The sequence below is a fragment of the Bordetella sp. FB-8 genome, from assembly GCF_000382185.1.
In the GTDB taxonomy this organism is placed as follows: Bacteria; Pseudomonadota; Gammaproteobacteria; order Burkholderiales; family Burkholderiaceae_B; genus Bordetella.
In genome coordinates this window covers 2297704-2412154 of the sequence record NZ_KB907784.1, presented here as the reverse complement: position 1 = coordinate 2412154, position 114451 = coordinate 2297704, and the positions used below count along the sequence as shown (strand labels likewise).

The window sequence follows — 114451 nt, the reverse complement described above, 5'->3', positions numbered from 1 at the left end:
GCGAATATCGCATCTGTCGCTATGGATTTCTTGCGGCAGGCAACCTCGGCAGTGCGCCGGTCTTTCGTGCTCAGGGATTCATTGAATTCGTACTTGCCGAAGAACTCGACAAGATCGAGAGGGACGCGACGGCGGAAGTAGTAAACGCCGTTGGACCGCTTGTGGAGATGAGTACACACAGGGTTCTCCTTGGGAGTCTGTGTAGCACTCATGTGTATCAACTTCGCTTTTAAGGTCTTGATTTACCTAGGAGTCCTGACAAATCAAGACCTTAAAGAAAGCTGGCGGAGACAGAGGGATTCGAACCCTCGATGCAAGTTTTAGCTCACATGCTCCCTTAGCAGGGGAGTACCTTCAACCTCTCGGCCATGTCTCCGGAAAGAGCAAAAGATTCTAGCAGAATTTCCGCATCGTTACTGCGTTGCGGAAAACCCCGCCACGGTGCCGAGTCAGCCCTTGGCCGCCGGTTCCTTGTCCAGGTCGAAGGCCTTGTGCAAGGCGCGCACGGCCAGTTCCAGGTACTTGTCGTCGATGAGCACCGAGGTCTTGATCTCGCTGGTGCTGATCATCTGGATGTTGATGCCTTCCTGCGACAGGGTCTGGAACATCAGGCTGGCCACGCCCACATGCGAGCGCATGCCGATACCGACGATGGAGACCTTGGCGACCTTCTCGTCGGTGATCAGTTCGCGCGCGCCCACTGCGGGGATGACTTCGCGCTTGAGCACGTCGACGGTGCGCAGGAATTCGTTGTGATTGACCGTGAACGAGAAGTCGGTAGAACCCGCCACGGACACGTTCTGCACGATCATGTCCACATCGATATTGGCCGCGGCAACCGGACCCAGGATGGAGTAGGCGATGCCCGGCTTGTCGGGTACGGCCAGCAGGGTGATCTTGGCTTCGTCGCGGCTGAAGGCGATGCCCGAAACAACGGCGGCTTCCATTTTTTCGTCTTCCTCAAAAGTAATCAGCGTGCCCGAGCGCATTTCCTCGTCGAGCGGCATGAGCGGGTCGGTCAGCGACGACAGCACGCGCGTAGGCACGCGGTACTTGCCGGCGAACTCCACCGAACGGATCTGCAAGACCTTGGAACCCAGCGAGGCCATCTCCAGCATTTCCTCGAAGGAAACGACGGCCATGCGACGCGCTTCGGGCACCATGCGCGGGTCGGTGGTGTAGACGCCGTCGACGTCGGTATAGATCAGGCATTCATCCGCACCGATGGCGGCCGCCACGGCCACGGCCGAGGTGTCGGAGCCGCCGCGGCCCAGCGTGGTGATATGGCCGTCGTCATCTACCCCCTGAAAGCCGGTGACGATGACCACGCGGCCCGCGCCCAGGTCGCCGCGAATTCGCGTGTCGTCGATCGAGTTGATGCGCGCCTTGGTGTAGGACGAATCAGTCTTGACGGCCACCTGCCAGCCGGCGTAGCTGCGCGCCCGGACGCCTTCGGCCTGTAGGGCGATGGCCAAGAGGCCGCTGCTGACCTGCTCGCCGGTGGCGGCGATCGCATCGAGTTCGCGGCCGTCGGGCTGCGGCGACAGTTCGCGCGCCAGGCCCAGCAGGCGATTGGTCTCGCCCGACATCGCAGAAGGAACGACCACGACTTGATGGCCGGCGGCATGCCACTTGGCAACGCGGCGCGCGACGTTCTTGATGCGCTCGATCGAGCCCATCGACGTGCCGCCATATTTATGAACGATCAGGGACATAGTGCTCTGAAATTCGTGCTCTGGACAAAAACAACGCCGCCTACCGCAATGCGCACGACTCGGGATAGGCGGCCGGCAAAGCCAAATATTTTAGCGCGCTGGTGAAATCCTGCTTCAAACCCTGGGCGATAAGGAAATAACCACCCGTTCCCGCACGCATCCCACCACCCTGCCCGCGTGCTCCCAGCGCAGTTGGCGGTCGTGGCCCATGGCATGCAGCTGCCGCAGTTGGCGCGCCAGTTCGGCCAATCGGGCGTCGCTGGGCATGGGTAGATCCAGGCCGGCCAGCCAGTGGCGCAGCACCTGCAGTTGCCGCGCTGGCGACAGATCGCGCCAGGCCAGCAGGGAAAAACTGGCGTCCGCCGATGAAAAACCCAGCGCCACCAAGTCGGCCTGGGCCACTTCGGCCAGCACTTGGGCCGCTTCGGCCATGTGGCGGGCATGGCGCGCGACGATGGCCTGCCATGCCGGCCAGCGCGCATCCAGCGCAGGTTTGAGCTGGGTGCGAACCGCCGCGCGGGTATAGCGCGCATCGGTATTGGTCGGATCCTCCACGGGCTGCCAACCCTGGGCCTGGGCAAAACCGGCGGCCGCGGCGCGGATCGCCGCGCGCGGCACCGCCAGCCAGGGGCGCAGATAGCGCACGCCATCGCGCTCGGTCTGAGCCGCCATCGCGGCCATGCCCTGCAGGCCGGCCCCGCGCAGCAGCCGCAGCAGTACGGTCTCGGCCTGGTCGTCCTGGTGGTGGGCCAGCAGCACGTCGGCAACACCGCACTGGCGCGCCAACCCGCCCAAGGCTTCGTAGCGCGCCTGCCGGGCCGCGGCCTCGATGCCCTTGCCGGTATCGTCGGGCACGCGCACACGGGCCTGCAGCACCGGAACCCCCAGCAAGGCGCCCAAGGCTCGAACATGCGCGGCCCAGTCATCGGCCTGGGCCTGCAGACCGTGATGGACATGGAACAGGAAAAGATCGAGACCCAAGCCGCGCGCCGCATGCGCGGCAGCCAGCGCCAGCATGGCCGAATCGGCTCCGCCGCTGACCGCGGCGGCGATTCGCGACGTGTTCCTGGGCAGCCCCCGCAGCGCAGCGCGCACGGGAGAGATCAGTTCGACAGGGCAATCGGGCAAGCCGCCCGGACCTTGTCCAGCCGGCACGGGCGCTGCGTCACGCATGCATCGCCTCGCGCAGCAGGCCTACCCTTTGCGGGTTCAGGCCTTCACTTCCTGGTAGCGGCCGAAGGACAGCAGGCGCTGCAAGCGCTGCTCGACCAGTTCTTCCGGACTCATGTCCTGGAATTGACGCAAGGCATCGCCCAATGCGCGGCGCAGCAGGCGCGCCATGACGCGCGGATCGCGCTGGGCGCCGCCCACAGGCTCGTTGACCACGCGATCGACCAGGCCCAGGTCCTTCAGGCGCGACGCGGTAATGGCCAGGGCCTCGGCCGCGTCGGACGCCTTGTCGGCGCTGCGCCACAGGATGGACGCGCAGCCTTCGGGCGAAATCACCGAATAGGTCGAGTACTGCAGCATCAGCACGGCATTGCCCACGGCAATGGCCAGCGCACCGCCCGAGCCGCCTTCGCCGATGATGGTACTGATGACCGGCACCTTGAGCTGGGCCATGACGTACAGATTGCGGCCGATGGCCTCGGACTGGCCGCGCTCTTCGGCGCCGATACCGGGATAGGCGCCTGGCGTATCGACGAAGGTGAAGATCGGCAGGCCGAATTTCTCGGCCAGCTGCATCAGGCGCAGGGCCTTGCGATAGCCCTCGGGACGCGGCATGCCGAAGTTGCGCGCGGCGCGCTCCTTGGTGTCGCGGCCTTTTTGATGACCGATCACCATGCACGCCGCGCCATTAAAGCGCGCCATGCCGCCGATGATGGATTGATCGTCGGCGTACATGCGATCGCCATGCAACTCATGAAAATCGGTGAAAATCTCACGCACGTAGTCCAGCGTATAGGGCCGCTGAGGATGGCGCGCCACCAGCGCGGTCTGCCAGGACGTAAGCCTGCCGTAGATTTCCTTGGCCAGCGCCTGGCTCTTTTGCTGCAGCCGGCTGATCTCGTCGGAAATGTCGACCGCCGAGTCAGCCTGCACGTAGCGCAACTGCTCGATCTTGTTTTCCAGTTCGGCCAGGGGCTGTTCGAATTCCAGGAATGTAATAGGCATGTAGAAGGTTCCGTTGAAAGGCGCCTTGATTTGCAATGGCCTGATTTCAGTACTGGACCGGAATCGGGTCCAGGCTGCGCCAGAGATACCAGGTCGCCACCGTGCGCCAGGGCTGCCATGCCAGCGAAACTTCGCGGGCTTCGAACCGCGAGACCGGCTCACCACTGAAATAGTGTAACGAGATCGCCCTGAGCAACCCCAGGTCGTCCAGCGGCAGGATATTCGGCCGTTGGAGATTGAAGATCAAAAACATCTCCGCTGTCCATCGGCCTATACCCCTAATGGCGACCAATTCATCGATGACGTTCTCGTCGGGCATGGAGGCCCATTTTTCGGGATGCACCCGGCGCTCGCCAAAGTGCGTAGCCAGATCCTGCACATATTCGGCCTTGCGTTGGGACAGGCCGGCGGCGCGCAGGCCTTGCACGCCCGTCTTGACCACTGCTGCGGGTGACGGACGCTTGCCCACCGCGGCGATGAACTTATTCCAGACCGCGTCAGCGGCCTTGGTGGAAATTTGCTGGCCCACAATGGCGCGCGCCAGCGTGATGAAGGGCGTGCCGCGCGAGGTCAGCCAAACCTCGGGATGCTGCGGAATGATTTTCTTGAGTATGCGGTCGCGCTTGATCAGATGCGCGACGGCCTCGTCCCAATAGTCGGGCTTTGCAATGGGAGTATCGGCGGAACTGGACATGCGGGTGTGGCTCCGGTCAGGCACGGCCGATCAGGCGCGACGCCATTGGGTGAGGCCGCCCGGCTTGTCGTCGAGCTCGATGCCGGCCGCGCGCAATTCGTCGCGGATGCGGTCGGCCAGGGCGAAGTCGCGCGCCTGCTTGGCCGCGGCACGGGCCGAGATGCGCGCCTGGACGGCATCGGCATCGAGCGCGGCGGCAGCGGCCGCGCCGGCGCGATAGCGCGTGGCACTCTGGAAATAGGCTTGCGGGTCTTGCTGCAGCAGACCGAGCAGGCCGCCCAACTGTTTGAGCTGACCCGCCGCACGCGCGCTCTGGGTGCGGTTGGCCTCGGAGGCCAGTTCGAACAGCGCGGCCACGGCGCCCGAAGTATTGAAGTCGTCGTCCATGGCGGCCTTGAAGGCCTGCGCCTGGGGCTCGTTCCAGTCGATGTTCAGCCAGTCGGGCGCGACGTTGCGCAGAGTCTGATAGAGGCTGTCGAGCGCGCTCTGTGCATCGATCAGGTTGCCGGGAATAAAACTCTGCGGGCTGCGGTAGTGGTTGCGCACGATGAAGAAACGCACCATTTCAGCCTCGCGCGGGCGCACCTCGTAGGCAGCCCGATCATCCGACAGGCTGGCTTCTTCGGCCAACGCCTGGCGAATGGTAAGAAAGTTGCCCAGCGACTTGGACATCTTGTCCGCGCCGACCATCAGCGGACCGCAATGCATCCAGGTATTGGCCATGATGCCGCCGAAAGCGCCTTCGGTCTGGGCGATTTCGTTTTCGTGATGCGGAAACTTCAGGTCGGGGCCGCCGCCGTGAATGTCCAGAGGCTGGCCCAGCAGGGCGCGACTCATGGCCGAGCATTCAATGTGCCAGCCGGGCCGGCCCAGGCCATAAGCATGACCGTAGTCGGCGGGGTTCCACCTGGTATCGGCGGGCTCTTCGGGCTTGGCAGCCTTCCACAGCACGAAATCCAGCGGATCGCGCTTGGCCGAGCCTACGGCAACGCGCTCTCCGGCCCGCAGATCGTCGAGCGAGCGGCCCGAAAGCTTGCCGTAACCGGGAAAGCCCCGGACCGAGTAGTTCACGTCGCCATCAGCCGCCTCGTATGCCAAACCGTTTTCCTGCAGCGTGGCGATGATGCCCAGCATCTGGCCCACATACTGCGTGGCGCGCGGTTCGTGCGTGGGCTTTTCCACGCCCAGAGCCTGCGCATCGGCGTTCATGGCAGCGATGTAGAACTCGGTGACTTCATGGATACTGCGATTGGACTGGACGGCGCGCCGAATGATCTTGTCGTCGATATCGGTGATATTGCGCACATAATCGACGGCGTAGCCGCTGACGCGCAGCCAGCGCTGCACCACATCGAAGGACACCAGCATGCGGGCGTGGCCCAGGTGGCAGAAGTCGTACACGGTCATGCCGCAAAGATACATGCGCACCTTGCCGGGTTCGACAGGCGTGAATGGCGTCTTGCTACGCGTAAGCGAGTTATAGATCTGCAGCATGAAAAGGCGGATTGCCCGAACGAATTGCCCGGTGGATCGCGAGTCGCGGCATGCGAGCCGAAATGCCGAGCTAAAATGGCGGTCGACAAGTATAGCAAGCGGCCTGCCCTGCCCCGAGAGGTCGGGCAGCCCGCTTCCTCAAGCCACCGCCATGCCCATAGCCATGATCCCGATGCCGCGTTTCCGACTTGCCGCGCTGGCCATGTCCATCGCCGCCACGCTGGCCGCGTTGGCAATCTGCCCGCAGGCCGCCCAGGCCCAGTCCATGGGCGGCGGCGGCGTCCTCGTCGACAATTCCCGTCTTACGACGCTGGACCCCTACCCGCCGGAGCAGGGCTGGCAATGGCTGTCCAAGGAAATGGACAAACTGCGTCCCGATGTCGACACCCGGCTCAAGCCCACGCCGTCGCAAATCACCGATCACATCGCAACCCTGATCGACCGGGGCGACTACGCCGGCGCCCTGAAGCTGATCGAATGGCGCCAGGCCCAGCTCCAGGGCAAGCCCGGCACCGACGTGCAGCTCATGTTCCAGCATGCGCGCGTGCTGGTCGGGCTGGGCCGCATCGACCAGGCCGTCGCGATCTACAAGGACATGACCATTCGCTTTCCCGAACTGCCCGAACCGTGGAACAATCTGGCGGCGCTCTATGTCCGGCAGGGCAAGCTGAAGCAGGCTGGCGCAGCGCTGCGCACGGCGCTGCAGGTCGACCCCGGCTACGCCGACGCGCAAGCCAACCTCAAGCAGCTGGCATCGCGCGACCCCGGCGCGGCCCGCCTCCAAATGAAGGAAGCCCCTCCGCAATGATGTATTTCAAGCATTCGATTCGCCTGTCGGCCTGCGCCCTTGCGCTGGCCGCCCTGCTCCCCCTGGGTGCGGGCGCTCAGACCGCCGCCCCCGGTTCTTCCACCAAAACAGACAAAGGCACTCAGCAAATGAGCAACACCCACCCTCGCGTCAAGCTGGAAACCAACCTGGGCGACATCGTCCTGACGCTGGACGCCGAGAAGGCCCCCAAGACCACCGAGAACTTCCTGACCTACGTCAAGGAAGGCTTCTACAACGACACGATCTTCCACCGCGTGATCGCCGGCTTTATGATCCAGGGCGGCGGCTTCGAGCCGGGCCTCAAGCAAAAGCCCACCCACGCGCCTATCGAGAACGAGGCCAACAACGGCCTGAAGAACGACAAGTACACGATCGCCATGGCGCGCACCAGCGATCCGCACTCGGCCACGGCGCAGTTCTTCATCAACGTGGCCAACAACGATTTCCTGAACTTCACCTCGCCCACGCCCACTGGCTGGGGCTATGCTGTATTTGGCAAAGTCACCGAGGGCGAAGACACGGTCGACAAGATCGCCGCGGTGAAGACCAGCAACAGCGGTTTTCACCAGAACGTACCCGTCGATGATGTGGTCATCAAGAAAGCCGAAATCCTTCAATAAGCTCGCGCTGCCGGAAGGCCCCGCCTGGCTGGCGTCCGATCTGCACCTGGGTGCCGACACGCCAGCCACGCAACAGGCCTTCCTGGGCTTTCTGCACAAGGCCGCCGACGAGGCGGCCACTGTGCTTTTGCCGGGCGACATTTTCAATGTCTGGGTAGGCGACGACACAATCGCCGACCCGCCCCACTGGCTGGCCGAGGCACTTGCCGCAATGAAGGCGGCGGCCTCGCGCCTGCCGCTCTATCTGGGACGCGGCAACCGCGATTTCCTCATCGGCCAACGCCTGGCCCGCGAACTGGGCGCGCACCTGCTGCCCGAGGTCGTTCTGCTGCAAACGCCGCGCGGCCCCGTACTGCTCTCGCACGGCGACGAATATTGCACAGACGACCGCGCCTACCAGCGCTGGCGCGCCGCGGCGCGCAATCCTCTGCTGCAAAAACTCTTCCTCATGTCCAGCCTAGCCTGGCGCCAGGACTTTGCCCGCAAGGCACGCGCCAAGAGCATGCAGGTCAAGCGCGGCACGCCGCTGCAGATCATGGACGTAAGTCCCGATACAGTGGATGCCGCCTTGCGCGAGAGCGGCGCGAGCGTCGTGGTGCACGGCCATACACACCGCCCGGCGCATCATGTGTTCGCCGTGGACGGCCGCCGCTGCGAGCGCTGGGTACTGCCGGATTGGGAACTGGATCATGCCGAACCCAAGCGCGGCGGCTGGCTGGTGATCGACAAAGACGGCCTGCGGTTTCAGGACCTCTGAATCGCCGCCGTGATTGTTGTTGGGCTCTTAAAGCGTTTGCCGTGCCGGGGTTGGGCCTCGATGCAGCAATGCTATCGATGCGATCGACGTCTCAAGAACCTAAGCGGCAGGTTTCTCGTACGACTCGCCATCCGGCGCTTCAGGCTCGATGTGCGACTTCTCGACCCGCACCGAAGCAATGCGCCGCCCTTCGATCTGCAAGACCTCGAAGCGGAACCGCATGTTGTGCGCCTCGTATTCGCACATATCGCCGGGCTTGGGCAATTGCCCGAATCGCGCCAGCAGATATCCCGCCAGCGTTGTGTAGTCCTGCGGCTCGTCGACCAGCCCATCGGTTTCCAGCACCTGCTCCACATGGTGCAGATCGGCCGCTCCGTCGATGCGCCATACATCCTCGCGTTCGGCCAGGATATCCGGCATTTCGTCCTCGTCGGGAAATTCACCGGCAATCGCCTCGAACACGTCGATGGGCGTGACCAGGCCGACAATGGCGCCGAACTCGTCGGCCACCAGCACCAGTTGCCCGCGCGAGCGCTTGAGTATGTCCATCAGGCGCAGGATGTCGGTGGACTCGTGCACGATGATCGGCTCGCGCAGGTGGCTGCTGTCGATGCGGCCCTGGGTGATCAGATCGGCCACCAGGTTCTTGGCCCGGCCTATGCCGACGATCTCATCGAGCGCCCCGCGGCAAACGGGAAAGAAGCTGTGCGGGGCCTCATCCAATTGGCGGCGTATCTCGGCCGTGTCGTCGCCGATGTCGATCCAGGTTACGTCGGTGCGCGGAGTCATGATCGAGTGGATGCTACGCTCGGCCAGCGTCAACACGCCGCTGACCATATTGCGCTCCTCCACGCCGAAGGCCTTTTGCGCGGCCTGGGCGGACGGCGGCACATCGTCGTCGGGTTCGATGTCCAGCGGACGACGGCCCAGCATGCGCAGCACCGTTTCGGCCGTGCGCTCGCGCATGGGGCGCGTGCCGTCCAGACGCAGCAAATTGCGCCGTGCCAGCTGGTTGAGTCCTTCGATGGCGGCGGAAAAGGCGATGGCCGCGTACAGATAGCCCTTGGGCACCTTGAAGCCCAGGCTCTCGGCCAGCAGCGAAAAACCGATCATCAGCAAAAAGCCCAGGCACAGCACCACCACGGTGGGATGCGCATTGACAAAGCGCGTGAGCGGTTTGGAAGCCACCAGCATGATGCAGATGGCGATCGCCACGGCCATCATCATGACGACCAGATGTTCGACCATGCCTATGGCGGTGATGACCGAATCGATCGAGAACACGGCATCGAGCACCACGATCTGCGTCACGATGACCCAAAAGCTGGCATAAATGCGCTTGCCCAGGCCGTCGGCATAGACGCCGCCTTCCAGGCGCTCATGCAGCTCGACCGTGCCCTTGAAGAGCAGGAACAGCCCGCCCAGCAACAGGATGAGATCGCGGCCCGAGAAGGAAAACGGCCCCAGCGAGAACAGCGGGCGGGTCAGCGTGACCAGCCAGGACATGACCGAAAGCAGAACCAGCCGCGTGATGAGCGCCAGGCTCAGACCCATGATGCGTGCACGATCGCGCTGCTTGGGTGGCAGCTTGTCCGCCAGGATGGCGATAAAGATGAGGTTGTCTATCCCCAGGACGATTTCGAGGATGACCAGCGTAAACAGGCCCACCCACGCAGTCGGATCGAACAACCATTCCATCAAGGGCTCTCCGGCAATTCAGATAGTCCTATGGTACAGACATCAGACTGCAGGCTTGTGCTGCAGCCCCGCGACCATCTGCGCGAAGATCTTCGGACTGCCGGCCAGCACATCGCCGGTCGACATCCAGCTTTGCTCGCCATCGAAATCGGCGACCAGGCCGCCCGCCTCCGTTACCAGCAGGCTGCCCGCGGCCAGGTCCCAGGGCTTGAGGCCCACACCGCAGAAGCCGTCCAACCGGCCGCTGGCCACATAGGCCAGGTCCAGCACGGCGGCGCCCAGGCGGCGCACGCTGGAGCAGCCTTCGGCCATCGCGGCAAAGCGCGCCGCGCCCATGGTCGGACCGGTCGAGCCGGGCCAGTGCGCGCCCAGCAGGGCCTCGGCGAAACGCGTGCGGCCCGACACGCGCACGCGGCGGTCGTTCAGGAACGTACCGCCGCCGCGGCTGGCGGTGAAAAGTTCGTTGCGCGAAGGATCGTACACCACGGCCTGGGTGAGATGCCCGCGATGCTGCAAGGCGATCGACACCACGTAGTTGGGCAGGCCGTGGATGAAATTGGTGGTGCCGTCCAGCGGATCGACAATCCATTGGAACTCGGCGTTCTCGGGTCCGCGCAGGCCGAATTCCTCGCCCAGCACGGCGTGGTCGGGATAGGCGGCCAGGAGCGCCTCGACGATGGCTTCTTCCGAGGCACGGTCGACTTCCGTGACATAATCGCGAGGACCCTTGCGCGCCACGCTGAGGCGCTCCAGGTCGAGGCTGGCGCGATTGATGATGGTGCCGGCACGCCGGGCCGCCTTGATGGCGGTGTTGAGCATCGGATGCATTAGGGTTCCGTACGAGTCAAGAGCAGGATCGCGGCCGTGCCGCCGCCAATACGCGGCAGCCGGATAGGCCAAAACCACCTATTTTAATTTAAATGACCCAGCAGGCATTTTCGCGGGTGCGTTTCATCATGACGCAGCCCAGTCACCCCGGCAACGTCGGCTCGGCCGCGCGGGCCATCAAGACCATGGGGTTCTCCGAGTTGGCGCTGGTCGAACCCCGGCTGCCAGACCTGGCCGCCCAGCCCGAAGCCGTGGCCCTGGCCAGCGGCGCCGCCGACGTGCTGGAACACGCCCAGGTATACGCCACGCTGGAAGAGGCGCTGGCGCCCGTCACGCTGGCATTCGCCTTGACAGCCCGCGTGCGCGACCTGGGGCCGCCGCCTTGCGACATCCGCCAGGCGGCCGAACTGGCTGGCGCGCATCTGGCTGAAAACGGACAGGGCTGCGTCGCCATCGTGCTGGGCACCGAGCGTTCGGGCTTGACCAATGCCCAGATCGCCCTGTGCCATCGCATCTGCCACATTCCGGCCAACCCGGAATACAGTTCGCTCAACGTCGCGCAGGCGCTGCAGCTGGCCGCCTGGGAGGTGCGTTATGCCCTCTTGCATGCCAGCGGCGCGGCCATGCTGCCCGTCTCGACGGCGCAGCAGCCCGATCCGGGCGCGGTGCCCGCCGACGGCGCCGCCGTGCAGGCCTTTCTGTCCCACTGGCAAGACGCGCTGATCGCGGTGCAGTTCCTCGACCCGGCGCATCCCAAGAAGCTCATGCCGCGCATGCGGCACCTCTTCAACCGCCAGACGCCGACCCGCGACGAGATCGACATGCTGCGCGGCGTATGCACGGCCGTGCTGGCCACGGCGCGGCGCGCCGAATCGGGCGGCAAGAAATAGGCCCGCAGATTCGGCTGCGGGCCTGAGTCACAATGCGGCCTGCTCGCCCTTGGGGCGTCGCGCCGGGCTCAATCGACTGTCGCGCCCGATGCCTTGACAACCGGCCGCCACGTATCGACCTGGCTCTTGATGAAGGCTCCGAATTGTTGGGGCGTGGTGTACTCGATCTGCGCGCCCAGGTTGGCAAAACGGGCCTGGACTTCGGGCTTGTTCAAGGCCGCTTCGATGGCGGCGTTGAGCTTGTCGACGACCTCATCGGGCGTACCGGCCGGCGCGATCACGCCGAACCACGATGACACATCGAAATGATCCAATCCCGGGAGATGCAGCTCTTCGATCGTGGGCAGATCGGGAGCGGCCGCGGAGCGCTGCCTGGTGGTGATCGCCAGCGCGCGCAGCTTTCCGGCCTTGGCCTGAGGCCACGACGAGGGCATGTTGTCGAACATCAGTTGCACATGGCCACCGACCAGATCGCTGATGGCCGGACCCGAACCCTTGTAGGGTACGTGCGTCATGTCGAGGCCGGTCTTGAGCTTGAAGAGCTCGCCGGCCATGTGGATGGAGGTGCCGCTGCCCGATGAAGCAAAGGCCAGCATGCCCGGGTGGGCCTTGCCGTAGGCGATAAGTTCCTGCACGGAATGGACTGGCAGTTGGGGATTGACCACCAGGATATTAGGCACCTTGGCGCCCAGAGCCACCGGCTTGAAGCTCGTTTCCAGATTGAAGGGCAGGCTTTTGTACAGGGTCTGGTTGATGGCGCTGGTGACGGCCACCATCAGCAGGGTGTAGCCGTCGGGCTTGGCGCGCGCCACTTCGCCAGCGGCCAAGTTGCTGCCCGCGCCGGGCCGGTTTTCCACGACGAAGGCCTGGTTGAACGTGGTGGTGAGTTCCTTGCACAGAGTACGCGCCACGATGTCGGTCGTGCCGCCGGCCGAGAAGCCGACCAGCATCCGCACGGGCTGGTCGGGATAGGCGGCCTGCGCGGCGGACAGGGTGAAAGCGCCCGCCAGACCAGCGGCCAGCACGGCCGCCTTGCGGATGAATGAACGGCGCCGCGGCAGAACAGAAGAAGTCATGAACGAGTCTCCGGTATGGCGTCCGCGCGCGAACAGGGCGAGACCGAGAGCTTGCGCGGACTTTTATAAGAATGGAATGTTCCCGGACAGATGCTATACCCGGACGCCCCGCCGCCGAACTGCGGGGACGCCCGAGGGCCTGTCGGCGCTAAGCGCGAGGCATGGCCTTGCGCAGGTCGCGCCCCTGGGCCGGCGGACGAAAGCCTTCGCGCGCCATGACCACGCGGATCTGGTGGAACAGGTCCCAGCGCAGGTCCCAGTAATCGGAGGCCTTGCTCCAGACCCGCACATTGATTTCCGTGCCGGTGTCCTTGTAATCGTTGACCTTGACGATAGGCGCGGGGTCGGCTTCGGTCATGGGGTGCGCGCCGACAACCTTGTTCACCAGCGCGATCGCCGCGTCCAGGTCGTCGCCGTAATTGACGATGACGGGCAAGTCGAGACGACGCTGGGTATTGCGGCTGTAATTGGTAATGGTAGCCGTCCATACCGTGCTATTGGGCAGCAAGACGACAATGCCGTCGAACTGCTCGATGCGCGTGATGAACAGGCCGATCTCGTCCACCGTCCCCGACGCGCCGGAGCTGAGCGCGATCGCCTCGCCTGCGCGGATCGGCCGCAACAGCAGCAGCATGATACCGGCGGCGATGTTCTGCAGCGTACCCTGCAAGGCCAGACCTACCGCCAGGCCGGCGGCGCCCAATACCGCGATGAGGCTGGCGGTCTGCACGCCGAAGCGCGCCAGTACCGCGATCAGCGTAAAGACCCGTATGGCCCAGGCCACGGTGGTCTTGAACATGGGAATGACGGTGCGATCGACCCGACCGGAATGCTCGGCCACGTGATGCACCCATTTGCCCAGCAGGGCCGATACCCACCAGCCTATGACCAGTATCGCAATGGCCACCACCAGATTGAACCCCATATCCACCAGGCGTGGCATCAGGGCGACCGCGTTGTTCCATGCAGATTCCATATTTCCTCCAGGCATCGCGCATCCGTCGCGCGGCAAATTCAGCAACTCTAACAGACGATGCGCGCCCAGATTCCTGCACTGCATAAACGGCCGGCGCCGGGGATTTATCCACTCCCAGTGTGGACAAGGCTAAGGACAACTTCGTGGCAATTCGCTTTTCGCCAAATAAATCAATGCCTTGTTAACGTTGCGCAAATTTTATCCTGCCGGCCCGATACAATCTCGCCCATGACTTCGCGCACCGATCAGGCCACAGCAGACGCCTACGCCGGCCACACGCCCATGATGGCCCAGTACCTGCGCCTGAAGGCGCAAGCCGGTCCCCTGCTGCTCTTTTACCGCATGGGCGATTTCTACGAGATGTTCTACGAAGACGCCGAACGCGGCGCGCGCCTGCTGAGCCTGACGCTCACCAAACGCGGCACGTCCAATGGCGTGCCCATTCCCATGGCCGGCGTTCCGGTCCACGCCATGGAACAGTATCTGGCGCGTCTGGTGGCCATGGGCGAGTCCGTGGCCATTTGCGAGCAGATCGGCGATCCGGCCGCATCCAAGGGTCCGGTGGAACGCCAGATCGTGCGCATCGTCACGCCAGGCACGTTGACCGACGAGGCCCTGCTGCCGGCCAAAGCCGACCGCGCATTGGCCGCCGTGTTCTTAGGCGGCAAGCCTGGCAGAACCGAATCGCGCGCCGGCCTGGCCTGGCTCAACCTGGCCAGCGGTGAATTCCGCGTCACCGAGTGCGCGACGGCTCAACTCGAATCCGAACTGCATCGCGTCGCCCCGGCCGAACTGGTCTGCGCAGAGAGCGCCGAACTGCCCTTCTCCTTCGACGGCGCCAATTCGCGCGTGCCCGACTGGCATTTCGAGCACGACGCTGCCCGCGCCCACCTGCTGGCGCATTTCAAGATCGACTCGCTGGCAAGCTTCGACGCGCAAGACATGCCGGCCGGCATCTGCGCTGCCGGCGCGCTGCTGCGCTACGCGACGCGCACGCAATCGCAGGCGCTGGCACATGTGCAGCAGCTGCAGGCCGAGCGTCCCGGCCTGTTCGTGGTGCTGGACCCGGTCACGCGCCGCAACCTCGAACTTACCCAGACCCTGTCGGGCGAAGAGGCGCCCACCCTGTTCTCTTTGCTGGACACCTGCCGCACCCCCATGGGCAGCCGCTTGCTGCGTCGCTGGCTGCACCATCCGCTGCGCGACAATGCGCCGGCGCGGGCCCGCCAGCAAGCCGTCGCCGCGCTCATGGCCGCGCGCGCAGACGCCGACCAGCCCTTCGAATCGAGCAGCCTGCTCGACGGACTGCGCCGCGCTCTGAACGCTTATCCCGACATGGAACGCATCGCCGCGCGCCTGGCACTGCGCTCGGTGCGTCCGCGCGAGTTGGCGAGCCTGCGCGATGCCCTGGCCGCTCTGCCTGCGCTGCGCGCGCTGCTGGACGATCTGCAAGGCAGCCCGAGGCTGGTCGAACTCGCCGCGCACCTTTCGCCTGACGCTGGCATCGCCGAACTGCTGCAACAGGCCGTCGCCGGCGAGCCCGCCGCGGCCTTGCGCGACGGCGGCGTAATCGCCGCGGGTTTTGACACCGAACTGGATGAACTGCGTGCCCTGGCCACCGACGGCGGCGATTTCCTGCTGCAGCTCGAATCACGCGAACGCGAACGTACCGGCATTGCCAATCTGCGCGTCGAATTCAACCGCGTGCACGGCTTCTACATCGAAGTCACCAAAGGGCAGACTGACAAGGTGCCCGAGGACTACCGCCGCCGCCAGACCCTCAAGAACGTCGAGCGCTATATAACGCCCGAACTCAAGACCTGGGAAGACCGTGTGCTGTCGGCTCAGGACCGCTCGCTCGCCCGCGAGAAATGGCTGTATGAAAGCCTGCTCGACACACTGGCTGCGCATGTAACGGCGCTGTCGGCCTGCGCGGGCGCCCTGGCCGAGCTGGATGCGACCGCCGCGCTGGCCGAACATGCGCGCAGCAACGACTGGACCGCGCCGGAGCTGAGCGAAGAGGCCGAGATCGAGATCGAGGCCGGCCGCCACCCAGTCGTCGAAAAGACCATCGAGCGCTTCACGCCCAATGGCTGCCGGCTCGGCGCCATGCGCCGCCTGCTGCTCATCACCGGCCCGAACATGGGGGGCAAATCGACCTATATGCGGCAGACGGCGCTGATCGCGCTGCTCGCGCGCATAGGCAGTTTCGTGCCTGCCTCGCGCGCGCGCATAGGCAGCATCGACCGCATCTTCACCCGCATCGGCGCGGCCGACGATCTGGCCGGCGGCCGTTCGACCTTCATGATGGAAATGACCGAGGCCGCCGCCATCCTGTCGGCCAGCACGACCCACAGCCTGGTGTTGATGGACGAAATAGGACGCGGCACGTCCACCTACGATGGCCTGGCCCTGGCCTGGGCCATCGCCCACAGGCTGCTGACACACAATCGCGCCCTCACGCTCTTTGCCACGCACTATTTCGAGCTTACGCGTCTGCCCGCGGAGCAGAACACCGCGGCCAACGTGCACCTGGCCGCAGCCGAGTCGGCTGGCGGCATCGTGTTCCTGCACGAGGTGCGGGACGGTCCGGCCAGCCGCAGCTACGGCATCCAGGTGGCGCAGCGCGCCGGCATTCCCCAGGCCGTGATCCGCCAGGCCACGCGCGAACTGGAGCGCCTGGAATCGCAGGGTGCGCCCACACCTCAACTGGGCCTTTTCGCCGCCGCAGCCGATGCCCAGGCGCGAAGCCAGGCTCAAGCCGAGCAAGAACAGACGCTGCTGACACGGCAGGCGCTGCACGAAAGACTGAACGACCTGGATCCCGACAGCCTCACCCCGCGCGAAGCGCTGGACGCGCTGTATCAATTGAAGTCGCTGCTGTAAGGCTGACCCGAAATGCCCATTGATCCCCACACTGCCCTGCCGCTGCTGGGTGGACTCTCGCCTTCGGGCTTCATGCGCCGACACTGGCAGCGCAAGCCGCTGCTCATCCGTCAGGCCATCCCGGACTTCAAACCTCCCGTCCCGGCTGCGGCGCTCAAGAAATTGGCCAGGCAGGATCACGTCGAATCGCGCCTGATCTGGCGCGAGCAAGGCCATTGGCAGATGGAGCGCGGACCTTTCGCGCACCTGCCCAAGGCGCGCGAGCCGGACTGGACGCTGCTGGTGCAGAGCATGGACCTGCACGATGATGCCGTGTGCACGCTGATGCAGCAGTTCCGCTTCGTGCCCGATGCGCGACTGGACGATGCCATGATCAGCATCGCCACCACGGGCGGCGGCGTAGGACCCCATTTCGACAGCTATGACGTCTTCCTGCTGCAGGCCGCTGGCCGGCGGCGCTGGCGCTACGGCATGCAGAAGGACCTATCTATCGAGCCCGGCCTGCCGCTCAAGATACTGAGCAACTTTCAGCCCGAAGAAGACGTCGTGCTCGAACCCGGCGACATGCTGTACCTGCCTCCGCAGGCCGCGCACGACGGTATCGCGATGGACGATGACTGCATGACGATTTCCATCGGCTTTCGCGCGCCCAGCCTGGCCACGCTGGCCCGCGGCCTGCTCGAGGCCGCGGCCGACCAGACCTCGGCACGGCTGGGCCAGTCCGCTGGCCCTTATGGCGACCCGCCGCTGCCAGGTCCGCGACTGGACGGCCTCTACCGCGATCCGGGCCAACCCGCCTCGATGCACCCAGCCGAACTTCCCGAGGCGCTGATTCAAGCCACGCTGGGTACGCTGAACAAACTGCGATTCGACGCTGCGCTTGCGGCGCGTTTCCTGGGCTGCTGGTTCACCGAACCCAACGCGCTGAGCGTGTTCACGCCCTCTGACGACACGCCTGATCTGCAAACTCTGTGGCCCCGGCACGGTGCGCTGGTGCTCGATCGCCGCAGCCGCATGCTCTACCGCGACCGCCAGGTATTCATCAACGGCGAAACCGCGCCTGTTCTCCCTACGCCCGCCCTGCGTGCGCTGGCCGATGATCGTCGCCTGGCTTGCAGCGATGTGCGCTGCCTCAGGCTGACCGAGGACACCCGAGCCTGCCTGGCCGACTGGTTGTCGGCAGGCTGGCTGCATTACGTCGCAGCGTGACCCTCCCGCACTGCCGCGGCCAGGAAAAAACAGGCCCGGGATCTCCTCGAACCCGGGCCTGTCTTGCAAACGCCGGGCCCATGAGCCCGGCCTGCATGTTTACATCTGCTGCATCTTGCTCTTGAGCACGCTCAAGATGCGCTGGGCGGTCACCGTGGTGTCGCGCGCGCCATTCTGATCGAGCACGGTCACTTGCGTTTGCGCCCCGCCGTCGTTACTCAAGTGCAGGCGGTATTCCGGCGCCGTGGCGGACTTGGCGCCGAACAGGTAGCGGCTGAAGATATTGGGATCCTGGGGGCGCACACCCGTATCGGTGTCCAGATAGCTGATGTAGTAGTCGCCCGCGGTGCGGTTGCGATCCTTCACCGTGAAGCCGCCGGAGTCCAGCGTCACGCCCACGCGACGCCAGGCACGATCGAACGGCTCGCCAATGGTGAGCTCGGACACACCGTCCTGGGCGGTCAGCTTGGTGGCGGGGCCATTGGAGACGGCCTGCGACTGCGCCAGCAACTGACGGGCGCGGTCGGTGCTCGTACCCAGATAGACCATCAGGCGCGCCATCATGGCGGCATCCAGACCGGGGTCCGGCTTGCCGTTCGTCCAGACCGCCAGGGCGCTCGGACTGTTGTTCTCCATCTTCTGGATCATCTGCTCATGGGTGATGTAGACCTCGGTGTGACCGTTCACCCGTTCGATGCGCGTGCGAAAGCGCTCGCGCTCGCCGCTGTCGAAGGCGCTGCTCATGAACGAACCCAGCAATTTGTACATCAGGCTGTCGTCGACCTTGGCACGGTTTTCGGCCCAATCGGTCTGCAGCAAGCCGGCCTGCGGATCGTTGGTGGTCAGCGTAAAGCCCACGCTCGTCCAGAAATCCACCAGCTTGGGGAAGACTTGGTTTGGCGGATGGTCGATCACCAGCCAGCGCAGGTCGCCGTCGCGCTCGATGCGCATGTCGCTGCGCTGGGGCAGCACGCTGCCGCCCGATTCACCTGAGGCGACCGCCGCGGCAGCCGTCTTGCTCTGCTGCTGATATTGGTTATATGACGTGGCGCCGCCCATGTCCGGTGCCCGATAGCGAGGATCAGAAGCCGCCTGGGTCAGGTCGGGCGGGATGCTCAAGGGCTCGCTGGAATGAGCGCTCTTGTAATCGATAGGCTCGTTGGTGCCCATGGCATTGTTGATGCTGTCGCAGCCGGCCAGCTGAGCCAGGCTCAGGGCCAATGCAATCGATGCCGCGGGCTTAACCCAACGCCCGGCATGACGCTTTTTCATACGTATCCTCGCGATATTCAAAGAAGACCAGTTTCGCTCAAGGCCTGGCGCACCGCAGCATGGTGTGCCGCACCCAGTTCGCACAGGGGCAGGCGATAGCCCAGTTTGGTACGGCCCATCTGGGCTAGCGCCCACTTGACCGGAATGGGATTGGCCTCGACGAACAAGACCTTGTTAAGCAGGGCCAGGCGTGCATTGAGCTCGCGCACCTTGGGTAGGTCACCCGCCGCCGCCGCCATGCAAAGTTCATGCATCAGGCGCGGCGCCACGTTGGCGGTAACCGAGATATTGCCTCGCCCGCCCAGCAGGATGAGTGCCGCCGCAGTGGCGTCGTCGCCGCTCAGAATCTGGAAACCGGCCGGCGCGCCGCGCAGCAGCAGCGCGGCGCGGCCTATGTCGCCCGTGGCATCCTTGATGCCGATGATGCCGGGCACCTGGGCCAGGCGCAGCACGGTCTCGTTCGACAGGTCCGCCACCGTCCGGCCCGGCACGTTGTAGAGAAGCGTAGGCAAGGCCACGGCTTCCGCCACGGCGCGAAAATGGCGGTACATCCCTTCCTGGCTGGGCTTGTTGTAGTAGGGCACGACCGACAGGCCCGCCTGCGCGCCGACCTTAAGGGCATGACGCGACAGGTGGATGGCTTCGGCGGTGGAGTTGGCACCCACTCCGGCTATGACAGGAATGCGGCCGGCCGCATGCTCGACCGCGACGCGGATCAGCTCGGCGTGCTCGTCGATGGAAACGGTGGGCGACTCGCCCGAGGTACCGACGACGACCAGAGCGTCCGTGCCTTCGGACACGTGCCAGTCGATCAGCGCGCGGTAGGCGTCCAGATCGAGACTGCCATCGGGATGCATAGGGGTCACCAGGGCAACCAGGCTGCCTTGGAAGACAGGGGTCGTTGTCATCGAAAACTCCAGACCTGGATTCGCCAGGCCGGTTGAAAGCGGATTAAACCCACGAGTTTACTGGATAACGCCCGCAACGCCATACAAATTCCCATTACAAGAACCAGCTTACGACCATGTGCCCAAAACTCAGAAACGGCTCCAGAAACAGTCCGAGCGCGCCTGTGACCAGCAAAAGCAGCACGATGATCAGGCCATAAGGTTCGATGCGGGCGTAATGCCAGGCTGCGCGGTTGGGCAACAGGCTGAAAAGGATGCGCCCGCCGTCCAGCGGCAGGACAGGCAGCAGGTTCATGGCCATGAGCACCAGGTTCACATTCACCCCGGCCACCGCCATGTCGAACCAGAAATATTCATGCATGCCGCTGCCCGCGTAGACGCGCAGCAGCAGCGTCCAGATCAGCGCCATGGCCAGATTGGCCGCAGGCCCCGCCAGCGCCACCCACAACATGTCCTTCTTGGGACGGCGCAGGCGGCCGAAATCCACCGGCACGGGTTTGGCCCAGCCGAACAGCATGCCGGTGCCCCCCAGCAGCTTGGCACCCAGGAGCATCACCAGCGGCACCAGCAGGGTGCCGACCGGATCGATGTGCCGGGCAGGATTGAGGCTTACCCGGCCGGCCTGATAAGCCGTCGGATCGCCGAAAATGCGTGCCACATAGCCGTGGGCCGCTTCATGCAACGTGATCGCGAAGATCAGCGGCAAGGCATAGACCGCAATGGTCTGGATGATTTCGTTCATGGGGAAATTGTAGATGCGCGCGGTTGCGGCGTGTTCATGCCAGGCCCAGCAGCGCTGGATCGCCGCGCCCCCGGCGCAGTACCACCGGTTCCGAGCCGGTCAGGTCCAGCACCGTGGTGGGCGACTGGGCGCAGGCCCCCGCGTCCAGCACCGCCGCCAGCTCGTGCGCATAGCGCCCGACGATTTCTTCGGGGTCGTTCAGGGCATCCTTTTCGTCCTTGGGGATAAGCGTGGTCGACAGCAGAGGTTCGCCGTTTTCCTCGAGCAGGGCCAGGGCGACCTTGTGTTCGGGCACACGGATGCCTATGGTCTTGCGCGACGGGTGCGACACCCGCCGCGGCACCTCGCGCGTGGCCTCCAGAATGAAGGTCCACGGCCCCGGCGTGGCCGCCTTGATCAGCCGGTACTGGCGGTTGTCGACTTTCGCCATCAGGCCGATCTCGGCCAGGTCGCGGCACAGCAGCGTCAGATGGTGGCGCTCGTCCAGGCCGCGCAGGCGCCGCATGGCGTCGGCGGCTTCCTTGTCGTCGAGCCGGGCCACCACGGCATAGCTGGAATCGGTCGGAACGGCCAGCAGCCCCCCGTCGCGCAGCCATTGCGCCGCCTGGCGCAGCAGGCGGGGTTGGGGGTTCTCGGGATGCAGGGTCAGGAGCAAAGCCATACGACTATCCTAGCATTGCCGCGTCGCCTCCCTGGGAGACGGCCAGGCTCAGCCCTGAACGCCCATCAGGCCGTCGACGATGGACTGCCCATGGGAAACCGCCGCCTGCACGGCCTCGCGAGGGCTGAACACGACGCTGCCCTGCTCGAAAAAAGGCACCTGATATTCGTGACCTGGATCCTGAATCGAATTGGCGGCGACGACCTGCACTGTGGCGGTAAAGATCGGACTGCTGGCATTGGCCGCCATCACCTCCTGCGCGGTGCCCCGCAGCACCTTGGCGGTCAGGCGATAACCTTTGTAGACACAATTGTTTTGAATCACGCGATACTCCTTGAACCCAGCATACCGTGGCTTGATGACGGTTTACGCACGACTGTGGCCTTGCCGCGACAGGGGCAAACCCGGCAATTGTGGCCCCGAGAACCCAAAATGCGCCGGAATATCGTGCTAGAATCTCGCTTCTTTACCGTGACGGCTGCCACATAATAGCCGTTACGCTATGGTGGCCGTAGCTCAGTTGGTAGAGTCCCGGATTGTGATTCCGGCTGTCGTGGGTTCGAGTCCCATCGGCCACCCCAAAGTTATCTACAAAAAAGTTAAACGTCTGAATTGCTCAAGCGCTTGAATTCCTCAAGAATTAGGCACTTTTCTGTAATAGGCGTTTTAAAGCTTGTCATATAGCCTGCTGCGCAGGCGTATGAACTCGTTTCGGCTTCAGCAACGTTACCCGCACAAAATTACCTGCAAATCAAAAAATTGCAGGAAAAACAATTAAGCGGTATCGAACACGGCGGGCTGGCATACTTATGGCAGTTGAATATAGCCATATCGTGAATTTTTTCAAATCAATCGCCTCTCGCATTTGCTATCGGCGGCATGTCCGATATTCGCATCTCAAGACGCTACTCACCGTGATGCGTGATGGCATATTGCTCGTCGGACACGATGGAAAAATCGAATATGCGAACGAGACCTTTTGCGAGCAATTCTCCATTGATGCTTCGCCAAACTCGCTGACAGGCATGACCAGCGGCGCGTTGATCGCTATCATTGCCGCGAGCTACAAAGACACGAAATCGGCAATCGAAAGAATCCGTTTTCTCGTCGATCAGAACGAGCCATGCCTGGGTGAAGAGATCGCAATGAGTTCCGGGCGCACGCTATTGCGCGATTTCATACCGATCGAACTTAGTCCCGGAAGAATGGCCCGCGTCTGGCATCATCGCGACGTGACCGCATTGCGTGCGGCCCAGGCAAAGCTGGAAACGTTAACCAATATCGACGGACTGACGGAGGTCGCCAACCGCCGCAAGCTTGACGATTACCTCCCGCGGGAAGTGCATCGCTGCGCCAGCGAAAATCTACCGCTTTCGTTTGCCATGATCGATGTCGACTACTTCAAGAAATTCAACGATCGATATGGGCATCTTGCGGGCGACGACTGCTTGCGACGCATTGCCAAGACGGTGCAGCAGTGCGCCCATGACCCCCGCGACTTGATAGGACGCTATGGCGGGGAAGAATTCTTCGCGCTGCTCCCGAACGCGGATTCGGCGGCGGCGGCGCGGATCGCGGCACTCATGCACCAACGGGTTTGCGGCCTGGGGATCGAACATCTCGATTCGGGCGTCTCGCCGTATGTAACCGTGTCGGTCGGCCTAGTCACGCTTCTGCCTGGCCCCTGCACCTCGATGAACGACATATTGAAAACAGCCGACGCGGCACTCTATCAAGCCAAGGAGCAAGGGCGAAATCGCGTTTGTACCCGCGAATTACTGTGACACAATAACAACTTAAATCAGTCTGCCCGCTGCTAGCCGACGCAATGAATGAACTCGAGCGCATCATCCTGCTGCCGATACGCCTGTCGGGACCTTTGAACATACTGCTCAAGGAAATCCTGAACAATGTCCTGGCCGAGGCACGCAGGGAATACGAAATAACGGGCATGGTCCGCGCCGTGGCCAATGGCTACCTGCGCTGGAGCAACGAGTTGCTCGGCATAGAGAACGAGATCCACCAGACCCTGGGCGCTTACGTGCGCATGCTGGCTATCGCCATACCCGATCTTTTCGTGGTTTCCTATGACCGCAAGGCCTTCCGCGACTACCAGCTCGACGACAGCGAGAAGCAAGCGCTGGACGCCGCGCGCGCCATTTTCGAAGCCAAGCTGAGCCTGGCCAAGACCGCCGCGACCGCCATGGGTTCGAATCTGTCCACGCTGCAATCGTCCATTATCCGACAAAGCCCGGTTTTCAACGGCGACAGCAGGCCGAAAGTCCAGCGGGTCTACCGCTGACCGCTGCGCCCCCGACCGGTCCCCCGCCCCGCTTCGACATGACCACCCGCCCTCGCGTCATCGTTTCCGTCCCCGTTCCCGAAGACTTGCGCGCCGAATTGGCCGGCCGTTTCGACATCGTCGATGTGCCCGTGGGCGAACGCCCCGCCGAAGTCCTGTCCGCCCAAGTGCGCGCCGACATCCAGGGCCAGCTCATCACGCCGCGCACCCGCGTCGACGACGACCTGATGCAATCCCTGCCCAGGCTGCGGGTAAGCTCGAATTTCGCCGTCGGCTACGACAACGTCGACTTGCCGGCAGCCAATCGGCGCAAGGTGCTGATCTGCAATACGCCCAATGTGCTCAACAACGCGGTGGCCGACGTCACGTTGGGCCTGATGCTTTGCCTGGCGCGCAATCTTGTCGCCGGCGATGCCTTCGTGCGCAGCGGTGCCTGGACCCGCGGCCCCTTCCCTTTGACGCACGACATCCGCGGCAAGACTTTCGGCCTGCTTGGCATGGGGCGCATCGGCCGTGTGGTGGCCCGCGGCGCGCAAGCCTTCGACATGAAGGTCATCTACCACAATCGCCGCCTCGACGAGGAAACCGAAGCCCTGGGACTGGCCTCCTATGTCGATCGCGACACACTGTTTCGCGACGCCGACGTGCTTTGCGTGCTGGTGCCGCTTACCGCCGAGACCCGGCACAGCGTCGGCGCGCGCGAGTTCGCCATGATGAAACCCACGGCCTATCTCATCAACACCGCGCGTGGCGCTGTGCTGGACGAGGCTGCGCTGATTGAGGCTTTGCGCAGCGGCAAGATCGCCGGTGCCGGCCTGGACGTGATGGAAACCGAGCCTTTGCCAGCCGACAGCCCGCTGTGCAGCCTGCCCAACGTCGTCTTGCAGGCCCATGTCGGCAGCGCCACCCACGAAACGCGGCGCGCCATGATGGAGCTGGCCGTGCACAACCTCATCGACGCCTTGAGCGGCATACGCCCCACAGCCATGGTCAACCCCGAACTCTGGGGTTGAGCGGCGCTACGCCGATGCCGTCAGCGTTTCGAGCAATTGATCCGCGGGCATGGGGCGGGCCAATAGAAAGCCCTGCAGCGAATTGCAGCCAATGCGGGTCAGGAACTCCTGCTGCGCCCGGGTCTCCACGCCTTCGGCCACGACCTTCAGGCCCAGGGCGCGGCCCAGCGCGATGATGGCCGACACGATGGCCGCGTCTTCCGAGTCCTGCGCGTCTGCATTCAGGTCCTGAATGAAACCCTTGTCGATCTTCAGTTCGCTGGCCGGCAGCCGCTTCAGGTACAACAGGCTGGAATACCCCGTCCCGAAGTCATCGATCGAGATTCCCACCCCCATCTCGTCCAACTGCTGCAGCACGCGCACACTTGCCTGGGTATCGCGCATGGCCGTCGTCTCGGTGATTTCCAGCACCAGGGACTGCGGCGGCAGCGCATGGCGGCTCAATGCCTCGCGCACCGAGTGGATCAGGTCCGCGTGACTGAACTGCTGAGCCGATATATTGACGGCCACGGTCCAGTTGGCATGCCCCATGCTGTGCCATAGCGCCATCTGCCGACAGGCTTCGTCCAGCGCCCAATTGCCTATGGACACGATCAGCCCCAGCCTCTCCATCAAGGGAATGAACTTGTCGGGTGGCACGACGCCCAACTCCGGATGCACCCAGCGCATCAAAGCCTCGACGCCGCTGACCGGTCCGCTCGGTGCGTCGAACTTCGGTTGATAGTAAAGCGTGAACTCCCCGCGATCGAACGCCTGGCGCAAATCCGCCAGCAGTTGCGTCTGCTCCTGCACGACGGTGCTCATCGATTCCTGGAACAGGCTGTAGGTGTCGCGCCCCTGCCCCTTGGCGTGATAAAGCGCCGCATTGGCGTTGGTCACCAGCGCCTCGCGGGTCTTACCGTGCTCGGGATACATCGCAATGCCAATGCTGGAGGTGATCTGCAACTGGTAGCCCGCCAGCCGAAAAGGCTGGCGCAGGCCCGACACCAGCTGCGATGCCAGCTTGAAAACTTCGTCGACGCCATCCGCGCCGGCCATCATGATGAACTCGTCGCCCCGGGTCCGCGCCACGACTACCTGCATCGGCACGATCTCCCGCACACGGTGCGCGATTTCGACCAGCAACTGATCGCCGATCGTATATCCGTACGCCTCGTTGATGGCCTCCAGGCCGTCGCAGTCCATGACCAGCAGGCCAAACCGCTCAGGCCTGCGGCGCTGCTCGCCGGCCAGAGTCTGATCGAGCAACTCATTGAACATCCGGCGGTTGGGCAATTGAGTGAGCGAATCGTGTTGAACCAGCCGGTCGATTTCCCGCTTGGCCTTGTCCAGCGAGCGCACGGTCAGCCCCATACGCGACCGCGATTGCCGATCGGACACGATGAACAGCACTAGAAACGCCAAGAGGAGCGCCGACAGCACCAAGATTATGTTGTCGCTGCCTAGCATCACGATTCCCTCATCACCACGGGACAGCTATAGATGCCCTTGATGTTACACCACTGAAACATAGTGAATCTTTCGTTCGTGTAACCCACGACAATTCATCCCCCCGGCCTGACGGGGGCGCTGCGTACGAAATAAATGCGCATGGCCTGGGCATGGCCTTGGGCATCGCTCACGCGCAGTGTCGCCTTCTGGGGCACAAAGCCGTCAGGCAGCGAGATGCTGCCCTGCAAGGGAGCAAGGCGGTCCAGCGTGAACGCAAGGGGCGGCGAGGCGAACGTGTCGGCCCGTCCATTGCGGGTTCCCGAAAGCTCGACCGCGAGCTGCCCCTGGAAGGCCGGCGCATTGCCGGCCTGCTCCCGCATGACGAGGACGCGGTAGTTCACCACGCCATTGCCCGCCGTGATCTCGCCCCAGCGCACGCCGATATTGCCGCCGCGCGGATCGGCCGGCACCGCGTCCTGCAGGATCTGCAGCGTCTGCGTCAGCGTGGCGATGCGCCCGTTGGCCTGGGCCAGATCGGCAGACGCCTTTTTCTGCGACGACTGGATCCGGTCGCGCTCGCTCCGGACATGGCTGAGCTGAGTCTGCAGACTCTGGCGTTCCAGCGTGATCGCCTGCAGATCGCTGAGCAGCTTGTTGGATTCCTCGACCGTCAATTGCCGAGGACCGTAGTTGTGCTGCAAAAAGAGCACGCCGCTCACACCCAGCGCGACGCCGACAAGCAGAAGCATCAGCCAGCGCGGCATGCGGCGCGCGCGGCGCCTGGACGCATAGGGTGACGATTTGAATACATTTTCCCGCGAACTTCCGAATATCCCCATGTCTTCGATCCATCCTTGCTGGACTACGGTCTTGCCGTGTAATCACGCAGGATATCGTCGTACAGGGCTCGCGCCGCGCTTTCAAAATATTCGGTTGCTCAAGAAGACACTGTGAAAAACCGTGTATCCGGCGCACGAGGAGCCCGTCTGAATTTCGTAACGAAAGCGCTCACGGGCCGGGGGCGCCGCGCCCTGCGCTTCGAAGGAAAAAGACCATCGGCCGTTATGCGGCCAGCACCAGCAGATCGTTCTCGCAAACGCTGATCTCAACCTGCGAACCCACCGCGGGCGGCGGCGCGTCGGGTTGATTGAAGGTATCGAGCAAGACGGACTGGTCGGCGATCGTCACACGGATACGAATTACCGAACCCAGGAAATGCACGTCGGCGATACGGCCAGCAAGCACGACATCGCGACCTTGGCGCCGGCCCAGCGCAACCGTCTCGGGACGCAGCGCCAGACTGACCTTGTCGCAGCCGCCCTCGACCGCCCGGTTCAGCGTCACCGGCACATCGCCTATCCTGAGCCTGCCGGCACCGGCTTCCAGGACAGCCGCATCGAGCAGGCTGAGCGTACCGACAAACTGCGCCACAAAGCGCGTGGCGGGACGGTTGTAGATCTCGAACGGGGTTCCGATCTGATCCGCCACGCCTTCGTGCATCACCGCGACCCGATCCGACATGGAAAGCGCCTCTTCCTGGTCGTGCGTCACGAAGATGGTCGTGATGCCGAGTTCGCGCTGGATGCGGCGGATCTCTTCGCGCAGGCTGATGCGGATCTTCGCATCGAGCGCCGACAAGGGTTCGTCCAGCAGCAATACGCGCGGTGAAATGGCCAGCGCCCTGGCAAGCGCCACGCGCTGCTGCTGCCCGCCCGACAACTGGAAGGGATAGCGTTCGCCCAGCTTGGATAGGCCGATCAGTTCGAGCATCTGCCCGACGCGCGAGCGGATTTCGGTCTTGCTCTTGCCCTGTACGCGCAGGCCAAAACCGACGTTCTGCTCGACCGTCAGGTTCGGAAACAGCGCATAAGCCTGGAACACCATGCCGATGCGACGCTGGTTCGGGCGCATCGGCGTGACGTCCTGCCCGTCAATGCGGATGACCCCCGAGCTCGGCGCCTCGAACCCCGCGACCATACGCAGCACGGTCGTCTTGCCGCAGCCCGAAGGTCCGAGGAAAGAAACGAATTCGCCCTTTTCAATGGCAAGATTGAAGTCCTTGACGACATGGGTGCCGCCAAAGGTTTTTTCGAGATGCGCCAGTTCGAGAAAAGCCATGACTATCGCTTTGCTAAGGAGGATTTGGAAAAACGGGTGACCCGTTGCATCAGGCCCATGCAGGCCCAGGTGATCAGGAAAGCCACCACCGCCAGCGCCGAGGGTTCATAAGCCCGGTTGCCGCCCATCCAGACCATGTACGGTCCGAAGGTGTTCAGATTCAACAGGGCGGCAAAAACGTACTCGCCGATCACGATCGCGAAAGTGAGAAACGCGCCGGACAGGACGGAGACGAAGACGTTGGGCAGGATCACGGTCGCCAGGATCCTGCCCCATCCGGCTCCCAGGCTCTGCGCCGCCTCGGTCAGGCTTGCGATGTCGATGGCGCGCATGCCCGTGTCGATGGATCGGTACATGTACGGCAGCGCCAGCATTGCGTAGCCAAACAGCAGCAGGACGTTGGTGCCCAGCCAACTGCCGGTAAATGGCAGGACGGACGAGGTGTTGTAGATGCGTATGTAGCCGAACACGATGACGATGGGCGGGATCACCAGCGGCATGAGCGTGATGAACTCGATCACCGGACGCACCGCCGGAAATCGCAGCCGCACGATATACGCCGTGGGCACGACGATCAGCACGCCCAGCACGATGGTCAGCAGCGCCAGCGCGACGGAATAGCCGAAGGTCTGCTGGAACTGCGGATCGGACAGCACGACGCGGTAAGCCTCGAAACTGTATTTTCCGCGCTCCATCTTCAGGGAAAAGTCGAACATGCCGACAAGCGGCAGCAGGAAATACGCGGTTCCCAGCGCGACGGCAATCCAGGACCAGAGCCTTTTGCCCTTCATTTGACCCACCTTTCGGCGCGCATGCGCAGGCAGATGTAGATGCCGTTGGCGACGCCGGTCAGCGCAATCATGGCGAACGCGATGGCATAGCCCAGATGCGGATCGTTCAGCACATCGCCGCGGATCTGCGCGAAGAGCATGATCGGCGCGATGGAAAGCGAAGAACCGGTGAGCGCGATGGCGGTGGCGACCGCGCCGAAGGAATTGGCGAACAGCAAGGCCAGCGTACCCAGCAGCGATGGCCAGAGCACCGGCAGGGCGACCATGCGCCAGTATTGGATACCGCTCGCGCCCAGGCTCGCGGCCGCCTCGCTCCATTCCTGGCGCAGTCCTTCCAGGGCCGGCAGGATGATCAGCACCATGAGGGGAATCTGAAAATAAAGATAGGTAATGGCCAGGCCACTGAAGGAAATGAGATCAAAGCCGGTCGCGTAGAGATAGACGCCGAACCAGTCGCGCAGGAGCAGCGTGACAAAGCCCAGGCGCCCCAATGTAGCGATGAAGGCAAAGGCAAGGGGCACGCCGGCAAAATTTGCGGCCACGCCGCAAAACGTGATGATTGCGCTGCGCAGCCCGCCGGGCAGCCTGCCGAAGGTGAGCACGGCGGCGATCGTGAAGCCGAACAGGCAGCCGAGCACGGCCGTCAGCACGCTCAGCTGTATCGAGAGCCAGAATGCATCGCGTATCGAGGGCGTAAAGAGCTTGACCAGATTGCCCAGCGTCAGGTGACCGTCGACGTCGCGGAACGCGCCGACCACGATGTTCAAGGTCGGCAGGATCAGAAAGAGCAGCGCGAAGAGAAAAAACGGCGCGACCGCCAGCCAGTTGCCCACCTGCCGCGAACGCGCGGCGGGCAGGAAAATCGTAGAAGTGCGTGTCGCCATGCCTTTCCGGCTCCGATCACAGACACAAGGAGAACCGCCGCACCGCTCCCCCCTGGGGCTTGCACCCGCCAAGGGTGCTTGCGCCAGGGCGCGGCCCGGCTGAAAAAAGACTCCGCCGCGGCGGGCGGAGCCTGTCATGCGGTACGGCCGGGTTTACTTGACGTTGGCGCCGACAACCTTGTCCCAGCCGGCGACGATCACGTCCTTGTTGGCGCTTTGTTCCTCGATGGTCGGAAACACGGCATTTTTATAGTCTGCCGCGGGCGGCAGCCTGTCGAGCATGGCCTGCGAGAACTTGTGGGCCGCCGACATGGCGTTGAACCGCGCCGGGTGGCAATAGCCCTGCAGCCAGCCGATCTGCCCCTGGTCGGAATACAGGAACTCCTCCCAGAGCTTGGCCGCGTTCGGATGCGGCGCATAGGCGCTGATCGCCTGCACGTAGACGCCCGCCAGCGCGCCCGTTTTCGGCACGACCACATCCACCGGGGGATTGCCCTTCAGACCGTCGCGCCAGGCCAGCAGGTTGTAGTCCCAACCGATGATGATGGGGGTCTGGCCCTGGGCAAGCGTGCCGGCCTTGCCGATGACGGGCACGAAATTGCCGATCTTGTTGAGCTCGGCGAACATTTCCAACCCCTTCTTGCCCGCATCCGCGCCGGGCTTGCCACCCATCGACAGGCCGGCCGACATGACGCCGAGTATGGCCTCGGCCGCCGAGCGCGGATCGCCCGCCAGCGCGACCGAGTGGGAGTATTCCTTTTTCTTGAGGTCGGCCCAGCTGGTGGGATCGTCCTTGATGAGGTCCTTGTTCACGCCGAAGGCGATGGCCCCGTAGTAGTCGCCGTACCAGTAGCCGTCGGCATCCTTGACGTTGTTGCCGATTTCGTTCCAGGTCGAGACCTTGTAGGGCTGGAGCAGCCCCTCCTTCTTGGCAGCCGGCGCGAAGGCCAAGCCCACGTCGATGACGTCGGGCGCCTGCGGGCCCGTGTTGCCCTTGTTGGCCCGGATGGCCTGCAGTTCGTCGGCGCTGCCGGCGTCCGGATTCAGTTCGTTGACGGTGATTCCGGGATACTTGGCCTTGAAGGCGGTGATCAGATCGCCATAACCGCACCAGTCGTGCGGCAGGGCGATTACCGTCAGCGCGCCTTCTTTCTTGGCGGCGGCATAAAGATCGCCGAGCTTGTCGGCGTGGGCGACCGCCGGAAGTGCCGCCGCGGCGGCAATAGCGATGGCAATCTCGGAGACAACAATCTTGCAGCTTGCAGTTTTAACCAACTTTGTCATCGACTTCTCCTGAGAGCTAGCCGCCAGTCACCGACGGCTTGGGCAGTTTACGAGCATTAAGGGCCATGGAGCATAATCGTTCAAAATTACGGGGCGTTTACACCATACCGATACGGGAAATCCAGAATTTCCAGACACCCTCGACTTTGATTAAGCGCGAAAATTACATGCGGCCGGATCCTGGCAACGCATCGGCGCCCTCGGCAGGGAGGTGCCCTGCGCGCCGTCATCGATGGATTGCGCGCCGAACGCGGACCCGAAACCTGGAGATAGACATGCAAAGACCGGACAAAATCGGCGCGGCGAAAGCGCTGTCCTCGCTGACTGGCTGGACAGCCGTCGACGGGCGCGACGCCATAGCCAAGACCTTTCTCTTCAAAGACTTCAACGCCGCCTTCGGCTTCATGACGCGCGCGGCACTCGCAGCCGAGCGGATGGATCACCATCCCGAATGGTTCAATGTCTACAACCGGGTCGAAGTCGTGCTGTCCACGCACGACGCGGGCGGCGTGACCGAACTGGACGTACAGCTGGCGCGGCTCATGGACACGCTGCACGGCGCCTGAGGCTTGGCGAACGCGGCAACCTCGCCTGCCCCCCGCCCAGGCACCCCTGGCGCCCTACAGTTCACGCGGAATTTGCGATACAACGCAAGACTGGCGCGGCACGGGCCCATACAGGGAGTGCCCGGGTTCGTTCCGACCGGGCGAATCCCCGACAATGGAGACCCCCCGATGCTTTGTTCCGTTTTCCCCCTGTCATGGCGGCGGCTGCGCCGCCTTTCGCGCGACCTGCTTCGGGTTGCGCTGGCGTGCGCCGCGCTGCATGGACTGCCGGGTCAGCCCGCTCGCGCCGCGTCGCTGCCCGCGGTCCAGGGCCGGCATGCCATGGTGGTCTCGGCCCAGCGCCTGGCCTCGCAGGCCGGGGAAGACATCCTCAAGCGCGGCGGCAACGCCGTCGATGCCGCGGTCGCGATGGGTTATGCGCTGGCCGTGGTGGACCCTTGCTGCGGCAATCTGGGCGGCGGAGGGTTCATGACATTGCACCTGGCCGACGGCCGCAATGTGTTCCTGAATTTCCGTGAAACCGCCCCCGCGCGGGCGACGCCGGGCATGTATCTGGACGCCCGGGGCCAGATCGAGCCCCGCGCCAGCCTGGACGGCTGGCGCGCCGTGGCGGTCCCCGGCACCGTCCTGGGGCTGGATACCGCCCTGCGGGAATTCGGCACCTTGCCGCGCCGCGAGGTGATGGCGCCCGCTATCGCGCTGGCCAGCAAGGGTTTCGTGCTCACGCGCGACGACGCCGCCATTCTGGATCTGGACACGGCGCGCTTTCGCCGCAATCCGCAGGCGCGGCGCATTTTCCTGCATCCGGACGGCAGCCCGTTGCGGCCCGGCGAGCGTCTGATCCAGCGCGATCTGGCCGCCACGCTGAAAGCCATTGCGGATCACGGCGCCGGCGCCTTCTACCATGGCCCGATCGCCGCTGCGATCGGGCGCGCGTCACGCCAGTCCGGCGGCGTGTTGCGGACATCGGACCTGGCGCATTACCGGGTCACGCAATCGGCGCCCCTGTCCTGCCAGTACCGGGGCTATACCGTGCTGTCGGCGCCGCCGCCCAGTTCCGGCGGCGTGACGCTGTGCGAACTGCTGGGCGTGCTCTCGGGCTACGACCTGCATGCCATGGGTTTTGGTTCCGCCCAGTACGTCCACACGCTGGTCGAAGCCATGCGCCACGCCTACGAAGACCGCAATACCGAACTGGGCGACCCGGCCTTCGTCCACAACCCCATCGATCGCCTGCTCAGTCCCGCGCACGCGCAGGCCATCCGGGATCGGATCAAACCCGGCGTTGCCGGCGTGTCGCACTTGCCGGCCGCCGGCGCCGCAGCCGAGGAAAAACCGCAGACCACGCATTATTCGGTCGTCGATGCCCAGGGCAACGCGGTGGCCGTGACCTACACCCTGAATGGCCGTTTCGGCGCTGGCGTCATGGCGCCCGGCCACGGGTTCTTCCTGAACGACGAAATGGACGATTTCACCTCCAAACCCGGCGCGCCCAATCTCTTCGGGCTGGTACAGGGCAAGGCCAATGACATCGAGCCGGGCAAACGGCCTCTGTCGTCGATGGCGCCGACCCTCATCCTGCGCGACGGCAAAGTCAAGCTGGTGCTGGGTTCACCAGGCGGATCGCGCATCATCACCATCGTCCTGCAAGTCGCATTGAACCTGATCGACTTTGGCATGCAGCCCCAGGAAGCCGTGGATGCGCCGCGCATCCATCATCAGTGGCTGCCCGACGTCGTCGATTACGAACGGGGCGGCCTGTCTCCGGATACGCTGCGCCTACTCAAGGCAATGGGTTATGACATGAAGGCCGAGGCGCCCTGGGGCGCCGCGGAAATCATCCAGATCGGCGCCTTGCCCGGCCAGCGCGAGAGCGCGACGCAAGTGGGCAACGATTCCGTAGCCGATACCGGCGTGCAGGCAGGTCGGCGCTACGGCGCCAACGATCCGCGCCGGCCGGCGGGCGCGGCGATCGGGTATTGAATACAGTGACGGCGCAAATGCGCTGCATAAGCCGTTGGTCCGCCCTACACGATTCGAACGTGTGACCGCTCGCTTAGAAGGCGAGTGCTCTATCCAACTGAGCTAAGGGCGGCATGGATAAGCCATGTCCGCCTGTCAGGCGGATGGCGGCATTTTACCGTGGCCCGACAGACCGCGTTGACGCATGATTTCCTCGCGCTGCAGGTCGCTGACGAAGCTCTGGATGCGGATGCGCACGCTCCAGGGCATATCGACGAAGGAGCAGCCGATGCGGCGCGCCTTGGCCGTGCCATTGTAAGCGGGCTCTTCGCCGCTGGCATGGATCACGCTCAGGTTTACATCGAAGGCGCCCGCACGGGGGATGTCCAGCCGGGCCGCGTAGAGGCTGCCGTACTCGGCATCGAGCACGCGCGCCGGATCGGCCAGGGCCAGGCCCGTCACGCTCAGATCGCGCACGGCCAGCCGGCCGGCCGTGGGATGGATGGCGGCGTCCTTCTGCAGAATCGTGCAATTCACGTCCTTGTCCGGCGGGACGGCGGTACGAAAGGCATCGCGCCGCTGCATGTAGGTGACAGTCCTGGGCAGGCCGGCCTTGAGTGCGGGACGGCCGAAATAATCCGTCTTCTCCAGGCCTTCGATCTCGAACATGAGATAGACCTGGTCGCAGGAAGTCGAGACCACGTGCGGGCCGCGGTTAGCCAGTAGCTGCTCGGTCAGGCCGGAATCGGACAAACCGGCAAAGACAAGCATCTTGGCCTGCTGGACGACTTCCAGAAGCGTGGTGACGCCGTTGTCGGCCTGTCCGTTCAGCGAAATGATCGCCAGGGACTGCTCGTCGCGCACCGAGCGCAGCAAATGGACGATTTCCAGGTGCTTGCCGCTCGATTCAGGCTGGGCATCATGCGCGTCCGCGCCGGACGCTCCCCTGGCAAGCGCCACGGCGTGCAACTTACGCAGCCAGGACTTCAGCAAAATCGCCCTCCCGAATACGCCGCGGCCCAAGGGCGCGGCGCAGAGTGTTCACAATGCACGTAAAAAAATTCAAAAACATGGTAGCAGCACACCGAAAACTCCGACGGCGCGAATTCAAGCCAGGGTCCGCCGCAATTCGTAGACCACCGTATCCAGCCGGGTCAGACCGCGGGCGGCGAACGACGGTTCCTTGTCCAGAATGCCGCGCCGATCCAATACGCAGACCCCGGCCCAGGATGCATACAAAGTCCGGACTTCTTCTTCAAGAACTGCAAAGGGCGGACCGGCCATCTCCTGCTGGTCATACTCGAGCGTGAGAAGCAAGGCCCGGCACTCGGCAGGCAGTTGTCCGTAGACGTGGCGCGCATAGCGCTCGCGCATGGGCGTCGGCAGTGCAACCAGGGCCGCCCGATCATAGGCAGCCACGCATCCTGCGAAGTCGGCCTGGCCCAGCGCGAAGATGTCGCCACACAGGATCTGGATGTCGCCCGCGCTGTAAAGCGTGCCTGCCGGCACCGGGCGCATCTGAGGCACGAGCCGGTTTTCAGCGAAGAACTGCTCTACGGCCAGCGCAGACAGCTCCACGCCCAGGACCTGGTGACCCTGGCCGGCCAACCAGAGCATGTCCAGCGACTTGCCGCACAGGGGCACCAGCACCCGGCCCTTCCGGGCCAGGCCCAGGGCCGGCCAATACTTGGCCAGCAGGGGCGTGGTCTTTTTCATGTGGAACCCGGTCTGCCCCTGGCGCCAGCGCTCCAGCCAAAAATGCGAATCCATTCCTTTGCTCCTTTGCCTGCGTTCGCGGCCGGCCTGGCCGGCCGCGCTCGGGCAAGAATACTCGAAGCGATCTTCGGTTTCCTTTCAGCCTTCAATGTCATAATGCCCCGGCACCTCCTGCCGCAATCCGCCATGCCTTTGACATCCTCCCGCTTCGGCCCGCTCATCGTGCCGCTCATTGTTGCCTGCGCGCTGCTCATGGAGAATGTGGATTCGACCATCTTGGTCACCGCCATTCCCGTGCTGGCGCGCGACCTGGGGCACAACCCGATCACGCTCAAGCTAGCCGTCACCAGCTACGTCGTGGGTCTGGGCGTCTTCATCCCCATCTGCGGCTGGGTGGCCGACCGCTTCGGCGCGCGTACGGTCTTTCGCACCGCCATCGCAACCTTCGTCGTGGGATCGCTGTTGTGCGCGGCGGCCACCTCGCTGACCACGCTGGTGCTGGCCCGCTTCATCCAGGGCGTGGGCGGCGCGATGATGGTGCCCGTGGGCCGCATCCTGATGTTTCGCGCCGTACCCAAGTCGGAGTTCATCCGGGCCGTCACCTATCTGACCATCCCGGCCCAGGCCGGACCGGTGCTGGGGCCGCTCCTGGGAGGCTTCATCACCACCTATCTGAACTGGCGCCTGATGTTCTTCATCAACGTGCCCATCGGTATCCTGGGCATCTACCTCACCAACCGCTACATCGAGAACAGCCACGAAGATCACCCTGGCAAGCTGGACTGGACCGGCTTTGTCCTGACGGGCCTGGGCGCTTCGCTCTTCATGCTGGGCATGTCGACGATAGGCAGCGGCCTGATCCTGGAGAGCACGGCGGTGGGCCTGGTCCTGATCGGCGCGCTGCTCCTGGGCCTGTACTGGATCTACTCGCAGCGCGTGGAAAATCCGCTGCTGGACCTGAGCTTTCTGCGCATCCCCACCTTCAATTGCAGCGTGCTGGGCGGTTCGCTGTTTCGCATCGGCCTGGGCGCGCTGCCGTTTCTGCTGCCGCTGCTGCTGCAGGACGGACTGGGCATGACGGCCTTCGAAGGCGGCATCATCACCTGTTGTTCGGCCATCGGCAGTTTCTGCACCAAGACCGTCGCCATCAAGATCCTCAAGCGCTGGGGCTTTCGTAATGTGCTGATCGTCAACGCCGTACTGTGCGGCATGGCCGTGGCCCTGTGCGGCGTCCTGCACCCGGGCATGTCCTGGCTGACCATCTGGTTCATCGTGACCCTGGGTGGCATTTTCCCCGCGCTGCAGTTCACCAGCCTCAATTCCCTGGCCTATGCCGACATCGAGACCCGCGACGTCGGCCGCTCCACCAGCGTGGCCAGCGTCATCCAGCAGATGTCGCTGGGCCTGGGCGTGACCATCGCGGGCATGCTGCTGCATCTGTCGCAGTCGCTGAACGGCCACGCGCAGTTGGCCTGGACCGATTTCTGGCCCGCCTTCCTGATTGTGGGCATGTTCTCGGTTGCGTCGATCGCGATCACGCGGCGCATGCCGATCGACGGGGGCAGCAGCGTGGCCGGCGCCTCGGCCACGGCTGGCGGCCACTGACTTTCGCGTCACGCCGCCGCGGCGGTTTTCCATGCTTGAAATTTAAAGCTTCAAGCTTAAACTATGTAGCTCCAGGACAACTTCCGCCCAAGGACAACCATGAGCACATCCCGCGCGCCCCTGCATGGCCAGAAAGCCCTCATCACCGGCGGCAGCACCGGCATCGGGGCGGCGCTGTGCGATCTGCTCCTGGAGCTGGGCGCCCAGGTGGTGTCGCTGTCACGCTCGGATCGCGCCGGATTCAGCCACCCCAGGCTCACCCAGCGCGCCATTGACCTGAGCGATCCGGCCGCCGTCAAGGGCGCCGCCGCGCAGATCGCACGGGAAGGCGATTACGACATCCTGGTCAACAATGCCGGCCGCGTCATCCACAAACCGCTCGAAGAAGTCACCGACCAGGATTTCGACGATCTGATGAATCTGCACGTGCGCGCGGCCATCCTGCTGACCCAGGCCGTCGTGCCCGGCATGAAGCAGCGGCGCTATGGCCGCATCGTCAATCTGTCCACGCGCGCCATTGTCGGGCTGGCCGGACGCACTGTCTACTCGGCGTCCAAGGCCGCCATCGTGTCGATGGACCGGACCTGGTCGCTGGAACTCGCGCCCTACGGCATTACCGTCAATACCGTCTCGCCCGGTCCCATCGGCACGCCCATGCTCGATGCAGGCCTGCCCGTAGGCGACCCCAAGCGCGATGCCCTGGCCGCGTCGATCCCGCTCAAGCGGCTGGGCACCGCCGAAGATGTGGCGCGCGCCATCGCCTTTTTCCTGGAACCCGCCAACGAATGGATCACAGGCCAGAATCTGTTCGTCTGCGGCGGCTCCAGCGTCGCGGCGACGATCGCGCTCTGACCCAACGCCCCCAACCTCGAAGGCCCGACACCATGGCTATTACCTGGTTTTGCGTTTGGCAAGGCGCGGGCGCAAGCGCCGGCACCCGTGTCGACGAATACGACCTGAATGCGCTCAAGGCGCTGATCCGCGGCTGCCCGGGCCTGCTGGCGGGACACATCCTCACCCCGGCCCAGGCGCACGATCCGCATTACGCCGGCGAGCAGGAGCAGGCCCAGCCCGCGCTCATCCTGCAGCTCGATTTTGCCGACGTATTGGCGCTGGAAACGCTGCTGCACCCCGGCGCGCACCTGTCGGTGCTGGTCGAACCCAAGTTCCTGCCCAGCCTTAAGGGCGTGCCGGCCGCGCAGCAGGCGATGCTGGCGCGCCGCTATGCCGTCGCCGACGAACGTATCGCGCAGGGCGAGGACGGCAGCCTGAGTTATTGGGTGGAATATGCCGGCCCGGCCCAGGACGAAAACGCCTGGCACGTCTTCTATGTCGCCCACCACCCCTACCTGCTGGCGAAATTCCCGGGCATACGCGGCATCGACATCTACACGCCGGCGGTGGCCATTTGCGATCTGCCGCTGCCCGTGCGGCCCTGCATGCAGCGCAACAAGGTGATCTTCGATACGCCGCAAGCCATGACGGCGGCCATGCAGACGCCGGTGCGCGACGCCCTGCGCGCCGACTTCCATGAGTTTCCCGACTTCACGGGACATGCGCTGCATTTCCCGTTCAGGACCTGGACGCACCGGCCCTGAACCGCGGCGCCGGCCGGCAGGCCTCGCGGGACCCACGCCGCCTCGTCCGTCAGCGCACGATGGATCTGGCCAGGCGCGCCTCGACATGCCGCTGCACCGCCGCCATCCCGGTGCTCAGCAGCCAATAGATCGCGGCGGCGGTCAAATACAAAGGCAGCGGCTGGAAGGTCGCGGCGATCACTTCCTGAGCCGAGCGCAGCAGTTCGGTCACCGTGATCACCGAGACGAGCGAGGTGTCCTTGATCAGGCTGATCAGCGTGTTGCCCAGGCTGGGAACCGCGAGCCGCAGCGCCTGCGGGCAGATCACGTATCGCAATATCTGCAGATAGCCCAGGCCCAGGCTGCGAGCCGCGTCCCACTGGCCCTGGCTGATGCCCAGGATCGCGCCGCGCATGCTTTCCGACAGGTAGGCGCCGGCATTGGCGGTCAAGGCGAGTATGCCCGCCGATGTCGGGTCGAAGGTAATGCCGATGTCCGGCAGACCGTAATAGATGACGAAGATCTGCACCAGCAGCGGCGTACCGCGCATGAGGCTGACGTAGCCCTTTGCAGTGCGCCTGAGAGCGGCATTGTGGCTGATGCCCATGATGGCGACCACGACGCCGACGCATAAGCCCAAGACCGCCGATGCCAGCGCGAATTTCAGGGTAATCGCAGCGCCCTGCAGAAGTACGGGCAAGGACTGCCAGATGAGATCGAGATGCGCCATGTGCAATCCGAAAAAACCGCGCCGCGCCAGCCGTTGCTACGGCGGCGCGGCGCAAGGGGAGAACGAAGGATCAGTGTCCGATGGGATGGGTCACATCGGTGTTGAACCAATGCATCGAGATCTTCTTGAGCGTACCGTCCTGCTTCATCGCGGTCAGCGCGTCATTGATGGCCTTGGCGAACTTGGGGTTGCCCTTGCGAAAGGGGATGCCCATTTCCTGGTTGGCGCCTTGCAGGATCTCGCCCGGACGCAGCGGCAAGTGCGAGGTCTTGATGATGTAGGGCAGCATGAGCCTGTCGTCGATGGTGGCGTCGATGCGATGCGCCATCAGGTCGGCCAGCTTTTCAGGCGCGCCCGAATACGTCTGCACATTAATGCCCGGAACCGCCTTGGCCATCTGGTCGTAGTTCGTGCCCAGCGTCACACCCAGCTTGAGCTTGCCCTTGAACTGGCTCAGCGACTTGATGTCGCGCTTGTCGTCGGCGCGCTGGATCAGCTGAGCCGCCGAATACGTGTAAGGCTGGCTGAAATCCAGCGCCTGCTGCCGCTGCGGCGTGATGGTCACCTGGTTGATGATCACGTCGAACTTGCCGGCCTGCAGGCCGGCGATGATGCCGCTCCATTCCGTGGGGATGAACTGGGGTTTGACGCCCAGCTTGGCGCACAGGGCCTTGGCGACGTCAACGTCAAAGCCGACGAGTTCGCCCTTGCTGTTGCGCGAGTCGAACGGAGGGTACGTGCCTTCCAGGCCGATCTTGAGCACACCGGCCTGCTTGACCGAATCCAGCAGATCTTGCGCACGGGCCGCCGCGGCGGTCAGGCTCAGGGCGCAAATCGACAACATGCCTGCAAGCAGGATTTTCGAGAACTTCATGGCGCGTCTCCTCATTTGTTTTGATCGCCTCGTGTTGTACCCGATTCGTCGGGAGTCGATCAAGCGCTCGAGGGATCCGCAACGCCGGGCACGCACGCCGCAGGCATGCGGCCAGCCTTGGCGATGATGCCGCCCATGCGGTGCAACGCCTCGTTGATGCTCATCATCGCCCGCACCATGTTCTGCACCGCCTCCTTGCCGCGATCGACCACCACACGCGTGTCGCGCGCCAGTGTCGCGCCTTCGCCGGCCGGCGCGGCTGCGCTCTGCACAGTGCCGTTGACCTGATCCAGGGCCGCCGCAGCCTGCTCCAGGCTGCGGGCCTGCGATTGCGTGCGCGCGGACATATCCTGGTTGCCGACCGCGATGGCCTGAGTGCTTTGACGCAAATTCTCCACCTCGTCACGCACGTCGCGCACAGCCATATGCGCCAACAGCGCCCTCTGCGCCAGCACAAGCCCGATCCGGGCGAGTTTCCCCTTGCTAAGCGAGCGCAGGCTCGCCGCGCCGAAGAATCGACGCGGCGGATCGGAGAAAGAGCCGACTTTCCCGGTATGCCGGCGACGGATCGAATCGGCCTATTGCGTCAGCGCAAGCCGCTTGGCCGGAACCCGCGTGGGTTCCGATGGGTTGCCGCGGTGCTGGCGGCGCAACTGGACCGCATCGGCCTGTGCCAGGCTCACGTCCTGGGCACTCAGGTGGAACACGCGTATGGCGTCGTGCACCTGGTTCACCTGATCGTCCAGCGAGGAGGCCGACGCGGCCAGTTGCTCGACCATGGCCGCGTTTTGCTGGGTAATATCGTCGAGCTGCGTGACGGCCGCGTTGACCTGGGACACGCCAAGGGATTGTTCCTTGCAGGCCGTGTTGATCTGTTCGAGCAGACTCATGACGCGCTGGACCGACTCCATCACTTCGTTCATGCGCTGGCGCGCCTGCTCGGTACGCTGGTCGCCGACGGTCACCCACTGGGCGGACTCTTCGATCAGTGTCTTGATCTCCTTGGCCGCCTGGGTCGTGCGGTGCGCCAGGGCGCGCACCTCGCCGGCCACGACGGCAAAGCCCTTGCCCTGCTCGCCGGCGCGCGCGGCCTCGACCGCCGCGTTCAGGGCCAGGATATTGGTCTGGAACGCCACGCCTTCGATTACCTGAATGATGTCGCCGATGCGGTTGGAGGCCTGATTGATGCTCTTCATGGTATCGACGACGTTTTCGACGGCCTCATGGCTGCGCGTGACCACCATGCTGGTGTCGCGCGCCAGAGATGTTCCCTCCTCGGCGAGCGCCGCGGTGTTCTGCACCGTACCGTTGATCTGATCCATGGCGGCCGCGGTTTCCTCCAGACTGCTGGCTTGCGATTCGGTACGCGAGGACATGTCCTGGTTGCCCGCGGAGATTTCGCGCGTACCGCTGCGCAGGTTGATCACCTCGTCCTGCACATCGCGGACAGCGGTGCGTATGGATAGCGCCATTTGTGCCAGGGCAAGCTGGATTTGCGCGAATTGACCCTTGCCGCTGACCTCGATGGGATTGGACAGATCGCCGGCGGCCAGCTGATTGGTAATGCCGAGTATGTTGCGCAGTGGCCGCGCGACCATGCTGATCTGCACCATCGCCATGGCTAGCGCGGCAAGCAATCCGGTGACGGCACAGACCCACGCGGGAGACTGCATGAACACCAGCGCGACCGGAACCGCCGCCGCAGCCAGCGTGGTCAGAACGAATTTTCCGCGCAAACCCAGGGCCAGCATGCGTTTGAGACGGCCCCACGGTGTCTTGACGACCAACTCGCCGCGATGCAGAACATGCACGAGACGGCCGCGCTCGAGGTCGCGCCGCATCCTGGCGTACAGCTTTTCAGCCAGCTCGGTTTGCGCTTTCGGCGCATGGCTGCGCACGGAGAGATAGCCGACGATTTTCTCGCCGTCGCGCATGGGCGTGGCATTGGCCCGCACCCAGTAGTAGTCGCCGTTCTTGCGCCGGTTCTTGACCAGGGCGGTCCACGGACGTCCGGATTCGATCGTATCCCACATATCGCGGTATGCCTCGGCGGGCATGTCCGGGTGACGCACCAGATTGTGCGGCTGCCCCAGCAGCTCGTCCTGGGCGTACCCGCTGACGGTCGCGAAGTTGGAATTGCAATAGGTGATGCGGCCTTTTAGGTCCGTAATGGAGATCAGCGTCTGGTCAGCGGGAAAGACGTATTCGTTTTGCGTAACGGGAAGATTAATTCGCATGATGCTCTCAGGGGCAGAAAATGAAGTGCTTGAGCGAACGAGGCATCGCCTCGCTCATACTGGCGGCCTGTCCGGACAGGCGTTGAAAATCATGATGATCAGCTCTTCGCGGGCTTGGACGTAAGCCATGCTGCGCAGACCGTCATCCAGGGCATTGGCAAACAGCTGGTTCTTGGCCTGAACCGCACCGGAGTCCGAAATGGGCATAGACATGATCAAGTTTCGCATGTCGCAAAGCCGGGCGTCGTCCGTGGGCAGCGGCGGACAGGTGCCTTCCAGCAGCAGGTGCAGTTCCTCCTCCCAGGTCAGCAGGCACGCCAGCTTGACCATGGGGTTATCCGCGCGGACATTGTCGCTGCAAACGGGCAAGGGACTGCGCGATGAGGCCAGCCAGTCGGGCAAGGCATCGGCCGGCATCGGCCTGGCGACCACATAGCCTTGCACATAGTCCGTATCCAGCAGCGCAATCGCCCGAAGCATGCCTTCGTCTTCGACACCCTCGACAACGACCTTTTTGCCCAGGTTGTGGCCCAACCGGGTCAGTTGATAGACAAAGCGAAGCGCATTGAACGCGTCCTGCCTGACCTGATGGATGAGACTGCGGTCGATTTTGACGATCTGGAAAGGAATTTCCCGCAAACGCGAGAGACTGCTGTAGCCGGACCCCAGGTCGTCCTCGGCAAGCATCACCCCAAGGTTCAGGTAGTGGCCAAGCGCTTCGATCAAGTCGACGTTCGGCGCGAGCTCTTCGGTCTCGAGCACTTCCAGGGTGAGCGCAGCCGGCGGGCAGGCGTGGGTTTTCAAGGCCTCGCGCGTCGCTTGGACGTATCTGGCATCGGTCAGCCCGGCTGCCGGCAAATTGACGGCAATGTCCAGTTCCAAACCTTGCGCACGCCATTGGACGCGCTGCCTCAAGGCCTGATTCAGGCCACGCACATACAGATGGAAGAAGTCTTCCATCGACAGTGCGGGAAAAAATTGCGCGGGGGTGAGCAACCGGCTCCCGTCGCGCAGCCGTGCCAGCGCTTCGACTTTGGTGGTGCGGTTCGTTTTCAGTTCGACGATGGGCTGATAGTGCATTTCGAGGCCGGTATCCTCCAGCAGGGCATGCCAGCGGCGCCTTACGAAGTAGGGAACGGTGTGCGTCACGCCGCTCCAGCTCTCCAGCCGGTTGATGCCGAAGACCAGCAAAGACTGCACCTGAACCAGGAACGCCTTCTGTTCGCGCGAAGAAAATCCGCCCGGAAACTTTGCATACAGGGCAAGCAGGGCTATGGGATCGCGGTCCTGGGAGATGACCAGCGGAAGCGTGACGCTCGAACGGATCGCCGTGCCTCGGATCAAGGGGGCCCAATGCGCCACCGACGCGTCCGTCGCGTAATTCAGGCAGCGTTCGATCTGCCTGGTATGCCAGGCCCTGTGGGTCGGCCCCGGCTTGGTCGGATCCTCGCCCGCCCACAGCCAGGTCTTTTGCTGTGCCTGGACGCTTTCGAAAACATCATGAACCGCATTGCCGGCCAGCGCTTCGAGCATGAGCAGGCCACTATCGTCCGGACGCATGAGGACGCACCCCAGGATGCCCTCGCTCAGCGCCAGGACATCGGTCGCCTGGGTGATGAGATCGAGATAACTCCTGGCATTCCATGAAAGCGCGTTGATCTCTTGCAAGATACGCTGATGGGACTGCTGAAGATCCTGCACGGCGTGCAATTGCCACGCAAGCTCCTTCAGGAGCCGGCGGTAAAGTATCGAAAGCGCCCGTGAGTGCCATGACGCATCGACATAATCGAGGATGATGCTCTGCAGCGTTTCATGGCTATCGGCAAGTATGGCCCGGTCCAGGCCGGTCATGGCATGCATGCGTCCCAGCCTCAGGGCAGTGGCCTCATGCTCTCGCTCCGTCAGAACCGGGGAGCAAAGCATCAGGATATTGTCTTTTTGCTTGCCCTTCAGGTGTGAGAGTTCGTCCTGAGACAGGCTGTTGATGATGTCCTGGGCGCCAGGCATCTGACTGAGCCGGCCGTAAAAGTCGTCGACGATGGCGTCCATGTGTGGCCGCAGGGTCGCGGTCAGTGATGCCAGGCTGCGGGAGACGCTGCCGCCATACAGCGCAGACCGCTTCGAGGCGGGTTCGCGCCCTGCGGCATTCGGTTCGATGTTCGTAAGAACCTGGCCCGTGCCTTCATCCAGACCCTGGCTGGAATCGCTGCCCTGTAAGCCGGGCTGGCCGTCTCCCGCGTTCTGGGCATGGCGCATTGCGGCTTGCGCATGCGCGAGCAGCGCCTGGATATCGGCCCCGTTTTGGGGATAAGTGGCCACGCCCAGGCGCGCGCGCACCGCGCCACCCGGAATGTTCTGGCCCATGCCCGAGAACGGTTCGTTCAGCATGTGCGCAATACGCGCCGCGATCGCCGTAATGTGCCGGGGGTCCTCATGGCGCACAAGGGCCACGAACACGCGATCGCCGGCGCGCCCTAGAAAATCCATATCGCGGAAGGAATTTTTCAGACACCCGACGACTTGCTGGATCGCCACATCGCTCAAGGGGTCGGTCAACGTTATCCCGACCGATGAGAGTCCGTCCAGACCGATCAGCAGCAAAGAAAGATGCGTAGCGGCACGCTGGAACTCGGCCAGAAGCCTTTGCCCCTCCCGCAGGACCATTGCCCGGTTGGGCAAATCGGTGAGCGCGTCATAGGCGGCCGGCGCTTGTGCAGAACCGGGTAGCGCATTGTCGATGTTTTTTTGATCTTTCATTCGACTCTCGCTATAGGACTTGATCGAGTCATGGGCCACAAGCCATACACCCTGTACTACAGAGTCCGCAGATCGAGCTTATTGACCGCACACGTAGGATGTTACTTTACGCATCTATTTGGCGCATTGCGAATAACAATAACGCTGAGTTGGTAACAACCGGGGCGGGGCTGCGTTCGCTTGCACAGCCCCCAATCTTAAAAATGCATGTCGACTCAGCCTGGCGCCTGGCGAGGCGGGCAAAAAAGCACATGTTTGCCGACTCGTCCTTCTTGCAGAACGACAATTAGAAAAGCAAGGCTACTCCCTGAAGGAAAGCCGCGATAGTTGCCGCTCCTGCCGCACAGGAATTGCGATGAGACCGTCATCGACGTCAGCACACTGAGCGAAGCCCGCATCGTACAAGTCACCGGACAAGCCCTTCACCTGCTGTGCGAAGGACACCTCGTACAGGCGGATATCCACCTCTGATTCTTGTTCCCGGCACAAGGCCAGCAAGGCGGTCAATCGGCCCTGTGAAACGCTGTCCGATAGCGCAGGCCATGGTAGCCCGCCGCGACAGCCTTCACACTGTCGCAGGCCTGCTGTAAAGCGGTGAGCACACGCGGCACATGCTCCTGAAACCGCTTTCCTGCACGAGTCAGCCGTGTGCTGCGCGTCGTGCGAACAAACAACTTGACGCCCAGGTCTTCTTCCAATTCCTTTATCGCATGCGACAGCGGTGACTGCTCGATGTGTAGCCGTTCAGCGGCACGCGCGAAATGAAGCTCCTCGCCGACCGCGATGAAACATCGAAGGTGACGTAGCTCCATTGGCGAAGTCGGGGTCGGGATCTGTCAGTGCTTCACGAACCGATAGGCAAAGCGATCGGTCTCTCCCTTGATCAAGGAGTCGAACACCTTGATCGAGTGAGGATCGTCCTTGTTCGCGAGCAAGGTGCTTTGCGCATCAAGCACGAAGCCGGCTGCCTCCACCTCCTCGCGGACAGACGCAGGGTCGATCCGATGCAACGATTGGGCGTCGCTCGTGCCTGCCCCGGCGGCGGCGGCATGGTCGACGATGACGTAGGACCCGCCGGGCTTTAGCCGCTCGTAGACGGCTCGGTTGAAGTCGGCCGCCGTCGCGCCCTTGGTCTGGATCAGTGCGGTGTGGAGATCATGGTAGAACAGATGCATCCAAAGAACATCCGCTTGTTGCATGACCTCCGGAATCGCCACGAGGTCCGCCGAAACGGCTTCCACGTTCTCTCGGCCCGGTTCCCTCGCAAGCGTTCGCATGCGGCCGACCGGATCGTTATTGAAGTGGGCGACTTCGGCCGGCACGAAGCTGTAGACCCGTCCTTCGGGTCCCACGACATCCGAGAAGAGACGGGTCCAGTCGCCGTCACCTGGGTAAACGTCGATGATGGTGGAGCCCGCATCGACTCGTGCGAACCGGATTAACTCGGATAACTTGGATTGGTCGTACATCGGGATCTCCTTTGCGGTTGGGGGTCGTAAAAGTGCGCGGCGTGCGAGGGGAAATCCACGGCTGCTGCACCGTCTATCCCGACCCGAGGGCCACAAATGGCCAGCGCTACGCCAGCCCGGACGCGTCCATCTCCGAGGCCCGAGCCAGCGCCTGCGTGTCGATGTACTCCCGGATGCTCGTTAGCCGGCCGTCCCGGACCGTGATGGCGAAGATCCAGTTGTCCTCGAACGTCTTGTTCGTTGCTTTGATCTTGCCCCTGGCGAAGCCGACGACCAGGACCCTGTCTCCTTGCGCTATGAACTCCCGGGGTTCCGTGGACGTTTCTATCGACTTGGATGCGGTCTCAAGCAAGTCCGCCAGCCCCGCGTGCCCGTGGCGTGTTCCGGCCAATGGCCAGTCCTCGCCCGGGATGATCCACTCGATGTCTTCGGCGACCAGCGCCCGCAGACGTTCACTGTCGCCACGGCCGACCGCGGCGAAGAAATCCTTCACCGTCTGGACATTTGCTTCGATGCTCATCGTGCTCTCCGTTTCCATTACATGATCCGTCAGTTGAACTTGACCAAGTCCTTGAAGATCAGCTGACCCCAATCGAATGAAGCGCTGTAAGGGAGCGCGTCAGAGTTGCGCCAAGCCGCCGTCGACGGCGACCTCGCTGGCGGTCATGAAGCTGCTGTCCGACGACGCGAGAAAGGCAGCTGCCGCCGCGATCTCGGACGGATCGGCCATGCGCTGGAGCGGAGTCATCGCGGCGTAGACTTTCTGACCCTCTTCGCCCAGCGCTGCCTTCGCGAGTTCGGTCGCCGTCGCCCCGGGGGACAACACGTTGACCCGGATGCCGGTGCCCTTCAGGTCCTCCGCCCAGGTCCGCGCGAGGTTGCGCACTGCCGCCTTGCTTGCGCTGTAGGCGCTCATGGTCGGGGCGCCTGTGGTGCCGGCGCTCGATCCGGTCAGGATGATCGAACCACCCTTGCCCATCAGCGGCAGCGCTTTCTGGACCGTGAAGATCGTGCCCTTCACATTGGTGTCGAAGGTTTCGTCAATGTGCGCAGCGGTGATCTCGCCGAGCTTAGCCTGGCTTCCCGCCCCGGCATTGGCGAAGACGATGTCGAGCGTTCCGCGCTCGGCCTTCACCGCCGCGTAGAGCTTTTCGAGGTCGCCCTCATCGGAGACCGAGCCCTTTACCGCGCGGGCATTGGGCCCGAGTTCTGCGATGGCGGCGTCGAGCGCCTCCTGCCGGCGGCCGTAGATGAAGACGAACGCACCTTCCTCGATGAAGCGCTTGGCCGCAGCGAGGCCGATGCCGGTGGCGCCACCGGTGATCACGGCGGTCTTTCCATTCAGTCTATTCATGTCATTTATCCTTCGTTGGAGTTGTAAGGAAGCAGGGAATTGCTTCCTTGACGATGAATATATGGACTTGATAACCTAAGAACAAGTATGCACATTTAGGTAAGTATAAAAAGAATGACGACATCTACTGAAATCTGCGACACAGGCTGCGGGCTCAACGCAACGCTGCGCATCATCTCGGGCAAGTGGAAACCGCTGGTCCTGTTCTTCCTGCGCGACGGCCCGAAGCGCTACGGCGAGCTCAAGCGCTTGATCCCGGGCGTCAGCGATAAGGTGCTGATCCAGCAATTGAAGGATCTTGAGGCCGATCGCGTGCTGGCGCGGACCGACTACAAGGAAGTGCCGCCGCGTGTCGACTACACGCTGACCCCGCTCGGTCGCAGCCTGGCCGAAGCGATCGTCCCGCTGTGCACCTGGGGAACCGACCACGCGGCGGAAATGGCGAGCATCTTCGCCAAGCAAGACACCTTGCCCTAGCATGCGCACGGCGACCGCCGCCCCCGTTTGCAGTTGCATACGTCGTTTCGACCATCGCAGCTTCCAAGCCAAACGACTCTTGACCGGAAGATAGGGTGAACCGAACCGGTCGTCTGTGCGTCAACGAACGCGTTACGTCGCATGAATTTGTCGGTGCGCGAACAAGCCAAAGCAGAGTTGCTCGGATGCTTCCGGCGGGAATTTCTAGTGCTGCCGACAACCTGCCCGAGTGACGGAAATTGCCCTTTCATCCAATATTGATGTTCATGGCGATGTTCCAGGAGCCGGCACCGTTCTTGGCGAGGCCGATCATCATCAGGCCGAGCGCCTCAAGCGTCTGGGCCATGTTCAGGCCGCCGACATCCAACGGACGCAGTCCGAGGCTTTCAAGGAAGGTCGAGACGCGCGCCTTCGCCTGCGCATCGTCTGCTGCGATAAAGGCGTCGATGCGTCCGCCCTTGGCGAGCACGTGACCGAAGATGGTGTTGAACGCCTTCACGACGTGAGCGCCTTCGGGAAGGCGCTTGGCGGTCTCCTGCGCACCGGAACTGCCAGCAGGGGTGACAAGTCCCGTCATGTCGGCGTTGACGGGATTGGCGAGATCGATGATCACCTTGCCGTCGAGGGCGTCGCCAAAGTCGGCCACCACCGTGGCCACACTGCCGTAAGGCACCGCGAGGATGACGATGTCGCCCGCCGGTGCTGCGCCATAAGTCCCCGTGGTCGCTCCCGCCTCGAGCTTGGCGGCTAGTGCCTGCGCCTTCGCAGCGTTGCGGTTAATCACCTCGACGGCGTGTCCTGCCTTGGCGACACGGCCGGCTACCGCCGTGGCCATGGTTCCAGAGCCAATGATGCTGATAGTAGTCATGTGCAGTTTCCTTGTGAGTTTGGGTATTGCTCGTAGTATTTACGAGGCGTCCCCTGCTTGATATTGCTTGTGCGCCGATCCGCGCGCGTCATTCGTCATGCCAATGGCAGATCGACACCTGTCCGAATACTTCACGGCATCGCGATTTCGCGTTCGGCCGGGGCGGTTGCGGCCCGGCGTTCTGTCTCAGCCGAACTTAGCTGGCGGGGAAGTAATGGCCGTTGTCCAGATCGGCGATCAGGCCGGGCTGAGTGGGTTCCCAGCCGAGGGTGTGGCGGGTGATGGCGCTCGACGCGGCGACGTCCAGCTTGACCAGATTCGCGAGGAACCCGAAAAAGCCCGGCAGCATCAGCTCATCCGCGGGAATCGGCACGGCCGGCAGGTTCAAGCGGCTGCCGATGGCTTCGGCGATCTCGCGGAACGGAACAGCCTCGTCGGCAACCGCATGCCAATTCCTGCCGGCGGGGCTCTTCTCCAGCGCCAGACGGAACACCGCGGCGAGGTCGCGGGCGTGCACGGCCGACCACTTGTTCTTGCCGTCGCCGGGATAGCCGACGACGCCCTTCTCCTTCGCAAGCCCGATCAGTATCGGGAGGAAGCCTGCGTTGTCGGTCGTGCTGTGCATGATGGTAGGAATTCGCACGACCGAGGACCGCACGCCTTGCTTGGCGAGACCGAGCACAGTCGTTTCGACGATGTTACGAACTCGCAAGGTGCCCTTGAACTTCTCGCCGCCAGAGAGGGTGGGATCCTCCTCGGTGGCTGGACGGCCAAGATGTTCCCAACCCGGCGAGCCGATGCTCCCCGACGTGACCAGCGGCTTTCCGGTCCCCTTCAGAGCCTCACCGTATGCGAGCATGATCTTTTGCTCCGCGGCAGCCACCGCGTCGAGGCCTCCGGTGGGAAGCAGGTCTTGCCGGTGTGCGACGTGGATGACGCCGTCGGCGTTTGCGGCCGCCGCTTTTAGCCCGTCGAGATCATCGAGGTCGCCGCGACGCACCTTGGCGCCAAGCGCGGACACTGCCTCTGCGGACTTGTCCGACCGGGCAAGCGCAGTGACCTCGTGACCGGCTGCGATGAGGTCGGAAATGATATATGGACCGGAATGGCCGGTCCCGCCGGCAACGAATACGTGCATGATGTTGTTCCTTGTGGGTGATGGGATGCGAGAAGGGATGGCGCGTGTCCTCAGCCGAGGAGGTTGACGCCGATCGAGAAGTTGGTTTGTTTGACGCAGTGGGCGAGGAGCCCCAGCGACAGCAGGCAGGCGTGCTCCAGCGGCAGCGCCATGGACAGCTGTCCGGTATCCATCGGACGCAATCCGAGGCTCTCGATGAAAGCCGAGACGCGCGCCTTCGCCTGCGCATCGTCCCCGGCGATGAACACGTCCAAAGGACTGCCATCGACTGGACCCGCCGCCAGGACGTGGGAAAACAGGGTGTTGAACGCTTTGACGACAACGGCGTCCGAAGGCGCGGCATTCATGATCTCCCGCGCGCCGAAACTGTCCTCAGGGGTCACAAAGCTCTTGAGGTCGGAGCCAACGGGGTTGGTGATATCGATGAGGAGTTTGCCTGCCAGCGCTTCGCCGTACTGCTTCACCATGTCGAGAACGGCGGCGTAGGGGACCGCCAGAATGACGATGTCACCAGCCGGGGCAACGCCAAACGTCCCCGTAGTCGCGCCAGCTCCAAGCTGCTCGGCCAACGCCTGCGCCTTCGCGGCGTCACGGCTCATCACCTCGACGGTGTGACCGGCCTTGGCGGCAAGGCCGCCGATCGCCGCAGCCATGCCGCCCGACCCAATAATGCTGATAAAGCTCATGTTCGTGTTCCTTGTGGGTGTCTCATGACTCCCTCTTTCTCGTTGCCGGGCAGCGGCTCGGTTCCGCTTCGTCTCATGCCTAACGCCTTGTGGAGCACTGATCCGATTATATGGATCACTGAACCGATTGTCAAATGGTCTGCATGAACCGAGGCAACGCGGCGCGTTGTCCGTATGTCGCTAGGCCGACGAAGTCGGTGATCGGCATCGTCGCGATGCGAGGCCCCCGCCGACATGGACCCGAAGCAACCCGGCACCATCAGTTTGTCAGCGGGGATGCTCACCACGGGCAGGCCCATGCGAGCGGCAACGGCTTCGGCAAGATCGCGGATGTGCACGGCAGGCCAACGATTTCCCCCCTCACTGGGATAACCGACGGAGCCCTTCTCCTTCGAAAGCCCGATCATCTGCAGGCGTTCGCTCGAACTGTGTACGATGAGGGGAATGCGCACCACCGAGGAGCGCACGCCCCGCTCAGTGAGTCCGACCACGGTGTTCTCTATGACGTTGCGAGACACCAGAGTGCCTTCGTCCATGGGACCGCTGGGAAGGTCGGGATCATCCTCGGTCGCCGGCCGGCCCAGGCTGACCGGTGCGCCGATGCGGCCCGCGCGGCCGACATTCGTAGGCGTGCCGATGCTACCCGCCACGACCAGCGGCTTTCCAGTGCCCGCCAGCGCCTCACCGAACGCGAGGACGATCGACAGCTCCGAATCGCGCAGCGCGACGATCCCGCCGGACCCAAGCAGTTCAGTCCTGTAACCGAGATGGATGACGCCGTCCGATTCCACAGCCGCCGCCCTGAGCGCTTCGAGGTCGGCAAGGTCTGCGAGACGAACCTTGGCGCCGAGCGCGAACACCGCGTCCGCGGACTTGTCCGACCGGGCCAGACCGGTCACCTCGTGGCCAGCTGCGATCAAGTCAGGGATGACGTACGAACCAACGTGACCGGTCGCGCCAGTAACGAAAACATGCATGCTAACGCTCCTTGATGAGGTGACCGGCTGCGGCGGCAAGGCCGCCGACTGCAGCAGCCGCGCCGCCTGATCCGATGATGCTGATAGTGCTCATGTGCAGTCTCTTCGTGAGTTGGGTGATGCTCGTACTCTCCAAACCGTATGGCCTGCTGTACCATATGGATCAGTGATCCCAATATATGGATCAATGGTCTATTTGTTAAGAGACAACCCATGCGAGCCGACGCAAAAAAAAACTACAGCCACATCCTCACGGTCGCGCGTGAGGTCATGACCGAGCATGGTGTCGATGCGTCGATGCGTGATATCGCCCGCCGGGCCGATGTCGGGTTGGCCACGCTGCTTCGTCATTTCCCGACGCGGGAAGCCTTGTTTGAAGCGTTGGCGTGCACGAAGCTGGACGCGCTGACGCAGAAGGCAGACGAGCTCGAAACGTCGGCTCGGCCTGACGAAGCACTCCTGTCTTGGTTTCGCGAATGGATAGCATTCGCCCAAGGCCAGAGGGGCGTTGTCGCAATGATGGCGGCCGCACACACGAACCCGGATTCCGCCCTTTATGCTTCATGCGCTGCGGTGCACTCCGCGAGCGCGCGGCTATTGGCCCGCGCTCAGGGCGAAGGCCGGGCGCGCGCCGATATGAATGGGGACGATCTATTTGGCCTGATGTCGGCGCTTGGGTGGCTCGTCGACTTACCTTCATTCGCCCCACGGGCTGATCATCTCGCTCATATTGTCGCGAGCGCCATTCTGGCAAGCCCGTCAAGCAACGATGTCGAGAGGGCCGCCTAGGTTCCTGTCATTGCGGTGCCGTCGCATTTGAAGCCGCGATTGATTTGGTAAGTTCTACGCAGTGTCTATCGCCGCGTTGGACGATAACGGGCAGGATGCCGACCAAATCGCCAAGTCGATAAAATATGTCAACGATGGCTGTCACAATGACTATGAGCACGAGCCGGCCGACACGCGCCTCCTGTGAAGGTCCGTTCCGCCGGAAAGCTGCAATTCGCGAAATCGATTTGGATCTTTAGAAGCGGCCGACGGTGCCCTGCGCCCGTATGGTCAGTTCCGATGATCCCGATGTCTCCGACCGCATCAGCCAGCCAAGCTGGCTGGCTTCCAAAGGGTCAGCGGCGGACCCGATCTCGATCGCCCCCTTGATGACGAACGTGACCGTCTCGATACCGCAGTGCGGGTGAAAGGCGAATGCCCCTTCGGACGTCCAATCCTCGGCCATCAGGACAAACGGGTCGGCGAACGCAGCGTCCGGGGCGTCGATCAAACGGCGCGCGCGATGCCCGGCGGCTTGTCCGGACACGAACTCGGGGTCGTCGATGCGGGCCACTTCTCGCACAAAGACCGAATTGGGAGTGTTCATCCTGGATCCTCCTGAACGGGCGACCTATCGCCGACGCACACTGCCCGCGGCTCAGACTTAACTCTGGCGGACGATCCGGCGGACGAAGTGCAATTCCACAGCGGATAGAGGGCCGCCGAGCTGTTGCATCGCACCGCCGTCCGAGAGAGAGCCAAGGTCGAGCGCGACCAAGCCAGTCGAATTGATGCGTTCGACCACGACCGCCTTGGCATCGCGGTCGTCTCCTGACACGAACAATAGGGCCTTCGGTTTCTCTGGCGAGAAATCCTGTATCCAAGCCATCGGCATATTGCTGATCGACTTCACCAGCGTGGCCCCGGGCGCCATTGCGGCGACTGTCTCGCTCGACGTGCGGCCCTCCAACGCGGCAACCGATCTCGCCACGCCGCCAGCGCTGATGTCCGGTTTCTCGCCCATGTGGGCGTTCGTCCCGTCGACCAGTATGCGGCCGCTCCAGTCGATTCCCTTGAGCGCCTCCGGCGCATCCGCCCAATTCGTAGCAAGGACCACCACATCGCATTCCGCAGCTTCCTGCCTGGATCCTGCGCTGGCGGCCGGCCCCAGATCGGCGACGAGCCCCGCCAACGCCTCCGGCCCTCGCGAATTGGATAGGACGACTTCGTGGCCCGCACCGATCAAATGACGACCGATGGTCGCAGCCATGCGACCAGCGCCGATGAACCCGATTTTCATGAGAATCTCCTTTGGAGATCGAGCTCTAAGCTGCGGTAGCCAGGCTGACCGCTTCGCCGAACTGCTCGACGGCGGTTTCACCCGCGTCGCGGGTGCGCACGGTCGGCCATGACGATGCCCAGATCCGTCAACCCGATGAAGCCCAACACCTGACGGAGATAGCCGCTCGCCTGGTTATAGGCTTCAAAGGGCGAGCCGGGTCTAAAGTCGCCACCGCTGGCCAGGATGATGGTGGTCTTCTTGCCGGTCAGTTGCGGTTGGCGTACCCGCCCTGACTGTCTTTGAATTTTGGGTAGTGTGGTGTACGTACCGGTTGGCTCAGTCGAGCGCACCGAACAAGGTGAGATACGGTGTATCCCTGGGCGTACCCCTCAGACACCACAGAACAAAAGGGTCCACAGCCGTAAAGCTGTAGACCCTTGATTTAATTGGTCGGGGCGGCGGGATTCGAACTCGCGACCCTCTGCTCCCAAAGCAGATGCGCTACCAGGCTGCGCTACGCCCCGATGTACTCATAAAGCCGCCGGATTGTACACGCCTGGAGCCTGCGCCTATTGGGCCGCGACCGTCTTCTGCAATTGCTCGCCCAATCCGTCGATGCCCAGCCGCACCGTCTGGCCCGGTTTCAGGTAAACCGGATTGGGCTTGACGCCCATGCCCACGCCCGGCGGCGTGCCGGTGGAAATAATGTCGCCCGGCTGCAGGCTCATGCACTGCGACAGGTAGGACACCAGCTTGGCGACGGTGAACACCATGGTGCGGGTGCTACCGTTCTGATAACGGTGGCCGTCGACTTCGAGCCACAGGCCCAGGTTCTGCGGATCGGGCACTTCGTCGGCGGTGACCAGCCAGGGGCCGATGGGGCCGAAGGTGTCGAAGCCCTTGCCCTTGTCCCAGGTGCCGCCGCGCTCGATCTGCCATTCGCGCTCGGACACGTCGTTGATGACGCAATAGCCGGCGACGTGGTCCAGCGCCTGGGCTTCGGTGATGTATTTGGCAGGCTTGCCGATCACCACGCCCAGTTCGACTTCCCAGTCGGTTTTTTGCGAGCCGCGCGGAATCTCGATGTCGTCGTTGGGGCCGCTGATGGCGCTGTTCCACTTGTTGAACACCACCGGCTCGGCAGGCACGGGCAGGTTCGACTCGGCAGCGTGATCGGCGTAGTTCAGGCCGATGCAGATGAATTTACCGATACTGCCCACGCAGGGGCCGATGCGGGGATCGCCCTGAACCCAAGGCAGCGAGGCCGCGTCAAGCGCGCGCAGGCGCGCCAGACTTGCGCCGTCCAGCACGGCGCCGTCGATGTCGGCCACCACGCCGGACAGGTCCCGGATACGGCCCTGGGCATCGATCAGGCCGGGCTTTTCTTGGCCTTTGGGCCCGTAGCGCATCAGTTTCATCTTTACTCTTCCTTCTTGCAGACTATGAGGTGCAGGCGAACGCGCGGTTCGCCCGGCTCGGGATCAATTGGCCCAGCCGCCGTCGATGACGTGCGCCTGGCCGGTGGTGAACGAGGACTCGTCGCTGGCCAGGTACAAGGCCAGCGCGGCGATCTCCTGCGGCTCGCCCAGCCGGCCCATGGGCTGACGGGCGATGAACGCGGCGCGCGCGGCCGCGACGCTGGTGCCGTGCGCCGCGGCCTGCTCGACGATGCGCTGCTCCAGCGAAGGCGAGTTGACCGTGCCCGGGCAGATGGCGTTGCAACGCACCTTCTGCGCGACGAAATCGGCCGCGACCGACTTGGTCAGACCTATTACGGCGGCCTTGGAGGCACTGTACACGAACCGATTGGGCACGCCCTTGATGCTCGATGCCGCCGAAGACATATTGATGATGGAGCCGCCGCCCCTGACCAGCATGCCCGGCAGGAAGGCGCGGATGGTGCGGTACATGGCCTTGACGTTCAGGTCGAAGGCGAAGTCCCAGTCTTCGTCGCTGGCTTGCAGGATGGAGCCGGCATGCACGAAACCGGCGCAGTTGAACAGCACGTCGACCGGGCCCAGTTCCGCGGCCAGCGCCTTGATGGCGGCATCGTCGCGCACGTCCAGCGTGCGCGCCTGGACCGGCAAGCCGGCGAGCGCGTCGATGCGCACATCCGTGGCGATGACGCGGGCACCCTCGCTGGCGAAACGCTCGGCGCAGGCTCGGCCTATGCCTTGCCCGGCTGCGGTGATCACGGCCGTCTTGCCGGCCAATCGTTGCGACATGATGCTTTTTTCCTGTGTTGCGTTGAAACGAAGACGGGGACGCGCCTCAGTGATGCACGATGACCGGGGTGCTCGTGGCCAGGTCTTCCTGCGGCGCGCGGAAGCCGCCGAATCTGCGCGCCCACATGGCGGTGAGGATGGGCACCAGGATCGCGGTGACCAGGCAGGACGTGGCGACCAGTGCCGTGGCGGCGGGCACCAGGGGTTTGAACTTGGGAATCATCTCGCCGATGATCGCCGGGTTGGCGACCGCCGCGCCGGCCGTGGACGATGCCGCAAGGCCTGCCGCGCCGTTGCCGCCGCCGATCCACTTGTCGGCCAGGATGAGCGGGATGCCGGTGACGACGATCACCGCCAAACCCAGGAACACGCCGGGCAGGCCGCTCTTGAACACCACGGCCAGATCGATGCCGCAACCGAGCGCGAAGCCGAAGAACGGGATCAGCGCGACCACGCAGCTGCCGAACAGCTCGCGCAGCTGCTTGTCCAGGTTGCCGAGCACGAACCCGATGAAGAAAGGCAGCACCGCGCCGATGAACAGGCGGCCGTCGAAGCTGGCCACGCCCGTGGCGCCCAGAATGAGCATGCTGATGAGCGGCCCGGACTCGATCGAGGTGAGCACGAAGGCGCCGGCTTCTTCCTTGGTGCCGTATTGCTGCATCACGGCGGCGTAGAGGCCGCCGTTGGTCATGTCCATGGCCGCGGTAATGGCCAGGATGGACAGGCCGGCGAACAGGCCCGTCTTGATGCCTTCGTCCGGAATGAAATAGGTGCAGACCAGCGTGACCAGCCAGGCGACCAGCGCCTTGGTGACCACGATGGTGCCCGACTTGCGCAGCACCGTGCCCGTGGCACGCAGGTCGATGGTGGCGCCCATGCAAAAGAACCAGACCGACAGGATGGGAACGGTGCCTGTGATCAGCCCGTTGGTGAAAGAGCCAAAATACACGCCCGCCTTGGGCGCGAACGTATGCACCACGGCGCCCAGCAGCAACGGGACCAGCATCAACCCTCCGGGTATGCGGTCCACGGCCTTTTTGATGTTCATGAATCTGTCTCCTCAAGGGACTGCAAAGGTCCCGGTGTGTAGGTGGCGCACGTCTTGGCCGCGTGCTTGCGTCGGGAAATTTATCACAATTACGGAACATCGTTCCAATAAAATACGCAAGTCGACAACTCACTTTTCTGGTGCTGCATTGCAAGATTATTCCACCCATGGCGAATCTGAGACTTAAGCAAATATAAATTCGGACTATCGTTCCGAAAAATAGCGATACATGATCTAATCGCCGCGAAGCGCGGCCCAACGCCTGCGCGCATCGCCCCCCGCAAGGAGAGACGCATGGACGTGCGACAGAATATTCATCCCGATCACGCCAAAACGCTGGACACCGCGGGCATGCGCAGACAGTTCCTGGTCGAGCAGGTCTTTGAACGCGACGACTTGCGCTTTACCTACAGCCACATCGACCGCATCCTGGTCGGCGGCGCCTGGCCGGACACGCGCCCCGTGGAAATTCCGCAGGCGCTGGGCAAGGAAATCGGCGTCGGGTATTTGCTCGAACGCCGCGAACTGGGTGCGATCAATATCGGCGGCCCGGGCTGGGTCGAGGTGGACGGCACCCGCCACGCCGTCGGCACCGAGCAAGCCCTCTATATCGGCCAGGGCGCCCGCTCGGTAACTTTTGGCAGCGCAGACCCGGCGCGGGCCGCCAAGTTCTACCTGAACTGCGCGCCGGCGCACACCGCCTATCCGACCCGCGTCGTCACGCTGGAGCAGGCCGTCTCCGATACCCTGGGCGGCGCGGCCCACAGCAACCGCCGCACGATCCACAAGTTCATCGTCCCCGATGTCCTGCCTACCTGCCAGCTTTCCATGGGCATGACTCGGCTCGAACCCGGCAACCTGTGGAACACCATGCCCTGCCATACGCACGAGCGCCGCATGGAGGTGTATTTCTACTTCAACCTGCCTGCCGATGCCGCCGTCTTCCACATGCTGGGCGAGCCGACCCAGACGCGCCACATCCTGGTCCACAACGAACAGGCGGTGATCACGCCCAGTTGGTCGATCCACTCGGGCGTCGGCACTCACGCCTACACCTTCATCTGGGGCATGGTCGGCGAAAACCAAACCTACGACGACATGGACCCCATCGCAGTCACGGATCTGCGCTGACGCGGCGCCAAGGACACGCCATGAACGCAAGCCTATTCGATCTGAGCGGCAAGGTCGCGGTAGTCACCGGTTGCAACACCGGCCTGGGGGCGGCCATCGCCCAGGCGCTGGCGCGGGCCGGCTGCGACATCGCCGGCGTCAACCGCAGCGCGCCGGACCAGACCGCCGCGGCCGTGCAGGCCGCCGGCCGGCGCTACCTCGACCTGCGCGCCGACCTCTCGAGCATCGCCCCCATTTCCGGCATCGTGCGCGACACCGTGCAGGCCTACGGACGCATCGACGTGCTGGTCAACAACGCAGGCATCATCCGCCGCAACGACGCCCTGGACTTCACCGAGGAGGACTGGGACGCGGTGCTGGACGTGAACCTCAAGAGCGTTTTTTTTCTCTCACAGGCCGTGGCGCGGCAGTTCATCGCGCAGGACGGCCCGGGCAAGATCATCAACATCGCCTCGATGCTGTCGTTCCAGGGAGGCATCCGCGTGCCGTCCTACACCGCCGCAAAAAGCGGCGTGCTCGGCCTGACGCGCCTGCTGGCCAATGAATGGGCCGCGCGCGGCATCAACGTCAACGCCATTGCACCGGGGTACATCGCGACGAACAATACCGCCGCGCTGCGCGGCGACGCGCACCGCAACCGCGACATTCTCGATCGCATACCCGCGGGCCGGTGGGGCCAGCCGGACGATCTGGCCGGACCGGCGGTATTCCTCGCCTCGGCCGCGTCCGACTATATGTACGGCCATACGCTGGCCGTGGACGGCGGCTGGCTGGCACGCTGAGCCTGCCCCTACAATGCGTCCCATGCGCACGCCTTCAAAAAATACCGACCAGCCCCTTGCGGGCACCGATTCTGTCGCATCGGTCGGCAAGACTTTCGCCATTCTGGATGCAATAGGCCAATGCGGCCCGGTCGGCATCAGCGACCTGGCGCAACGACTGGACATGTCCAAGACAACGGTGCACCGGCTGCTGCAGACTTTGCGGGGACTGGGCTACGTGGAGCAGGAAAGCGACACCGAACGCTACCGCCTGACCATCAGACTGTTCCAGCTCGGCGCCCAGGCGCTGGAAAACGTAGACCTGGTGCGCGAGGCGGACAAGGAGATGCGGCAGATCGCGCAGCAGACCCGCGAAACCGTGCACTTGGGCGCCCTGGACGACGACAGCATCATCTACATCCACAAGATCGACGCCGACTATGGCCTGCGCATGCAGTCGCGCATAGGCCGGCGCAACCCGCTCTACAGCACCGCGATCGGCAAGGTGCTGCTGGCCTGGCGCAGCCCCGAGCAAGCGCGCGAAATTCTCTCTCACGTCGAATTCAAGAAGCTGACCGCGAGAACGCTGACCAGCTTGGAGGCGGTACTGAGCATCCTGCCCAGCGTGCGCAGACAGGGCTACGGAGAAGACGACGAGGAACAGGAGGAAGGCCTGCGCTGTCTGGCCGTGCCCATTTTCGACCGTCTTGGCTTTGTGGCCGCGGGACTGTCGATCTCGTTTCCATCCATACGCTGCGGCGCGGACACCAAGACACACTATATCGAGATGCTCAAGCGCGCCGGCGCCGCCGTCTCCGCCCGACTGGGCTATCGAGCCGAGTAGCGCCGACGCGCATACAATAGGCGCACTTCTACAAGAACGGCACGGTCGCCGCTCAGACGGCTCTCTTCCACCGAAGCGAAAGACTCATGGGATTCGAACAACTCGCCGCCCTGCGCGAACAGCTAGCGGCCGAGCGCGCCGCGCGCGAAGGCCACGGCAGAAATGCGCAGGAAAAACCGGTCAAGGCCGGCAAGAACGATGCGGACAAGCCGCAGGGCGCCAAACCGCCCCAGGCTCGCAAGGACGGGCGGCCCGAAGGCAAGCCGCGGCGCAACCCGGACGCCGGGCGCGACAAGCCGCAAGGCCAGAAGCGCTCCGCACCACAAGCCAGGGCGCAGCAGCCGGAACCCCCGCGCGACCCCTTGCTGGTGGCCATAGGCCGCCTGCAGCACGCGTTTCCCAAGGCTTTCCCCAAGAAGCCGGCCCCGCGCGTGGCGCTCAAGCTGGGCATCGTGCAAGACCTCTACGTCCATGCGGCCAAGCTGCGCTTGAGCGAAGAAGAGATCAAGGCCGCAATCGCCACCTGGTGCAGCGTGGGCCGCTACTGGGCCGCGCTGAGCAAGGAAGCCGTGCGGGTCGACCTGAACGGAGAACCCAGCGGCACAGTGACGGCCGCCGAAGCCGGCCACGCCAGCTTCCTGGCGCGCCAGCAGCGCAAGAAGGCGCAGGCCGCAGCCAAGCCATCGACAGCGGCGCCAGCAGCCCAAGATAGCGCGGCGGATTCGGCGCAGGCTATGCCTGCTACCCAATCGCAGGCTCCCGCGGTTGAATCCCAGGCGTCTGCAGCCCAAGCGCAGGCTCCTGCGGCTGAAATCGACGCTGCGGATTTGAGCTCTTGATCCGTTCGTCGTATTAAGAATCGACGCACGCCACAACGCTGGCGGTGGATATAGCTGTCGACACAGCGCGAGACGCTGCAAGTCGGTCGGATCGCGCCGGAGCAAGTGGGTGGCGGCCTGTCGGAGGCCGCCGAGCCTGAGTAAAAATGGCGGGGGCTTTCCGGATGCGCTGTCTGAGCGTAGCGCAGCGGAGCGAGTTCGCATCCGGCCCGCCATTTTTACTCAGGCGACGGCCCAGGCCTCGTCCAGAGGCCGAGTGAGCCGACCAGGCCGCCACCCACTTGCTCCGGCGCGATCCGACCGACGATTCAAGAACTCAAAGAAGACCCATCAACCGAAACGACCCGTGATGTAGTCTTCGGTTTCCTTGCGCTTGGGCTTGACGAAGATCTGGTCGGTGGCGCCGAACTCCATCAACTCACCCATGTACATATAGGCTGTGTAGTCCGAGCAACGCGCGGCCTGCTGCATGTTGTGGGTCACGATGACCACGGTGTAATCACCCTTGAGCTCGGCGATGAGCTCCTCGATCTTGGCGGTGGAAATCGGGTCCAGCGCCGAGCAGGGTTCGTCCAGCAGCAGCACCTCGGGCTTGATCGCCACACCGCGGGCGATGCACAGGCGCTGCTGCTGTCCGCCCGACAGGCTGCCGCCGCTCTGGTGCAATTTGTCCTTGACCTCGTTCCACAGCGCGGCCTTGGTGAGCGCCCATTCGACACGCTCTTCCATCTCGCCCTTGCTGAGTTTCTCGAACAGGCGCACGCCGAAGGCGATGTTGTCGTAGATGCTCATGGGAAACGGCGTGGGCTTCTGAAACACCATGCCGACCTTGGCGCGGATCAGCGCGATGTCGGTGCTGGTGGTGAGCAGGTTTTCGCCATCCAGCAGGATTTCGCCCTGGGCGCGCTGGCCGGGGTAGAGTTCGAACATGCGATTGAAGGTGCGCAGCAGCGTCGACTTGCCGCAGCCCGACGGGCCGATGAAGGCCGTGACCTTGTTTTCGCGGATCGACATGTTCACATTGCGGATCGCATGGAAATTGCCGTAGTGGAAATTGAGATTCTTGACTTCCAGCTTGGCGGGAGCTTGGCTTGAACTGGGATGTTCCATTTGGGTTCCGGAAAAAGTGGCAGCAGGCGGCAGGGACCGGATGCCTCAGACGTTCGGCTTGCTAAACAAGGCGCGGGCCACGATGTTGGTCAACAGCACCAGCAGCGTGATCAGCAGGGCGCCGGCCCAGGCCAGGCGCTGCCAATCGTCGTAGGGACTCATGGCATATTGATAGATGGTCATGGGCAGGTTGGCCATGGGCGCATTCATATTCCAGGTCATGAACTGGCTGTTGAGCGCGGTGAACACCAACGGCGCGGTTTCGCCGACGATGCGGGCAATGGCCAGCAGCACGCCGGTCACGATGCCCGAGCGCGCCGCGCGATAGCACACCAGGGTGATCATCTTCCACTCTGGGCAACCCAGGGCCGCACAGGCTTCGCGCAGACTGTTGGGCACGAGCTTGAGCATGTCGTCGGTAGTGCGCACCACCACCGGGATCACCAACACCGACAGCACCACCGCCCCGGCCCAGCCGGAGAAATGCTTGGCCTGCGCCACATAGACGGTATAGACGAACAAGCCGACGACAATGGACGGCGCCGACAGCAGCACGTCATTGATGAAGCGCGTGGCCGGTGCCAGCCAGCCACGCCGGCCGTACTCGGCCAGATAAGTACCCGCCAGGATGCCCACGGGCGTTCCGATGAGCGTGCCCACGCCCGCCATCATCGCGCTGCCGACAATGGCGTTGATCAGACCGCCCGGCGAGCCCGGTGCAGGCGTGATCTGCGTGAATAGCGTGAAGGTGAACTGGGCGCCGCCTTTGTACAGCAGCGTGGCGATGATCCAGAACAGCCAGAACAAGCCGAACACCACAGCCAGGAACGACAAGGCCAGCGTCACCTTGTTGATCACGCAGCGGCGCCGGTAGATGGGATTATTCATGTCGAGGGTGGACATGGCTCAGCTCCGTGTGCCTTCACCCTTGGCCAGGCGCAGCAGCAGCAGCTTGGACAGGGCCAGGACAATGGTGGTGATAAGGAACAGGATCAGGCCGAGCTCGATCAGCGCCGACTGATGGGTAGCGCTGCTGGCCTCGGCGAACTGGTTGGCCAGCGCCGAGGCGATCGAGTTGCCGGGCTGGAACAGGGAACCGAGCCGAAAGGCGTTGCCAATGACGAAAGTGACCGCCATGGTTTCACCGAGCGCGCGGCCCAGGCCCAGCATGATGCCGCCGATCACGCCGATGCGGGTGTAGGGCAGCACCACTTTATACATGACTTCCCATGTCGTGCCGCCCAGACCGTAGGCGGACTCCTTGAGCAGCGAAGGCACGAGTTCGAATACGTCGCGCATAACGGCGGTGATGAAGGGGATGATCATCACCGCGAGAATGCCGCCGGCGGTGAACACCCCGATGCCGAAGGCCGGCCCCTTAAACATGAAGCCGATGCCAGGGATGGGGCTCAGGGCGTGGATGAGATAAGGTTCGACGTAGCGCTGAAACAGCGGGGCGAAGATGAACAGCCCCCACATACCGTAGATGATCGAGGGAATGGCAGCCAGCATCTCGATCGCGATGCCCAGCGGGCGGCGCAGCCAGATCGGCGACAGCTCGGTAAGGAACATGGCGATGCCGAACGAGACGGGCACGGCAATGACGAGCGCGACGATGGACGTGGCCAGCGTACCGAAGATGGGCACCAGGGCGCCGAACTGGCTGTTCACCGGATCCCAGTCGCTGTTCCAGAGGAAGGACAGACCGTATTGCTTGATCGTGGTCGTGCTGCCAAATGCCAGCGAGATCAGGATCGCCAGCAGCAGACAGAAAACAGCAAACGCGAAGAAACGCGTCGCGTTGCGAAAGAGCACGTCCGCGAACCCGTGCTTGGGCTTTTTCATAGAGGGAGGTTTTCCGGCGATAACATCCACGGGAAGATTCACCCGCGTTCCGCCCGGCATAGTATCAAGTACCGCACTCATCAGCTTCCCTTTGGACTAGACGGAACAAGGGCGGACCAAGGCCCGCCCCTGCGCCGTTTACTCAAGACATTCCACGATGCGCAAATTACTTGCCAGCGTAGACGGGCTTGCCCGAGGTGTCCTTGATCTGGTCCCAGGACTTGTGGATCTTGGCGACCACGCTGTCGGGCAGCGGCACGTAGATCAGGGATTCGGCATCCTTCTTACCCTTGGTGTAGCCGTAATCGAAGAACTTCAGGACTTCGGCGCCGTTGGCGGGCTTGTCCTGCACCTTCTGCACCAGCACATAGGTGGCCACAGTCAGGGGCCAGGAATTGTCGCCAGGCTCGTCGACCAGCACTACGCCCATGCCCGGCTGGGCATCCCAGTTGGCGTTGGCAGCGGCGGCCGTGAAGGTCTCGAGCGTAGGCTGGACATACTTGCCGGCTTTGTTCGCGACCAGACCGTAGGTCAGGTGGTTGGTGGTCGAGTAGGCGATTTCGACGTAGCCGATCGCGCCCTGGAATTGCTTGACCAGGTTGGACACACCTTCATTGCCCTTGCCGCCCTGGCCCACGGGCCACTTCACGTCAGTGCCGAAACCGATCTTGCTCTTCCAGTCAGCGGACACGTCGGACAGGTAAGTCGTGTAGTTAAACGAGGTGCCCGAGGCGTCGGAACGGTAGATGGGCAGGATGTCCTGATGGGGCAGCTTGACGCCGGGGTTCAGCGCGGCGATGGCCGGGTCGTTCCACGCGGTGATCTTGCCCATGTAGATGTCGGCCAGAACGGTGCCGGTGAACTTCAGTTCGCCGGGCTTGATGCCAGGCAGGTTGACCACGGGAACGATGCCGCCGACCACGCCGGGGAACTGGACCAGATTGTTCTTGTCGAGCTCGGCACCGCTCAGGGCCATGTCCGAAGCGCCGAAGTCCACGGTCTTGGATTCGATCTGCTTGATGCCGGCGCCCGAGCCGATCGACTGATAGTTCACGGCGGAGCCGGTAGCGGCCTTGAAGCCGACGGCCCACTTGGCGTAGACGGGGTAGGCGAAGGAGGAGCCGGCGCCAGTGATGTCGGTAGCCTGGGCCGAGAAAACGGCGGCGCTCAGGGCAACGCCGAGGGTAAGCTGCTTGAAAACACGCGTGAACATCGTTGATCCCTTATTGTGTTGGAGGATGCGGGCAGATTGGATTCTGCTTGTATGCCTGGGCATCTTAGAATCCCCGAATGACAACATTATGACAGTCATAAAAGATAAAGCCTGGGGTAAGTATCCAGGCTTTAAATTTTAACTTCATGAAATCAAACAATATTTTAAGAGCCACCCTGCCCCAGCTTTGCTATCAGACAGTCATGTAAGCCGAAAGGCCGGCGACGATCGACAACCCGGACATAGGCGCCGTCCGCCTGCAGCCGCCAGGCCCATTGGTTGTCGCGCAAGGCATAGGTGAAAGCCTCGGTAATGACCCGTCGCTTGAGCGTCTTGTCATACACGGGGAAAGCCACTTCGACACGGCGAAAGAAATTGCGGTCCATCCAGTCGGCCGAAGACAGGTAGATCGTTTCCTCGCCGTCGGCATAGAAATAGAACACCCGGGAGTGCTCCAGGAAGCGCCCCACCAACGAACGGACCCTGATGTTCTCGGACAAGCCCTTGACCCCGGCGCGCAAGGCGCACACGCCACGCACGATGAGGTCGATTTTCACGCCGGCCTGACTGGCCAGGTAGAGTTCTTCGATGACCTGTTCTTCGAGCAGGGAGTTCATCTTGGCCATGATGTGGGCCTTGCGGCCGGCCCTTGCGGCCTGGGCCTCGGCACGGATCAGTTCCAGCATGCCGGCGTGCAGGGTGAAAGGCGATTGCAGCAAGGACTTGAGCTCGCGCCGCGCGCCCAGGCCGGTCAGTTGGCCGAACACCTTATCCATGTCCTCGCACAGGCGCGGATCAGCCGTCAGCAGGCCGAAGTCGGTATACAGGCGCGCCGTGCGGGGGTGGTAGTTGCCGGTACCCAAGTGAGCATAGCGGCGCAACCGGCCGTCCTCGCGACGCAGCACCAGGGCCATCTTGGCATGGGTCTTGTGCGCGACCACGCCGTAGACCACGTGCGCCCCCACCTCTTCCAGACGCGCCGCCCAGTTCATATTGGTCTGCTCGTCAAAGCGCGCCATCAGCTCCACCACCACCGTCACTTCCTTGCCGGCTCGGGCCGCGGCCAACAGAATCTGCATCAGCTCGGAATCCTCGCCGGTGCGATAGATGGTCTGCTTGATGGCCATGACATCGGGATCGACCGCCGCGGCCGTCAGAAAGTCGATGACGGGCTGGAAAGACTGGTAGGGATGGTGCAGCAGGCGATCGCGTTCGGCAATGGCGGCGAATAGCTCCGCCGGCTTGCCCTGCGTCTTGTCGAACGGTGCGGGTATGGGCGCGAGATACGGCGCGAACAGCAGGTCGGGCCGCGTGTTGTTGTTGCACAGCTGCATCAGGCGCGACAGGTTCACCGGGCCGGGCATGTGATAGGTGTCGTCCGGGGTCAGCGAGAACTCGCGCTGCAGATACCGCTCGAGCTCGGGCGGCATGACCCAGTCCAGCTCCAGGCGCACGGCCGAGCCGAAATTGCGCTGCGACAGTTCGCCCTGCAAGGCCAGCCGCAGATTGGTGACTTCCTCCTCGTCGACGAACAGGTCGCTGTTGCGCGTCACGCGCCACTGGTAGCAGCCGTGTATTGTCAGGCCGGGGAACAGGTCGCCCACGAAGGCGCGCAGGAACGAGGTCAGCAGGATGTAGCCCTCGGGATGGCCCGACAGCTCGGGCGGCATGCGGATGAGCCGCGGCAGCGCGCGCGGCGCCTGCACCACGGCGATCGAGGCCGCACGCCCGAAGGCATCGTCCCCGGACAGCGAAACGATGAAGTTCAGGCTCTTGTTGTAGACGCGCGGGAAAGGATGTGCCGGATCGAGTCCGATGGGCGTGAGCAGCGGCATGACTTCACGCGTGAATACCTCGTGCGCCCACTGCTGCTGCGCCTCGTTCCATTCGGAAGCATGGTGCAGGACAATGCCCTCGGCCTGCAGGCCGGGCAGGATCTGCTCGTTGAGCACCCGGTACTGGTGCTCGACCAGGGCATGGGCCTTGGCCTGTACCCGATCGAAGGCTTCATCGGGCGTCATGCCGTCCGGACCGATCACGGCTGGCGTCTGGCGCTGTTGCTCCTTGAGGCTGGAGATGCGGATCTCGAAGAATTCGTCCAGGTTGGCGCTGACGATGCAGACGTAGCGCAGGCGTTCGAGCAGCGGCACCTGCGGGTGTTCGGCCATGGCCAGGACCCGTTCGTTGAATTTCAGCAACGACAGTTCGCGGTTGAACAGCCGGGGTTGCGCCCCGGCACGCGCCGTAGCCGCGGATTCCTGAATCATGTTTTCGAGTTGGCGTTGTTTCATGATTTACGAGGATAACCAAGCGCGCGCCAAGCCGCCAGTCGCAGCGGCTCTCTATAATCGCGGCTCCGATACTTACCGTCGATACGCCACATGGATCATCTTCTGGCTGCCGTGGACCTGGGGTCCAACAGCTTTCGCCTTTCTATCGGACGTGTAGTCCAGCAGAACGGTGTGGCGCAGATCTACCAGATCGACCGGCTCAAGGAAACCGTGCGCCTGGCCGCGGGCCTGCGGCCGGACAAGCGGCTGGAGGACCCTGCCATCGAGCGCGCCATCGCCGTGCTCGAGCGCTTTGGCGAACGGCTGCGCAGCTTCCAGCCCGACCGGGTCCGTGCCGTGGCCACCAACACTTTCCGCGTAGCGCGCAACACGCCCGATTTCCTGCCCGAAGCCGAGGCGGCCCTGGGTTTTCCCATCGACGTGATCGCCGGCCGCGAAGAGGCCCGTCTGATCTATCTGGGCGTGATGCATAGCCTGCCGCCGTCGGACGACCGCCGGCTGGTGATCGACATTGGCGGAGGTTCCACCGAGGTCATCATCGGCCGCGGCTTCGAACCGAGCCTGCTGACCTCGCTCTACATGGGCTGCGTAAGCTACAGCCGGCAGTTCTTTGGCGACGCCATGGTGGACGCTCACCGCATGAAGCAGGCCGAGATGGCCGCACGTCGCGAGATCGAGGTGATCTCCAAACAATACCGCAAGATGGGCTGGAAGGCCGCCTTCGGCTCCTCCGGCACGGCCAAGGCGCTTTACGCCATCCTGGGCGAATGCGCTTTTTCCTCCGGCGGCATCACCCGGGCCGGCATGAACAAGCTCAAGGAACGCATCATCCGGGCCGGCCGCGTCGTCCCCGAGGAACTGCCGGGCATCAAGCCGGACCGCTCCGACGTGCTGCCGGGCGGGCTGGCCATCATGAGCGCCCTCTTCGACGAGCTGAACATCGAGGTCATGCAAACGGGCGACGGCGCCCTGCGCCTGGGCGTGCTCTACGACTTGCTGGGCCGCCACGACCAGCACGACAAGCGCGACGAATCGGTGCGGCAGTTCATGAAGCGCTATCACGTTGATGCGCGCCAGGCGCACCGAGTGCGAGAAACGGCGCTGGCGTTCTTTGACGCCATCCTGCCTGACGACAAGGAAGAACACGCCGACCTGCGCCGCTCGCTGGGCTGGGCGGCCGACCTGCACGAGGTCGGCCTGACCATCGCCCACAACGGCTATCACCGCCATTCGGCTTACGTGCTGCAGAACGCCGACATGCCGGGCTTCTCGCGCGCCGACCAGCAGTTGATCGCCCTGCTGGCGCTTGCCCACCAGGGCAAACTGGGCAAGGTCGAAGGGCTGGTACGCGACCGGGCGCAATGGCTGGCCATCCTGAGCCTGCGCCTGGCCGTGCTGCTGTTTCGCAGGCGCCAGGACATGGCGCAATTGCCGCTCTCGGTATCGGTCAGGGGTACGTCCATCGTGGTAAAGGTGCAAGGCAAATGGCTGGCGGGCCACCCGCTGAGCGACTTCACGCTGCGCGCCGAAGACTCCGAATGGCGCAAGATCGGCTTCGCGTTCGAGTTGATCGAGCACTGACCGGGGCGGTCAGCCCAGGGCCCAGGACAGACCCTAGGCCTGCTCCAGGCCGAAATGGCGGCGATAGCGGCTGTCCATGCGATCGGTCGTCAGCAGCACGGGAAAATCCGCCGCGTTGAAATCCGGATCCCACGCCGGTTCGCCACACACTCTCGCACCCAGCTTGAGATAGCCTTTGATGAGCGGCGGCACGCGCGCAGGCAGCGTGCTGTCCAGGCGCTCGACCGGGTAGCGGTGCAGCGGCTCGATACGCGGCGCGTTAGGATCCTGCAGATGAGCGGATACGGTGCGCCAGACTTCGGCCGCGGTCACGCCGCCGTCACGCAGGCTTACGCTGGCGCAGCCCAGTACATGGCGATATCCGCCGCGGCGCAGGAACTCGGCCAGGCCAGACCAGAGCAACATGATGGCAGCGCCGCTGCGGTAGTCAGCGTGGGTGCACGAGCGCCCCACTTCCACCAGTTGGTCGCGCAAGCCGGACAGGCCGGAAAGATCGAACTCTGACTCCGAGTAATAGCCGCAGCCTTTGCGCGCTTTCTCAGGCGTCAGGATGCGGTAAGTGCCGACCACCCGCTTGGTGTCCAGCTCGCGCACCATGAGATGCTCGCACCAGGGATCGAAGCGGTCCTGGTCCAGGCCATCTTCCGCGCCCGGGAAGATCGCGCCCATATCCTCGGTGAACACCGAATAGCGCAGGCGCTGGATCTGTTCGACTTCTTCCTGGGTGAGCGCCAAACCTACCGCCAGGCCGCGCGAATGCGCGCCAGGCCAGGCCTCTACGCCATCGGAAGGGGTATCGATGCGGGCAAATTCAAGCATTGCGCAGAACTCCTGTCATAGACGCCAGTTTGCAAGCGCGTCATGTCAGTCATCTGACTGATTCATTACACATCAGTGAATTCTATGCCCAAAACCTGGAGCTTTCCCTTGCCATTTAAATCGACAGGGCATCTGCCAGTCTGCGCGCACAGGACTGCGCCGCCGACTCGTCCTGCGCCTCGACCATGAGGCGCAGCTTGGGTTCAGTGCCCGAAGCGCGGATCAGAACGCGCCCCTTGCCGGCCAGCTCGGCCTCGACCGCCTCGCGGGCAGCAGCCAGTCCGGCATGCGACTGCCAGTCCTGGCCGGGCTTGAGCGGCACGTTGATCATGACTTGCGGAAACATACGCAGGTCGCCCACCCATTCGGCCAGCGGCATGCCGCCACGACACAGGGCTGTGAGCACTTGCAGCGCGGCGATGATGCCGTCGCCGGTGGTGTGTTGGTCCAGGCACAGCAGGTGGCCGGAGTTCTCGCCGCCATAGAGCCAGCCGCGCTCGTTGAGCATTTCGAGCACGTAGCGGTCGCCCACCTTGGCGCGCGCAAAGGGGACGCCCATTTCTTTCAGGCGCAGCTCCAGGCCGTAATTGGTCATCAGGGTGCCCGCCACGCCGGCCACCGGAGCCACAGACAGGCGCGAGCGCACGATGGCATAGAGCAGCTCGTCGCCGTCATACAAGCGGCCCGCGGCATCGACCATCAGCAGGCGATCGGCGTCACCGTCGAGCGCGATGCCCAGATCGGCGCCCTGCCTGGCGACCTCGGCGATCAAAGCCTCGGGATGCATCGCCCCCACATCCTTGTTGATGTTGAAGCCATCGGGCGAGGCGCCGATGACCTGGACCTGGGCGCCCAATTCGCGGAATACGTGGGGCGCGGTGTTGTAAGCCGCGCCGTTGGCCGCATCGATCACCAGGCTCATGCCGGCCAGGTCGAGGTCGCTGGGAAAGGTGCTCTTGCAGAACTCGATGTAGCGCCCTTGGGCGTCGTCGAGGCGGCGCGCGCGTCCCAGCTCGCCGGAGTTCACGCAACCGATCGGATTGTCCAGCTCGGCCTCGATCCGCAGCTCGACCTCATCGGGCAGCTTCATGCCTTCGGCAGAGAAGAACTTAATGCCGTTGTCGTGATAAGGATTGTGCGAGGCGCTGATGACGATGCCTGCCGTCAGGCGCAGCGCGCGGGTCAGGTAGGCTACGGCCGGCGTGGGAATGGGGCCGGCCAGCACGATGTCCACCCCGGCCGCGGCCAGGCCTGCTTCCAGCGCGGACTCGATCATGTAGCCGGAGATGCGCGTATCCTTGCCGATGAGCACCTTTGCGCGGCCCGACCGGTTGGCATGCGCGCCGGACAGGGCGCGGCCGGCGGCATAGCCCAGCCGCAGCGCAAACTCGGCGTTGATGACCGGGCCGCCGACTTCGCCGCGCACGCCGTCGGTGCCGAAATATTTGCGTTGTTGACTCATTCGAATAATCCTTTTTCCACTGCGCGCCATACCTTGAGCGCATCGACCGTCGCCGCCACGTCATGCACCCGCACGAGGGCCGCGCCGCGCGCGACGCAGGCCAGCGCCCCTGCCAGGCTGCCCGGCAGGCGTTCCTGGACAGGGCGGCCGGTGGCCGCGCCTATCATCGATTTGCGCGACAGTCCGACCAGCAAAGGATACCCATGGGCATCCAGCTCGGACAAGCCGTGCAATAACTCGTAATTCTGTGCTTGTGTCTTGCCGAAACCGAAGCCCGGATCGAGCGCGATGCGGCGCGCGTCCACGCCCGCCCCGCGCAGGCGCCGCGCCTGTGCGACCAGAAAGCCGCCCACCTCGCGCAGCAGGTCGTCGTAATGCGGCGCGTCCTGCATGGTGCGCGGCTCGCCCTGCATGTGCATCACGCACAGGCCGCAGGCCGATCCGGCCACGGCTTCAATGGTTCCCGGCAGAGTGAAGCCGTAGATGTCGTTGATCATGTCCGCGCCCGCGGCCAGCACGGCCTGCATGACCTGCGCCTTGCAGGTGTCGACGGACAAGGGCACGCCGCAATCGCGCAGCGCCTCGATCACCGGCAGCAGGCGATACAACTCCTGCCCTGCGTCGACAGCCTGCGAGCCGGGGCGTGTGGATTCGGCGCCCAGGTCAAGGATGTCGGCGCCCTCGGCCAGCAGACGGTGCGCGTGTGCCACGGCGGCGTCCGGGGCTGCGTGCCTGCCGCCGTCGGAGAAGGAGTCCGGCGTGACGTTGACGATGCCCATGACAAGCGGGCGCTCGAGCATCAGCTCGAAGCGCCCGCAAAGCAAGGACGAATATGCGCCCAATCAGGCAACGGCGGTGGTGCCGCCCGCGGTCAAGCCCGACGAGGCCGAGGTATCGGACGAATCGGAAGGACCTTGCGGCGTCTTGGGAGGACGGGGCGGGCGGCCATCGATGATGTCGCCGATCTGGTCGGCGTCGATGGTTTCCCACTCGAGCAGTGCGGCCGTCATGGCCTCGACCTTGTCGCGATTGTCTTCCAGGATCTTGCGTGCCACGCCGTACTGTTCGTCGATGATGCTGCGGATCTCCGCATCGACCTTCTGCATCGTCGCCTCGGACATATGCGTGGTCTTGGTGACGCTGCGGCCCAGGAAGACCTCGCCCTCGTTCTCGGCGTAGACCATGGGACCGAGCGAGTCGGTCATACCGTAGCGCGTGACGATATCGCGGGCGATGGCGGTGGCGCGTTCAAAGTCGTTCGAGGCGCCGGTCGTCATCTGGTTCATGAAGAGCTCTTCGGCGATACGGCCGCCGAACAGCACGGCGATGGTGGATAAGAGGCGGGCCTTATCCATGCTATAGCGGTCGCTCTCGGGCAATTGCATGGTCACACCCAGCGCCCGACCGCGCGGGATGATGGTGACCTTGTGCACCGGATCGGTCTTGGGCAGCATGCGCGCCACGATGGCGTGGCCGGATTCGTGGTAAGCCGTGTTCTTGCGCTCTTCCTCGGGCATGACGATGGAGCGGCGCTCGGCGCCCATGATGATCTTGTCCTTGGCCTTCTCGAAGTCGGACATGTCCACGGTGCGGCCGTTGCGGCGCGCCGCAAAGAGCGCGGCTTCGTTGACCAGGTTGGCCAGGTCAGCGCCCGAGAAGCCGGGCGTGCCGCGCGCGAGAATGGTGGCATCGACGTTGGTGGCCAGCGGCACCTTGCGCATATGCACCTTGAGAATCTGGTCGCGGCCACGGATGTCGGGCAGCGGCACCACGACCTGGCGGTCGAAGCGGCCCGGGCGCAGCAGCGCCGGATCGAGCACGTCGGGGCGGTTGGTGGCGGCGATGACGATCACGCCCTGGCCGGATTCAAAACCGTCCATTTCCACCAGCATCTGATTGAGCGTCTGCTCGCGTTCGTCGTTGCCGCCGCCCAGGCCGGCGCCACGCTGGCGTCCGACCGCGTCGATTTCGTCGATGAAAATGATGCAGGGTGCATGCTTCTTGGCGTTCTCGAACATGTCGCGCACGCGGGCCGCGCCCACGCCGACGAACATTTCGACGAAGTCGGAACCCGAGATGCTAAAGAACGGCACTTTGGCCTCGCCGGCGATGGCCTTGGCCAGGAGCGTCTTGCCCGTGCCGGGCGAACCCACCATCAGCACGCCGCGCGGAATGCGTCCGCCCAGCTTCTGGAACTTGCTGGGATCACGCAGGAAGTCGACCAGTTCCTGCACGTCTTCCTTGGCCTCGTCGCAGCCGGCGACGTCGACGAAGGTGACCTGATTGGTGTTTTCATCGAGCATGCGCGCGCGCGATTTGCCAAAGCTGAACGCGCCGCCGCGTCCGCCGCCCTGCATCTGCCGCATGAAGAAGACCCACACCCCGATCAGCAGCAGCATGGGGAACCACGACACAAAGATGCTCATCAACAGCGAAGGCTCTTCGCGGGCCTTGCCCGATACCTGCACCCCATATTTGAGCAAATCGGAAACCATCCATAGGTCGCCGGGCGAGGTGATCGTATAAGCACGGCCGCCGTCCGGCGTGACGTAGAGCACATCGCCCTGCACGTCGACCTTGCGGATGCGGCCAGCCTTGGCGTCGTCCATGAATTGGGTGTAGCTGACGTTGCTCTGCGTCGGCGCATGGCCGTCAAATTGCTTGAACACCGTGAACAGAACCAGGGCGATCACCATCCAGATCGCGACTTTGGAAAACGAATTGTTCAAGGCCTATCTCCTGCGCGGCTCGCTCCCGCCTGTGATGCGAGCCCAGCGTAATATCGTTGTATCGACGGGTCGTTGCGACGACGAACTTAACAACGACTTAAATGATGTATTGAAACGTCCCATTCTACTCTGTCGCAAGGGATCGCGTTTCTTCCGACTGCAAGCCCGATTGCCCGCCCGTCATTTCAAGGTCCTGCCCACGAGGAAGGTTTCCGCGGATTTGTCGCGCGAGGCCTTGGGCTTGCGCTCCACCACCCGGCGAAAACGCTGCTTGAAGGACTCGACGATCTGCGAGAACCCACTGCCGTGGAAGGCCTTGACGATCAGGGCGCCTTCGGGTTTCAAGTGGGCGCAGGAAAATTCCAGTGCCAGATCACAAAGGTGCTGCATCCGGGCCGAATCGGCCACCCCCACTCCGGACAGATTGGGGGCCATGTCGGAAATTACAAGGTCCACCGCATGGGTACCGACTTTTTCTTCGAGCTGGCGCAGCATTGCGTCCTCGCGAAAGTCTCCCAAGATGAATTCCACGCCGGCCACGGGTTCCATGGGCAAGATGTCCAGGGCGATGATGCGCCCGTCCACCACGCCGCCTGGCCCGGCCAGGCGCTCGCGCGCCACCTGCGACCAACTGCCCGGCGCCGAACCCAGATCGACCACCACGTCGCCGCGCCGCATCAGCTTTTCAACATCAAGGATCTCGATCAGCTTGAAGGCCGCCCGCGCCCGGTAACCCTTCTGCTGAGCCAGCTTCACGTAGGGGTCGTTAATGTGCTGGTGGATCCAGTCTTTGGAGAATTTATTCTTGGCCATTATGCGTACAATTCGGCAATGCCTATATTAGAACTCACCTCTCGCGAGCGCAGCGACCTGCGTTCGGCGGCGCATTCCCTGAAACCCGTCGTGCTGATCGGCGACAAGGGCCTGTCGGACGCCGTGCTCAAGGAAATCGACCTGGCGCTCACTACGCACGGCCTGATCAAGGTGCGCGCTGGCGGCGAAGACCGCGAAACCCGTGAAGCCCTGCTGGCCGACATCTGCGAGGCACTGTCCTGCGCGCCGGTGCACCATCTGGGCAAACTCTTCATTCTCTACCGCCCTTCGGCGCACAAACCCGCGCCCACGGCTCGCCCGGAACAAGCCGCCAAGCCCGTCAAGCGCAAGGCCTCGGAGCCGCACACGCCCAAGAAAATGGCAGCCGAAGGCAAGAAGCTGGCCAGGACGCCGCGCCGCAAGGCCGCCGAACCCGAGGCGCAGGAACCTCCCCGCGCTATGCAACAGGCGGGCAAGCCGCCACGGCCCGGCACCCGCAAGACGGCCTCGACATCCGCTTCGCATGGCGTTCCGCGCCGATCCGGCAGCGCACTCAGCCTGAGGGCCGGCACCCGCCGCGGGCCGTCAGCAGGACAGAAGACGGTGCGCGCCTTCAAGAAATCCTGAGGCACGCGCGCCCGGCCGGCATTTACCACCAGCAGCGCCGAGTGGCAGTGCGCCCTTTGCAAAACCCGAGCGAGGACTGTGTCCTCGCTTTTTTTACACGTAGCGCACCCCGATAACCTCGTATTCACGCACACCGGAGGGCGCGCGGACTTCGACCACGTCGCCTTCGGACTTGCCGATCAGGGCGCGGGCCACAGGACTGGAAACGGAGATCAGGCTGGCCTTGATGTCGGATTCGGCATCGCCCACGATCTGGTATGCCAGACGGTCGCCCGATTCGAGATCTTCGATCTCGACCGTGGCACCGAAGACGACACGGCCGTCGGTGTTCTTAAGGGCGGTGGGATCGATGACCTGGGCATTGGACAAGGTGCCTTCCAGTTCGGCGATACGGCCCTCGATGAAGCCCTGGCGTTCGCGGGCGGCTTCGTATTCGGCGTTTTCAGACAGATCGCCCTGAGCGCGCGCCTCGGCGATGGCGTTGATGACGGCGGGGCGCTCGACGGTCTTGAGCCTATGCAATTCTTGGTTCAGGCGCTCGACGCCGCGCGAGGTCAAAGGAATGGCAGCCATGGTGGTTCCGGACTTTCGATAATCAATGATTGGGCCGGCGCTCGCTAAGGGTCGATACCGAAGGAGCGACACCGAAGCGAAAGCGCAGGCAAAAATAAAACCCCGGCTCAGGCATGAGCCGGGGCATTCGTTAGGCGTATTGTGGTCAAAAACACCGGGAATTGCAAGGATTTAGGCTTTTTTGCGCAGTCGCAGGAAGGCATGCAGCAGGATGGCGCCGAAAGTCGCGGTGCCGATGCCGCCCAGCACGAAGCTGCCCAGCCTGACCGTGAAATCGCCTGCGCCGAACACCATCGTGACCGCGGCCACGATGAGATTGCGGTTGTCGGAAAAATCGACACGATTGACCACCCATATGCGCGCGCCCGTCACGGCGATCAGTCCGAACACTACGACGGACATGCCACCCAGTACCGGGCCGGGTATGGCCTGGATCAGGGCACCGAACTTGGGCGAGAAACCCAGCACCACGGCGATCAGCGCCGCCACCACGAATATGAGGGTCGAGTAGATGCGGGTAGCCGCCATGACGCCGATGTTCTCGGCGTAGGTGGTGACGCCCGTTCCGCCCACCGCGGCCGATACGAGGGTGGCCAAGCCGTCGCCCACGAAGGCCCGGCCCAGGTAGCGGTCCAGATTCTGTCCGGTCATGGCGCTGACCGCCTTCACGTGGCCGAGGTTTTCCGCCACCAGGATGACGACCACCGGCACGATCAGACCCATGGCGCTGGCGTGGAAAACCGGCGTGGCCAACACAGGTAGACCGAGCCAGGCCGCGCTGACCACATTGGAGAAGTCCATGGGCCTGCCCAGCCCCAGGACGTTGGCGCACAGCACATAGATGATGCATGCCAGAATCAGGCCAAGCAGGATCAGCAGGCGCTGCGCCATGCCGCGGGTGAACACGGCCACCCCGCCCACGCAGAGTAGGGTGACCAAAGCCATGGCCGTATCGAAGCTGCCGTGTCCCATGGCGTTCTTGGCCGCCAGGGGTGCGAGATTCAGGCCGATCACGGCCACCACCGCTCCTGTGACCACCGGCGGCATCAGGACTTCGATCCAGTCGGAACCTTTGTTCGATCGGGCATCGGCGGCCCAAACAACAAGCCCGATCAGCACATACGCCAGGCCGCAGGCCATGATGCCGCCCAGCGCCACGCCGATATTGGGGTTCGGACCGTTGCCCGTGTAGCCGGTGGCGACGATGACCCCGCCGATGAAACCGAAGCTGGACCCCAAGTAGCTGGGGACCCGACCGCCGACAAAAAGAAAGAAGATCAGGGTGCCCACGCCCGACATGAGTAGGCACAGGCTGGGGTTGAAACCCATGAGCAGCGGCGCCAGCACCGTGGAGCCGAACATGGCGACCACATGCTGGGCGCCCATAACCAGGGTGCGCGCGCCCGACAGTTTCTCGTCAGGCGCGACAACGGCATCCGAAGCGACTGCCTCGACACGGCGCCAGGTGGGGAAGTAGGTGGCACGATTGGACATACACTGACTCAAATGAAATAATTATTTCAAGTGTAGACGTGGCCCATAACCGGGGCAACAATACACGCATCGGGCGCCCGGCTTACGGGCGCTAGCCGTTTTACTCCGACGGAGTCGTCATCATGTCCCTGTCCATCTCGCCGATCTCTGCCGTGGTATCCGTACTGTCCAGCGCTGCGAGGCTTTTCGAGCCTGCGCCAAAGAAAAATGCCTCAATGGAATCGGCCGTGCAAGTCAATGCCGCTTCCGCCACGCCCGTGCAGCAAGGCATACAGCTGACCGGGGGCGTCGCCTCGGCTGGCGGCGCCTCAAGCGCCAGCCCGGTAAACGGCGCGGCGGGTAGCTCGTCCAGCGGCGGAGGCGCCGCCAAGGCTTCGAAGGGCGGCGGCTCGTCCTCGGACACCGCCACCGCGGAACTGCAGCAGCTCGAAGCCGAACTGCAGGCCATCATGGCCCAGATCCAGGCATTGCAGTCGAACAGCAGCACGTCGACCAGCACGAGCAGCAACGCCACGGGCGGCCAGATCGCCGCGCTCTCCTCCCAGGAAACCACGCTCGAAGCCCAGATCCAGGAACTGCAATCGCAGTCGGGCACGGGTTCCGCAACCGCCTGATGGCGGCCCCGACTTGCCTGTATCACCGATGTCTGAATTCTGGTTCGTCCGCCACGGCGAAACCGACTGGAACCGCGAAAGACGCCTGCAGGGCTGGCAGGACATCCCCCTGAACGACACGGGCCTGAGTCAGGCTGCCCGCCTGGCCCGGCGCCTGCGCGAGGACGCGATGCTGATTCCCTTCGCCGCGCTCTACAGCAGCGACCTGCGGCGCGCGCGCGCCACGGCCCAGGCCGTGAGCGCAGCCACAGGTCTGCCTGTGCATATCGAGCACGGCATACGCGAGCGCAACTTCGGCGTTCTCGAAGGCCTGCAATACGAGACCCTGGACCAGACCGCACCCGAAGCGGCCGCCGCCTGGCGCAGCCGCGATCCCGATCGCGTACTCAAGGGCGGCGAAAGCCTCGGTGGGTTCAATAGCCGCGTTCTATACACCATCGAAGCGCTGGCCCGGCGCCATACGGGCCATCGCGTCCTGGTGGTGACTCACGGGGGCGCACTGGACATCATCTGGCGCCGGGCCAACGGCATCGCGCTGAGCGAACCGCGCCACACCAGGATGGCCAACGCCGCAATCAACCGCGTGTGCGTCGATGACGGAGGCTGGCACGTGCTGGACTGGGGCGACGACAGCCATATCGCCGAACCCGCGCGCGACGGTGTGGTCTGACGACGATTTGCGATACTGAGCGCATCGCCCACCACGGGCGTAAAGCGCGCAGGCGCCTAAGTGGCGGCGATGCGGCTTACGAATCCATCGACCTAGGTTTGCGCGGCGCATTGCGCGCCAGGCGATCGTAGACGGCATCGGGCAGCAGGCGCATAAGCTTGGCCACCACACCCATTTGCCAGGGAATCACCGTATACGACACGCCACGCTCGATGGCAGCGTGCGCTTTTTCGGCAAACGCATCGACCGGCATCAGGAACGGCATGCGATAGGGATTGTGCTGCGTCATCGGCGTATCGATATAACCGGGTGCGATCGTCACCACGCGCACGCCGCTGTCTGCGAGTTCGAGCCGCAGGCTTTCGCAATAGACCGCCACCGCCGCCTTGGAAGCGCTGTAGGCTCCCGCGCCGGGCAGTCCGCGGATGCCGGCTACGCTGGCCATACCCACCAGACGCCCCGCCTTTGCCTCGCGCATGGGCGCGACGAAAGGTTCGAAAGTGGCGAGCGTTGCCAGCAGATTGGTTTCGACGATGGACTGAAACACGGCATGGTCGGCGGTCTCACCGGTTATCGTGCCGGCGCTAATACCGGCGCTGGCGATCACTGCGTCGACGCGGCCTTCGCCGCGGGCGATGAAGTCATGGGCCGCGGCGTGCAGGATGTCCCGGTCGCGCACGTCCAGGGCGTAACAACGGTGCTGCCCGGGCAGGGACTCGGCCAGCTCGCGCAGCACATGGCCGCGGCGTCCGACCAGCCCGAGGCTGGCGCCGTCGGCCGCATAACGCTTGGCCAATGCCAGGCCCAGGCCACTGCTGGCACCAGTGATAAAAACACGCTTCATTGGAAAGTCCCGCCCAGAGAAAGCCGGTTGCCGGCCAGGTATTGCGCAAGGCGCCGGCTTACAGGAATATCCAGGCCAGGATGGCCGCGACAAGGACCCACTTCACAACGTAATAGAGTGTCTTGTTGTATTGCTTGAGACGCTTGCCGAGCCGGCGTACGGCGTAGACGGTGCCGAAGATACGATTGATGCCTCCGGTGCGATCGCCGGCTTCATTGGGCGAAGCGGCCGAGCGCAGCAGCAGGTCGCCGAAAAAATGGTTGACGGCCTGCGTCCAGCGGTACTTCATGGGCCGCTCGATGTCCGCGAAAAGGATGATGCGATTCTGGTCGGTGGCGTTTTCGGCGTAATGGATGAAGGTTTCATCGAACATCACCGCTTCACCGTCGCGCCAGTGGTAGCGCTGGCCGTCCACCTCGATGAAGCAGGCCGGATCGTTGGGCGTGATCAGGCCCATATGAAAACGCAAGGAACCGCCGTAGGGGTCGCGGTGACGCGGCAGGCGCGCGCCCGGCGGCAGAGACGCGAACAGCACGGCCTTCACGCCGGGAATCTTCTTGACCAGCCCGGTGGTGTAAGGGCAGAACTCGAGCGCGGAGGGCTGCGGCGCTTCGTCGTACCACTTGAGATAGAAGCGCCCCCAACCGGTCTTGAAGAAGGAATTGAAGCCCGCGTCGTTGTACTGCGCTGAAGGCTTGATCTTGCCGTCGCCGAACAACGCGACGGCCTCAGCGCGGATTTCCTGCCAGTGGTCCTTGAGGACCTGCAGCTGCGGGAAAAGCGCCAGATCGATATAGGGCGTGTTCGGCACGGCCGAAAACGCATACATGAAGGTGTTGATGGGCGCGAAGAAGGTGGAGTGGTCCAGAGCCTGCCGGGAAAACTTGTGGCGCACACGGCCACGATAGTGAATGTAGATGGCAGTGAGGACGAAAAGGGCGAGGATGAACCACTTGATCATGGCGCGGCAACCTTCAATGCTTGGCGTGCAGTTCCTGCAAGGGATAGACTTTCAGGCCGTGTCCCTGGCGCAGGTATTGCATGCCCTCGACCGCGGCGCGAGCGCCGGCGATGGTGGTGAACAGCGTAACGCGGTTCATGAGCGACTGGGTGCGGATGGCGCGCGAGTCGGCGATGGCGTTGCGGCGTTCCTCTACGGTGTTGATCACCAGCGCGACTTCGCCGTTCTTGACCATGTCGACGATGTTCGGCCGCCCCTCGGCCACCTTGTTCACCACCACCACGGGAATTCCGGCTGCTTCGATATGGGCCGCGGTGCCGCGCGTGGCGACGAGCTTGAAGCCCAGCTGATGCAGGCCTCGGGCCACTTCGACAGCGCGCAGCTTGTCCTGGTTTTTCACGCTGATGAACACGGTGCCGGACTCGGGCAGACGCACGCCGGCGGCCAGCTGAGATTTGACGAAGGCCTCGCCGAAGCTCTGGCCCACACCCATGACTTCGCCGGTGGACTTCATCTCGGGACCGAGGATGGTGTCTACGCCCGGAAACTTGACGAAGGGGAACACAGCCTCCTTGACGGAGAAGTACGTAGGCACGACTTCGGCCGTGACGCCCTGCTGCTCAAGAGTGCGGCCGGCCATGGCGCGCGCGGCGATCTTGGCCAACTGCAGGCCGGTAGCCTTGGAAACATAGGGCACGGTGCGCGAAGCGCGCGGATTGACTTCGAGCACGTAGACATCGCCGTTCTGAATGGCGAACTGCACGTTCATCAGGCCGATGACGTTCAGCGCGCGCGCCATGACGGCCGTCTGGCGCTTGATCTCGGCGATGGTGTCGGCCGAGAGCGAATATGGCGGCAGGCTGCAGGCCGAGTCGCCCGAGTGCACGCCAGCCTGCTCGATGTGCTCCATGACGCCGCCGATGAAGACGGCCTGGCCGTCAGACAGGCAGTCGACGTCGACTTCGATGGCGTCATTCAGGAAACGGTCGAGCAGCACCGGGGAATCGTTGCTGACCTTCACGGCCTCGCGCATGTAGCGCTCCAAGTCCTGCTGCTCGTGCACGATCTCCATGGCGCGGCCGCCCAGCACGTAGCTGGGGCGCACCACCAGCGGATAGCCAATGTCGGCGGCATGGGCCAGGGCCTCGCTCTCGGTGCGCGCCGTGCGGTTGGGCGGCTGGCGCAAGCCGAGCTTGTGCAGCAGCTTCTGGAAGCGCTCGCGATCTTCGGCCACGTCGATGGACTCGGGGCTGGTGCCGATGATGGGCACGCCATTGGCTTCCAACGCGCGCGCGAGTTTGAGCGGCGTCTGGCCGCCATACTGCACGATCATGCCAACCGGCTTTTCCTTGTGCACGATCTCGAGCACGTCTTCGAGCGTGAGCGGCTCGAAATAGAGGCGGTCGGAAGTGTCGTAATCGGTGGAGACGGTTTCCGGGTTGCAGTTGACCATGATGGTCTCGAAACCGTCTTCGCGCAGCGCCAGGGCGGCATGGACGCAGCAGTAATCGAATTCAATGCCCTGGCCGATGCGGTTGGGCCCCCCCCCCAACACGATGATCTTCTTGCGATCGGTGGGCGCGGCTTCGCACTCTTGCTCGTAGGTCGAGTACATATAGGCCGTGTGCGTGGCGAACTCGGCCGCGCAGGTGTCCACGCGCTTGTAGACCGGGCGCACATTGAACTGGTGGCGCAGCTTGCGCACCTCGGCTTCGGACGAGTCCAACAGATACGCCAGGCGGCGGTCGGAGAAACCACGGCGCTTCAGTTCCCACACCGTAGCCTGATCCAGGTCGGCCAGCGTCTTTTGCTCGAGCGCGAGCTCGATGTCGACGATTTCCTTGATCTGCGCCAGGAACCAGGGGTCGATCTTGGTCAGCGCGAACACCTCGTCGAGCGTGAAGCCCTGCGCGAAGGCGTCGCCCACGTACCAGATGCGCTCGGGGCCGGGTTCGCCCAGTTCGAGCTGCAAACGCTCGCGATCGGTGGTCTTCTGGTTCAGGCCGTCCACGCCCACTTCCAGTCCGCGCAAGGCCTTCTGAAAAGATTCCTGAAAGGTGCGTCCGATGGCCATGACTTCGCCCACCGACTTCATCTGCGTGGTCAGGCGCGCATCGGCCTGCGGGAATTTCTCGAAGGCGAAACGCGGCACCTTGGTAACCACGTAGTCGATGGAGGGCTCGAACGAGGCGGGCGTGGCGCCGCCGGTGATCTCGTTGCGCAGCTCATCCAGCGTATAGCCCACGGCCAGGCGTGCAGCAACCTTGGCGATGGGAAAGCCCGTGGCCTTGGAGGCCAGTGCAGACGAACGCGAGACGCGCGGGTTCATCTCGATGACGATCATGCGGCCGTTCTTGGGATTGACCGCGAACTGCACGTTCGAGCCGCCCGTATCCACGCCGATCTCGCGCAGCACCGCGATGGATGCGTCGCGCATGATCTGGTATTCCTTGTCCGTCAAGGTCTGCGCCGGCGCGACGGTGATGGAGTCGCCGGTATGCACGCCCATGGGATCGAGGTTCTCGATCGAGCAGACGATGATGCAGTTGTCCGCCCTGTCGCGGACCACTTCCATTTCGAATTCCTTCCAGCCCAGGAGCGACTCCTCGATCAGCAGCTCGCTGGTGGGCGAGGCCTCCAGGCCGCGGCGGCAGATGGTTTCGAATTCTTCGGGGTTGTAGGCGATGCCGCCGCCCGAGCCGCCCATGGTGAAGCTGGGACGGATAACGGAGGGAAAGCCCGAGGAACCGGTTTCGATGGCGATGCGCTTTTGCACCTCCCAGGCCTCGTCCATATTGTGGGCCACGCCCGACTTGGCCGACTCCAGGCCGATATCGGTCATGGCCAGCTTGAATTTCTGGCGGTCCTCGGCCTTTTCGATGGCCTGCTCGTTGGCGCCGATCAGCTCGACCTTGTATTTGGCCAGCACGCCGTGGCGCGCCAGATCGAGCGCGCAATTAAGCGCCGTCTGGCCGCCCATGGTGGGCAGCAGCGCGTCGGGCTTCTCGCGCTCGATGATCTTCTCGACCGCCTGCCAGGTAATGGGCTCGATGTAGGTGACATCGGCCGTTTCCGGGTCGGTCATGATGGTGGCGGGGTTGCTGTTGACCAGGATGGTGCGGTAGCCCTCGGCCTTGAGCGCCTTGCACGCCTGCGCGCCGGAATAGTCGAACTCGCAGGCCTGCCCGATGATGATGGGGCCGGCGCCGATGATCAGGATGCTTCTTAGGTCTGTACGCTTGGGCATGATGAGTTCTTTTTACTTGCGGGCCGCTTGCATCAGGCCGATGAATTTGTCGAACAGCACGATGATGTCGTGCGGGCCGGGGCTGGCTTCGGGATGACCCTGGAAGCAAAAGGCCGGCCGGTCGGTCAGCTCGAAGCCTTGCAAGGTGCCGTCGAACAGCGACACGTGCGTGACGCGCACGTTCGCGGGAAGCGAGCCGGCGTCCACCGCGAAGCCGTGGTTCTGGCTGGTGATGAAGACGCGCCGGCTCTGCAGATCCTGCACGGGATGGTTGGCCCCGTGGTGGCCGGTTTTCATCTTGACCGTCCGGCCGCCCACGGCCAGGCCCATGATCTGGTGGCCCAGACAGATGCCGAAGACGGGCAGCTTGCGATCGAGGAAGGTGCGCGTGGCCGCGATGGCATAGTCGCAAGGCTCGGGATCGCCAGGGCCGTTGGACAGGAACACGCCGTCCGGGTTGAGCGCGAGGACCTCGTGCGCGCCGGTTTGCGCGGGCACGAGCGTGACGCGGCAACCGCGGTCGGCCAGCAGGCGCAGGATGTTGCTCTTGACGCCGAAGTCGTAGGCGACCACGTGGAAGGCATCTTGCTCGGGCGCGGTAAAACCCTCGCCCAGTTGCCAGGTGCCTTGCGTCCAGTTCGATTGCTCGGTGCCGGACACAACCTTGGCCAGGTCCTGGCCGGACATGCCTGGGAAGGTTCTGGCCAGCTCGACGGCCTTGTCGGCGTCGTCTCCCACCAGGATGCACGCGCCCTGCGCGCCTTTGTCGCGCAGGATGCGTGTCAACTTGCGGGTGTCGATGCCGGAGATGGCGACCACGCCCTGCGCGGCCAGGTAGTCGGGCAGCGACTGCGTGGCGCGGAAGTTGGACACGCGGGCCGGGCAGTCGCGCACCACGAGACCTGCGGCGAACACCCGGCGCGATTCGACGTCTTCGGTGTTAACGCCGGTATTGCCGATGTGCGGATAGGTCAGCGTGACGATCTGGCCACTGTAGCTGGGGTCGGTGAGAATTTCCTGGTAGCCGGTCATCGCGGTGTTGAACACCACTTCGGCCACCGAATGCCCCGGCGCGCCGATCGACACGCCTCGAAAGACCGTGCCATCCGCCAGAGCCAATATTGCGGGAGGGCGTTTGCCTTGATTCGGCCCCTCGGGAAAAAGTAGCGCCAGCACAGTGAGAACCCCAATTCAAAAATCAGTAATCAAACCTTCAAATTATAGCTCAAACGCGACTTTTCCCCGAAGAACTGCGCCAGATAAGGCTGAAACGGGTGCTTTTCCCCCAGGACTACCTCTTGAGTAAAGCGCGCGCCCTCTGCGAGGACCGGGCACTGGTGATAGGCTAGGAACTTGCAATGCGCGCGGGACGCGCGCCCGATGATCACCCCGGCCTTATCGACGTTTATGACCAGCCTGCTCGACTCCCTGCGCCAGTACACCACCGTGGTCGCCGACACTGGCGATTTCGAGGCTATGCGCGCGCTGCGCCCTACCGACGCCACCACCAATCCCTCCTTGATCTTAAAGGCCGTGCAGCTCGATGCTTATAAGCCGCTGCTGCAGCAAACCGTGCGCGCCCATCGCGGCGCGCCAGTGCCGGAACTGACCGACCGCCTGCTGGTAGCTTTCGGCCAGGAGATCCTGCGCATCGTACCGGGCCGGGTATCGACCGAGGTGGACGCGCGCCTGTCCTTCGACACGCGCGCCACGATCGAGCGCGCCCGCGGCCTGATCGCCCTATATGAAGCCGCCGGCGTGCCGCGCGAGCGGGTGCTGATCAAGATCGCCTCGACCTGGGAAGGCATCCAGGCGGCGCGCGTGCTGCAACAGGAAGGCGTGCACTGCAATCTGACGCTGCTCTTCGCCCTGCCCCAGGCCGTGGCCTGCGCGCAGGCCGGCGTGCAACTGATCTCGCCTTTCGTGGGCCGCATCTACGACTGGTACAAGAAGGCGGCGGGCGCACAGTGGGTGGAGGCCGAGCATGCGGGCGCGCAGGACCCGGGCGTGCAATCCGTGGCGCGCATCTACCGCTACTACAAGCAATTCGGGATCAAGACCGAAGTCATGGGCGCGAGCTTTCGCAATTCGGGGCAGATCCTGGCCCTGGCGGGCTGCGACCTGCTGACGATCAGCCCGGAGCTGCTGGCGGAACTGGCCGGCATGCAGGGCAGCGTGACGCCTGCGCTGCCCCCCCCGCAGGACGCGGATCAGCCCATGGAGCGCATGCCGGCCGACGAGGTGAGCTTTCGCATGCTGATGAACGAGGACGCAATGGCCAGCGAGAAGCTGTCGGAAGGCATACGCGCGTTCGTGGCGGACGGGCGCAGGCTGGACGCCCTGCTTGCGCCCCTCTGAAGCCGCCGCCTCAAGGGCAGGCTGGGGAAGGGGAACCGCATCCAGGCCCCTCGCAGACCCACCAAGTGCAATTTAGGCAAGCGGGCTGCGCCCGCTCTGCTAGAATTGCACTTGGTGGGTCCCTTCGCATGGTGCGGCGGTGAACCTGGTCAGGTCGGGAACGAAGCAGCCATAGTCGTTTAGCGCCAGTGCCGAAGTAAGGCTCACCTCTTCATACCTAAAGGGCGCCGTCGGCGCCCTTTTTCATTTCGCCGCATACCCCTTTGCACGCCCATGCGTCATGAGTCCCGGGCATTGCCTAGATCTTGTGCGTGGACAGCAAGATGCTGGTCTCCGTGTTGGCGATGCCTTGAACGCTGCGGATAGCGTTGAGCACACTGTCGAACGACTCCAGCGTGTCGGTGCGCAGCTCGGCGATCAGGTCCCAGCGCCCATTGGTCGTGTGCAAGGCCACCACGTTCGGATTGCCGCGCAGCACACGCCGCACCTCGACTTCGCTATTGCCCTCGACTTCGATCGACATCAGGGCGCGGATGCGGTGCCCTTCAGCCTCAGGCCTGAGCCGAACCGTGTACCCGACGATCGTGCCGTCGGCCTGCAGCTTGGCCATGCGATTCTGCACCGTGGCGCGCGCGATCCGCAACTTCCTGGCCAGCATGACGACCGGCGTTCTCGCATCGGCACGCAACAGGGAGATTAATTCGCGATCAATATCGTCCATTAGTCATTTTGGAATTTTTGGTTGGCAAATTGTAAATATTGACGAATATTTTGCCAACTTGAGCCATTCAAATTGGCACCGCTTCGAGCAAATAATGTCTTCAGGCACATAAGCCGCGAACACAATTTCGAGGAGGCTCCATGACACGCTTCATAGACGTTTCGACCATGTCCGGCCTGATTCATGACCTGGGCGCACCCCGCTTCATAGGGGAACTTGCCGACGCCATCCGGGAAGACTTCCTTGACTGGCCGCAGTTCAACAAGTCGGCGCGCGTCTCCAACCACTCGGACAACGGCGTGATCGAACTCATGCCCGTGTCCAATGCGCAGCGCTATGCGTTCAAGTACGTCAACGGCCATCCCAGCAATACCCGGCACGGGCTTTACACCGTAATGGGCTTCGGAGTGCTGGCCGAGGCGGACACGGGCTACCCCCTGCTGCTATCCGAGCTGACGATCGCGACCGCGCTGCGCACCAGCGCCACCTCGCTGATGGCTGCGCGTGCGCTGGCGCGGCCCGACGCACGCCGCATGGCGTTGATCGGCAACGGCGCGCAAAGCGAATTTCAGGCACTGGCTTTTCATTGCCACCTGGGGATCGACGAGATTGCCGTCTACGATGTGGATCCGCACGCAACCGAAAAGCTGATCCGCAATTTATCGGCCTTCCCCGCCCTGAAGATCACGCAGGCGGCCTCGACGGCCGAGGCGGTGCGCGGCGCGGACATCGTCACGACGGTCACCGCCGCCAAGGCCCACGCCACCGTTCTGACGCCGGACATGATCGAGCCGGGCATGCACATCAACGCCGTGGGCGGCGACTGCCCGGGCAAGACCGAGCTGCATGCCGATATCCTGCGCGCCGCGCGGGTGTTCGTCGAATACGAACCGCAGACGCGCATCGAAGGCGAGATCCAGCAATTGCCGCCGGATTTCCCGGTCGTGGACCTCTGGCGGGTGCTCGCCGGTACCGAGGCCGGCCGCCAAAGCGCCGAACAGGTGACTTTGTTCGACTCCGTCGGCTTTGCGTTGGAGGACTACTCAACCTTGCGCTATGTGCACGAACAGGCGCAGCAGCGCAACCTGGGCCTGACGGTTGAACTGGTGCCCGGATCCGAAGACCCGAAGGATCTGTTCCGCTACACGCGCCCGGATTGCGCGCGTGTAGCGATGCGCCGCGTCGCCTGAAGCATCCCGGACGGGACCGCGTGCCGGCCTGGCGTTATCGCGCTGCGGCTATGCCGGCACCAGCCATTTCAGCCATGGTTTGCGCGAGGCCTTCGTCGCCGCGCCCAATATGTATCGACGGGCGCTGCAGCCATAGCCACCCGGCTACAATTAGGCCATGACATATCTGGTACTGGCCCGCAAATGGCGACCGCGATCCTTCGACACCCTGGTAGGGCAGGATCACGTGGTGCGCGCCCTGACGCACGCGCTGCAGACCCAGCGCCTGCATCATGCCTGGCTATTCACCGGCACGCGCGGAGTGGGCAAGACCACGCTGTCGCGCATTCTGGCCAAGTCGCTCAATTGTGAAATCGGCATTACCCCCACGCCCTGCGGAGTGTGCCGCGCGTGCACGGAAATCGATGCCGGACGCTTCGTCGATTATCTTGAACTGGACGCGGCCTCGAACCGCGGCGTCGACGAAATGACCCAGCTGCTCGAGCAGGCGGTCTACGCGCCGGGCGCCGGGCGCTTCAAGGTCTACATGATCGACGAAGTGCATATGCTCACCGGGCATGCGTTCAACGCCATGCTCAAGACGCTGGAAGAGCCGCCGCCGCACGTCAAGTTCATCCTGGCCACGACCGATCCGCAGAAGATCCCCGCCACAGTGCTGTCGCGCTGCCTGCAGTTCAACCTCAAGCAGATGCCGCCCGAAGCGATCGTGGGCCATCTGCAGAACGTGCTGGGCCAGGAAAGCATTCCCTTCGAAGTTCCGGCCCTGCGCCTGATCGGCCAGGTCGCCGCAGGGTCGATGCGCGATGCCTTGTCGCTCACCGACCAGGCCATCGCCTACAGCGCCGGCGACCTCACCGAGGAAGCGGTGCGCGCAATGCTGGGCACCATAGACCAGCGCCATCTGGCGCGGCTGCTCGACGCGCTGTGCGACGGCGATGCGCCGGGAGTACTGGCCGTGGCAGACGAACTGTCCACGCGCGGCCTGTCGTACGCGGGCGCTCTGGCCGACCTGGCCGTGCTGCTTTCCAGGATCGCCATCGTCCAGCGCGTGCCGGGCGCCCTGCCCGCCGACGACCCGATGACGGCCGACATCGTCCGGCTGGCGCAGCGCATGCATGCCGATACCGTACAACTGTTCTATTCCGTCGCCGTGCACAGCCGCGCCGAACTGACGCTGGCGCCCGACGAATATGCCGGCTTCATCATGACCTGCCTGCGCATGCTGGCGCTCAATGGCGATGCCGGCCCTGCCATGGCCGCGCAAGCACCCACGGCGGCGTCCACGGCCATTGCGCCGGCAGACACGGTCGCGGCGCCGGCCGCCGCAGCCGAACCGAAGCCTGTCGCAGCCCCCTTGCTGGCCCCTACGCGGCCCGATGCCTTGCGTGCCGTCGCCGCGGTCGAACCGCCTTTGGCAACGCGGCGCGCTGGGACGCCGGTCCCGACGCCGATACCTGCCCGCCCGCCAGCCAGCACGCCTCCCTGGGAAGATCTTCCCGTGGCTGAGGCGGCAGCGGCTGAACCACAGACCGAACCAGCACCTGAATCGGCAAACCCGCCCAATGCCGGACCCGCAGCGCAGAGCGCGGCGTCCGAACCCGCACTGCAAAGCGAGCCGCCCGCCGCGCCCGCTGGCGACGAGCCGCCGTCCTGGGTCGATGAAGACATTCCGGACGACGCCGCAGGCTACGACACGAGCGCCGCCTTCACGGCGGACCCGGACGACGAATTCGAAACCCTGGCAGATTCTGCTGTGCCCAGGGCCAATACACCCCGCCCCGCCATTCCCGCTCGCGCAGTGCGCAGACCCGCCTCGCAACAGGCACGGCCGGCCGACATGACGCCGGCCGCATGGCCTGAGCTGGCGGCCCGCCTGCCCCTGAGCGGCCTGGCCGCGGAATTGGCTCGGCAAAGCGCCTGGGCCGGCCTGCAAGGCGACACGGTCACGCTGCGCGTGGCGGTCAAGACGCTGGCCGAAAGCGAAAGCCGCACGCGCCTGCAGACGGTGCTGTGCGAACATTACAGCCAGAGCCTGCGACTGGAGATCGCCGTCGGCGCGACCGGCGAGGCCACGGCCCACGCAGTTGCGCAACAGGAGCGCGCCGCGCGCCAGCAGGCCGCCGAGGATGCAACGGCGGCCGACCCCTTCGTGCAGGCCCTGATCAGCAGCTTCGGCGCCCGCGTGGTGCCAGGCTCGATCCGGCCCGTGGATCCCGCCTGACACACCCGCTAGACACCTACCCAACGAAACCCGGACGGCCACGCCGCCCTCATAGCCAGCACTATTGAAGGAATCTCCCAATCATGATGAAAGGACAACTCGCCGGACTGATGCAGAAAGCGCAGCAGATGCAGGAAAACATGAAAAAGGCCCAGGAAGCCCTGGCCGATATCATGGTGGAAGGCGCGGCCGGAGGCGGCCTGGTCAAGGTCTCCATGAACTGCCGCAACGACGTCAAGCGCGTTTCCGTCGACCCCAGCCTGCTGGGCGAGGACAAGGACATGCTCGAAGACCTGGTCGCCGCTGCGTTCAACGATGCGCTGCGCAAGGTTGAAGCGACCTCGCAGGAGAAAATGGCCGGCGTCACCGCCGGACTGCCCCTGCCTCCGGGAATGAAATTCCCGTTCTGAGATGGAACCGCAGCTGCCCGAACCCGAACCCCTACGTGCCCTGATCGAAGCGCTGCGGCGCTTGCCTGGCGTCGGCGTGCGTTCGGCGCGACGCATGGCCTACCACCTGCTGCAGCATGACGTGCAAGGCGCCGATATCCTGGGCCGGGCGCTGTCGAGCGCGGTAAGCAATCTGCGCCATTGCGCGCGCTGCAACGGCTTTACCGAAGACGAGCTGTGCGCCACCTGCAGCAATCCCCGGCGCGATCCCAGCCAGCTGTGCGTGGTGGAGACGCCGGCGGACCAGAACATGATCGAGTCCAGCCACGGCTACCGCGGGCTGTACTACGTGCTGATGGGACGCATTGCGCCGCTGGAAGGCATAGGACCCAGCGAGCTGGGCTTTCAGCGCCTGCTGGATCGGACCGGCGATGGCGTGGTGCAGGAGGTGATCCTGGCCACCAATTTCACGGCCGAGGGCGAGACCACGGCGCACTTCATCGGCGAGGCCCTGGCATCGCGCGGATTAAAGGTCACGCGGCTGGCGCGGGGCGTCCCGGCGGGCAGCGAACTGGAGTACGTCGATGCCGGCACGATCGCCTGGGCCATGATGGAACGACGGGTCCGCTGATTATTAATTCGATTTGTTCATCGCGTTGAACTGCTGGGTCAGATAGGTACTGGTGGCGTTCATGGTCGAGAGCAGCGTGCTCAGGTGGGAAAACTGGCTGCGATACCGGTTCATGTCGCCCGTGACCCGGCTTATCAGGCTGGTCTGCTGATTCTGCAGTGCGGTAATGGTTTGCTGAAGCCCGCTCGTGACGCTGGCGAGCATGCCGGTAACGCCCGTCTTGCCCAGGATGGTGTCGGCTGCGCCCTGGATCTGGGCGGCCAGGCCGCCGCTGCCGGTGAACAGCCCGGCCAGATCGGCGGGATGTTTGGCGATCGCCTCGGACAGCTTGGTGCCGTCCATGCTGAGCTTGCCGTTCAACGGATTCGTGCTCAGTCCCATGTCGGCCAGCGAATGCAGCGCACCGGATCCCACGAAGACCCGCAGCGCCTGCGCGAGCGAGGTCTGCGCGCGGTGCGTGACGTTGTCGCCGGTAAGCGCGCTGCGCGTGCCGGCGGTGGCATCGAATTTGGTCAGACTGGCTATGACGCTTTGCAGCGCGTTGTAGGCTCCGACAAAGGAACCCACGGCCCCCTGGGTGACGCTGGGATCGCCGACGATGTTCAGGATATTGCCGCCGCCGGAAGCCGTCACGCTGTTGAGGGTGAGGGTGACTCCGTTGACGGCGTCCTGGACGGTGTTGGTGCCGCTGGAGATGGCGATGCCGTTGACCGTGACGGCCGCGTTCCGGGCCGACTGCGACACGGTCAGGGCGCCCCCGGTGCCGCCCGCGGCGTAGTCCAGGGCGCCAGCCAACGTATTGTTACCGCCGACGGCGACGCTGGAAATGGCATTGCTGGCGCCGGTCTGCGCGCCGGTGAGCATCAGGTAGTAGCCGCCGTTGCCGTCGTTGACCGCCGTGGCGTTCACCCCCGCCTTGGAATTGCTGTTGATGGCGTTGATCACGCCTTGCAGGCTGGTGTCCTTGGCATTGCCCAAATCTATCGTTTCAGCGTCGCCGTTGGCCAGCGTGATGGTGATGGACGCGCCGCTGCCAAAGCTCTGGCTCTTGGCGATTGTGCTGTCGATGAACGTGGACGACTGGAGCTGGTCGGCCTGCGCCAGCGCGGTGACCAGGACCTTGTACGAACCGGCGATGGCGCCCGCGGTGGTTGCAACGGTGACGTCGCTACCCGTGACCGATGATTTCACGGCACTGAAGGTGGTGGCTTTGCCCAGGGCCTGGGCAGCGCTCAGAACGGCTTGAACCGCGCTCTGCAAGGTGCCGTAGGCCGAAATCTTGGTCTGCACGCTGCTGATGCGGTTCTGCAGGACCGTCGTGGGCGAGAGTTCAGCTTTCTGAAGCTGATCCAGAAGCCCTGAAAGATCCAGGCTGGTACCTACGCCCAGCGAGGTGATCAGGCCTGCGTGGGCGGTATTGAAGATCGTATTGCTGCTCATCGCGCGCTCGTCCTTTTCAACATATTCCTAAGCGTTTGATCCTGAATCCACTTCAGCGCATGCGGATTCTGACTAATTGCTTATCGTAACCTGACGATATATTGACGGAAAGGAGGCGTTCTAATTAAGCGATTATTAAGTTTCCTGACAATGAAAGGAATTTGAAAGAAGAGTTCAGAGCTCGATCCAGGCTCTGGCTCTCGGGAAATACAGCGCGGCTTGGGCTGGGCGGCCATCCATGGATGTGACGTTGCGGCAATAGCGTTCAAGCTGGTCGCCATGGCGGCGACGCATGCGCTGGGCGAAATCCGCCGGCGCTTCGCCAGGCAGAGGCACGCCTGTCTTGTAATCGACGATGAGCCAGCCGCCTTCGGTACTGACGGCCAAGTCGATCACCGATACCTTGCCGCTGGCATCGATCAGCGGCCACTCCCGGCGCGCGCCGGATTGCGACAGGAGCCAGCGACCGCGTTCGTCCTCCAACGTGGCCAGCAGGGTCTCGAGCACGACGCCGGCCGCGTGACCGGCCTGCGATTGCGGCACGCCGGCGCGCGTGAGCTGGCGGCCCATCAAGGACCGGCACTCGCGCAGGGTTTCGGGCGGCCAGGCCTGCAGGCCGTCCAGGCCCATGCGTGCCAGCCAGGCGTGGGCCAGCGTACCGATGGCCGCGTCGTAGGTTTCCTCCCGCTGCCAGACCGGCTGACCGGCGTCCTGCCACCCTGATCGGCTGCCCGGAGCCTGAACGCCGAAGCCGGGATTGCCTTGCCGCCAGGACTGCCCCGCCAGTTGCACCACGGCTTCGGGAGCCAGGCGCCGCAGAGGCGGGCTACCCTGCGGCGGCAGTGCCTGTTCTTCGGCTTGCCGAGTATTGTCTTGCGTCGAAGGCTGCTTCTGTTCCGCCGGCACCACATCCCACAGGCGGCCCAGCAGGCTGCCGGCCGCGGGCACCTTGGACTCGCCCGTCTTCGGATCGACTTTGACATGGGCCACCAGGTGCAGAGCATGGCGCGCGCGCGTGGCGGCCACATAGAGCAGGCGGTCGACTTCGTAGCTGGATCGGCGCTGTTCGCGCAGAGCCAGATAGCGCGAAATGGGGTCGGCTTCGATTTCCGCGCGTGGCTTGGCCGGACCGAACAGGACGCGGGCGCCGTGCTGTTCGATGCGCACCAGCGGCGCCTTGTCGCCGGCCGGTTTCCGATGCAAACCATACAGAATGACCGTGTCAAATTGCAGTCCCTTGGACTTGTGCATCGTCATGACCTCGACCGCATGCGAGGGCGCATCCGTGTCTGCGCGTGACGCGTCGGACAGCGGGGCGGCAAACAGGCGAGCCAGCGCGGCATCCAGGCGCGCAAGATCGAGTCCGCCGTGCGGGGCCAGACGCTCGACCAGCGCGAACAGGCTTTCCGCATCGTCGGCCGCGCCGTCCGCATACAGGGCCGCACCGCCCAGGCGCAGCCACAGCGACTCGATCCAGGCGGCCCAGGGCAAGGCACCGCTGCCGTTGGCCGTATCGAGCAAGATGTCGGCCACGCGTCGCAGGCGGATCCATTCGTCGGGTTCCAACACCTGCTCGGCGCGGCAGGGTTCGCTGGCTGTGTCCCACGGACCGCGCTGCGCCGTTTGCTGCGCCGGGTCGCGCGGCGCGCGCAAGGCCGCCGCGAGCAGGGTCGGCACGGGCGCGCGCAGATCGTGGCCGAAGAGCACATGCAGCGAATTGAGTTTGAGTCCGCACCACGGCGCACGCAACACCGACAACCAGGCCAGGCGATCGGCCGGATGCGCCAGGGCACGCATCAGTTGCACCAGATCGGCCACCACCTCGCGCCGCGCCAGCGGCACCAAGTCCACAGCGCGGCAGGCTATGCCCTCGTCGGTCAGGCGCCGCACCAGTGCGCCCAGGTGCCCGCGCGCCCGAACCAGGATCGCCACGGGATGGCGGCTGTCCGGATCGGCCTGCGCCAAAGCCTGGCGGACCAGATCGACAGTAGTGTTCTGGGCCTGCCTGTCCGCATCCGCCGCGTGCTCGCCGAACGCAAGATGGAACCGCACCGCCGGCCCTTGCATGGGCGGGTTGAAGGCTTGCGAACGCGTATAGCGTATTGCCCCGGCCGCGGCATCGTTGGCCTGCGGAAAAAGACCGTGAAAGGTCGCATTCACCCAATCGACCACGCCGGCCTGGGAGCGAAAGTTATCGGTAAGGCTCAGAAATTGCGGCTCTATCTCGCCTATGCCCTGCTCGGCTGCATCCAGGAACAGGCCCACCTCGGCCTTGCGGAAACGGTAGATCGACTGCATGGGGTCGCCCACCAGGAAGAGCGTGCGGCCGTCACCGGCCTGCCATCCCGCGGTCAGGGTTTCCAGCAAGCGGATCTGCGTCAGGCTGGTGTCCTGGAATTCGTCGACAAGCAGATGGCGAATCGAAGCATCGAGCTTGAGCAGCAGTTCGCCCGGGTCGTCCGCCGAACCCAGCGCCCGCTGCGCGCGCTGGGCGATTTCGATGAAATCGACCTCGCCCGCTTCGGCGAAGCGCTCATGCAGCTGCACCACGGCCAACTGCAGCGTCAGGATCTGGGCGCCCAGAATCCGCCACTGATCGTCGGTCAATCGCGCAGGCGGCGCGGCGCGCAGGGCATGCAGCCGGGCCGTCCAGCGCGATGCGTCGAGCAATGCGCCGTCGAGCCATTGCGTGAACGGTTCTTTGTGCTTGCTTCCCGCGGGAAAGCCCAGGTTCTTGTTGACGCCCTTGGGACTGCGCAGGCCGCCATTCTGGGTCAGCAGCAGATGAGCCAGCGCCTGCCATTGCGGCAATCGATCGGCCTCGCAAGCGAGGTCCGCCTGCCAATCGCGCAGCGCGGCCAGCGGGTTATCGCCCCCGCCCTCGTCCAGCCCGGCAGCGGCCAGGCGGGCAGGCGCCCGCAGCGCGGCCTGCCAGGCCGTGGGCATGGCGCGCGCCGCAGCCTGCATGTCCTGGGCCACCGCATCGGCCAGCATGCGCTCAAGCGTTTCGCGATCGGTGCCATGCGCGCCAAGCAACGGCATCCACTGATCGCGCTGCGCCAGCATGTCCGCAATGGCATCGCCAGCGGCGGTGACATCGACATCCATGTGCCGGATCAACGTCCTGACTTCATCCGACACATCGGCGTAGGCCAGCGTGGCGCGCGCTGCCGCGGCATAGTGCACTTGGGGATCGCTCGCCAGCTCGGGCATGCCGCCCAGCTCGGACAGGCACGGCATGCCGCGCACCAGCGAGGCGCAGAATGAATCGATGGTGCGTATGGCCAGGCGCGCAGGGTGGCGCAGCAGTTGCCAACCCAGCTCGGCATCGCGCGCCAGCGCCGCGCGGGCCAGTTCCCAGCTGCGGCGGGCATGCTCGCTTTCCGGCGCCGGGCCCAGCGCTTCGCCCAATTTGCCCAGCACGCGCGCATGCATTTCGGATGCGGCCTTGCGCGTGAAGGTAATGGCCACGATTTCCTCGGGCCGCGACACCGTGGCCAGCAGCGCCAGGATGCGATCGGTCAGCAGCTCGGTCTTGCCCGAACCGGCCGGGGCCTGAACCAGGAAAGACGCCGCGGGATCCAGCGCGCGCAGGCGCGCGGCGTGGTCGGAAGGCTGGCGGCTCGGAATGCTCATGCCCCTCCCCCGTCTTCGTCAACGTCGTCCCGTTGCGCGTCCTCCAGATCCAGGCGCAGAAAAGGCATGGCGTCGCAGTAATCCAGGTCTCTGGGGTTGACCGTGACGTTGGCCGCATAGCCCGAAGCGTATTCGTCCGCCAGGTCTTCGATGGCCGAGCGCCAGCCCGCCAATACGTCACCCCACGCACGGCCCTCGAACTCCTTGCTGTCGGCGATGGCCTTGATCCCCTTCAAACCCAGTTCGGCATTATCGTCGGACAGGCCCTGCACGCCGACCTGGCGGGCATGGATCTGCGCCAGCATCAAGGCGGCCACGCCCAGATCCGGATCTTCGCCTGCCAGCACCGCTGCGTAGAAAGGCAATTGCAGATTGATGGGCCGCGCGCGCGACCAGTCCGACTCGGGCCGGCCGGGGGACATGCCTGTCTTGTAGTCGACGATGACGGCCCGGCTGTCCGCGAGCAGCCTGTCCATGCGGTCCAGCCGCACGCTCAGCCGCAAGGCGCCGCGCGCCCAGGAGTGCTGCCGTTCGACCTGGTCGACGCAGAAAGGCGTGCGCCGCGCCTCAAGATCTACCCATCCGTGCAATACCGCACAGGCGCGCTGGCACTCGAGCTCGCGCAGGGTCGCATCGAGGTCCGCCAGGTGCTGGTGCGCCGCCTGCGCGATGGCCGCATCCAGCAGCGCATCCAGGCGCTGCCCGGCCATGGCCTCGTGCAACCGCTCCTGGTCGGGCAGCATGCGCCAGAGCTGTTCTAACGCGCCGTGCAGGAACTGGCCGCGTTTGCTGGCTGACGACGACAGCGCATAATCATCGAGCATGCGTGCGCCCAGGCGATGTCGCGCGAAAGCCCACAAGGGATTGCGCGCCTGCGTGTCGAGCACGTCCAGGCCGCCCGTGGAACCCGCCGCTGCCTCGCCGGCCGCGGGATCGAAAGCAGGCAAAGGCGGGCCGCGGTCGTCGTAGAGCTGCTGCAGCGGCCACGCCGCCGTCGAGGCTGCATCGGGCATGCGCAAATCCATTTGTGGCAAAGCGGCGATCAGCGGCGAGGGCCGCAATTCGCTTTCGCCTTCGTGGCGCGCGTGGCTGACGACGATTTCCGCGGCACAGGCGCACAGGGCCTCGAATAGGGATTCGGCCCACTGCCGCTCGCGTTCCGGCGTGGCGCGCGGCGCGCCAGCGGCGCGCAGCACCGTCAAGGGCAACAAAGGATTGGGCTTGGGCGAAGCGGGTAGCACGTCGTCTGTCAGGCCCAGCATCCACATGCCGTCCCAGGTCCCGCCCTCGGCTTCCAGCAGGCCCAGTACGTCCAGGCGTGCCGCCGGATCGCGCTGCGGCTGGAAGGCCGTGGCTTGCGCGGCACGCGCCAACAGACGCACCGCGGCCGGACCATCGATCCTGCCCACCACCGGCGCCAGCGCGCCAAAACGGCCGAAGAGCTCGCTCCAGGCACCCACCGCCTGGTATGCCACGCTGTCCAGTCCGCCTTCGCCCGGAAAGCCCAGCGCGCCCAGGGCACCGCGCATCACGGGTGCCCAGACGTCGGCCGTTGCAGGCCCCCTCTGGGCCAGATCCTGCCATGCTTGCATGGCCTGCGCCCAGCCCGCTGCCAGCGCGCTGCCTTCAAGGGCGCGCAACCACCGGTCCTGCGTGAGGTGCAGGACGCCGTTGCGGCGCCAGCGTGCGTCCAGCGCCGCATGGCGTGCAGCATCCTGCCGGTCGCCCGCGCAGTGCCCGGCCAGCAGAGCCGCACCCAACACGGCGGCATCGGCGCGACCGTCCTGCGCCATGCGCGCCAGCGCCTGCAGCCAAGCCAATGCCGCGCGCACCACGGGCCATTCGAACAACGGCCGGCCCACAGCAACGTTGTAGGCATAGCCGCCCGCCGCCAGCGCACGTCCCAGTACGCGGCGCGCGTGGGGGGCCTCGTCCTCGAGCCGGGTCGAGACGATGGCATAGCGGCCGGCCGGGTTTTCCGCCAGGCGCTGCGCCGCCCAGGCCGCGGCGGCGCGCCACTCGTCGGCGTGATCGTGCGCCGTAAATCGGCCTGGCATCGCAGTCGCAAGCTGCTGGCCCGCCAGCCAGAACAGCGTCGCGCCCCCGGCCTGCATGGCGCGCAGCAATTGCGCGAAACGCGGCGACTCATCGGAAAAACCCGCCAGAACGATGTGCCCTGGCACGGCCAGGCTGCCCTGCTGCGCGGTCTGCAGCACGCGCTCGTGAAGGCGATTGGCGTCCTCGGCGTCGATGGCGCGCAATGCCTCGCGATAGCGGGCGCGCCAGCGCGCATAACTGCGGTATTCCTCGGTGTCGGCCCCCGCCGGAACATCGAGCCGCCATTCCGAGGCCAGCGTGTCGGCATCTGCCGCCAGGCGCGCCGCCTGGGCGGTATCGAGCAAGGGGCGGCCGTCTTCTTGCGCTGCGATGACGCGGGTCCACAGCAATTGCGCCGCGAAGGCATCCAGGCGATGAGCAGGTACGGCATCCACGCGGTCGTCGTGCGGCATGAAGGCCAGTTCGTCCGCCGCCGTGCCCAGCCAAGTCGACAGCGGCTGCACGCGGGGCAGTTCGCTGACCTGCCGCGCGTTGCGCAGATGCGCCGCCAGCTCCAGCACCAGCCGGCGCGCCAGGCGGTTATTGACGGTAAGCACGAGCGTATCCGCCGCGGGCAATGCCGCCACCTGCAGCAGCGTCGCCATGCGGCGGTCCGGGAGTTCATGGGTTGCGGACATGGCGGCAGGATAACCTTTCCGGACCGGACGATCCGCATGCATGAAAAACGGCTATTCAAGTAAAGTCGAAGCCACGTCCCGGCGCAAGGAATTTTCCATGGAAAGCATGAGCCTACACACCATTTGCCATACATGCGGCTGGCAAAAATCCATCCCCCAGCACGAGGATACGCCGATCGAGCCGACTCACTGCCTGCAATGCGGCAGTTCGGACATCGAGAACAAATGGACGCGGGGGAACCCCTTGCAGAACGCGCTGAGCGACGCCATCAACCGGGTGTTTGGGCAGGACTAGCGCCTGACCTCGGCGCCCCCGGCTGTGGCGCCCCCGGCTGTGGCGCCCCCGGCTATGGCGCCCCCGGCAGGAATCGGACCTGCGACCTATCCCTTAGGAGGGGATCGCTCTATCCACTGAGCTACGGGGGCGCGCGGCCGGCATTGTAGCCGCAGGCGCGCTGCGCATCGGCCGGGAAATAGGCAATTATTACAATAGCGCCTGCTCGGGTCCCGGACGCCCGAACAGATAGCCCTGGAAACGCTTGCAGCCATTGGCCAACAGGAACTCGAACTGGCCTTCGTTTTCGACGCCCTCGGCCACCACGTCCAAGCCCAGGCTGCGGGCCAGGGCCACCACCGTGCAGGCGATGGCCGCGTCGTTGGGATCGGTGAGCACGTCGCGCACGAAACTCTGGTCGATCTTGAGTTGTTGGATGGGCAGGCGCTTGAGGTAGGCCAGCGACGAATAACCCGTGCCGAAGTCGTCCAGCGACAAGCCCACGCCCCGATCGCGCAAGACCTGCATGCGGGCGATGCTGTCCTCGACCTCGTGCAGCAGCGTGCTCTCGGTCAATTCCAGTTTCAGGCGGCGCGGATCCGCCCCGGTTTGCTCCAGCACGCCGAGTACCTGCCGCACGAAACCGGGATGGCGAAATTCTTGCGCGCTGACGTTGACGGACAGCGTCCAGTGCCCGCGCACGTCCTCTTGCGCCCATCGGGCCAACTGTTCGCAGGCCGCGCGCAGCACAAAGCGGCCCAGTTGCAGGATCAGGCCTGACTGTTCGGCCACCTCGATGAAATCGCCCGGCGACACCAGTCCGCGCTGCGGGTGCTGCCAACGCACCAGGGCTTCGGCCCCCAGCGTGGCGCCGCCCGCATCCACCACGCGCTGGTAGTGCAGCAGAAATTCGCCGCGCGCAAGGCCGTCGCGCATATCAGCCTCCAGCGCCAGACGCATGGTGGCATCGGCCTGCATGGCCTGATCGAAGAAGCACAAGGTATTGCGCCCGCGCGACTTGGCCTGGTACATGGCCAGGTCGGCGCGCTGCAGCAGCTCGGCCACGGTGACCTGCGGCTCCTGCATTGCGCCGAACAGCGTGAGTCCCAGGCTGGGGGTGCTGTGTAGGGTGCGTTCGCGCACGCTGTAGGACTGGTTGAGCGCGGCCAGCACCTTGTGCGCCATGCTCTCGGCCTGGCGGACCGCCTCGGCGACGTCGGCGGGCAGGCTTTGGAACACGACCACGAACTCGTCGCCTCCCAGACGCGCCACGGTATCGCCGGCGCGCACGCACTCCACCAGCCGGCCGGCCACCTGCACAAGCAGGCGGTCGCCCCATTCATGGCCCATGGTGTCGTTGATGGCCTTGAAATTGTCCAGGTCCAGGAACATCAGCGCGCCGTGCAGGCCGTCGCGCCCGTGAGTCAGGATGGCCTGCTCCAGCCGATCGCGCAGCAGGCGCCGATTGGGCAGGCCGGTAAGTTCGTCGTAGAAGGCCAGCCGCTGGATCTCCGCTTCGGCGCGCTTGCGCTCGGTGATGTCGCGCGCAATGCCACGATAGCCCGCGAAGCGGCCCTGCGCGTCGTAAATGGGCGCACCGCTGACCGAGGCCCAGATGCCGCTGCCATCGGGCGCGGCGCGCTCCAACTCGAAATCGCGGAACTCTTCATGCGCTTCCAGCTGGGCGCGATGCGCGCGCCATTGTTCCTCGGTCACGTTCAGATGCGGAATATCCCAGCGCGTATGGCCATAGCGCATTTGTCCGGGCACGATTCCATACTTGGCGCTGCCGTCAAAGCGCACGAAGCGAAATTGCGCGTCCTGCTCCCAGAACCAGTCGGACGACAGCTGGGTGAGACTGCGCCAGCGCGCCTCGCTCTGGCGCAGGGCCTCCTGGGCGGCGATATAGTCGGTCACGTCGGAAAAAGTGCGTACGCGGCCGCCGTCTTCCAGCTTGCGCGTGCGCACTTCGATGTAGCGGCCCGACGGGGTGCGGCGCAGGTACTGCTCGGGCATCTGCTGGCGCCCCACGCCCATTGCATATTCCTGGGCAATGTAGTGGCGCGCTCGCTCGCTGTCGATAAGATTGAAGTCCAAGCCAAAGTCGCCGCGCTCGGTCTGGAACTTGAGCACCCGCGCTACGTTGGGCTCGCCCTCGAACAGTTCGGGCGGCAGATCCAGCAGCTCCAGCATGCGCCGGTTGTGGACGAGGATGCGTCCATCGGCGTCGAAATTGGCCACGCCTTGGGACACGCTGGCGAGCGTGGTTTGGAGCGCGCGGTTTTTCTCAGCCAGCAGGGCATTGGTGCGGGCCAGCTCGGCGTGCATGCTGCGACGCTTGCGCAGGCGGGCCAGGGCAGACTCGATTTGTTGCGCAAGCTGGCGCAGCAAGGAGGCAGGCATGCTTGCATTCTACCGGGCGCAGCGCGGCGGGCCGCATGGAATCATCATGCGCCATCGCCCTATACGTCCCCTTTTAAAATATGACATGATTGAGTCGTTGGCCTTGCCAACAACCTCAAAACCCTGTTTAATTTCCGCACATAACCCACTAATTTTTCTGGCTTTTATTCCAGAAGCTTACTGGGCAAGCAAACGCAAAGAATTCATACACGCTCAAGGTCTGCTTACATTATGGCATTTCAATGGGTGCGCACAGCGGCGCTGACCTCGGCGGCCATGTCCATCGCAATGGGAGCGCTCTGGGCCTCCCCTGCGCTGGCCGCCTCCCCTACGCCGGCGTACTGCAAAAAACATCCCACCACGGCTGCCTGCAAGACAGCCGCCAAAAAAGCCCCTGTCCACACGGCGGCTAAAAAACCTGCTGCGTCCCATGCGACGGCCAAGGCGGCGACAATCCATCGCGCACCGGCAAAGGCCAAGGCCAGGGCTGCCGCGGTCGAAACCCGCAAGACTCACCTCGTGCGCAAGGTCGCCCTCAAGGAACACAAGGGCAGGAAGGTCATCGCGCGGCGCGCGCCCCTGAGCGCGGCCGCCTTGCTCGCCGCCGTGTCGACCTCGCCCGGCGGCAACGACGCCGCCTCCTTGCGTTCCAGCTCGGCCTATGTCCAGGACATGCAGACCTCCACAGTCCTGTTCGAGAAGAACCCGGATGTAGTGCGCCCGATCGCATCGATTTCCAAGCTGATGACCGCCCTGGTCGTTCTCGACGCCCATCAGCCCCTGGACCAGATGATCCGGGTCACCGACGCCGACATCGATTGGCGCAAGCACACGGGCTCGCGCCTGTCCATCGGCACCGAGCTGTCGCGCATAGACATGCTGCATCTGGCGCTGATGGCCTCCGAAAACCGCGCCGCCAACGCGCTGGGCCGCAACTGGCCCGGCGGCCTGCCGGCCTTCGTGCAAACCATGAATGCCAAGGCGCGCGAACTGGGCATGTTCCACACGCATTTCGTCGAGCCCACGGGCCTGTCCTACGAGAACGTGTCCTCGCCGCACGATCTGGTCCTGCTGCTGCGCGCTGCGTCCAAGCAGCCGCTGATCCACCAGTTCACGACGTCTTCGGAATACACGCTGAAGGTCAAGTCGACCATGATGACCTTCCGCAACACCGACATGCTGGTGCGCCGCCCCGACTGGGACATCAAGGTATCCAAGACCGGCTTCATCAACGAGGCCGGTGAGTGTCTGGTGATGATGGCCAAGATCGACGGACACGAAATGGGCATCGTGCTGCTCGATTCGCACGGTACGCTCTCGCGCATCGGTGACGCGATTCGCATACGCCGCATCCTGGAGCGCCAGATCGCCATGCTGTGATCGGGCTGCGATGCAGTGACCACGGAACGGCCGGCTGGAAGTTGGGCCGGTCAGGCGGCAAAAATCCCAAGGCCTGACCCCGATAGCGCAGCGCAGTCGGGCCTTTTTCGATTCGACGCGATCAATAAGACGAAATCGCGTGGGTCGCCGCGAAAAGGGCCACGAAAATGGGACTTAGCAACGGCAGCAGGATATTGGCAATAGCGTAAGTGACGGTATAGCCGATTACCGGTACGGTATTGCCGGCAACGGCTTCCGTGGCGTTGATTGCCGGCGTGCTGGCGTGTTGACCGGCTATCGCGCCGCAAAGGATTGCCGGTTCGATGCGAAGCACGTATCGGCCGATGTAGACCGAGGCCAATGTCGGAACGAGTGAAATGAAAACCGCGCAGACCGGCAATTGCCAGCCCTTGGTCTGCAGCAGCGTGAGAACCGCGGGCGCGGATGTGATCCCGATACAGGCAATGAAGACGGCCAGGCCCAGATCCTTGAGCAACTGCGCTGCCGCGGCAGGAAAGCGTCCGAAAGTGGGCCGCAGCGATCGCAGCCACCCGAGGCCCAGGCCGGACAATAACGCCCCGGCGCTGCCCAAAGAAAGCGACGCCGTGCCGAGGGATATGGACACCATGCCGATCAGGATGCCGATCACGAGTCCGCCGCAACAATAGACGAAATCCGTCACGTTGCTGGGTATATCGGCCACGCCGAGAAGGCGTGTGGCCCGGGCGACATCGTCCGGGCGCCCGAACAGCCGCAGCACGTCGCCCATGCGCACCTTCGAGCCCGGCGTTGCGGGAAGATCGCGTTGCATCCGCGTAATGCCGGCAAGAAATACGCCGTGACAAGCGGCAGTCTTGAGGAACTCGAGCAGATTGTCCACGGTCAAGCCATGCATGGGCCTGTGCACGAGAACCACATCCCGGGTTTCGAGGATGAATTTGACATCGGAAAGATCCCCGATCTCGGGTCCGATGATTCGATCCGCGCCGGCCAGCGATACGCGCAGGCCAGCGACAGCGATCTCGTCGTCGACATCGAGCAGATAGGCGCCGGTGGCGGGCATTTGCGCCTGACCGTGCCGAATGCTCTGGACAACGGCCTGCCCACCCAATTGAGCCTCCAGCGCCGCGACGGTCTTGCCGGCTGCAGCCGTCACGCGATATCCACGGCTCACCAGGGGCGCCGAAGAATAACGCTGATCCGGTTCCAGATTCAAATCAGCGCCCCCCAGCCGCGCAAGCGCGGCGCGGGCCTCCTTGCGCAGATCGATTCGCAGCAGCCAGGGGGCGAGCTGGCTCGCGAAAAGAATGATGGCAACAAGGCTGAACACATACGAAAGTGCATAGGCCGTGGTGACGTTAGCTTCAAGCGCCTTTATCGCCGCGGCCGAAAGCCCGAGCTTGCCTATCGCTTCGATCCCGGTTCCCACCATTGCCGATTCCGTCGCAGATCCGGCAAGCAGGCCGCTTGCGGTCCCGATATCGAGCTTGAATATCCAGGCCGCCGCGAATGTCACGGTGACGATCAGGACGGCCTCGATCACCACCAGCAGCATCCAGGTCCACGTAGTTCTATCAATACTGGCAAAAAATTGCGGCGCGACCGAAAAACCCAGCGCGTAGATAAACAGGGTGAACATGAAGCGCGATAGGAGGGGATCGATCTGTATGCCGAACTGGCCGATCGCCAGTGCGACGAGCAGGGTTCCGGCCACCCCGCCGAGCTTGAACGCCCCCACCTTGATGGCGCCGATCGCATAACCGACGGCTATCGCCAAGAAGATCGCGATCTCGGGCCGCCCCTGCAGCCAGCCCTGTGCCATCGCCTGGATCGCCGGCAGTATATGCATCATGATCTGAACACTTGCAAGCCCGGGGAGGCGATGATCTGCCTGGCTACGTTTGCCTGCTGCTCAGGAACTCCTGGTGGTATTGGTCCAGCACCTGGCGCGTGAACTTGCCTATATAGGCATATTCGCGATCGGTGAGGTTGGCGAGCGATACGCGCGCGGACGTGTCGACGACTTCGAAACCCTTGCCGGGCAACAGCACCACGCCTGTTTCCTGCGCCAGGCGGAACAAGAAATTGGTTCCCAGATTGCTTTGGGTAAACCAGGTTTCGAATTCCGAGCCATACAGTTCGCCTCCCAGTTCTTGAAGATCGATCAGGGAGTAGTAGTTCACGTCGTTGGGCAGATGCGCGGCCTTGACGCCCATATTTCTGTAGAGCGTGAAATACCGCTGGCGTATCAACTGTTTGGCGGCATTTTTGTAGCGATGCTCGCGATCCATCAAGCCGTTCAGCGCGAAAAGAGCCATCTGCAATTGTTGCGGCGATGACAAGCCGGCGGTATGGTTCAGCGCCACCGCTCGGCTGTCGGCGACCAGGCGGTCGATGAAACGCAATGCGCGCGGTTGTGTCGTCAAGGACGCATAGCGGGCATCGAGCAGCGCTTTTTTTTCTTCCGATATGGCAGAGAGCGCTGCATCGAAAACATTGTCGTCATGCAGCGCGATCAGCCCGAGACGCCACCCGGTTGCGCCGAAATATTTGGAAAATGAATAGACACAAAGCGTATTGCGCGGACACTTGGCAAACAACGAGACGAAGTCATCGGCAAATGTGCCGTACACATCATCGGTGACGATAAAGAGGTCCGGCTTTTTGCTGTTAATAAAACCGGCCAATTGATCCAGAACCGCATCGGACAGCTTGGTCGAAGGCGGGTTGCTCGGATTGACCAGACAAAATATTTTTATCGCCGGATCCAGGAGCTTTTCGATCTCCGATTCCGGCAGTTGCCAATCGGCATGCTCGTCCATCCGGATATCGACGATTTCCAGTCCGTAATCGCTCAATACGGGAATCTCCAGATAAGGCGAAAAGATCGGCGTGGCGATGGCTATCTTGTCGCCTGGCTTGATCAGGCCGTTTTCACGCAGGCTTTGAAAAATATAGGTCATGGCCGCCGTGCCGCCTTCGGTGGCAAACACCGAGAAATCCTCGTGGCGCGGTAGCGGCCCGAACATTTCCTGCGCAAGATATGCCTTTACGATTTCTTCGACATGGACAAGCATTCTCGGCGGAGTGGGGTAATTGCAGCCCAAAAATGCACTGGCCATCTCGAACAGGAACGCATCCTGGCTCAGGCCTAGCTGATCCTTGACATAGGAAATCGCCGCGCGCAGAAAATCGACGCCACCGCTTGCGGCATGGTTGCTGATGTAGGTATCGAACCGTTGAGTGATGCCGTCGCGCTCGGGCAGCCCGCCAAAGCCGCTGTTCAGGTAGGAATATGAACGCTGCGCCTCCTGCATCGCGAATTCACCCATGCTCAGAAAAGCGAGGCGGGGCAATATGGCCAAGAAATTCGGATTGCCCCGCCCCGCGTTCAACATCAATCGCTGGGCGTCCGAAGTCGCGGCCTGTATGAGCTGATCCTTGAGTTCAAAAGGGCTCAGATTGGCGAACTGGCTGAAATCCTGTTGCATGATAGTCCTTGCATACCCTACTGGTTAAAGTGCGGCGTTCTTGGTGATGATGCCGACGATGACCGGCCCCCACAGCGTCAGGAACACGTTTGCGACTGCATAAGTGACGGTGAATGAGACGACCGGCGTGGCGTTGCCGGCCTTCTCCAGCAGTGCAGCGAAGGCGGGATTCGCACTGCGTCCGCCAGCCACGCAGGCCAGCGCTTCGATGGGATTCTTGATGCGCAGAACGTAATAGGAGAAAAAGAAGGTGATGATCTGCGGAATCAGCGTGACGCCGACACCGAGAAAAAACAGCGTCAACCCGTGCTCCCGTATGGCGACCAGCGCCTGGGGGCCGGCCGAGATGCCCACCACACCCACGAACACGGCCAGTCCGAAGTCGCGCAGAAACGTGGACGCACCGATGGGCAGGGCGGCAAATCTCGGATGCACGCTGCGCAGCCAGCCGAACAACAGGCCCGAGAGCAGGCAACCGCCTCCGCTGCCGATTGAAACCGGCACGCCCCATAGCTTGAATTCGATCATGCCGATCAGCATGCCGATCAGCATGCCAATGCCGAAAAAAATGAAATCGGTGACGGCGGCGGCGCTGATTTTGTAGCCAATCTTGGACTGCACCCGGTTCAGGTCGGCAGGGCTCCCCAGGAAATGCAGTTCATCGCCGGTCTTCAATTGCAGTTTGCCCAGCAAGGGCAAATTCCTTCCCATCCGCTTTACCGCGGTCAAAAAGACCCCACGGCGCGTTTCGATGTTGGCATGATCGTGTATCTCGGCGATTTCACGCCCGCTCAGCGCACGATTGGTCAAAATAATTTCGCGGTTTTCCTCGACTAGCGACAGGCCGGCCGGAGGAGCCATTTCGGCGCCGAGCAGATCATGAGTGGCTTTCAGCGCATCGACCCTGCCGGTGATTGCAACCTGGTCGCCCGACTGGATGATGGTCGTGTCGGCCATGTCGATCATGGCGCCCCCCCGCAGGATGGCTTCCACCGCGGCATCGCCAAGCGCCTTGTCGATCTCCAGAATGGTCCTGCCCACCGCTTTCCCATTTGGCGCCACTTCATACATGCGCGTGGATAGCGTTGCGACCGCATTGAACTGGCCGGGGTCCAGTTCCGCGCTGCCTCCCGACATCTCTTTCGCAAGCTTGACGGCTTCCTTGCGGATGTCCCATTTCATGATGAGCGGCAGAAACCAGCTAACCATGATGATCGGCCCGAGCGACCCGAAGATGTAGCAGACGGCATAGCCCACGGCCACATTGGTCTGCATGGTTTTGACGAGGGCGGGCGACAAACCCAGCTTCGCGATCGCATCGCCGGCGGTACCGAGAATCGCAGACTGCGTCAGGCCGCCCGCGGCCAGACCTGCCGCCATTCCTCGATCCAGTCCGAACATCCACGCGGCGATCAGCACGCAGAGCAGACCGATCAGACACATGACGAAGGAGGAAATCAGCTGATTGAGGGACCGGCGGTTCAATGCATGAAAGAACTGCGGGCCACCCTGGAATCCGACCGCGTAGATAAACAGCGCAAAGAAAATATTTTTGATCCCGCTGTCTATATCAACGCCCAGCTGACCGATGATGACTCCCACCAGCAAGGTCCCGGCGATCCCCCCCAGCACAAAGCTTCCTATCTTGATTTTCCCGACCCAATAACCCAGCGCGATCGTGATGAAGAGTGCAAGCAGTGGCTGAATGGCGAATAAATGTCGTATGACGTCCATCTCGGTCTCATGAAAGTAGTGGTTGCGAGACATCGTAGGTACTCATAGACATTGAGATGTTGATTTAGGTCAACACCGCCCGGTGCCGCAAGAGAATAGGCAAGTGCGCCGAGCGGAGATTTCCGAACAGACGCATTACCGCGCAAAAAAGCCGGACGCGACCCTGGAGTGCGGATCGCCCGGCTGTGACCGCACCGGATGCATAAAAAAAGGCCGCGCAAGCGGCCGTTTGTTTGTGAAGCGCGGAATCAATGCGCGATGCGCGTGCCCAACACCTTGAGAAACTGCGCCAGCCAGGCCGGATGCGCGGGCCAGGCCGGAGCGGTCACCAGATTGCCGTCGGTATGGGCCTGGTCGATGGCGATATCGGCGTACGTGCCGCCCGCCAGCCGCACCTCAGGCGCGCAGGCCGGATAGGCCGAACAGGTGCGGCCCTTCAGGATGCCCGCCGCGGCAAGCAGCTGCGCGCCGTGGCACACGGCCGCGATGGGCTTGCCGGCCTGGTCGAAGTGACGCACGATTTCCAGCACGCGTTCGTTCAGGCGCAGGTATTCGGGCGCCCGGCCACCGGGGATCACCAGGCCGTCGTAGGCGGCCGGATCGACCTTGGCGAAGTCGAAGTTCAGCGCGAAGTTGTGGCCGCGCTTTTCGCTGTAGGTCTGCGCGCCTTCGAAATCATGGATGGCGGTGGCGATGCTGTCGCCCGCCTTTTTGTCTGGACATACCGCATGCACGGCATGCCCCACCGCCAGCAGCGTCTGGAAGGGCACCATGGTTTCGTAATCTTCGGCGTAGTCGCCCACCAACATCAACAAATTCTTGCTCATGCGTGTCTCCTCGTAAGCCGCCTGGCGGACTGTCCGCCGGCCGATCTGTTTGTCCTCATTATGCGGCAAGCCTTGTTGCCTGACTATGACCCGGCGCCCAAGCACGCCCAGCGCCTATTCCAGCGCCGCGTTCACCGGTCTGGCACCCAGCAGGTCGACCAGCGCCGCCGGCTCGATGCTCACCAGATAACCGCGCCGCCCGCCGTTGATGTAAATGCGCGGCAAGTCCAGCACCGAGGCCTCGACCCAGATGGGCATGCGCTTGCGGGTGCCAAAGGGCGAAGTGCCGCCCACCTGATAACCGGAATGACGCTGCGCCACCTCGGGCTTGCAGGGCGCGACCTTCTTGGCGCCGATCTGGCGCGCGAGGTTCTTGGTGGACACCTCGCGGTCGCCGTGCATCAGCACCACCATGGGCCTGGCATCCTCGTCTTCCATGATGAGGGTCTTGACCACGGCATGCTCGTGCACACCGAGTTGGCGCGCCGATTCGACCGTACCGCCGTGATCGACGTAATTGTAGGGATGCTCGGCGTAGGCCACCTTGCGCTGCTTGAGGAGCTGGGTGGCGGGGGTTTCGCAGACGTGCTTGGTTTTGCTCATGATACCGGCGAGTTTAAATTTCAGCCGCGCGGATGATGCGCCGCGTGCAGGGCCTTCAGGCGCTCGCGCGCCACATGGGTGTAGATCTGCGTGGTGGAGATGTCGGCGTGCCCCAGCAGCATCTGCACCACGCGCAGATCGGCGCCGTGGTTGAGCAAGTGCGTGGCGAAGGCATGGCGCAGCACGTGCGGCGACAAGGGCGCATGGATGTCGGCCTGCGCGGCGTATTTCTTGACGATCTGCCAGAAAGCCTGGCGCGTCATGGCCTGCGCGCGGGCCGTGACAAAGAGCGCATCGCTGACCTTCGCGCCGGTCAATTCAGGGCGCGCCTGACGCGAGTAGCGATCGATCCAGTGCGCGGCTTCGGCGCCCAGCGGCACCAGGCGATCCTTGCCGCCCTTGCCCAGCACCACGCGCACCACGCCTTCGTTCAGACTCACTTCGAGCGCGCGCAGGCCCACCAGTTCGGACACGCGCAGGCCGGTGGCGTAGATCGTCTCCAGCATGGCGCGGTCGCGCAGGCCGCGCGCGGTATCGACGTCCGGCGCTCGCAGCAGCGCTTCGACCTGCGCTTCCGACAAGGTCTTGGGCAGGCGCGGCGGCTGCTTGGCCGCCACCAGCGTCAGGCACGGATCACGCGCACTGCGGTGCTCGCGCAGTGCCCAGGCGTAGAAGCGGCGCAGCGCGGCCAGGCGCCGGTTGGCCGTGGCGGGCCGGCTCTGCGCATGGCGCGAAGCGAACCAGGATTCGATGTGGGCGGTCTCGGCCTGAGTCAGCGCGAGGGCCGCCGGCAGGCGGCTCTGCGCAGGTGCTTCCAGCCAGGCGGCAAAGGCGGCGAGGTCGCGGCGGTACGCGGCCAGCGAATTGGCGGCCAGGCCGTCTTCCAGCCAGATCGCGTCGATAAAGGCGTCGATGTCGGCCTGCGCGGCCAAGACCGAGGCTGAAGAAGGGGAAGAATTCTTGTCCTTGCTCATCTGCCTGCGATTCTACCCGCGCGCCGCGCGCATGAGTCCGCCGCGTCTTCGGTTTACTCTTATGTACATCGCAATGTGATCCAAACACCGGGAAGCCACGGCATGAAGACCTATTTTCACGACGATCAGAAACTGCATCACCCACAGACCTATTTCTCGCGCGGCAAGATGCGCACGCCGCAGGAAATTCCCGCCCGGCTGGACGGCCTGGTGGGCGCGGCCCGCAAGCTGGGCTTTGCCGTAAGCGCGCCGGCCGACCAGGGCGCCGGCCCGATCTCGGCCGTGCACACGCTGGACTACCTGCGTTTTCTGGAAAGCGCCCACCGCAACTGGACGCAGTTGCCCGAGGACTGGGGCGACGAGGTCATGCCCACTATTTTCGTGCGCGAGCCCAACGCCCTGCGGGGCATGCTGGCGCAGGCTGGCCGCTATCTGGCCGACGGCAGTTGCCCGGTCGGTCCCAAGACCTGGCAATCGGCTTATTGGTCGGCCCAGTGCGCCGTCGCCGCCGCCCAGGACCTGTTGGCCGGCGAACGCCAGGCCTATGCGCTGTGCCGCCCGCCCGGCCACCATGCCCGGCGCGATGCGGCCGGCGGTTTCTGCTACTTGAACAATGCGGCCATCGCCGCGCAGCACCTGACCGCCAGGTATCCGAAGGTCGTCGTCCTCGATACCGACATGCATCACGGCCAAGGCACCCAGGAAATCTTCTACGAGCGCAACGACGTGCTGTACGTCTCGATCCACGGCGACCCGGAGAATTTCTACCCGGCGGTGGCCGGCTTCGAGAACGAGCGCGGCGCGGGCGCGGGCTACGGCTACAACGTCAACCTGCCCATGCCGCACGGCTCGCCCGAGTCGGTCTTCTTCGATAAGCTGGACCAGGCCTGCACCGCCATCGAACTGTTTCAGCCCGACGCGCTGGTGCTGTCGCTGGGATTCGACATCTTCGAGAAAGACCCGCAGGCCAAGGTCTCGGTCAGCGAAGGCGGCTTCGAGCGACTGGGCCGCGCGGTCGGCGCCCTAAAGCTGCCGACCTTGATCGTGCAGGAAGGCGGCTACTACATCGAGGCGCTGGAATCGAACGCCTGCCGGTTCTTCGACGGCCTGGCTGCCTGATTCCGGTGTTTCGGCGCACGGCCGGGCCCGCCGGACCGTGCCGAACTCTCAAGACCTAGTGCGATTTTCTCAATTGCTTTATGCCGCGCCGGCACATTACTCTGGCCTGATTTTCCGCTTACCCGATTGAGAGGCACATGACTTCCATCCCCAACGCCCGCCTGGGCGGACACATCCTGGTCGACCAATTGGCGGCGCAGGGCGTCAAGCACGTGTTCTGCGTGCCGGGCGAGAGCTATCTGGCCGTACTGGACGGCCTGCACGACGCGCGCATCGAGGTGACCGTCTGCCGCCAGGAAGGCGGCGCGGCCATGATGGCCGACGCGCACGGCAAGCTCACCGGCGAACCCGGGGTGGTGATGGTCACGCGCGGCCCGGGCGCGTCCAACGCCCTGGCCGGCGTGCACGTGGCCAAGCAGGACTCCACGCCGCTCATTCTGTTCGTGGGCCAGATCGAGCGCGGCATGCGCGAGCGCGAAGCCTTCCAGGAAATGGACTACCGCGCCGTGTTCGGCACGCAGGCCAAGTGGGTCACCGAGATCGACCAGGTCGAGCGCATTCCCGAGATCGTCTCGCGCGCCTTCCACGTGGCCACCTCGGGCCGCCCCGGCCCGGTGGTGATCGCCCTGCCCGAAGACATGCTGACCGAAACCGCGCAGGTGCCCGATGCGCCGCGCTACGAAGTCGTCGAGACCGATCCGGCCCCCGGCCAGCTGACCGAGCTGGCCCGCCTTCTGGCCAGCGCCAAGGCGCCGGTGGCCATCCTGGGCGGCACGCGCTGGAACGCGCAGGCCGTGGCGCAGTTCGCCGAGTTCGCCAAACGCCATGACCTACCCGTGGGCGTGTCCTTCCGGCGCCAGATGCTCTTCCCGGCCGACCACCCCTCGTTCATCGGCGACGTGGGCCTGGGCATCAACCCGGCGCTGGTCGAACGCATCAGGACCTCCGATCTGGTGCTGCTGATGGGCGGGCGCCTCTCTGAAGTCCCCAGCCAGGCCTATACGCTGCTGGACATCCCCGTGCCCCGGCAAAAGCTGGTTCACATCCACCCCGACAGCGGCGAGCTCAACCGCGTGTACCGGGCGAACCTGGCCATCAATACCTCGCCGATCGCCTTCTGCGCAGCCCTGGCGCAGTTCCCAGCCCCCATCGGCCGTCCGGCCTGGGCCGGCAGCACCGAAGCCCTGCACGCTTCCTACCTGAACTGGAGCGACCCGGCGCCCATCCGCACGCCGGGCAAGCTGCAGCTCGGTGAAGTGATGCAGCACTTGGAAAACACGCTGCCCGCGAACGCCATCATGACCAACGGCGCCGGCAACTACGCCACCTGGCTGCATCGCTTTCACCGCTTCACACGCTACGCCACGCAACTCGCGCCCACCTCCGGGTCCATGGGCTACGGCCTGCCGGCCGCCGTGGGCGCCAAGCGGGTCATGCCCGACAGAACCGTGGTCTGCTTCGCCGGCGACGGCTGCTTCATGATGCACGGGCAGGAATTCGCCACCGCAGTGCAGTACGGCCTGGCCATCATTGTGCTGCTGATCGACAACGGCATGTACGGCACCATCCGCATGCACCAGGAGCGCCACTATCCGGGCCGCGTCTCGGCCACCGGCCTGCAGAACCCCGATTTCGTCGCCTACGCGCAGGCCTTCGGCGGGCACGGCGAGCGCGTCGAAACCACCGAACAGTTCGCCCCGGCCCTGGAACGCGCCCTGGCCAGCGGCAAGCCGGCCATCCTGCATTGCCTGATCGACCCCGAAGTCATCAGCCCGTCCACGACGCTGGAGAAGATCCGCGCCGCGGCGCTGAGGGGTTGAGCGGTCTGCGCAACCCGTCCCCCTGGGTGATCGTCCGGGGAGGGCCAGATCGGGGCAGGCTTCGATTGCGCGCCCAATTATTTTAAGTCTAAACTATTCTGATCAATCAACCGGAGACAGGACCATGTCCGACAGCCCCTCTTTCAACTGGCAAGACCCCCTGCTGCTGGACCAACAGCTGACCGAAGAAGAGCGCATGGTGCGCGATGCCGCGGCGGCCTATGCCCAGGACAAGCTCGCGCCGCGCGTGCTCGAAGCCTTCCGCCACGAAAAGACCGACCCGGCCATCTTCTCCGAAATGGGCGAGCTGGGCCTGCTGGGACCGACCATACCTGCCGAGTACGGCGGTTCGGGCCTGAACTACGTCAGCTACGGCCTGATCGCGCGCGAAGTCGAGCGCGTCGACTCCGGCTACCGCTCCATGATGAGCGTGCAGTCGTCCCTGGTGATGGTGCCCATCAACGAATT

Annotated in this window: 103 protein-coding genes, 5 tRNA genes, 1 other RNA gene and 1 pseudogene (2 of these 110 running past the window's edge); 37 read left to right on the top strand and 73 right to left on the bottom strand. The window is 63.9% G+C overall.

What is annotated here, in order from left to right; translation table 11 throughout:
- From H143_RS21615 to cysS, 7 genes are all read right to left on the bottom strand, one after another.
- Window positions 1-179: the beginning of a DUF6538 domain-containing protein gene (locus H143_RS21615; protein ID WP_051094401.1), read on the bottom strand. It extends 1243 nt beyond the left edge of the window; only the first 179 of its 1422 coding nucleotides appear in the window; its start codon is at window positions 177-179; its stop codon lies off the left edge, out of view.
- Between the two features lie 103 nt (window positions 180-282).
- A tRNA-Ser gene (locus tag H143_RS0111615) sits at window positions 283-376 on the bottom strand.
- Window positions 377-449: 73 nt separating this feature from the next.
- Window positions 450-1715 carry an aspartate kinase gene (locus H143_RS0111610; RefSeq protein ID WP_019938416.1) on the bottom strand — a complete coding sequence of 422 codons (1266 nt, stop codon included), beginning with the start codon at window positions 1713-1715 and terminating at the stop codon, window positions 450-452.
- A 114-nt stretch (window positions 1716-1829) separates the two neighbouring features.
- A complete protein-coding gene (gene tilS, locus H143_RS0111605; RefSeq protein ID WP_019938415.1) occupies window positions 1830-2888 on the bottom strand; it encodes a tRNA lysidine(34) synthetase TilS in 1059 nt (352 codons plus the stop codon).
- A gap of 36 nt (window positions 2889-2924) precedes the next feature.
- Window positions 2925-3890: an acetyl-CoA carboxylase carboxyltransferase subunit alpha gene (locus H143_RS0111600; RefSeq protein ID WP_026349965.1), complete on the bottom strand. Its 966-nt coding sequence runs from the start codon at window positions 3888-3890 to the stop codon at window positions 2925-2927.
- Between the two features lie 46 nt (window positions 3891-3936).
- A complete protein-coding gene (locus H143_RS0111595; protein WP_019938413.1) occupies window positions 3937-4584 on the bottom strand; it encodes a DNA-3-methyladenine glycosylase in 648 nt (215 codons plus the stop codon).
- A 30-nt stretch (window positions 4585-4614) separates the two neighbouring features.
- A complete protein-coding gene (gene cysS / locus H143_RS0111590) occupies window positions 4615-6078 on the bottom strand; it encodes a cysteine--tRNA ligase (RefSeq protein WP_019938412.1) in 1464 nt (487 codons plus the stop codon).
- A 151-nt stretch (window positions 6079-6229) separates the two neighbouring features.
- Here cysS and H143_RS0111585 point away from each other — a divergent pair, with 151 nt between their 5' ends.
- The 3 genes from H143_RS0111585 to H143_RS0111575 are packed head-to-tail and all read left to right on the top strand — an operon-like array spanning window position 6230 to window position 8284.
- Window positions 6230-6886, top strand: coding sequence for a tetratricopeptide repeat protein (locus tag H143_RS0111585; protein WP_019938411.1), 657 nt, complete (start codon window positions 6230-6232; stop codon window positions 6884-6886).
- Window positions 6886-7527, top strand: coding sequence for a peptidylprolyl isomerase (locus tag H143_RS20515; RefSeq protein ID WP_019938410.1), 642 nt, complete (start codon window positions 6886-6888; stop codon window positions 7525-7527). The genes H143_RS0111585 and H143_RS20515 overlap by 1 nt, the downstream gene beginning before the upstream one ends.
- Window positions 7493-8284, top strand: a complete 792-nt coding sequence (locus tag H143_RS0111575) for a UDP-2,3-diacylglucosamine diphosphatase (RefSeq protein ID WP_019938409.1) — start codon at window positions 7493-7495, stop codon at window positions 8282-8284. Before H143_RS20515 ends, H143_RS0111575 begins: the two co-directional genes overlap by 35 nt.
- 99 nt (window positions 8285-8383) lie before the next feature.
- Here H143_RS0111575 and H143_RS0111570 read toward each other — a convergent pair whose 3' ends face one another.
- Both H143_RS0111570 and H143_RS0111565 read right to left on the bottom strand, forming a co-directional pair.
- Entirely contained in the window at window positions 8384-9982 is a 1599-nt protein-coding gene (locus tag H143_RS0111570; protein WP_019938408.1) for a TerC family protein, read from the bottom strand.
- Between the two features lie 42 nt (window positions 9983-10024).
- Entirely contained in the window at window positions 10025-10810 is a 786-nt protein-coding gene (locus tag H143_RS0111565) for an inositol monophosphatase family protein (RefSeq protein ID WP_019938407.1), read from the bottom strand.
- A gap of 92 nt (window positions 10811-10902) precedes the next feature.
- Here H143_RS0111565 and H143_RS0111560 point away from each other — a divergent pair, with 92 nt between their 5' ends.
- Window positions 10903-11700 carry an RNA methyltransferase gene (locus tag H143_RS0111560; protein WP_019938406.1) on the top strand — a complete coding sequence of 266 codons (798 nt, stop codon included), beginning with the start codon at window positions 10903-10905 and terminating at the stop codon, window positions 11698-11700.
- Window positions 11701-11768: 68 nt separating this feature from the next.
- On the opposite strand, the gene H143_RS0111555 is transcribed toward H143_RS0111560, so the two are convergent.
- Window positions 11769-12776, bottom strand: a complete 1008-nt coding sequence (locus tag H143_RS0111555; protein WP_019938405.1) for a tripartite tricarboxylate transporter substrate binding protein — start codon at window positions 12774-12776, stop codon at window positions 11769-11771.
- Between the two features lie 148 nt (window positions 12777-12924).
- Window positions 12925-13752, bottom strand: a complete 828-nt coding sequence (locus tag H143_RS0111550) for a mechanosensitive ion channel family protein (protein ID WP_019938404.1) — start codon at window positions 13750-13752, stop codon at window positions 12925-12927.
- 282 nt (window positions 13753-14034) lie between these two features.
- On the opposite strand from H143_RS0111550, the gene mutS reads away from it, so the two are divergent.
- Both mutS and H143_RS0111540 read left to right on the top strand, forming a co-directional pair.
- A complete protein-coding gene (mutS, locus tag H143_RS0111545; protein WP_033366474.1) occupies window positions 14035-16638 on the top strand; it encodes a DNA mismatch repair protein MutS in 2604 nt (867 codons plus the stop codon).
- Between the two features lie 18 nt (window positions 16639-16656).
- A complete protein-coding gene (locus tag H143_RS0111540; protein ID WP_026349962.1) occupies window positions 16657-17847 on the top strand; it encodes a cupin domain-containing protein in 1191 nt (396 codons plus the stop codon).
- A 99-nt stretch (window positions 17848-17946) separates the two neighbouring features.
- Here H143_RS0111540 and bamC read toward each other — a convergent pair whose 3' ends face one another.
- The 5 genes from bamC to H143_RS0111515 form a co-directional block, all read right to left on the bottom strand.
- Window positions 17947-19119 (bottom strand): outer membrane protein assembly factor BamC, encoded by a 1173-nt coding sequence (bamC, locus tag H143_RS0111535; protein WP_019938401.1) that lies wholly within the window; start codon window positions 19117-19119, stop codon window positions 17947-17949.
- Window positions 19120-19136: 17 nt separating this feature from the next.
- Window positions 19137-20027: a 4-hydroxy-tetrahydrodipicolinate synthase gene (dapA, locus tag H143_RS0111530; protein ID WP_019938400.1), complete on the bottom strand. Its 891-nt coding sequence runs from the start codon at window positions 20025-20027 to the stop codon at window positions 19137-19139.
- Window positions 20028-20121: 94 nt separating this feature from the next.
- Entirely contained in the window at window positions 20122-20769 is a 648-nt protein-coding gene (locus tag H143_RS0111525) for a site-2 protease family protein (protein ID WP_019938399.1), read from the bottom strand.
- A 34-nt stretch (window positions 20770-20803) separates the two neighbouring features.
- Window positions 20804-21430 (bottom strand): L-threonylcarbamoyladenylate synthase, encoded by a 627-nt coding sequence (locus H143_RS0111520; protein ID WP_019938398.1) that lies wholly within the window; start codon window positions 21428-21430, stop codon window positions 20804-20806.
- 48 nt (window positions 21431-21478) lie between these two features.
- A complete protein-coding gene (locus H143_RS0111515) occupies window positions 21479-21754 on the bottom strand; it encodes a hypothetical protein (RefSeq protein ID WP_019938397.1) in 276 nt (91 codons plus the stop codon).
- Between the two features lie 181 nt (window positions 21755-21935).
- On the opposite strand from H143_RS0111515, the gene H143_RS0111510 reads away from it, so the two are divergent.
- From H143_RS0111510 to H143_RS0111495, 4 genes are all read left to right on the top strand, one after another.
- Window positions 21936-22011: transfer RNA gene (locus H143_RS0111510), tRNA-His, on the top strand.
- Between the two features lie 228 nt (window positions 22012-22239).
- Window positions 22240-23214 (top strand): diguanylate cyclase, encoded by a 975-nt coding sequence (locus tag H143_RS20510; protein ID WP_019938396.1) that lies wholly within the window; start codon window positions 22240-22242, stop codon window positions 23212-23214.
- 44 nt (window positions 23215-23258) lie between these two features.
- Window positions 23259-23732 carry a hypothetical protein gene (locus H143_RS0111500; protein ID WP_019938395.1) on the top strand — a complete coding sequence of 158 codons (474 nt, stop codon included), beginning with the start codon at window positions 23259-23261 and terminating at the stop codon, window positions 23730-23732.
- Window positions 23733-23770: 38 nt separating this feature from the next.
- On the top strand, window positions 23771-24745 hold the full coding sequence (locus H143_RS0111495) for a D-glycerate dehydrogenase (protein ID WP_019938394.1): 975 nt from the start codon (window positions 23771-23773) through the stop codon (window positions 24743-24745).
- A gap of 6 nt (window positions 24746-24751) precedes the next feature.
- On the opposite strand, the gene H143_RS20505 is transcribed toward H143_RS0111495, so the two are convergent.
- The 6 genes from H143_RS20505 to H143_RS0111465 form a co-directional block, all read right to left on the bottom strand.
- On the bottom strand, window positions 24752-26194 hold the full coding sequence (locus H143_RS20505) for a bifunctional diguanylate cyclase/phosphodiesterase (protein WP_019938393.1): 1443 nt from the start codon (window positions 26192-26194) through the stop codon (window positions 24752-24754).
- 95 nt (window positions 26195-26289) lie between these two features.
- On the bottom strand, window positions 26290-27015 hold the full coding sequence (locus tag H143_RS0111485; protein WP_019938392.1) for a DUF6776 family protein: 726 nt from the start codon (window positions 27013-27015) through the stop codon (window positions 26290-26292).
- A gap of 223 nt (window positions 27016-27238) precedes the next feature.
- Complete coding sequence (locus H143_RS0111480; RefSeq protein WP_019938391.1) at window positions 27239-28294, bottom strand: ABC transporter ATP-binding protein; 1056 nt, start codon at window positions 28292-28294, stop codon at window positions 27239-27241.
- 2 nt (window positions 28295-28296) lie between these two features.
- The gene (locus H143_RS0111475; protein ID WP_019938390.1) at window positions 28297-29085 is read right to left on the bottom strand and encodes an iron ABC transporter permease; all 789 of its coding nucleotides are present in this window, start codon (window positions 29083-29085) and stop codon (window positions 28297-28299) included.
- On the bottom strand, window positions 29082-29969 hold the full coding sequence (locus tag H143_RS0111470; RefSeq protein WP_019938389.1) for an ABC transporter permease subunit: 888 nt from the start codon (window positions 29967-29969) through the stop codon (window positions 29082-29084). Before H143_RS0111470 ends, H143_RS0111475 begins: the two co-directional genes overlap by 4 nt.
- A 153-nt stretch (window positions 29970-30122) precedes the next feature.
- Window positions 30123-31253, bottom strand: coding sequence for an ABC transporter substrate-binding protein (locus H143_RS0111465; protein ID WP_019938388.1), 1131 nt, complete (start codon window positions 31251-31253; stop codon window positions 30123-30125).
- 275 nt (window positions 31254-31528) lie between these two features.
- Here H143_RS0111465 and H143_RS0111460 point away from each other — a divergent pair, with 275 nt between their 5' ends.
- Window positions 31529-31819 carry a 4a-hydroxytetrahydrobiopterin dehydratase gene (locus tag H143_RS0111460; protein WP_019938387.1) on the top strand — a complete coding sequence of 97 codons (291 nt, stop codon included), beginning with the start codon at window positions 31529-31531 and terminating at the stop codon, window positions 31817-31819.
- A 204-nt stretch (window positions 31820-32023) separates the two neighbouring features.
- A complete protein-coding gene (gene ggt / locus H143_RS0111455) occupies window positions 32024-33802 on the top strand; it encodes a gamma-glutamyltransferase (protein WP_369751167.1) in 1779 nt (592 codons plus the stop codon).
- Between the two features lie 35 nt (window positions 33803-33837).
- Here the strand turns inward: ggt and H143_RS0111450 are convergent.
- The 3 genes from H143_RS0111450 to H143_RS0111440 all read right to left on the bottom strand — a co-directional run bounded on the left by H143_RS0111450 (window position 33838) and on the right by H143_RS0111440 (window position 35551).
- Window positions 33838-33914 (bottom strand) — tRNA-Arg (locus H143_RS0111450).
- A gap of 23 nt (window positions 33915-33937) precedes the next feature.
- Entirely contained in the window at window positions 33938-34774 is an 837-nt protein-coding gene (locus H143_RS0111445) for a flagellar brake protein (protein ID WP_196801299.1), read from the bottom strand.
- A gap of 114 nt (window positions 34775-34888) precedes the next feature.
- Window positions 34889-35551, bottom strand: a complete 663-nt coding sequence (locus tag H143_RS0111440) for a thiopurine S-methyltransferase (RefSeq protein ID WP_019938384.1) — start codon at window positions 35549-35551, stop codon at window positions 34889-34891.
- A gap of 132 nt (window positions 35552-35683) precedes the next feature.
- Between H143_RS0111440 and H143_RS0111435 the strand changes: the two genes are divergently transcribed.
- The 3 genes from H143_RS0111435 to H143_RS20500 all read left to right on the top strand — a co-directional run bounded on the left by H143_RS0111435 (window position 35684) and on the right by H143_RS20500 (window position 38700).
- Window positions 35684-37102 carry an MFS transporter gene (locus tag H143_RS0111435; RefSeq protein ID WP_026349956.1) on the top strand — a complete coding sequence of 473 codons (1419 nt, stop codon included), beginning with the start codon at window positions 35684-35686 and terminating at the stop codon, window positions 37100-37102.
- A 99-nt stretch (window positions 37103-37201) separates the two neighbouring features.
- A complete protein-coding gene (locus H143_RS0111430; RefSeq protein ID WP_019938382.1) occupies window positions 37202-37954 on the top strand; it encodes an SDR family NAD(P)-dependent oxidoreductase in 753 nt (250 codons plus the stop codon).
- Window positions 37955-37986: 32 nt separating this feature from the next.
- Window positions 37987-38700 (top strand): hypothetical protein, encoded by a 714-nt coding sequence (locus tag H143_RS20500; protein WP_019938381.1) that lies wholly within the window; start codon window positions 37987-37989, stop codon window positions 38698-38700.
- A 49-nt stretch (window positions 38701-38749) separates the two neighbouring features.
- Here H143_RS20500 and H143_RS0111420 read toward each other — a convergent pair whose 3' ends face one another.
- The 9 genes and pseudogenes from H143_RS0111420 to H143_RS0111375 all read right to left on the bottom strand — a co-directional run bounded on the left by H143_RS0111420 (window position 38750) and on the right by H143_RS0111375 (window position 48100).
- A complete protein-coding gene (locus tag H143_RS0111420) occupies window positions 38750-39409 on the bottom strand; it encodes an amino acid ABC transporter permease (RefSeq protein ID WP_019938380.1) in 660 nt (219 codons plus the stop codon).
- 70 nt (window positions 39410-39479) lie between these two features.
- Entirely contained in the window at window positions 39480-40283 is an 804-nt protein-coding gene (locus H143_RS0111415; RefSeq protein WP_019938379.1) for a transporter substrate-binding domain-containing protein, read from the bottom strand.
- Window positions 40284-40342: 59 nt separating this feature from the next.
- On the bottom strand, window positions 40343-40738 hold the full coding sequence (locus H143_RS0111410) for a hypothetical protein (RefSeq protein ID WP_019938378.1): 396 nt from the start codon (window positions 40736-40738) through the stop codon (window positions 40343-40345).
- Window positions 40739-40861: 123 nt separating this feature from the next.
- Window positions 40862-42520 carry a PAS domain-containing methyl-accepting chemotaxis protein gene (locus H143_RS20495; RefSeq protein ID WP_019938377.1) on the bottom strand — a complete coding sequence of 553 codons (1659 nt, stop codon included), beginning with the start codon at window positions 42518-42520 and terminating at the stop codon, window positions 40862-40864.
- Between the two features lie 54 nt (window positions 42521-42574).
- Window positions 42575-45277 (bottom strand): EAL domain-containing protein, encoded by a 2703-nt coding sequence (locus tag H143_RS20490; RefSeq protein ID WP_019938376.1) that lies wholly within the window; start codon window positions 45275-45277, stop codon window positions 42575-42577.
- A 342-nt stretch (window positions 45278-45619) separates the two neighbouring features.
- A pseudogene (locus H143_RS21390) lies at window positions 45620-46089 on the bottom strand (LysR family transcriptional regulator); the annotation flags it as partial.
- Window positions 46090-46113: 24 nt separating this feature from the next.
- Entirely contained in the window at window positions 46114-46746 is a 633-nt protein-coding gene (locus H143_RS0111385) for a class I SAM-dependent methyltransferase (protein WP_019938374.1), read from the bottom strand.
- Window positions 46747-46852: 106 nt separating this feature from the next.
- Window positions 46853-47266, bottom strand: a complete 414-nt coding sequence (locus tag H143_RS0111380) for a nuclear transport factor 2 family protein (RefSeq protein WP_026349953.1) — start codon at window positions 47264-47266, stop codon at window positions 46853-46855.
- A gap of 99 nt (window positions 47267-47365) precedes the next feature.
- Window positions 47366-48100, bottom strand: a complete 735-nt coding sequence (locus H143_RS0111375; protein WP_019938372.1) for an SDR family NAD(P)-dependent oxidoreductase — start codon at window positions 48098-48100, stop codon at window positions 47366-47368.
- A 114-nt stretch (window positions 48101-48214) separates the two neighbouring features.
- Here H143_RS0111375 and H143_RS0111370 point away from each other — a divergent pair, with 114 nt between their 5' ends.
- Complete coding sequence (locus tag H143_RS0111370; RefSeq protein ID WP_019938371.1) at window positions 48215-48577, top strand: helix-turn-helix domain-containing protein; 363 nt, start codon at window positions 48215-48217, stop codon at window positions 48575-48577.
- 247 nt (window positions 48578-48824) lie between these two features.
- Here the strand turns inward: H143_RS0111370 and H143_RS0111365 are convergent, their stop codons facing one another.
- From H143_RS0111365 to H143_RS20480, 4 genes are all read right to left on the bottom strand, one after another.
- Complete coding sequence (locus H143_RS0111365; RefSeq protein WP_255345347.1) at window positions 48825-49451, bottom strand: NADPH-dependent F420 reductase; 627 nt, start codon at window positions 49449-49451, stop codon at window positions 48825-48827.
- Window positions 49452-49641: 190 nt separating this feature from the next.
- A complete protein-coding gene (locus H143_RS0111360; protein WP_019938369.1) occupies window positions 49642-50583 on the bottom strand; it encodes an SDR family oxidoreductase in 942 nt (313 codons plus the stop codon).
- Window positions 50584-50633: 50 nt separating this feature from the next.
- The gene (locus H143_RS0111355) at window positions 50634-51269 is read right to left on the bottom strand and encodes an NADPH-dependent F420 reductase (RefSeq protein ID WP_019938368.1); all 636 of its coding nucleotides are present in this window, start codon (window positions 51267-51269) and stop codon (window positions 50634-50636) included.
- Window positions 51266-52246: an NAD-dependent epimerase/dehydratase family protein gene (locus H143_RS20480; protein ID WP_019938367.1), complete on the bottom strand. Its 981-nt coding sequence runs from the start codon at window positions 52244-52246 to the stop codon at window positions 51266-51268. Before H143_RS20480 ends, H143_RS0111355 begins: the two co-directional genes overlap by 4 nt.
- Before the next feature lie 213 nt (window positions 52247-52459).
- On the opposite strand from H143_RS20480, the gene H143_RS0111340 reads away from it, so the two are divergent.
- The gene (locus H143_RS0111340; protein ID WP_019938365.1) at window positions 52460-53035 is read left to right on the top strand and encodes a TetR/AcrR family transcriptional regulator; all 576 of its coding nucleotides are present in this window, start codon (window positions 52460-52462) and stop codon (window positions 53033-53035) included.
- A gap of 235 nt (window positions 53036-53270) precedes the next feature.
- Here the strand turns inward: H143_RS0111340 and H143_RS0111330 are convergent, their stop codons facing one another.
- The 7 genes from H143_RS0111330 to kdgT all read right to left on the bottom strand — a co-directional run bounded on the left by H143_RS0111330 (window position 53271) and on the right by kdgT (window position 57569).
- The gene (locus H143_RS0111330) at window positions 53271-53621 is read right to left on the bottom strand and encodes a hypothetical protein (RefSeq protein WP_019938363.1); all 351 of its coding nucleotides are present in this window, start codon (window positions 53619-53621) and stop codon (window positions 53271-53273) included.
- Window positions 53622-53678: 57 nt separating this feature from the next.
- The gene (locus H143_RS0111325) at window positions 53679-54314 is read right to left on the bottom strand and encodes an NADPH-dependent F420 reductase (RefSeq protein ID WP_019938362.1); all 636 of its coding nucleotides are present in this window, start codon (window positions 54312-54314) and stop codon (window positions 53679-53681) included.
- 77 nt (window positions 54315-54391) lie between these two features.
- Window positions 54392-54646 carry an NAD(P)H-dependent oxidoreductase gene (locus H143_RS23265; RefSeq protein WP_196801298.1) on the bottom strand — a complete coding sequence of 85 codons (255 nt, stop codon included), beginning with the start codon at window positions 54644-54646 and terminating at the stop codon, window positions 54392-54394.
- 97 nt (window positions 54647-54743) lie between these two features.
- Window positions 54744-54820 (bottom strand) — tRNA-Pro (locus H143_RS0111320).
- Between the two features lie 45 nt (window positions 54821-54865).
- On the bottom strand, window positions 54866-55714 hold the full coding sequence (locus H143_RS0111315; protein WP_019938361.1) for an ureidoglycolate lyase: 849 nt from the start codon (window positions 55712-55714) through the stop codon (window positions 54866-54868).
- A gap of 63 nt (window positions 55715-55777) precedes the next feature.
- Window positions 55778-56521: an SDR family oxidoreductase gene (locus H143_RS0111310; protein WP_019938360.1), complete on the bottom strand. Its 744-nt coding sequence runs from the start codon at window positions 56519-56521 to the stop codon at window positions 55778-55780.
- A 46-nt stretch (window positions 56522-56567) separates the two neighbouring features.
- The gene (kdgT, locus tag H143_RS0111305; RefSeq protein ID WP_019938359.1) at window positions 56568-57569 is read right to left on the bottom strand and encodes a 2-keto-3-deoxygluconate transporter; all 1002 of its coding nucleotides are present in this window, start codon (window positions 57567-57569) and stop codon (window positions 56568-56570) included.
- A 294-nt stretch (window positions 57570-57863) separates the two neighbouring features.
- Between kdgT and kduI the strand changes: the two genes are divergently transcribed.
- The 4 genes from kduI to H143_RS20475 all read left to right on the top strand — a co-directional run bounded on the left by kduI (window position 57864) and on the right by H143_RS20475 (window position 61144).
- On the top strand, window positions 57864-58700 hold the full coding sequence (gene kduI / locus H143_RS0111300; protein ID WP_019938358.1) for a 5-dehydro-4-deoxy-D-glucuronate isomerase: 837 nt from the start codon (window positions 57864-57866) through the stop codon (window positions 58698-58700).
- Between the two features lie 20 nt (window positions 58701-58720).
- Window positions 58721-59482 carry a 2-dehydro-3-deoxy-D-gluconate 5-dehydrogenase KduD gene (gene kduD, locus H143_RS0111295; protein ID WP_019938357.1) on the top strand — a complete coding sequence of 254 codons (762 nt, stop codon included), beginning with the start codon at window positions 58721-58723 and terminating at the stop codon, window positions 59480-59482.
- A 22-nt stretch (window positions 59483-59504) separates the two neighbouring features.
- On the top strand, window positions 59505-60305 hold the full coding sequence (kdgR, locus tag H143_RS0111290; protein ID WP_019938356.1) for a DNA-binding transcriptional regulator KdgR: 801 nt from the start codon (window positions 59505-59507) through the stop codon (window positions 60303-60305).
- Between the two features lie 86 nt (window positions 60306-60391).
- Window positions 60392-61144, top strand: a complete 753-nt coding sequence (locus tag H143_RS20475) for a ProQ/FinO family protein (RefSeq protein ID WP_019938355.1) — start codon at window positions 60392-60394, stop codon at window positions 61142-61144.
- Window positions 61145-61474: 330 nt separating this feature from the next.
- On the opposite strand, the gene pstB is transcribed toward H143_RS20475, so the two are convergent.
- From pstB to ppk1, 5 genes are all read right to left on the bottom strand, one after another.
- Window positions 61475-62254: a phosphate ABC transporter ATP-binding protein PstB gene (pstB, locus tag H143_RS0111280; protein ID WP_019938354.1), complete on the bottom strand. Its 780-nt coding sequence runs from the start codon at window positions 62252-62254 to the stop codon at window positions 61475-61477.
- Window positions 62255-62299: 45 nt separating this feature from the next.
- Window positions 62300-63157 (bottom strand): phosphate ABC transporter permease PstA, encoded by an 858-nt coding sequence (gene pstA, locus H143_RS0111275; RefSeq protein WP_019938353.1) that lies wholly within the window; start codon window positions 63155-63157, stop codon window positions 62300-62302.
- 3 nt (window positions 63158-63160) lie between these two features.
- Window positions 63161-64180, bottom strand: a complete 1020-nt coding sequence (pstC, locus tag H143_RS0111270) for a phosphate ABC transporter permease subunit PstC (RefSeq protein WP_026349952.1) — start codon at window positions 64178-64180, stop codon at window positions 63161-63163.
- Between the two features lie 85 nt (window positions 64181-64265).
- Complete coding sequence (gene pstS / locus H143_RS0111265) at window positions 64266-65312, bottom strand: phosphate ABC transporter substrate-binding protein PstS (RefSeq protein WP_019938351.1); 1047 nt, start codon at window positions 65310-65312, stop codon at window positions 64266-64268.
- A 164-nt stretch (window positions 65313-65476) separates the two neighbouring features.
- On the bottom strand, window positions 65477-67579 hold the full coding sequence (ppk1, locus tag H143_RS0111260) for a polyphosphate kinase 1 (RefSeq protein ID WP_019938350.1): 2103 nt from the start codon (window positions 67577-67579) through the stop codon (window positions 65477-65479).
- Between the two features lie 114 nt (window positions 67580-67693).
- On the opposite strand from ppk1, the gene ppx reads away from it, so the two are divergent.
- Window positions 67694-69184 (top strand): exopolyphosphatase, encoded by a 1491-nt coding sequence (gene ppx, locus H143_RS0111255; RefSeq protein WP_019938349.1) that lies wholly within the window; start codon window positions 67694-67696, stop codon window positions 69182-69184.
- Window positions 69185-69217: 33 nt separating this feature from the next.
- Here ppx and H143_RS0111250 read toward each other — a convergent pair whose 3' ends face one another.
- The 5 genes from H143_RS0111250 to H143_RS0111230 form a co-directional block, all read right to left on the bottom strand.
- The gene (locus H143_RS0111250) at window positions 69218-70003 is read right to left on the bottom strand and encodes a GNAT family N-acetyltransferase (RefSeq protein WP_019938348.1); all 786 of its coding nucleotides are present in this window, start codon (window positions 70001-70003) and stop codon (window positions 69218-69220) included.
- Between the two features lie 115 nt (window positions 70004-70118).
- Window positions 70119-71465 carry a phosphoglucosamine mutase gene (gene glmM, locus H143_RS0111245; protein WP_019938347.1) on the bottom strand — a complete coding sequence of 449 codons (1347 nt, stop codon included), beginning with the start codon at window positions 71463-71465 and terminating at the stop codon, window positions 70119-70121.
- Window positions 71462-72265, bottom strand: coding sequence for a dihydropteroate synthase (gene folP, locus H143_RS0111240; RefSeq protein ID WP_051094482.1), 804 nt, complete (start codon window positions 72263-72265; stop codon window positions 71462-71464). Before folP ends, glmM begins: the two co-directional genes overlap by 4 nt.
- Window positions 72266-72307: 42 nt before the next feature.
- Window positions 72308-74194, bottom strand: coding sequence for an ATP-dependent zinc metalloprotease FtsH (gene ftsH / locus H143_RS0111235; RefSeq protein ID WP_019938345.1), 1887 nt, complete (start codon window positions 74192-74194; stop codon window positions 72308-72310).
- A gap of 180 nt (window positions 74195-74374) precedes the next feature.
- Window positions 74375-75007: an RlmE family RNA methyltransferase gene (locus H143_RS0111230; protein WP_019938344.1), complete on the bottom strand. Its 633-nt coding sequence runs from the start codon at window positions 75005-75007 to the stop codon at window positions 74375-74377.
- 18 nt (window positions 75008-75025) lie between these two features.
- Between H143_RS0111230 and H143_RS0111225 the strand changes: the two genes are divergently transcribed.
- Window positions 75026-75634 carry a YhbY family RNA-binding protein gene (locus H143_RS0111225; RefSeq protein WP_019938343.1) on the top strand — a complete coding sequence of 203 codons (609 nt, stop codon included), beginning with the start codon at window positions 75026-75028 and terminating at the stop codon, window positions 75632-75634.
- A 93-nt stretch (window positions 75635-75727) separates the two neighbouring features.
- Here H143_RS0111225 and greA read toward each other — a convergent pair whose 3' ends face one another.
- Both greA and H143_RS0111215 read right to left on the bottom strand, forming a co-directional pair.
- A complete protein-coding gene (gene greA, locus H143_RS0111220; protein ID WP_019938342.1) occupies window positions 75728-76207 on the bottom strand; it encodes a transcription elongation factor GreA in 480 nt (159 codons plus the stop codon).
- 171 nt (window positions 76208-76378) lie between these two features.
- A complete protein-coding gene (locus tag H143_RS0111215; RefSeq protein ID WP_019938341.1) occupies window positions 76379-77701 on the bottom strand; it encodes a solute carrier family 23 protein in 1323 nt (440 codons plus the stop codon).
- Between the two features lie 122 nt (window positions 77702-77823).
- Here H143_RS0111215 and H143_RS20470 point away from each other — a divergent pair, with 122 nt between their 5' ends.
- The gene (locus tag H143_RS20470; protein ID WP_155803377.1) at window positions 77824-78315 is read left to right on the top strand and encodes a hypothetical protein; all 492 of its coding nucleotides are present in this window, start codon (window positions 77824-77826) and stop codon (window positions 78313-78315) included.
- 28 nt (window positions 78316-78343) lie between these two features.
- A complete protein-coding gene (locus H143_RS0111205; protein ID WP_019938339.1) occupies window positions 78344-78985 on the top strand; it encodes a histidine phosphatase family protein in 642 nt (213 codons plus the stop codon).
- 76 nt (window positions 78986-79061) lie between these two features.
- On the opposite strand, the gene H143_RS0111200 is transcribed toward H143_RS0111205, so the two are convergent.
- From H143_RS0111200 to carA, 4 genes are read right to left on the bottom strand one after another with little or no spacing between them, the layout of a single operon-like run.
- Complete coding sequence (locus tag H143_RS0111200) at window positions 79062-79829, bottom strand: SDR family oxidoreductase (RefSeq protein ID WP_019938338.1); 768 nt, start codon at window positions 79827-79829, stop codon at window positions 79062-79064.
- Window positions 79830-79887: 58 nt separating this feature from the next.
- A complete protein-coding gene (lpxO, locus tag H143_RS0111195; RefSeq protein ID WP_026349951.1) occupies window positions 79888-80787 on the bottom strand; it encodes a lipid A hydroxylase LpxO in 900 nt (299 codons plus the stop codon).
- Window positions 80788-80803: 16 nt separating this feature from the next.
- Window positions 80804-84037 (bottom strand): carbamoyl-phosphate synthase large subunit, encoded by a 3234-nt coding sequence (carB, locus tag H143_RS0111190; protein WP_019938336.1) that lies wholly within the window; start codon window positions 84035-84037, stop codon window positions 80804-80806.
- A gap of 12 nt (window positions 84038-84049) precedes the next feature.
- Complete coding sequence (carA, locus tag H143_RS0111185; protein ID WP_033365465.1) at window positions 84050-85213, bottom strand: glutamine-hydrolyzing carbamoyl-phosphate synthase small subunit; 1164 nt, start codon at window positions 85211-85213, stop codon at window positions 84050-84052.
- Window positions 85214-85444: 231 nt separating this feature from the next.
- Between carA and tal the strand changes: the two genes are divergently transcribed.
- Both tal and ffs read left to right on the top strand, forming a co-directional pair.
- A complete protein-coding gene (gene tal / locus H143_RS0111175; protein ID WP_019938333.1) occupies window positions 85445-86395 on the top strand; it encodes a transaldolase in 951 nt (316 codons plus the stop codon).
- A 113-nt stretch (window positions 86396-86508) separates the two neighbouring features.
- An RNA gene (ffs, locus tag H143_RS22060) (signal recognition particle sRNA small type) lies at window positions 86509-86606 on the top strand.
- Between the two features lie 87 nt (window positions 86607-86693).
- Here ffs and H143_RS0111170 read toward each other — a convergent pair.
- Window positions 86694-87116, bottom strand: a complete 423-nt coding sequence (locus tag H143_RS0111170; protein ID WP_019938332.1) for an Lrp/AsnC family transcriptional regulator — start codon at window positions 87114-87116, stop codon at window positions 86694-86696.
- Window positions 87117-87256: 140 nt separating this feature from the next.
- Between H143_RS0111170 and H143_RS0111165 the strand changes: the two genes are divergently transcribed.
- The 4 genes from H143_RS0111165 to recR all read left to right on the top strand — a co-directional run bounded on the left by H143_RS0111165 (window position 87257) and on the right by recR (window position 91547).
- A complete protein-coding gene (locus tag H143_RS0111165) occupies window positions 87257-88306 on the top strand; it encodes an ornithine cyclodeaminase (protein ID WP_019938331.1) in 1050 nt (349 codons plus the stop codon).
- A gap of 157 nt (window positions 88307-88463) precedes the next feature.
- Window positions 88464-90527, top strand: a complete 2064-nt coding sequence (locus H143_RS0111160; RefSeq protein ID WP_019938330.1) for a DNA polymerase III subunit gamma/tau — start codon at window positions 88464-88466, stop codon at window positions 90525-90527.
- Window positions 90528-90610: 83 nt separating this feature from the next.
- Window positions 90611-90937: a YbaB/EbfC family nucleoid-associated protein gene (locus H143_RS0111155; protein ID WP_019938329.1), complete on the top strand. Its 327-nt coding sequence runs from the start codon at window positions 90611-90613 to the stop codon at window positions 90935-90937.
- Window position 90938: 1 nt separating this feature from the next.
- On the top strand, window positions 90939-91547 hold the full coding sequence (gene recR / locus H143_RS0111150; RefSeq protein WP_019938328.1) for a recombination mediator RecR: 609 nt from the start codon (window positions 90939-90941) through the stop codon (window positions 91545-91547).
- A gap of 3 nt (window positions 91548-91550) precedes the next feature.
- Here recR and fliD read toward each other — a convergent pair whose 3' ends face one another.
- The 3 genes from fliD to H143_RS0111135 form a co-directional block, all read right to left on the bottom strand.
- Complete coding sequence (gene fliD, locus H143_RS0111145; protein WP_019938327.1) at window positions 91551-92987, bottom strand: flagellar filament capping protein FliD; 1437 nt, start codon at window positions 92985-92987, stop codon at window positions 91551-91553.
- Between the two features lie 174 nt (window positions 92988-93161).
- Complete coding sequence (locus H143_RS0111140; RefSeq protein WP_019938326.1) at window positions 93162-96623, bottom strand: exodeoxyribonuclease V subunit beta; 3462 nt, start codon at window positions 96621-96623, stop codon at window positions 93162-93164.
- A complete protein-coding gene (locus H143_RS0111135) occupies window positions 96620-99358 on the bottom strand; it encodes a PD-(D/E)XK nuclease family protein (RefSeq protein WP_026349948.1) in 2739 nt (912 codons plus the stop codon). Before H143_RS0111135 ends, H143_RS0111140 begins: the two co-directional genes overlap by 4 nt.
- 40 nt (window positions 99359-99398) lie before the next feature.
- Here H143_RS0111135 and H143_RS0111130 point away from each other — a divergent pair, with 40 nt between their 5' ends.
- A complete protein-coding gene (locus H143_RS0111130) occupies window positions 99399-99653 on the top strand; it encodes a hypothetical protein (protein ID WP_019938324.1) in 255 nt (84 codons plus the stop codon).
- Between the two features lie 55 nt (window positions 99654-99708).
- On the opposite strand, the gene H143_RS0111125 is transcribed toward H143_RS0111130, so the two are convergent.
- A tRNA-Arg gene (locus H143_RS0111125) sits at window positions 99709-99784 on the bottom strand.
- 58 nt (window positions 99785-99842) lie between these two features.
- Window positions 99843-102035: a bifunctional diguanylate cyclase/phosphodiesterase gene (locus H143_RS0111120; protein WP_019938323.1), complete on the bottom strand. Its 2193-nt coding sequence runs from the start codon at window positions 102033-102035 to the stop codon at window positions 99843-99845.
- Between H143_RS0111120 and H143_RS22460 the strand changes: the two genes are divergently transcribed.
- On the top strand, window positions 102034-102300 hold the full coding sequence (locus H143_RS22460) for a hypothetical protein (protein ID WP_155803376.1): 267 nt from the start codon (window positions 102034-102036) through the stop codon (window positions 102298-102300). The genes H143_RS0111120 and H143_RS22460 overlap by 2 nt on opposite strands.
- The gene (gene pbpG / locus H143_RS20465) at window positions 102267-103415 is read left to right on the top strand and encodes a D-alanyl-D-alanine endopeptidase (RefSeq protein WP_019938322.1); all 1149 of its coding nucleotides are present in this window, start codon (window positions 102267-102269) and stop codon (window positions 103413-103415) included. Before H143_RS22460 ends, pbpG begins: the two co-directional genes overlap by 34 nt.
- 121 nt (window positions 103416-103536) lie before the next feature.
- On the opposite strand, the gene aspT (H143_RS0111110) is transcribed toward pbpG, so the two are convergent.
- The 6 genes from aspT (H143_RS0111110) to xerD all read right to left on the bottom strand — a co-directional run bounded on the left by aspT (H143_RS0111110) (window position 103537) and on the right by xerD (window position 111044).
- Window positions 103537-105267 (bottom strand): aspartate-alanine antiporter, encoded by a 1731-nt coding sequence (gene aspT / locus H143_RS0111110; protein WP_019938321.1) that lies wholly within the window; start codon window positions 105265-105267, stop codon window positions 103537-103539.
- A 43-nt stretch (window positions 105268-105310) separates the two neighbouring features.
- Entirely contained in the window at window positions 105311-106906 is a 1596-nt protein-coding gene (locus H143_RS0111105; protein ID WP_019938320.1) for a bifunctional aspartate transaminase/aspartate 4-decarboxylase, read from the bottom strand.
- Window positions 106907-106930: 24 nt separating this feature from the next.
- Window positions 106931-108640, bottom strand: coding sequence for an aspartate-alanine antiporter (gene aspT / locus H143_RS0111100; RefSeq protein WP_019938319.1), 1710 nt, complete (start codon window positions 108638-108640; stop codon window positions 106931-106933).
- Between the two features lie 248 nt (window positions 108641-108888).
- Window positions 108889-109467: a DJ-1/PfpI family protein gene (locus tag H143_RS0111095; RefSeq protein WP_019938318.1), complete on the bottom strand. Its 579-nt coding sequence runs from the start codon at window positions 109465-109467 to the stop codon at window positions 108889-108891.
- A 114-nt stretch (window positions 109468-109581) separates the two neighbouring features.
- A complete protein-coding gene (gene ybaK / locus H143_RS0111090) occupies window positions 109582-110070 on the bottom strand; it encodes a Cys-tRNA(Pro) deacylase (RefSeq protein WP_019938317.1) in 489 nt (162 codons plus the stop codon).
- Window positions 110071-110090: 20 nt separating this feature from the next.
- Entirely contained in the window at window positions 110091-111044 is a 954-nt protein-coding gene (gene xerD, locus H143_RS0111085) for a site-specific tyrosine recombinase XerD (RefSeq protein ID WP_019938316.1), read from the bottom strand.
- A gap of 102 nt (window positions 111045-111146) precedes the next feature.
- Between xerD and H143_RS0111080 the strand changes: the two genes are divergently transcribed.
- The 3 genes from H143_RS0111080 to H143_RS0111070 all read left to right on the top strand — a co-directional run.
- Window positions 111147-112163 carry a histone deacetylase family protein gene (locus H143_RS0111080; protein ID WP_019938315.1) on the top strand — a complete coding sequence of 339 codons (1017 nt, stop codon included), beginning with the start codon at window positions 111147-111149 and terminating at the stop codon, window positions 112161-112163.
- A 137-nt stretch (window positions 112164-112300) separates the two neighbouring features.
- Window positions 112301-113983 carry a thiamine pyrophosphate-binding protein gene (locus H143_RS0111075; protein ID WP_019938314.1) on the top strand — a complete coding sequence of 561 codons (1683 nt, stop codon included), beginning with the start codon at window positions 112301-112303 and terminating at the stop codon, window positions 113981-113983.
- A 124-nt stretch (window positions 113984-114107) separates the two neighbouring features.
- On the top strand, window positions 114108-114451 hold the 5' end (the start) of the coding sequence (locus H143_RS0111070) for an acyl-CoA dehydrogenase (protein WP_019938313.1). 850 nt of this gene lie beyond the right edge of the window; the window shows 344 of its 1194 coding nt (coding positions 1-344); it begins with the start codon at window positions 114108-114110; its stop codon lies off the right edge, out of view.

Excerpts from the sequence above, each read along its gene's own strand:
- H143_RS0111585 (WP_019938411.1), top strand. The coding sequence starts at position 6,230 with ATGCCCATAGCCATGATCCCGATGCCGCGTTTCCGACTTGCCGCGCTG.
- tal (WP_019938333.1), top strand. The coding sequence starts at position 85,445 with ATGACCAGCCTGCTCGACTCCCTGCGCCAGTACACCACCGTGGTCGCC.
- aspT (WP_019938321.1), bottom strand. The coding sequence starts at position 105,267 with ATGATGCATATACTGCCGGCGATCCAGGCGATGGCACAGGGCTGGCTG.
- H143_RS0111525 (WP_019938399.1), bottom strand. The coding sequence starts at position 20,769 with ATGAACGAAATCATCCAGACCATTGCGGTCTATGCCTTGCCGCTGATC.
- tilS (WP_019938415.1), bottom strand. The coding sequence starts at position 2,888 with ATGCGTGACGCAGCGCCCGTGCCGGCTGGACAAGGTCCGGGCGGCTTG.
- H143_RS0111460 (WP_019938387.1), top strand. The coding sequence starts at position 31,529 with ATGCAAAGACCGGACAAAATCGGCGCGGCGAAAGCGCTGTCCTCGCTG.
- pbpG (WP_019938322.1), top strand. The coding sequence starts at position 102,267 with ATGGCATTTCAATGGGTGCGCACAGCGGCGCTGACCTCGGCGGCCATG.
- H143_RS0111325 (WP_019938362.1), bottom strand. The coding sequence starts at position 54,314 with ATGAAAATCGGGTTCATCGGCGCTGGTCGCATGGCTGCGACCATCGGT.
- aspT (WP_019938319.1), bottom strand. The coding sequence starts at position 108,640 with ATGGACGTCATACGACATTTATTCGCCATTCAGCCACTGCTTGCACTC.
- bamC (WP_019938401.1), bottom strand. The coding sequence starts at position 19,119 with ATGAAAAAGCGTCATGCCGGGCGTTGGGTTAAGCCCGCGGCATCGATT.
- H143_RS0111310 (WP_019938360.1), bottom strand. The coding sequence starts at position 56,521 with ATGTCGCAACGATTGGCCGGCAAGACGGCCGTGATCACCGCAGCCGGG.
- H143_RS0111370 (WP_019938371.1), top strand. The coding sequence starts at position 48,215 with ATGACGACATCTACTGAAATCTGCGACACAGGCTGCGGGCTCAACGCA.
- H143_RS0111475 (WP_019938390.1), bottom strand. The coding sequence starts at position 29,085 with ATGAAGGGCAAAAGGCTCTGGTCCTGGATTGCCGTCGCGCTGGGAACC.
- H143_RS0111485 (WP_019938392.1), bottom strand. The coding sequence starts at position 27,015 with ATGGGGATATTCGGAAGTTCGCGGGAAAATGTATTCAAATCGTCACCC.
- H143_RS0111080 (WP_019938315.1), top strand. The coding sequence starts at position 111,147 with ATGAAGACCTATTTTCACGACGATCAGAAACTGCATCACCCACAGACC.
- H143_RS0111250 (WP_019938348.1), bottom strand. The coding sequence starts at position 70,003 with ATGCTTGAATTTGCCCGCATCGATACCCCTTCCGATGGCGTAGAGGCC.
- H143_RS0111500 (WP_019938395.1), top strand. The coding sequence starts at position 23,259 with ATGAATGAACTCGAGCGCATCATCCTGCTGCCGATACGCCTGTCGGGA.
- H143_RS0111565 (WP_019938407.1), bottom strand. The coding sequence starts at position 10,810 with ATGCATCCGATGCTCAACACCGCCATCAAGGCGGCCCGGCGTGCCGGC.
- ybaK (WP_019938317.1), bottom strand. The coding sequence starts at position 110,070 with ATGAGCAAAACCAAGCACGTCTGCGAAACCCCCGCCACCCAGCTCCTC.
- H143_RS0111140 (WP_019938326.1), bottom strand. The coding sequence starts at position 96,623 with ATGAGCATTCCGAGCCGCCAGCCTTCCGACCACGCCGCGCGCCTGCGC.
- H143_RS20480 (WP_019938367.1), bottom strand. The coding sequence starts at position 52,246 with ATGCATGTTTTCGTTACTGGCGCGACCGGTCACGTTGGTTCGTACGTC.
- H143_RS0111165 (WP_019938331.1), top strand. The coding sequence starts at position 87,257 with ATGACACGCTTCATAGACGTTTCGACCATGTCCGGCCTGATTCATGAC.
- pstA (WP_019938353.1), bottom strand. The coding sequence starts at position 63,157 with ATGTCCACCCTCGACATGAATAATCCCATCTACCGGCGCCGCTGCGTG.
- H143_RS0111360 (WP_019938369.1), bottom strand. The coding sequence starts at position 50,583 with ATGCACGTATTCGTTGCCGGCGGGACCGGCCATTCCGGTCCATATATC.
- H143_RS0111385 (WP_019938374.1), bottom strand. The coding sequence starts at position 46,746 with ATGTACGACCAATCCAAGTTATCCGAGTTAATCCGGTTCGCACGAGTC.
- mutS (WP_033366474.1), top strand. The coding sequence starts at position 14,035 with ATGATGGCCCAGTACCTGCGCCTGAAGGCGCAAGCCGGTCCCCTGCTG.
- ppx (WP_019938349.1), top strand. The coding sequence starts at position 67,694 with ATGGATCATCTTCTGGCTGCCGTGGACCTGGGGTCCAACAGCTTTCGC.
- pstC (WP_026349952.1), bottom strand. The coding sequence starts at position 64,180 with ATGAGTGCGGTACTTGATACTATGCCGGGCGGAACGCGGGTGAATCTT.
- H143_RS20515 (WP_019938410.1), top strand. The coding sequence starts at position 6,886 with ATGTATTTCAAGCATTCGATTCGCCTGTCGGCCTGCGCCCTTGCGCTG.
- H143_RS20475 (WP_019938355.1), top strand. The coding sequence starts at position 60,392 with ATGGGATTCGAACAACTCGCCGCCCTGCGCGAACAGCTAGCGGCCGAG.
- kduD (WP_019938357.1), top strand. The coding sequence starts at position 58,721 with ATGAACGCAAGCCTATTCGATCTGAGCGGCAAGGTCGCGGTAGTCACC.
- cysS (WP_019938412.1), bottom strand. The coding sequence starts at position 6,078 with ATGCTGCAGATCTATAACTCGCTTACGCGTAGCAAGACGCCATTCACG.
- H143_RS0111155 (WP_019938329.1), top strand. The coding sequence starts at position 90,611 with ATGATGAAAGGACAACTCGCCGGACTGATGCAGAAAGCGCAGCAGATG.
- H143_RS0111170 (WP_019938332.1), bottom strand. The coding sequence starts at position 87,116 with ATGGACGATATTGATCGCGAATTAATCTCCCTGTTGCGTGCCGATGCG.
- H143_RS0111560 (WP_019938406.1), top strand. The coding sequence starts at position 10,903 with ATGACCCAGCAGGCATTTTCGCGGGTGCGTTTCATCATGACGCAGCCC.
- H143_RS0111610 (WP_019938416.1), bottom strand. The coding sequence starts at position 1,715 with ATGTCCCTGATCGTTCATAAATATGGCGGCACGTCGATGGGCTCGATC.
- H143_RS20505 (WP_019938393.1), bottom strand. The coding sequence starts at position 26,194 with ATGCTAGGCAGCGACAACATAATCTTGGTGCTGTCGGCGCTCCTCTTG.
- H143_RS0111200 (WP_019938338.1), bottom strand. The coding sequence starts at position 79,829 with ATGAAGCGTGTTTTTATCACTGGTGCCAGCAGTGGCCTGGGCCTGGCA.
- kdgT (WP_019938359.1), bottom strand. The coding sequence starts at position 57,569 with ATGAACATCAAAAAGGCCGTGGACCGCATACCCGGAGGGTTGATGCTG.
- H143_RS0111555 (WP_019938405.1), bottom strand. The coding sequence starts at position 12,776 with ATGACTTCTTCTGTTCTGCCGCGGCGCCGTTCATTCATCCGCAAGGCG.
- ppk1 (WP_019938350.1), bottom strand. The coding sequence starts at position 67,579 with ATGATTCAGGAATCCGCGGCTACGGCGCGTGCCGGGGCGCAACCCCGG.
- H143_RS0111415 (WP_019938379.1), bottom strand. The coding sequence starts at position 40,283 with ATGAAGTTCTCGAAAATCCTGCTTGCAGGCATGTTGTCGATTTGCGCC.
- H143_RS0111315 (WP_019938361.1), bottom strand. The coding sequence starts at position 55,714 with ATGAAACTGATGCGCTACGGGCCCAAAGGCCAAGAAAAGCCCGGCCTG.
- kduI (WP_019938358.1), top strand. The coding sequence starts at position 57,864 with ATGGACGTGCGACAGAATATTCATCCCGATCACGCCAAAACGCTGGAC.
- H143_RS0111135 (WP_026349948.1), bottom strand. The coding sequence starts at position 99,358 with ATGTCCGCAACCCATGAACTCCCGGACCGCCGCATGGCGACGCTGCTG.
- greA (WP_019938342.1), bottom strand. The coding sequence starts at position 76,207 with ATGGCTGCCATTCCTTTGACCTCGCGCGGCGTCGAGCGCCTGAACCAA.
- pstS (WP_019938351.1), bottom strand. The coding sequence starts at position 65,312 with ATGTTCACGCGTGTTTTCAAGCAGCTTACCCTCGGCGTTGCCCTGAGC.
- H143_RS0111575 (WP_019938409.1), top strand. The coding sequence starts at position 7,493 with ATGTGGTCATCAAGAAAGCCGAAATCCTTCAATAAGCTCGCGCTGCCG.
- H143_RS0111600 (WP_026349965.1), bottom strand. The coding sequence starts at position 3,890 with ATGCCTATTACATTCCTGGAATTCGAACAGCCCCTGGCCGAACTGGAA.
- H143_RS0111340 (WP_019938365.1), top strand. The coding sequence starts at position 52,460 with ATGCGAGCCGACGCAAAAAAAAACTACAGCCACATCCTCACGGTCGCG.
- H143_RS20500 (WP_019938381.1), top strand. The coding sequence starts at position 37,987 with ATGGCTATTACCTGGTTTTGCGTTTGGCAAGGCGCGGGCGCAAGCGCC.
- H143_RS0111480 (WP_019938391.1), bottom strand. The coding sequence starts at position 28,294 with ATGGCTTTTCTCGAACTGGCGCATCTCGAAAAAACCTTTGGCGGCACC.
- H143_RS0111330 (WP_019938363.1), bottom strand. The coding sequence starts at position 53,621 with ATGAACACTCCCAATTCGGTCTTTGTGCGAGAAGTGGCCCGCATCGAC.
- H143_RS22460 (WP_155803376.1), top strand. The coding sequence starts at position 102,034 with ATGCTTGCATTCTACCGGGCGCAGCGCGGCGGGCCGCATGGAATCATC.
- carB (WP_019938336.1), bottom strand. The coding sequence starts at position 84,037 with ATGCCCAAGCGTACAGACCTAAGAAGCATCCTGATCATCGGCGCCGGC.
- H143_RS20490 (WP_019938376.1), bottom strand. The coding sequence starts at position 45,277 with ATGAAAGATCAAAAAAACATCGACAATGCGCTACCCGGTTCTGCACAA.
- H143_RS0111205 (WP_019938339.1), top strand. The coding sequence starts at position 78,344 with ATGTCTGAATTCTGGTTCGTCCGCCACGGCGAAACCGACTGGAACCGC.
- H143_RS0111075 (WP_019938314.1), top strand. The coding sequence starts at position 112,301 with ATGACTTCCATCCCCAACGCCCGCCTGGGCGGACACATCCTGGTCGAC.
- H143_RS0111550 (WP_019938404.1), bottom strand. The coding sequence starts at position 13,752 with ATGGAATCTGCATGGAACAACGCGGTCGCCCTGATGCCACGCCTGGTG.
- xerD (WP_019938316.1), bottom strand. The coding sequence starts at position 111,044 with ATGAGCAAGGACAAGAATTCTTCCCCTTCTTCAGCCTCGGTCTTGGCC.
- folP (WP_051094482.1), bottom strand. The coding sequence starts at position 72,265 with ATGCTCGAGCGCCCGCTTGTCATGGGCATCGTCAACGTCACGCCGGAC.
- H143_RS0111595 (WP_019938413.1), bottom strand. The coding sequence starts at position 4,584 with ATGTCCAGTTCCGCCGATACTCCCATTGCAAAGCCCGACTATTGGGAC.
- H143_RS0111440 (WP_019938384.1), bottom strand. The coding sequence starts at position 35,551 with ATGGATTCGCATTTTTGGCTGGAGCGCTGGCGCCAGGGGCAGACCGGG.
- kdgR (WP_019938356.1), top strand. The coding sequence starts at position 59,505 with ATGCGCACGCCTTCAAAAAATACCGACCAGCCCCTTGCGGGCACCGAT.
- pstB (WP_019938354.1), bottom strand. The coding sequence starts at position 62,254 with ATGGAACATCCCAGTTCAAGCCAAGCTCCCGCCAAGCTGGAAGTCAAG.
- H143_RS0111105 (WP_019938320.1), bottom strand. The coding sequence starts at position 106,906 with ATGCAACAGGATTTCAGCCAGTTCGCCAATCTGAGCCCTTTTGAACTC.
- H143_RS0111430 (WP_019938382.1), top strand. The coding sequence starts at position 37,202 with ATGAGCACATCCCGCGCGCCCCTGCATGGCCAGAAAGCCCTCATCACC.
- H143_RS0111470 (WP_019938389.1), bottom strand. The coding sequence starts at position 29,969 with ATGGCGACACGCACTTCTACGATTTTCCTGCCCGCCGCGCGTTCGCGG.
- fliD (WP_019938327.1), bottom strand. The coding sequence starts at position 92,987 with ATGAGCAGCAATACGATCTTCAATACCGCCCACGCAGGCCTGATCACC.
- dapA (WP_019938400.1), bottom strand. The coding sequence starts at position 20,027 with ATGACAACGACCCCTGTCTTCCAAGGCAGCCTGGTTGCCCTGGTGACC.
- H143_RS0111435 (WP_026349956.1), top strand. The coding sequence starts at position 35,684 with ATGCCTTTGACATCCTCCCGCTTCGGCCCGCTCATCGTGCCGCTCATT.
- H143_RS0111570 (WP_019938408.1), bottom strand. The coding sequence starts at position 9,982 with ATGGAATGGTTGTTCGATCCGACTGCGTGGGTGGGCCTGTTTACGCTG.
- H143_RS0111225 (WP_019938343.1), top strand. The coding sequence starts at position 75,026 with ATGCCTATATTAGAACTCACCTCTCGCGAGCGCAGCGACCTGCGTTCG.
- H143_RS20495 (WP_019938377.1), bottom strand. The coding sequence starts at position 42,520 with ATGCGAATTAATCTTCCCGTTACGCAAAACGAATACGTCTTTCCCGCT.
- H143_RS0111130 (WP_019938324.1), top strand. The coding sequence starts at position 99,399 with ATGAAAAACGGCTATTCAAGTAAAGTCGAAGCCACGTCCCGGCGCAAG.
- H143_RS0111355 (WP_019938368.1), bottom strand. The coding sequence starts at position 51,269 with ATGAGCTTTATCAGCATTATTGGGTCGGGCGGCATGGCTGCGGCGATC.
- glmM (WP_019938347.1), bottom strand. The coding sequence starts at position 71,465 with ATGAGTCAACAACGCAAATATTTCGGCACCGACGGCGTGCGCGGCGAA.
- H143_RS0111520 (WP_019938398.1), bottom strand. The coding sequence starts at position 21,430 with ATGGCTTTGCTCCTGACCCTGCATCCCGAGAACCCCCAACCCCGCCTG.
- H143_RS0111495 (WP_019938394.1), top strand. The coding sequence starts at position 23,771 with ATGACCACCCGCCCTCGCGTCATCGTTTCCGTCCCCGTTCCCGAAGAC.
- H143_RS0111215 (WP_019938341.1), bottom strand. The coding sequence starts at position 77,701 with ATGTCCAATCGTGCCACCTACTTCCCCACCTGGCGCCGTGTCGAGGCA.
- H143_RS20510 (WP_019938396.1), top strand. The coding sequence starts at position 22,240 with ATGGCAGTTGAATATAGCCATATCGTGAATTTTTTCAAATCAATCGCC.
- H143_RS0111095 (WP_019938318.1), bottom strand. The coding sequence starts at position 109,467 with ATGAGCAAGAATTTGTTGATGTTGGTGGGCGACTACGCCGAAGATTAC.
- H143_RS20470 (WP_155803377.1), top strand. The coding sequence starts at position 77,824 with ATGTCCCTGTCCATCTCGCCGATCTCTGCCGTGGTATCCGTACTGTCC.
- H143_RS0111375 (WP_019938372.1), bottom strand. The coding sequence starts at position 48,100 with ATGAATAGACTGAATGGAAAGACCGCCGTGATCACCGGTGGCGCCACC.
- H143_RS0111420 (WP_019938380.1), bottom strand. The coding sequence starts at position 39,409 with ATGGCGCATCTCGATCTCATCTGGCAGTCCTTGCCCGTACTTCTGCAG.
- H143_RS0111160 (WP_019938330.1), top strand. The coding sequence starts at position 88,464 with ATGACATATCTGGTACTGGCCCGCAAATGGCGACCGCGATCCTTCGAC.
- H143_RS0111465 (WP_019938388.1), bottom strand. The coding sequence starts at position 31,253 with ATGACAAAGTTGGTTAAAACTGCAAGCTGCAAGATTGTTGTCTCCGAG.
- H143_RS0111230 (WP_019938344.1), bottom strand. The coding sequence starts at position 75,007 with ATGGCCAAGAATAAATTCTCCAAAGACTGGATCCACCAGCACATTAAC.
- H143_RS0111380 (WP_026349953.1), bottom strand. The coding sequence starts at position 47,266 with ATGAGCATCGAAGCAAATGTCCAGACGGTGAAGGATTTCTTCGCCGCG.
- recR (WP_019938328.1), top strand. The coding sequence starts at position 90,939 with ATGGAACCGCAGCTGCCCGAACCCGAACCCCTACGTGCCCTGATCGAA.
- H143_RS0111120 (WP_019938323.1), bottom strand. The coding sequence starts at position 102,035 with ATGCCTGCCTCCTTGCTGCGCCAGCTTGCGCAACAAATCGAGTCTGCC.